We start from the raw sequence: 81,365 nt of genomic DNA on the forward strand, positions 1-81,365 counted from the left end.
ACCTTACAGGGAGGGTCGTTTAGCGGAAACAGAAAAAGCACTCCCCCGTGAACCCCTGCTGCGTATGAACGGGATACCTTCAGCACGAACTAAACGACAAACTGCAATACAAAAGCCCGCTGACATTTCTGTCAGCGGGTTTTTTAGCCTTTCAGGAGTTCATGTCTCCAATATTTTAATAGCGCCAATAGTTCCTGGCTTTTTCCTTGTCTTTTTTTATTTGCTTCACAAGCTGTTCCACACCGTTGAACTTCACTTCATCACGAAGCTTCTCCAGAAATTCCACAGTAATGAGCTTGTCGTACAAATCTCCCTTGAAGTCTTCGATATTGACCTCAATGCGACGGTTGCAGCCTTTGAAAGTCGGATTATTGCCGATATTGGCTACGCCGTTATACTGCTGGCCCTGAAAGCTCACGCCCACAGCATAGACACCATTGGGCAGCATCACGCGCTGTTCGCTGATGGCCAGGTTCGCCGTGGGAAAGCCGATGACTCTCCCCCGCTCATCCCCATGTATCACCCGCTCCATCACGGTGAAAGGATAGCCCAGAAAATCACTGGCCGTATGCAGATCGCCTGCGGCAATCAGCGCCCTGACACGGGTGGAACTCACAGGCCGGCCATCCCGCAGGACGGCCGGGCATATCTCGGCGGTAAAGCCATATTCATTGCCTGACCGCAATAGCATCCTTTGCGTGCCCTTGCCTTTGTAGCCAAAAGTATAATTCGGTCCTGTCACCACATAATAGGGTGCCAGATTCAGCCGCAAAAGTTCCAGGAACTCTTCCGGCCGGCGGCTGGCAAATTCCTTGGTAAAGGGAATGGCAATCAAGATATCCACGCCCAGTTCCCTGAGCCGTGCCTCCCGCAGAATATTGTTGCCAATCTGCGGCGGCATCGCCTGCGGTGCCAGCACCGACAACGGGTGATTGCTGAAGGTGAATACCACGGACTTGCCATCGATCTTTTTCGCCAGCTCCACGGCATGGCTGATGATGCTCTGATGACCGATATGGACACCATCGAACATCCCCAGCGCCACCGTCAGTCGGGGGTATTTTTTTGTCAAATCTGTTAGTTTGTTATATACTTCCATGATTTTCTTGTCACCGCCCTATTACCTTTACCGGCAAGATTTCTTCTTTGTCCTTGTCATAACGGGCAATACCGATAAAATGACCATCGGCATAAACCCGCAGGCTTTCCGTCTCAGCCGTAAAATTTCTCACCGTGCTGGACAGACCATTGCAGAATGCCTTTTCCCGCTTGGGATTCAAATCAAAACGCTGCATGGAGCTTAAGTTTTCATCCGCAGGCAGCAATGCCTCTGCTCCTGCTGCGGAAAGTTCCTCTAAGGTCAAAGCATTTTCAACGCTAAAGTCACCAACTCTGCGCCGCAGTAAAAACGCCATGGTCGCAGGCACGCCCAAAGCTGCACCAATGTCCTGACAAAGACTGCGGATATAGGTGCCTTTGCTGCAGTCACAATCAATCAGCAGTCTATCATGGCTATGCGCCAGCAAATCCAGTCGATAAATCGTGACTTCCCGGGAGGGAACTTCCACATCCTTGCCGGCCCGCAATAAATCACAGGCCCGTTGGCCATTGATCTTGATGGCCGAATGCGCAGGCGGCGTCTGCCGGATGTTCCCGCGGAATCCAGCCAGAGCAGCTTCGATAGCTGACCGGTCAAACTCTGACCAATCAGTTCGGCTGGTCAGAATTTTTCCCGTGTCATCACCGCTGTCGGTAGTAATCCCCAGCCGGATTTCCGCCCGGTAGGTCTTATCCGTGATTTCCAGATACTCAATCAATCGGGTGGCTGTCCCCACGGCTACAGGCAATACACCTGCTGCCGCCGGATCGAGCGTTCCGGCATGGCCCACTTTCTTGGTATGAAGCACACGCCTGACATAGCCTACAACATCATGCGAGCTCATGCCAGGAGGTTTCAGGATATTGAGGAAGCCGCTCAGCGGCTTTGCCTCCGTCACCTTTCTTCCTCCAGCACCTGCATAATGGCCCTGATAAGGTCAGTTCTGGCCTCAGCGCAGCTTTTCTCAATGCTGCAGCCTGCGGCACGCACATGACCGCCGCCGCCGAACTGCAGGGCAATCCTGGTCACATCAATGCCTTTGGAGCGCAGGCTCACCCGACAGAGATTCGGTTCTTTTTCCTTGAGCGTGAAGGCGATATCCACTCCCTCAATCACCCGTACCATGCCGATAAGGCCTTCAGGAGCCTCATGCTCCTGCAATGAAGCATAGTCAAGGCATACGCCGGCCACCTTGCCATCAGCCAGAAGCTCGATCTTCTGCATGGCAGCAGCCAGGCTCTGCACCTCCGAAAAGGGGCGCTGTTCCAGTGCTTCGGAAATCAGATTCGGCACTGCTCCACAGGCCAGCAATTCTGCCGCCGTGTGCAATGTATTCGGGGTGGTATTGGAGAAGCGGAACCAGCCTGTATCCATGGCCAGTCCCGTATATAGACACATGGCCATATCCTTGTCACAGGTCACGCCCAATTCCACAATCAACTGATAAATGATTTCGGCAGTAGCGGCCGCCGTTCCATCGAGATAGAGCTTATCGGCCTGGCCATCATTGGTGATATGATGGTCGATATTCAGGGTGGGAGCAGAAACGACTTCTGCCACCTGCCCAATGCGGTCCAGGCTGACATCCAGCGCCACCAAAAGGTCAGTCTGGATATTCTGCCCTGCCGCAGGTTTCCCTATAAGCTCATATCCCGGCAGCACAGAAAATGCTGCCGGGATATCATCATCGATGGAAACCTGCACCTCTTTGCCCAAAGCCTTGAGCGCATGCGCCAGCCCCAACGAGCTCCCGATGGCATCACCATCGGGGTTCACATGGGCAGTAATCACAATGCGCTGCACGGACTTTAAGGCCGCTGCCGTTTCCTTCAATGAAATCTGCATTTGTTTTACTCCTCAGGAGCCGCTTCCGAATGCTTTGCTTCTTCTTCGGCCTTGATTTTTAAGAGCAGTTCCTGGATATGCGCACTGTAATCCAGCGACTTATCCAAAGCGAAACTGATTTCCGGGGTTACCCGCAGGCGAATCCGCTTGCCGATTTCCCGACGGATAAAGCCCAGACTACTGTTGAGCCCCATCCAGCAAGCCTTGACCTGAGCTTCACTGCCCATCAGGCTTACATAGACCTTTGCCTCCCGCAGGTCTCCCGTGCATTCCACGGAAGTCACGGTGACAAAACCAATGCGGGGATCTTTGAGCTCCCGCAGGATAATCTGGCTGATCTCCTGTTTCATCAGTTCCTGAACTTTTTCCACACGCAGCTGTCCCACTAGCGCGCACCTCCTTCTACTTTAATTTCAGTCATTATTCCTCATTTTCTTTGGCGGCCCGAGCTTCAGCTTCTGCCTGACGCTTTCTGGCAGCCTCTTTGTTGGCTTCGTTGATATCCGTAGCGATCTCTTCCATCGTGTAAGCTTCGATGATATCGCCTTCCTTGAAATCGCGGAAATCAATGATGGAAATACCGCATTCATAACCAGCAGCTACTTCCTTCACTTCATCCTTGAAGCGGCGCAGGGAGTCGATTTCGCCATCGAACACTTCAATGTTGTCGCGGATGATACGGATCTTGGAGTTATTGTGGATCTTGCCTTCGAGGACATAGGAACCAGCAACCAGAGCCTTGGAGAACTTCATGACCTGACGGATTTCTACGCGGCCCTGAATGACTTCCTTGTACTTCGGCTTGAGCATGCCACTCATAGCATCCTTGACATCGTTAAGGGCATCATAGATGACGCGGTAAGTGCGGATATCCACATCTTCCGTATCAGCAACGCGGCGGGCATTGGCATCCGGACGCACGTTGAAAGCGATGATGATGGCATTCGATGCCGAAGCCAGCATGACATCGGATTCGTTGACGGCACCGACACCGGAATGAACCACGCTTACACGTACTTCGTCGTTCTTGTTGAGCTTTAAGAGAGAACCGCAGAGTGCTTCGACAGAACCCTGTACATCGGCTTTGACCACGATGTTGAGGTCTTTGATTTCGCCTTCCTGAATCTGATGGAACAGGTCATCCAGGGATACCTTCTTACTCTTGATGAGGTTGGTGCGCTGACGCTCTACGCGGGCTTCTGCGATGGAACGGGCCTGCTTTTCTTCCAGCACAGCCAGGATATCACCAGCTGCCGGCACATCATTGAGGCCGAGGATCTCAACCGGCACAGAGGGGCCAGCCTTCTTGACATTGTTGCCACGGTCGTCAATCATAGCGCGGACCTTACCATAGGTCGTACCGCAGACCACAGAGTCACCGATACGCAGGGTACCGTTCTGTACGAGAACCGTTGCCACCGTACCACGGCCCTTATCGAGCTTGGCTTCGATGATGACACCGCGGGCATCACGGTTCGGGTTGGCCTTGAGTTCTTCCACTTCCGCTACCAGCAGGACATTTTCCAGCAGGTCATCGATACCGATCTGCTGTTTGGCCGAAACCGGCACCATGATGGTATCGCCGCCGTATTCTTCCGGCACGAGGTTATGTTCCATGAGTTCCTGCTTCACGCGATCAGGGTTAGCACCCGGCTTATCAATCTTATTGACTGCCACAATGATGGGCACGTTAGCGGATTTGGCATGGTTGATGGCTTCTACCGTCTGCGGCATAACACCATCATCAGCAGCTACTACGAGGATAGCGATATCCGTGATCTGTGCACCGCGGGCACGCATAGCCGTGAACGCTTCATGGCCCGGCGTATCGAGGAAGACAATCTTCTTGCCCTTGCAGTTTACCTGATAAGCACCAATGTGCTGGGTAATACCGCCGGCTTCATGCGCAGATACATGGGTGTTGCGGATGCAGTCCAAAAGCGAAGTCTTACCATGGTCAACATGGCCCATAACAGTAACAACCGGCGGACGCAGCTTGAGGCTCTTGGGATCGTCTTCGATTTCGGGGATTTCCGTCGGATCTGCATCAGGCGGCAGTTCTTCACAGGTCACACCGAACTCGGAAGCTACGAGAGCTGCCGTTTCGAAATCGATTTCCTGGTTGATGGTAGCCATAACGCCCATCATGAAGAGCTTCTTCACCACTTCTGCAGCGGTGTAGCTCATCTTGGAAGCCAGGTCCTTGACGGCAATCATTTCCGGCAGCTTGATATGCTTCGGACGGGCGATTTCCATCTTCGGTGCCGGCTGCTGGCCACCGCGCTTGTTGTTACGGCCCCTGCCGCCACGGCGGTCATTGTTGCGGCCATTCCGGTCATTGCGATCGTTCCGGTCGTTGCGGCCATTCCGTTCATTCTTGCCGCCGCGACGATCATTGCGATCGTTGCGCTCATTCTTGTTGCGGTCATTACGGCTGCCGCGCTCGCTGCGCTCGTTGTTGCTGCCGTTGTTATTGCGCTCATTGTGACCGCTGCGATTGCCGCCTTCATGGCTGCGATTGTTGCCGTTGCCATTATTGTTGTTGGCTTTGCGCTGGTTGTTTTCCCGGTTCTCACGATGTTCTTTGTGTTCGTGATTTTCCTTGTTCTGCGGACGGTTCTGGCTCTTCTCACCATTGCCCTTCTTCGTTTTCTCCGGAGCGTTTTCCCGGACTTCTTTCACCTCTGCCTTGGGCTTTGCCTCCTTGACAGGAGCTTTGGCAGCCGGAGCAGCCCCCTTATGGTAATGCTTCTTCAGCGCTTCGCGCTCAGCATCACCAACGCTGCTGAAATTATTCTTAACCGGGAAATTTGCTTTCTGCAGGACTTCCAGGACTTCTTTGGTTTCCTTGTTGAATTCTTTGGCCAATTCATAAACTCTAATATTGGACATTGATCCACCCCCGAATTATTTCATAGTGATTCCTCCATCAGCTGGCGAAGCTTTTTCGCAAAGCCATCATCCGTCAAAGCGGCAACGGCGCGAAATTCCTTGCCCAGGCATGCGCCTAAAGTCTCACGATCGAGACAATAAACATAGGGAATCGCGAATTTATCTGTTAATGCAACAAAGTTTTTCTTGCTTTCTTCTGCAGCATCACCTGCCAACAGGACGAGAACGGCCTGCTTTTTCTTCACGGCCTGCTCCACGGCAAAAGCCCCGGAAACAATGCGGCCGGCCTTCTGAGCCATGCTCAGGAGGTTGGTGATACGCTGTTCATTTGTAATTGCCATATTCAGCCCTCAGCTTCCGGCAGTTCACTCAACTGCTGCTCCAGAAGCTCATATACTGACTTGTCAATCGGACTCTTGAAGGAACGCTCCAGCCCCTTGCTCTTGCGGGCAGCGGCGAAGCAATCCACCTTGGGACATATATAGGCGCCCCGGCCGGGCTTTTTTCCGGTGGTATCCACAGAAAACTCCCCTTCCGGACTGCGCACGATACGGATGAGTTCCCGCTTGGGCTTGCTCTCCTGGCAGCCCAGACACATCCTCTGCGGTATCTTTCTGGTTTTCACCTTACTCACCTTCTGCCGTGAAAGCTTCATCGCTTTCCACTTCCACCACATTCATGTTTTCATCCAGCTCCTCATCAGCAGCCTGGGATTCGCTCTTGATATCGATCTTCCAACCGGTGAGCTTGGCAGCGAGGCGGGCATTCTGACCTTCCTTGCCGATAGCCAGAGACAGCTGATAATCCGGAACCACTACGCGGGAAACCTTCTCCGCCTCGTTGACAGCAACGGACACAACCTTGGACGGACTCAGCGCATTGGCAATGAACTTGGCCGGATCTTCGCTCCACTTCACGATATCGATCTTCTCGCTACCGAGTTCATCGACGATGGCCTGTACGCGCATGCCGCGATAGCCAACGCAGGAACCAACGGGATCCACAGATTCATCCTTGGACCAGACGGCAATCTTGGAACGGTTGCCCGGTTCGCGGGCTACAGACTTGATTTCCACGATACCTTCCTGAATCTCCGGAACTTCCAGTTCAAAGAGACGCTTCAAGAGTCCCGGATGCGTACGGGATACTACAACCTGCGGGCCTTTGTTGGTCTTCTTGACCTCTACGATGAAGGCCTTGATGCGGTCGCCATGGCTGTAGGTTTCCGTCGGAATCTGTTCAGCCGGCGTCAACACAGCTTCCGTCTTGCCCAGGTCGATGAATACATTGCGGTTTTCCACACGCTGCACGAGGCCCGTCAGAATATCACTTTCACGGCTCTGGAACTCTTCGTAGATCATGCCGCGCTCTGCTTCACGGATGCGCTGCACAACAACCTGCTTAGCCGTCTGGGCAGCCACGCGGCCAAAGTTAGCCGGCGTCACTTCGATTTCGATCACATCGCCCACCACATAGTCCGGACGGATGGTCAGAGCCTGTGCCAGGGAAATTTCCGTAATCTCGTCTTCCGCATCTTCTACGACGGTCTTTACGGCATACACATGATACTTGCCGGTATCACGGGAAAGGGTAACCCGTACATTCTGGGCCGAGCCAAAGTTGCGCTTGTAGGCCGTAATCAAAGCCTGTTCAATAGCGTCGAATAAGATTTCTTCATCAATGCCGCGATCCTTGCTCAGCTCCCGCAGGGTTTCCAGGAACTCCTGTCCATTGTCCTTTGCACGCGTTGTTTTTCTTGCCAAAATTATTTTCCTCCCATTATCTAAAGGCTTACACCTTAAAAATCAATATGCAGGCGAATCTGTGCTGCCTTGCTCAGTTCAATGGTAATCTCATCATCCAACGTGAACTTCTCACCATCAAAACCTGTGAGCACACCCGTAAGATTCTTCTTACCATCCATTGGTGCATAAAGAGTCACATCCACGGCCTTGCCCTGCTCCCGCACCAAATCCCGGGGTTTTCTGAGCACACGGTCAATGCCCGGTGAAGACACCTCCAGGATATAAGCATCCGGAATGATATCCTGTTCATCCAGGATTACTTCCAGCTTTTCACTGAGTTCCTGGCAATCCTCAATATCAATGCCGCCTTCTTTATCGATGTAGACACGCAGATAATAATCCGTATACTCCTTGACATATTCCACATCCACCAGTTCAATGACGTCCTGACCTGCCAGAAGTTCACGCGCCATGAGTTCCACGGATTCTTCAATATTCTTTGCTGCCATACATCCACCTCCCTATACATCTATTTTACAAGCAAACATAAGAGTAAAGAGTGGGCTCACACCCACTCTTTAGCATAAAATACTTTAAGTTGACCTATATATAATAACATTTTTTCCTATGCCTGTAAAGTCTTTGCCCCTTACGTTTTCGATTTTTTTCTTCAGATTACATTTTTACATTTGAATTATTATTTTGTTATTGCATTTTTATATACTAATGCTTTATACTATATACAAAAAGTTATATTGAGAATAATTCTTTTGGAGGTTCTTTTATGGCTACAATCAATGACAATTACTTAAAACTCCCCGGCAGCTACCTGTTTGCCGAAATCGCCCGTCGCGTGGCTGCATTCAAGGAAGCTAACCCGGATGCCGATATCATCCGCTTAGGCATCGGTGACGTAACCCAGCCGCTGCCGCAGGCTTGTATCGAAGCCATGCACAAGGCTGTGGACGAAATGGCCAATGCCGATACTTTCCGCGGCTATGGCCCGGAACAGGGTTATAGCTTCCTGACCGAAGCCATCATCGAACACAACTACAAAGCCCGCGGCATTGAGATCGGCACAGATGAAATCTTCATCAGCGACGGTTCCAAGAGCGACTGCGGCAATATCCAGGAAATCTTCGGTGAGGATAATAAGGTAGCCATCACGGATCCCGTGTATCCTGTTTACCTCGACACCAATGTCATGGCCGGCCGCACGGGTACGCTCAATGAAGACGGTCATTTTGAGGGCGTGACCTACCTGCCCTGCGACGCCAGCAACAACTTCGCGCCAGAACTGCCGCAGGAACGCGTGGATATGATTTACCTCTGCTGCCCCAACAATCCCACGGGCACGACCCTTTCCCGCGCAGAATTGACCAAATGGGTAAACTACGCCAAGGAAAACGAATCCGTCATCCTCTTTGATGCTGCCTATGCCGCTTATATCACGGAGGAAGATGTCCCCCGCTCCATCTACGAGATTGAAGGTGCCAAAGACGTGGCCATCGAGTTCCGGTCCTTCTCCAAGACCGCCGGCTTCACGGGTACCCGCTGCGGCTACACCATCATCCCCAAGACGGTCAAAGGCCGTGCCAAAGATGGCAGCTTAGTGGAATTCAACAAGCTCTGGAACCGCCGCCATACCACGAAATTCAACGGTACGGCTTACATCGTCCAGCGCGGTGCAGCGGCCATCTACACCGAAGAAGGCCAGAAGCAGGTCAAGGAAACCATCGCCTACTATATGGAAAACGCCCGCATCATCCGCGAGGGCTTGCAGGCCGCTGGCATTGAAGCTTACGGCGGTGTCAACGCTCCCTACATCTGGCTGAAGACACCAAACGACATGCCCTCCTGGGATTTCTTCGACAAGCTGCTGACGGAAGTCAACATCGTCGGCACCCCGGGCGCCGGCTTCGGCCCCTGCGGCGAAGGCTACTTCCGCTTGACCGCTTTCGGCAATCGCGAAAACACCGTCCGCGCTGTAGAACGCATCAAAAACAAATTACATATTTAAATATACCCTTTAACTAAAAAGTCCGCTGAATAATCAGCGGGCTTTTTTAACTATTGCAGTTTGTTGGTGCGAGTTGGAACACAATTCGTTACAAAGCAGTGGGGCGGCGGTGGGAATACTTTTTCGCCGCTCCACTAAATGACCCGCCAGCAGAAGTACGCATCTTCCAGCTACCCGCGCCGGGCAGGCCAACGGCGCTCCAATCAACGAAGCTTCCAGCCAATGCTGTTTGCGGGCCAGCCTTCACTTCGTTCAGGCAGTCGTTCCGTCGGTGAAAAAGCATCCCCACCGCCACCCAACGTTACGTTTGAGTATATTGCTATGTTCCGGCTGTAAGGTGCAAACACATCGATGTTCTTGTCACAGGAGAACCAAGTCCGTGCCAATTGCCAAAATCGTGCCTAGGGGCGAACGGGGGAGTGCTTTTTCTGTGGGAGCGATCGTCTGAGCGCAGCGAAGACCGGCCCGACGTAGGCAGCAGCAAGAGCACGCTGAATCTTCAATACCGCCTGAGATTTGGCCATAAACAGAGCTGCCGGCACCCCCTTGCCAGACACATCGGCTACGGTAATCACCAGATAGCGCCCTTTCAACAGGTAGAAATCATAAAAATCCCCGCCGACATCCTTCGCCGGTTCCATCAAGGCATAGAGCTCAAATTCCGGCTGTCCGGCAAAATTCTTGGGCAGCATATCAGTCTGGATCTTGGCGGCTACTTCCAGTTCCGTGCGGGAACGCTCTTCTTCCGCTGCTGCCTTAGCCATGTTTTCCGTATACTGTTTCAGTTCATCCGTCATGAAATTGAAGGAATCCGCTAAATCCTCCAGTTCATCACCGGTTTCCAACGCAAACTTCTTCTCAAAATCACCCGCAGCGATTTCCCGGGCACCTTCAGCCAGCCTGCGGACAGGCCGGGTAAATCTTCCGGCCAGAAGATTGCTGGCGTACATGAGCAGGAACAGCACCGGCAGCAGGATAAAGATACTCTGCCACAGGATATCCTTCTGGATTGCCCTCAATGTTTCCTCAAAGGAATCCAATTTTGCTATGACATCATCTTCCACTTTCTCAACCGGATCCAATATTTCATCTGTGTCCAGCAAAATCCCCAGGCTCCAGCCAGTAACCTTCAACGGAGCAAAGACCAGATAATAATCCTGTCCGCCAATGTCCACCGACATGACGCCATTTTCTCCGGCAGTCATGGAATCTACAGCGTCGGCAAGATGGGAACCTTCAGCCTGCCGTATATCCTGCCCCTGCGCTGTCACAGCCAGTATTCCCTCTTTTTCCGAGGAAAAAATCAACTTGCCCCCCTCATCCAGGACAAAACATTTTCCCTTATATGCCATGGCTGTTGCTATCAGCTCCTGATAAATGTCCTCCACCGTATAGCTGATGCCCACGACACCGGCAAAGCCATTTCCATCATAATAGGGTGCCGCACAAGTCATATTCAGATTGCCCTCTGAAAATACTGGAAAATACCGGTTTGCCTGCGGCTTTGCCCTGCTTATACCAGGATCGTTCCCGCGGATCATAATTTTTCAGGAAATCCGCTTTGATGGCTGCTGAGGGGAAAATACTGATGTTTCCCTCTTCTTTCACCAAATCCATGCACAGCAAATAACCATGCTGGGAAGCGGCATACATGGAAGTACTGTTGCCAGCATAGGATTTGCTCATTGCCTTCAGTACATCCGCGAAATTTCCCGCCAGCCCGATCTCAGCCTGCAGTCTTGCATCAATCCCCTGTTGCAGCAGAGCTGTACTGTAATGAATATAAGCGGTACCCCGCTTCCTTGCGTGTATCCGGCAAAGAACGCGGCACATGCGTATCCGGAAAGGTCAGGATGATCTGCATGGCGTTTGCCATATATTCCACATCTTCCTATACGATGTACATAAACAAAAAGCCCCCTGCATAACACAAGGTGCTTCACACTGACAATCGTCAAAACCGATTCAGTTACTCGTGATGAATTTCCGTACGGCCTTGCCATTGAGATAGTCACAAAGCCTTCCCTGGTATCTCCCCTCCTGCCGCATGACATTGATGATATGGTCGCGGATTTTCCACCAGCCCGTATGCCAGTTGGAAAAGAGCGTGTTCTCCTCCGGTGCCCGGCCAATAATCCGCTGCAATACGATAGCCGGCGAAAGATGTTCCAGGAATTTGATTACCCTGTCCTCGTACTCCGGCAGCGTAATCATTTTTAGTTTCCCTTCTTCATAATCCCGAGCCATAGCTGTGCCCTTGACGATATAGAGCGCATGCAGCTTCACCTGGTCTACCCCCAATGCCGACAAAATCTTGGCATCCTCAATCACATCCAGTTCGTCATCCCAGGGCAGGTTCAGGATCAGATGAACGCAGGATTGCAGGCCATAACGCTTGATGCGCAGGATGGCATCGATGAGCTCGGCCAGCGTATGCCCGCGATTGATGGCCGTCAATGTATGCACATTGGTACTCTGCAGACCCAGCTCCACACAGATATCGATACCATACTTATCCGCCTGCTCCTTCAACACGGCCAGATGCTCGTCGCTGACACAGTCAGGCCGGGTGGCGATATAGACCGCCACGACATCTTCAGGCGCCCCGGCTTCCGCCACCCACGCCGCTAATTTTTTCGGTGTAGTATAGGTGTTGCTGAAATTCTGCAGATAGGGAATGAATTTCTTTGCCTTGTACTTGGGGATGATATGTGCTTTATTGGCCTCCATCTGCTCCGTGATAGTCATGGACGCAGGCAGGTTCTCATACCCCGTGCCGATTTCCCCGCAAAAAGTACAACCAGCCCCGCCATTGCCACAACTCCCATCCCTGTTTGGACAAGTAACAGGCAAGGCAATCGGCAGTTTATAGACTTTTTCTCCATACCGTTCCTTCAGATAAGTGGAAAACGGACGGTATATCTCTTCTTGTAAATTCATTGCTCCTCCATAAACAATTCAATCTGCAGGCAGACAGGCTCTGCCTGCGTATAGTCAAACAGCAGAGCCGTCTGTTGTTCCGTCAATCTTTGACTGGCCAGCATCATATCATAACCAAAGACCTCGATGTGATATTTCTTGTTCACATCCCGCCAATTGGTGAACTCATAATCCGGCAAGTAAGTCCGTACCCGGCTGGGAGCACCTTTCCAGAAGTCCGCAGTAATAGTCTGGTATTGCAGGCGGTTCCAATTGAGATTCTCAGGGCGGATCTTGCCGCCATCGGAGAGCAGGGCATCATAACGCAGTAGATTATCCAGCAGAACTGCCGATACATCATAAGCAGACTGGGCAAAATCCCGCAGATAGCCATAGAGATTCTTTGTGCTATGGCCAATCTTATGGAATCCCTGAGCCTCCCACCAGTCCGTGAATTTCTGCCAGAAGGCAAAAGCATCCCCCTGCTCGCATTCTCGCAATAGATAATTGGCGGTCTGGCGGCAACGGCCGGCGTTATAATAAAGTTCAAAGACCTGCTCAAAACTATGGAACCAGCGGATCTCGCCATAGCTCAGAGCATCGCTTTGCAAGACCTCATAGGGCGCCATCGGCATATAGCGGTAGTTATAAGGCTGAACCAGGTTCATCATCGCCGCGCCTTTGAGGAACTTCAGGAATCCCAGTTGCAACATATCCGTCTGCAAAGCATATACATCATTGAAGGACTGCCGGAAGGACGTCATCCCCTCGCCTGGCAGACCGATAATCAGATCTACATGCAGATGCATATTATGGAAGCCCATAATCCTCTGGATATGGTCGGCAATATCCTGCCAGTGGTTGATGCGGGAGACGGCCTTGAGTGTCGCAGGATTCGTGGACTGGATGCCGATTTCCAGCTGCACGCGCCCTTTCGGCATCTGCGCCAGCACCTGCATGACTTCTTCATCCAAATAGTCAATGGCCACCTCAAAATGGAAATTGGTACGGCAGTCTGCCGGCAGGTTCAGCAGATACTGCAAGATGGGCAGGAAATGGGATTTCTTCGCATTGAAAGTCCTGTCCACAAACTTGACCTGCCGCACATCATGGGCTACAAAGAAAGCCAGTTCCCGGAAAACCCGGTCCAGTGGCAGGAAACGCACCCCTGCCGTGGCACAGGACAGACAGTAAGCACAGGAAAAAGGACAGCCACGGCTGGTTTCGTAATAGAGAATCCGTTCTTTGATTTCCTCCATTTCCTCTGCCCGATAGGCAAACGGCACCTTTTCCGCAAAATCCGCGACAGTCACATCCCGGCCGGTGCAGATTTGACCAGTCAGGCCGCGCCAAGCAATCCCAGGGATTTCTGACTGGTCAAGCTGGGCATTGACCTTTGACCGGTCAAAATCCGCTGCCTGCAAAGACTTGACTAGTTCCGGCAGTGCTTCTTCCCCTTCGCCCCGGCAGACATAGTCCACCATGGGAAATTCCGTCATGAATCCAGTCACACCGTAGGAAACCTCAGGGCCGCCACAGATGATGATGGTATCTGGCAAAGCCGCCGACAGGAGCTTCAGCAGGCTTTTGACCAATTCGATATTCCAGATATAGCAGGAAATCCCCAGCACCTTGGGTTGGGCAGCATAAATCTCCCCCAACATCGCCAATAATTGATGATTGATGGTCAGTTCCATGATTTCCGAACCGGGCACCGCCTCCCGCAGGTAGCGGACAGAAAGAGATGTATGGGAATATTTGGCATTGACCGCCAGCCAGAGAATCTTATCCTTTAACATTACATTCCTCCTCAAGGTATAATTAAATGGCAGTTTGTTAGTGCGAGCTGGAACACAATTCGTTACAAAGCAGTGGGGCGGCGGTGGGAATACTTTTTCGCCGCTCCACTAAATGACCCGCCAGCAGAAGTGCGCATCTTCCAGCTACCCGCGCCGGGCAGGCCAACGGCGCTCCAATCAACGAAGCTTCCAGCCAATGCTGTTTGCGGGCCAGCCTTCACTTCGTTCAGGCAGTCGTTCCGTCGGTGAAAAAGCATCCCCACCGCCACCCAACGTTACGTTTGAGTATATTGCTATGTTCCGGCTGTAAGGTGCAAGCACATCGATGTTCTTGTTACAGGAGAACCGAGTTCGTGTCAATTGCCAAAATCGTGACGGGGGGGCGAACGGGGGAGTGCTTTTTCTGTGGGAGCGACCGTCTGAGCGCAGCGAAGACCGGCCCGACGCAGGCAGCAGCTAAAGAGCACGCTGAAAGACGCGCCGCTGGCCTGCCCGGCGCAATCCAGCTAAACATCTCTAACCTTACAGGGAGGGTCGTTTAGCGGAAACAGAAAAAGCACTCCCCCGTGACCCCCTGCTGCGTATGAACGGGATACCTTCAGCACGAACTAAACTACAAACTGCAATTGTCGAAAAAATTCCGTTGGCACGTTATGAATGAACTGCTCCCCCTATGAGAACAATATCATGCTTTACTGCATCTCATAGGGGGAGCATATCCTTCTGGCAACGAACTTTTTAAGGAGTTATTTCACAAACCTTTAATATTCTCTTTTACAACTTTGCAATCTCGTGCAAGGTTTCTACAATCAGATCCACCTGTGGTTTGACCGTTTCCAGCAGCAGGCGTTCCTTGGGGCTGTGGATATCCATGGTAGTCACACCGATGGACACCATATCGAGCTGCGGATTCTTGCGGAAGTGCCAGCCGCATTCGAGGCCAGCATGGATGGTTTCCACCTTCATATCCTTGCCGTTCTGTTTCTTGAAGGTATCCGCCATGATTTTCGCCAGCTTGCTGTCCTTGTTTTCCTTCCAACCTGGGGACTGTGTGCCGATATGCGCCGTGAAGCCCGTCAGTGCTCCCCATTCCTCAGCCATGAAACGGAACTCATCAAGCTTCTGATCTACAGCAGAACGCGGGAAATACTGGATTTTCACTTCCGTGTCCGTCGTTTCAACCACACCCAGATTAGCGGAAGTCTCCACCAGGCCCGGAATTACTGTGGACATGGCGAAAGTGCCCGTGTGCAGGATGGTCAGCAGGCGAATCAGACGCGTCTTATCACCGGCCGTCATGACCTGTTCCGGTGCAGCCACGCCGGTCAACACGAACTGTGCATGCGGATCTACGCTGCCATACATCTTGTTGAAACGCTCCTGCTGATCCTTGAGAACCTTTTCAATCGCTTCTTTGTCCAAATCCGTAACAATCGTCATACGGGCATCATCAGGGATGGCATTGCGGGCCTTGCCGCCATTGAAAGCTGCCAGTTCCACTTCACCAACTCCGGACAGCTCTGCCAACGTCATGGCCAGCGTGCGGATGGCATTGCCCCGGCCGTCGCCGATGCGCTCGCCAGAATGGCCGCCTAAGAGGCCCTTGACTTCAATCTGCCAGCTTGCAGACAATTCCGGTTTCACCCACTTCACCTCACGGGTGAAATCAAGATTGACACTGCCGGCACTGCCAACGGTCAGTTCATCATAGTTTTCTGAATCACAGTTGATGAGGAATTTGGCGTCCTGCAGGTGCTTAGCATCCAGATGGATGGCCCCCGTCATGCCCTGTTCTTCATCTACCGTCACAATCATGCGCAGAGGGCCATGATCTTTGGCATTCTTCATGATGTAAATAGCTTCAGCCACGCCAATGCCATCATCAGCACCCAGGCTCGTACCATCAGCCCGCAGGAATTTCTCATCGCGCACCAGCTTGATGGCATCCTTGAGCGGGTCAAAATCCACGCCTTCAGCAGCTACGCAGACCATATCCATATGCCCCTGCAGGATGGTAAGCGGTGCCTGTTCAAAGCCCGGGCAGGCGGCCTTATCGGCGATGATATTATTTTTCTCGTCCTGTGTCACTTTCAGCCCCAATTCCTGCAGATAACCTTTCAGGAAATCACTGACAGCCTGTTCATGACCAGACTTGCGGGGAATCGCGGCAAGTTTGGCAAATTCTGCTAATACGCCTTCTAAAATCTCGTTGTTCTGTTCCATAATATCTCCACCTTTATACATAGAAATAGACCAGACAATCCCCACAGGACTGCCTGGTCTAACTAATAACTAAATTATCTACGGGCAGCTATCAATCCTTCAGTGCCAAAGTCATGGCTTCTGCCACATCCACCCCATTGGGCACATAGAGCATAATCTGATTGGAAATGCGTTTTGCCGAACCATCCAGAACATAGCACACGCCGTTCACGAAATCACAAATACGGCGCTGTTCCAGAGCCTCAATCTGTTCGTAATTCACCACGCATGCTTTGCCAGCCTTGAGATCATCCGCAATCGCCGTCACCTGGTCAAAGTTCTTCGGTGCAAAGATCTGCATCTTGAGCTGCGGCTGCTTCGTAGTATGCACAGTCAGCTGCGGCTGCTTTTTCTTCTGACGGAAAACCGGCTCCTGCATATAGCTGGAACGTTCCACGCGAATGGGGTCACCATTGGCCACCTTGTATTCCTCTGCATAGCTGGTGCTTGCTGCAGTACTCTGACGGTTGGCCTTTGCTGACTTCTGCTGCTGTTTGGCTGCTTTTGCCTCTTCCTCCGCTTCTTCTGCGTAATCAATCTCGTCCTCTTCAGGAATAGGCATTATGAGATCCGCCAATCCCATCAACTTGTCTGTAATCTTTGACACTGCCCCCATCTTCAATCGTCCTTCCAGTAATTTAGTAGTTTATTTCACTCGTAGTCAAATACATCAACAACTAATTCCATTTAACTTATCCTATGATACCATAGTTCTTTCTAAAATGCAAAATTCCTGCCGAAAAATATTTTCAGCAGGAATTTTTTTCAATCGAAAGAATTAGCCCTTACGAGCATTTTTGGCTGCACGACCACGTACCGTACGGTCCAGGATAGTCTTACGCAGACGGATGTGTTCCGGCGTAACTTCTACCATTTCATCATTGTTGATGTATTCAATAGCCTGTTCCAGAGAAAGGATTCTCGGCGGCGTCAGGCGGATTGCCTCATCAGAGGAAGACGTACGCATGTTGGATACGTTCTTCTTCTTGCAGGGGTTGATATCGATATCGTTATCGCGGGAGTTCTCACCAACGATCATGCCTTCATAGACCTGCTCGCCCGGCTCGATGAACATCACGCCGCGATCCTGCAGGGAGAAGATACCATAACCAGTGGTTTCGCCCTGTTCGAAAGCAACCAGAGAACCACGGGTACGGCCCGGGATGTCGCCTTTGTACGGAGCATAGCCATGGAACACATGGTTCATGATACCGTTACCCTTCGTGCTCGTGAGGAGCTCGGAACGGAAACCAATCAGGCCACGGGCCGGAATCGTGAACTCGAGGCGCATGTAACCAGCCGTCTCCGTCATGTTCGTGAGCTCAGCCTTACGGGTGCCGAGGCCTTCCATAACAGCGCCCATGTATTCCTGCGGCACTTCAACCGTCAGGTTCTCGATTGGTTCGCAGAGCTGGCCGTTGATGGTCTTGTATACAACTTCCGGCTTACCAACCTGCAGTTCATAGCCTTCACGGCGCATGGTTTCGATCAGGATGGAGAGATGCAGCTCACCACGGCCAGAAACCTTGAATACATCGGCGGAATCCGTTTCTTCAACCTTCATGGCCACGTTGGTCTCGATTTCCTTGAAGAGACGGTCACGGAGGTGACGGGACGTTACGAACTGACCTTCACGGCCAGCAAACGGACTCGTGTTGACACCAAAAGTCATGGACAGAGTCGGCTCATCGATGTTGATGGTCGGCAGAGCTTCCGGATTTTCTGCATCTGCTACGGTGTAACCGATGGATACATCACCGAGACCAGTCAGGGCAACAATCTCACCCATGCCAGCTGCCTCGGATTCTACACGCTGCAGGCCCTGATAGGTGAATACCTTGCCGATACGAGCCTTGGTCTCCTGGTCACCATTGATGATGGCAACTGCCTGATTCGGTTTTGCCGTACCGCGGATGATACGGCCGATAGCCACGCGGCCTACGAAAGCATCGGATTCCAGCGTGGTAACCATCATCTGCAGAGGAGCGTCCGGATCACCATGGGGAGCCGGGATTTCCTTGACGATGGTTTCCATCAGCGGCTGCAGGTTGTCATTGTCATCATCCATGCTGTACTTGGCAATACCATCACGAGCCGTAGCATAGATAACCGGGAAATCGAGCTGATCATCATCAGCATCCAGTTCCATGAAAAGTTCGAGAACTTCATCATAGACATCATCCACACGCTGGTTCGGTTTATCAATCTTGTTGATAACCACGATCGGCTTCAGCTTCTGTTCCAAAGCCTTACGCAGAACGTACTTCGTCTGAGGCATCGGGCCTTCAAAGGCATCTACCAGCAGTACAACGCCGTCAACCATGTTAAGAACACGCTCAACTTCGCCGCCGAAGTCAGCATGGCCCGGGGTATCCACGATGTTGATCTTGACACCGTTATACATAACAGCCGTGTTCTTGGACAGGATCGTGATGCCGCGCTCGCGCTCGATGTCGCCGGAGTCCATGACACGTTCAGCAACCTGCTCGTTGGAACGGAACACATGGCTCTGCTTCAGCATGCCATCAACCAAGGTCGTCTTACCATGGTCAACGTGAGCGATAATGGCAATGTTTCTCAAATTTTCATTGGTCGTCATACTCATTTTAGTGTAATCTGCCTCCTAATATAAAACAAGAAAGGATACAAAAATGTATCCTCACTTCAACTCAACATAACATACAAATTTTATCCTAAGGCGCCTTCCCTGTCAAGGATTTTCTGACATTATTCCAGTTCCAGCCCAACTGGGCAGTGGTCGCTGCCGAAAATCTCATTGTGGATGGTCGCATCCTTGATCTTTTCCTGCATGCGCTTGGAAGCCACGAAATAATCAATGCGCCATCCGGCGTTGGTATCCCGGGCTTTCCTGAGATAGGACCACCAGGTGTAGATCCCCGTACGCTCCGGATACAGGGTGCGGAAGGTATCGATAAAGCCAGCTTCCAGAAGCTCGCCAAACTTTGTCCGTTCCTCATCCGTAAAACCAGCATTATGATGATTTGTCTTGGGGTTCTTGAGGTCAATCTCCTGATGGGCCACATTCAAATCCCCACAAATGACCACGGGCTTCTTTTCATCCAGCTTCATTAAATATTCCCGGAAAGCGTCCTCCCATTCCATGCGGTAGGAAAGGCGCTCCAACTCCCGCTTGGAATTAGGCGTATAAACCGTCACCACAAACATTTCGGGAAACTCCAGGGTGATTACCCGGCCTTCATGGTCATGTTCCTCGATGCCCAGACCATAGGTGACGTTCAGCGGCTCGATGCGGGAGAACACCGCCGTGCCGGAATAGCCTTTTTTCTCGGCGCTGTTCCAGTACTGCTTATAGCCCGGCAGGTCCAAAATCGCCTGTTCCGGCTGCATCTTCGTTTCCTGCAGGCAGAACACATCAGCGTCCAGCTTGCAGAATGACTCCATAAATCCCTTTTTCAGACAGGCCCGCAGGCCATTGACATTCCAGGAAATTAACTTCATCGTCTACGCCTCCCCATTACGGCAACGTCTTGAACTGTCCCACTGGCCAGAATACCAGCATAGCCTTGCCCTTGATGAGATCCAGCGGCACAAAGCCCACATCGGCAAAGCGGCTGTCCTCGGAGTTATTGCGGTTATCCCCCATCACGAAGACCGTGCCTTTCGGTACTGTGGATTTCGGATATTCGCTACGAGTCGGTTCCAGGATATAATCCTCATTCAGGAGCTGGTCATTGACAAAGACCTTGCCCGCCTTGATTTCGATGGTATCACCAGCCGTGGCAATCACACGCTTGATGAAATCACGGCTCCTGTCACGGGGATATTCAAACACGAGAATCTCATTTTTCTGAGGCTCACGGAAGTTGTAGATAAACTTATTGACCACCAGCCGTTCCTGAGATTGGAGCGTCGGCCGCATGGACGGGCCATCCACGATATATAATTCCACGATGAACTCGCGGATAAAGAAAGCCAATACCACCGCAATGACGATGGAAATCAGCCAATCCTTTGCTTCTTCGCCTAATGAACTCATAAAGGGTTCCTCCTCTTTTTGTATTTGCTTATCTTACGCAAAAAGTAGGGACTGCTCGGAAGCAGTCCCTACCGTTACGCAGATTAGCGTTTTTCTTTGATACGAGCAGCTTTACCCGTAAGGTTGCGCAGATAATAAAGTTTTGCACGACGGACAACACCGCGGCTAACAACTTCAATCTTAGCAATACGCGGAGAATGAACCGGGAACAGACGTTCTACGCCGATGCCGTAGGAAATACGACGAACGGTGAAAGTCTCACGAACGCCAACGCCCTGACGAGCGATTACGCGGCCTTCGAATACCTGAATACGCTCACGGTTACCTTCGACGATCTTTGCATGTACGCGAACCTTGTCGCCAGGTGCAAAAACGGGAATGTCGCTGCGGAGCTGTTCTTTCTCCAGAGTCTCGATGATGTTCATTTTTATTTTCCTCCTTAACCAGACGTTCGTGGCTGGCTCATGCCAACTCAGAGGACCGCCCACATACCTAGATAGTTTACCATAAAAAAAATCCCCTATCAATACCTTGAGAAAATATTTTTTCACAAGATTTGACCCGCCCCTGATCGGGAGGTATAATTGTAGTCAGTCTATATTTTATGGAAGAAAACAAGGAGAACAACTATGAGTCTTGACGGCTTTTCCATGCGACCTCTGGTTCGTGAGCTGAATGACCAGCTCGCAGGCGGCCGCATCGATAAGATAACCCAACCCAATAAACAATCCATCATCCTGTCCATCCGGCAGCCGGGACAAAATCATCAGCTGCATATCAGCATCAATTCCCAGAATCCTGCCGCTCATATCATGGAGAAGAATCTGGAAAATCCGCCGGAACCGCCAGTATTCTGCATGGTGCTCAGGAAACAGCTGGAAACCGGCCGCATTGCCGCTATCCGCCAGCACGGTCTCGACCGCCTGATCCTGATGGATATCGACTCCATCGCTGCTGGCGGCAAGATTGTGACCAAAACGCTGGTCATGGAACTCATGGGCAAGTACAGCAACATCATCCTCGTACAGGATGGTGTCATCATCGATGCCCTGCGCAAGATTGGCAACAACAGCAGCCGTGTGCGCACGGTACTGCCCGGCGATACTTATGAACTGCCACCCGGACAGGATAAACTCGACCTCTTCACCACGGATCTGGCTCAGGTCATGGCGCGGATCAAGGAAGCAGACCAGGAAGAACGTCTCGACAAGGCTATCTTAGGTGCCTGCATGGGCTTTGGCCCCGTATCTGCCAAGGAAGTCTGCTTCTGTGCCGGCTTTGCCCCGAGTACCAGAATGCATACGCTGGACGAAGCTGACTTTCATTCCATAGAAACAGCACTGGACGAAATCCGTCAGGCCGCCACCAACGAAGGAACAAAACCGGTGATCCTGCTGGACGAAAACCAGAAAGTGCTGGCCATGGCCTCCTTCCCCCTCCATTACCTGCCGCAGGCTGTCACACTGGACTTTGATACCATCAGCGCCATGCTGGAAAAAGCCAATGCACTGGCCGGCAGCTACGTACTCCCCGACAAAGATCGCTTCAAGAAATTGGTCAAAAACGAACTGCATCGGGCAGAAAACAAACTGGTAAAATTAGATGAAGAGATTGCCGCCGCGGAAAATGCCGAGGAATATAAAATCAAAGGCGACAATCTCATGACTTATCAATACCAATATAATGACCATGAAGATGCCGAAATCACCGTGGCCAATATTTACAGTGAAACCGGTGAGGAAATCACGATTTCCTTAGACCAGCGCTTCACCATCATCCAGAATATGCAGCTCTGCTATAAGAAATATGACAAGCTCAAGCGGGCGCAGGAACTCCTGCAGGTACAGCGGCAGGAATGCGAAGCCTCCATCAGCTACCTCGAAAGCATTGAAGCTTCCCTCTCCGCTTCATCCAGCCTTGGCGAAATTGCCGAAATCCATAATGAACTCGTGGAAGGCGGTTATCTGCGGGAAAAACTCAAGCGCAAGAACAATGACAAGCCCTCCCATCCCTTCCGTTTCACCACGCCGGATGGCCTGCAGATTCTCGTGGGCAAGAACAACTACCAGAACGATAAGCTGACCTGCAAGACCGCCAGCTTCAACGATACCTGGTTCCATACCCAGAATATCCCCGGCTCCCATGTGATCGTACGCAATGGCGGCGAAGAACTTAGCGAGGACAATATCCTGCTAGCCGCCAGCCTCGCCGCCCATTTCAGCAAGGCACAGGGTTCTTCCAAGGTTCCCGTGGACTATACGGAAATCCGCTACGTCAAGAAACCTTCCGGCAGCAAACCGGGCTTTGTGATCTTCACCAACCAGAAAACTTTATATATCACTCCCGATGAACAGGAACTGGCCCCCATCCTGGCCCAGGATCCTCAGCAATGAATAAACAACGAAATGCAAAAAAATTCCCCTAAGGAACTACAAAACCGATATCCGTTCGTACGTTCCTCAGGGAATAAGCAGGAGAGTGTATATCAGGCTATAACCTGACCGGCATCTGCAGCGCCGAAATCCCGGCAATGCAAGATGCCTTTTTTGCTGATCGCCTCCTTTCCATATCTGCCCTTATCCTCGCCTACCGGACAGGCGGCAATGCAGCGACCGCAGGGATAATGGAACTCCTGTTTGAGCCGCTGATGGCAGAGTGCACATTTATGCTTATCCATGCGGGCGATGATCTGCCCCTTGACTGGGGAGAACACCTGCATGGGACAGGCCTTGACGCAGATCTTGCAGCCCAGGCAGATATCTTCTTTGAGCATCTTATCTGCGGGCAGGTCGGCGTCCGTAATCACGGACACCAGCCGGATGCGGGAGCCGTATTTCTTCGTCAGCAGGGTGTGGTTCATGCCCACCGTGCCCAATCCCGCATAAAGCCCCGCCAATACCTGGGAAAAAGCCGCTTCGGGCCGCTTCACGAGCGCCGATATATCCCCGTAGCAATCCCGGGGAAAGAAATGGGCCCGGTAACCTTCCTCATTGAGAAAGTTCGCGATGCGATAGGCGGCATGATCCAACAGACGGTTGGTCGTATTATATAACTCCGAATAAACTACGGAAGGGGTTGTCTCAATCATCGAAGGAAAGATCTGCATGCCCATGACGATGACATTGCGGCTCCAGGGCCAGATGTTCTGGGGCCAGAAGTCCGGACTCTGATGAGGCTCCTGCTCCCAGCGTTCCACAGGAGCTATCCCCAGCATATTGATATCCATGGCCTTGGCCCGGCGTTTGATCTTTTCCTTCAGCTTAACCCGGTCTGACCTGGGCATATCCATTCCTCCTCAAATCTTTGCCAATGCTGCATCGAGTTCTGCGATGATGTCTTCCACCTGTTCCAGCCCCACAGACAGGCGCAGCTGCCCTAAGGTAATGCCTGCCGCCGCCAGGTCCGCCGGCGGATAAAAGCGATGGGAGGTCTTGGCCGCATAGGAAAGCGTGGTAGCCGTCCCCGCCAGGCTGGGTACGTATTTGATTGTCGGCAGTTCCCGGATAACAGTAGCCGCCTCCTGCTCGCCACCTTTGAGATTAAAGCTCAGCATGCCGCCGTAAAGCCCCGGGGCAAACTGGGCCGTGGCCCGCTTGTAGCTGGGTGATGAGGGCAGGCCGGGATAAAAGACCTTCTCGATCTTGGGATGTTTTTCCAGGAACTCTGCCACCTGCAGGGCATTGCGGGAATGCGCCGTCACCCGGAGATTCAGGGTGCGCAGGCTCCGGGCCAGCAGCCAGCTATCCTCGGCTCCCAGCACCGCCCCGTAAAGAGTCAGTGTCTTATGGATCTTATCGATAAGTTCCTGCGAGCCTGCCGCAGCGCCGCCCACGATATCACTATGGCCGCCCAGATATTTCGTAGCACTGTAGAGCACCACATCAGCCCCCAAGGCCGCGGGTTTGACCACCACCGGCGTGGCAAAGGTGTTGTCCACTAAAAAGAGCAGGTCATGCTCATGAGCTGTTTTGGCCACCGCAGTCAAGTCCGGTACTTCCATCAAAGGATTACAGATGGATTCCGTATAGATGAGTTTCGTCTCCGGCCGGATAAAGTCTGCGATATTTTCATGCAGGAAATCCACGAAGGTCACGCTGACACCGAACCGGGCCAGTTCGTTCGCTAAAAAATCATGGACGCCGCCATAGAGCACCGGCGAGGAAATGATATGGTCGCCCTGCTGCACAAAGGTCAGGATACTCAGGGCAATGGCCGACATGCCCGATGAAAACACCAGGGCGGCTTCCGTCTCATCAGCGGCGGCAATGATCTCGCTCACCGCCTCCGTGTTGGGATGCTTGATGCGGCTGTAGATATAGCCATCATCCTCCCCCTCATAGATGCGGTCCACCGAAGGCACATCATCAAAGGCAAAGACCGAAGTACGGTAGATGGGCAGCACCTCCGGCACGGAGGAAGATTTGGCTACCTGCTTGTAGAACTGCCCATCCCCGGTATGATTCAGACTGGTATTCAGATTTTTTCCCATATTCATTCCCCCTGCGTAATCAATGTGTGTTCTTCGCGGCCAGCCGGTTGCCCAGGAACTGGATCAGGCAGACGATAGCCACCAGCACGATGACCGTGCCCACAGTCACATCCTCCTGAAAGCGGTTGTGGCCATAGCGGATGGCAAAGTCACCGAGACCGCCAGCTCCTACCGCCCCGGCCATGGCCGTGAGGCCAATCAGGCTGATGGTGGTAAGTGTCGTAGCCCGCACCAAAGGCGCAATGCTTTCCCGCAGATAGACCTTGAAGATCACTTCCCAGGGACTAAGCCCCATGGCCTGCGCTGCTTCGATAACCCCGGTGCCGATTTCCGTCAGCGCCGATTCCACCTGCCGGGAGAAGAAGGGCACAATGCCAAAGACCAGCGGGATGATGGCGCCCTTCACACCAATGCCCGTGCCCACCACGATCCTGGTGACGGGCAGGAGCAATGTCAATAAGATAATGAAGGGAATGGAACGGAAGGTATTGATGGCCTTGTCGATGAACTGATAGACCTCCCGGCGTTCCAATATGCCGCCGGGCTGGGTGACGATCAAGGTCACCCCGAGAATGATGCCCAAAACAAAGGATATGCCCCCGGAAATTCCCACCATCACGAAAGTATCGATAATCGCCTGATAGAACTCAGGCAATTTCTGCATAAGGTTTGGAAACAACAGATTCAGCAGTTCCATCTTTGATTACCTCCACATCCACATTACGCTGGCTCACATATTTCAAGGCCTGCTTCAACTGGCCTCTGCCTCCCTTGATGATGGCCACGGTGCCGCCCAAAGGTTTCCCCTCGACCAGCTCCACATCACTGAACAGGATATTCACCGTCACCTCGAATTTCCTGGAAATATACGAAATCAGGGGCTCCGATACATTGGTTTCCTGATAGCGCATCTTTACCAGCTGTTCATCATGGTCAAGCGCCACGATCTCGGTCTTGTCCTCAATAAGCTGATAGATTTCCGACAGATTGGAAGTGGTATGGATGAAGTTGCGCGTGATTTCCTGCACGGGATGAGCAAAGAGCGAATACACGGTGTTTTCCTCCACCACCCGTCCATGTTCCATGACCGCCACCCGATGGCAGAGTTTCTTGATGACATCCATCTCATGGGTGATGACCACCACAGTGATGCCCAGCTCCGTATTCAGCCGGGCCAGGAGTTTCAAAATGGATTTCGTGGTCTGGGGGTCCAAGGCACTGGTGGCCTCATCGCAGAGCAGGATTTCCGGGTCAGTAGCCAGCGCTCTGGCAATAGCCACCCGCTGCTTCTGCCCGCCGGAAAGCTGGGAAGGATAGGCTGCCGCCCGGTCCTCCAGCTCCACAAAAGCCAGCAGTTCATTTACCTTCCGGGCAATCTCTTCTTTGGATAAACCGCTGTTTTCAATGGGCAGGGCAACATTCTGCGCCACGGTACGGGAGGGCATCAGATTGAACTGCTGGAAAATCATGCCGATTTTCTTGCGCTGTTCCCGCAATTCCTTCGGAGATAATGTCAGCATATCCACACCGCCCACAATGACGCGGCCGGAGGTAGGACGCTCCAAAAGATTGATGCAGCGCACCAGGGTGGATTTACCAGCCCCGGAGAAACCGATAATGCCATAAATCTCCTTATCCTCAATGGTCAGGTTCACATCGCGAACCGCCGTGACCTCCTTATCTTTCAGCTTGAATGTCTTGTTGATATCTTTCAGTACAATCATCCCTGCCACCTCATTTCATCAGCGCTCCCAGGCGGGAATATACTGGCCGTGGAAATCCTTCTTGTAGATTTCCTTGGTCGTATCCGACTGGTAGGCTTTGACAATTTCCTTGTAGAGTTCCTTATCCTTATCTTCCGTTCTGGCGGCAATCACATTGAAGTAGTCATTGCCTTTGTAGTATTCCACACCGTCTTTGAAAATAGCATCCTTATCCGGGTCCAAACCAGCATCTACGGCGTAGTTGCCGTTGACGATAGCCGCCGTCACATCCGGCAGCAGGGAGGCCGTCTGGGACGCATCCACCTGCACGATTTCAATCTTGGCGATGTTTTCCTCGATATCGGAAAGTTCCGGCGTCGTGCCTGCCGTGCTCTTGAGGCGGATCAGGCCAGCAGCCTGCAGGACAGTCAGCGCACGTCCAAAGTTTACGGTGTCGTTAGGCACGGCAATCTTGTCTCCTGGCTTGATTTCCTTGATATCATGGATATTCTTGGAATAGAGGTTCAAAGCCGACAGCATGGTGTCACCGATAGCGGTAATCTCATAGCCATGCTTCTTGATCTCATTGTTCAGGAACTTGTAATGCTGGAAGGCATTAAGCTCGATTTCTTTATTGGCCAGTGCTGCGTTGGGCTGGGTGTAATCCGTAAAGACCACCAGCTCTATGTCCACATTCTTCTCCTTGAACTTGTCGATGATGGGCTTCCAGATGACTTCCTCGGCAGAACTGGATACGCCAATCCGCACCTTCTGCACGTCAGCACTCTTGCTGTCCCCACAGCCAGCGGCCACCACGCCGATTACCAATACCAGAGCAAGCAATAATCCCTTTGCTAACTTCTTCATAAAATCAACCCTCTTTCAAATTTTCTTCTATTAATCATTCCGCCCTAAGTATTCCAGCGCGTAATTAATATGCAAATCTGCGGCGATGTCCACCGCTTCTTCTGCCGGTGCCAGCTTCTCGCTATGAAGCACCCTGGCAGATGCAGAACCTTCCGGATAGACACCCACATGAGCATAAGCTCCTTGGCTTTCCTGCAGGTATTCGGAAAAATCATCCCCGGCAAAGCCAAAAATGGGTGCCTCGCTGATCTCCACCTTGTCTTTTCCCAGGAGGCTTGCGGCCACTTGAGCCACCTCCTGCCGGGCTGTCTCATCGTTAATCAGCGCCCGGGCAAAGCAATCGTATTCGCAGAGTACCTGCACGCCATAGCTGAGCCCCGCACTGTCAGCCAGCTCACTGATCTTTTTCTTGAGCTGCTGGCGGCTGTCTTCGGAAAAGGCCCGGAAACTGCCTTCGATAACGGCATGGTCCGCTATGATATTGTAGGAAGTGCCCGCCTTAAAGGTGCCGATGCCGATATTGATGGGCTCCGAGGCTGGCAGCAGCCTGCCGGGAAGCTTAGCGATTTCCCCCACCAGCAAGGCCCCGGCCTGCAGGGCATCCCGTCCCAGATGAGGCTTGGATGTATGGGCCTTCCTGCCCGTAAGGGTGATGCGAAAGAAATCACAGGAAGCCGCATCGGCTTTCCGCGAGAGCACCACCTTGCCCACCGGCACATCGGGCGCGATATGCACCCCGAAGGCCCGATCGTAACCTTTGGTCAGCCCCTGCTCCTGAAAATACTGGGCGCCATGACCAAACTCCTCCGCCTGCTGGAAAGCCAGCAGCACCGTGCCGGAAAAGCTATCCTTCAACTCTGCCAGTTTCTTGGCCGCTGCCAGCAGCGCCGCTGTATGGATATCATGGCCGCAGGCGTGCATGATGCCGGGATTCACGGATTTATAGGGAAGGTCCGTCTGTTCCTCAATGGGCAGGGCATCGATATCCGCCCGCAGCAGGATCTTCCGGCCATTATCCTGATGGCCCTTTATCCAGCCATAAGTCCCCGTCTCCCCGACAGCCTGATACTCAATGCCAAACTCCCGCAGCTTTTCCCGGATAAATTTGGCTGTGTCGTATTCCTGCCCGCTGAGCTCCGGGTACTGATGGAGATACCGACGGCTCTCCCGGGCAAATTCTTTATCGCAATGCTGCATATCCGTCACCTCATTTCTTTCAGGAAACCCAAGCTTCATGCGAAACAGTGTTTCGCACTGCGCCCTTACACGAACACTAAGCTCCCACTGCGCCTTTGGCTTGTACTCGCTAAGTGTTCATAGTAAAAAGAGGTTTTGCACAGAAAATGCTTCTATGCAAAACCTCTGGTTCTTCCAGTCAGTTTCCTCGCTTGACGATGACCTTATGTTACACTATTACACCAATCATGTCAATAGGTGTAAACAAAATTTGCCCAAAAATTTTTCCTCAACTGTATTTTACAGTGCCTGTCATGGCCGCAATATTCTGCACCGGAGTTTTGGTAGACAGGCCGCAGGCCGGGCTGATGATATCAATCTTATTGTTCACCAGTCGTTCCGTCACCTGCTGTATCACATCTGGTGTCTGCAGCTGCAGGGCAAAGGTGCTGACATTGCCCATGACCACACCGCCATCCCGCACCTCTTTGATATCTAGCAGATTGACCATGGCATCGGTGCTGATGGCATCCCCCCGGATAGCGGACAATGGTTTTTTCACTGCGTCCAGCCGCCCGCAGATATGCACGATGGCCTTGGTATCCATGGCATGGATGGCATCCAGCAGCTTGTTGAGATAAGGTACGGCGTAGTCACCGAACATCTTGGGGCCAAGGATTTCTCCCGTGGCCGTGGGATCTGCAATGGTGATCACCGAAAAACCACTGTCCACCAGCACCCGGGCATATTCGATCAGGAAATCCGTCACATAATCCAGCACCCGATGGGCATTCTCCTTATCCTTCCGCAGCTCCTTCAGGAACACCATGGGGTCTACGATGGAAGCCGCTGTAGATACCGGTCCCGTGAGGCTGCCGATAACGGGAATATCCGGCTGCTGCCGGCTGATGGCAAAACCAGCCTCCGCAATAGCCGCAATCCGCCCCTCTTTCACCAATTCCTTCGGATCACGCTGGATGACATCGGCGCTATGTGCATAGTATTCCTTGGCAATCTTGGGTTCGCAGTCGTGATTGCCAAAATCGATCTCGCTGCCCAGGATTTCCGCTTCCACGGTCATGCAGTAAGGAATACCGAAGTTCTCAAAACCCGTACGCTGCTGCACCGCCGTGGAGAGCCTGGCCATGTCCGCCGCACTCTTATGCACGTCCGGGAAAAACAACCCGCATTCATCCATCACATCGGTGGTAGCGCTGTTCATCATGCCGCCGGGGCAGATGACCGGCGGGCGGTCAACAGTTTTTCCTGCCAGCACCCGGTCCAGTCTTTCTTTCGGCGATAGTTCATTCATAGGTATCCTCCTAAGCCGTCTGTCTGACCTTTTCTTCCATTCCCACCAGTTCCTTGGCAATGCGGGCGGCTTCAGCCGCATTCACCGCATAGGCATCGGCTTTTATTTTCTTGGCAAAGCCTGGCGAGATGGGACCGCCGCCAATGACCACCTTGTAGTTTTCCCGTAGATGCATTTCTTCCAGCAGGTCAATGACCTCCTTCATGGCCGGCATGGCTGTGGTCATCAGGGTGGACAGGGCAATGATCTCGGCCTCATGCTCTTTGGCTGCCTGCAGGAAGGCCTGGGGCTTGATATCCCGCCCCAGGTCGATAACCTCAAAACCGGCGCTTTCCAGCATGATCTTCACGAGGTTCTTGCCGATATCATGGGTATCCCCTTCCACCACGCCAATGACCACCACATGTCTTTCGCTGTTTTCCTGACGGACAATATGGGGTTTCAGGATATCGATGCCCGCATACATGGCATCGGAACAGAGCAGCAGTTCCGGGATGAAATATTCCTCCTGCTCATAAAGCTCCCCCACCTTGTCCATGCCCCGGGAAAGGCCATCTTCGATGGCCGCATAGGCATCGTAACCCTCTGCTACCACCTGGCGGGCCAGTTCTGCCGCCCGGTCTTCATCCATGTCCACCACAGCCTCATAGAGTCCCTGGTGCAGTTCCTGCTCAGTTGCCATAATTTCTTTCCTCCTCATCAGCCAGTGATTCCCTAAGCTGTAATTGATACACGCCCCCATTGCAAAGAGGACTGTAAGACCGCTGCACGCAGCCATGCCCCCAAAAACGCCCGCGGGACTTATGGATAGTTTCCAGCAAGGCTTCTCCATAAGTCAGCTGCAGCACATCAAATGCTATCTTATCCGAGGTACAAAAGCCGGCTTTTTCAAAGCCCACCGAAGTGACATTGCAAAGATGTATGGCTACCCTTTGCGTGGCCGCCTCCATTTCCTTCAGCACTTCCCAGGAGATCCTGCCGCAGATCTGTTGGTAAATCTGCGGCGAGACCAGACTGCTGGCCACCGTGGGGTCCGCATAGGAAAGCAGGCTTACCCCATGGTCTTCTGCCTCCTGGGCATAACGGGCCAGCTCCTTGCCAATCCGGGCGCATATCTGATGGAGCTTTCCGGGCTGCCGGTAAAGCCCCTTGTATATTTCCTTGGCCGAAATCAGTTGACCTAAAACGGTAAAGGGGCCTTCGATATTCAACATGATATTTTCTCCCCGGGCCTGCAAAATGGCAGCCGCCCGCAAGACCTCCGCCAGCCGCCCCTGGGAAAAATCCAAATGAGGCAATTCCTCAATATCTGCCAGCCGCTCATAACGGAAACGGGTAACCGCCGGCACGCCGTACAGAGAATTAAGGGATACCTCCGCCCCCAGGGCCTCGGCCTCGATGGTTACACAGAAGGGCAGCTTCACCCAGACATCGCGGTTCAGACGCTTGACTTCCAAGGCCGCCCGCACCATATCCTCCGCTTTGCTGAACACCGAGGTATATCTTGCTCCGGCATTGCGGCAGAGGTCTTCAGTGATGGGGCGTTCCGGCTCTCCCAGGCAGGGAAAATCCTCCTCTCTCATAGGCTCCTCCTTTCCCGTCAATCGGATTTCCCCTATGTCAGATGGGGGAAACTATCCTTGGCATGGGGAATGGCCAGCGCTTCCATGAAACGCGTCTGGAAGTCCGGCTCCACCGCCGTTTCCACAAATTCCACCTGCCTTGCGACACTGGCCGCCTCCCGGCGCTTGTCGATATCCAACAGGGCAATGCGGGCACCATCCCCGGCGGCATTGCCCACGGCCTTGACGTTATCCAGGTCACAGTCGGGAAACAGTCCCAAGGTCAGGGCACTCTGCTTGTTGATATAACTGCCAAAAGCCCCGGCCAGGATGACTTCTTCCACCTGCTCAATGCCGTATTTTTCCATCAGGTATTTCGCCCCCGTATAGATGGCTCCTTTGGCCAGCTGCACGGCCCGGATATCTCCCTGCTTGATGGTGATATCCTTATGGATGGCGGTTTCCTCCGCCCAGGCCAGCACATATTCCAGACGGCCATTCTCATCCTTGCGCACCCGGGGCGTTTCCAGCCTGCCGTTGATACGGCCGGCCTTGGAAATGATGCCCGCCGTATAGAGGGCCGCCACCACATCGATGATGCCGGAACCGCAGATGCCTTGGGCACCGGTGAATTTCAATTCAGGATACCAGGTCTCCTGTCCGATTACCTTATAGCGGGGTTCCTTGGTCTCCGCGTCTATCTCCACCCGCTCGATGGCGCCGGCTGCCGCCCGCATGCCAAAGGCAATCTGAGCGCCTTCCAGCGCCGGGCCGGTGGCACAGGAGGTGGATAACAGCCTGTCCTTATTGCCCAAATCAATCTCGCCATTGGTACCAATGTCGATGATGAGTTTTACCTTGTCGCTCTTATATGGTTCCTCAGCCAGCAGCACCGCCACATTGTCCGGCCCTACAAAGCCCGCTTCCACCGGCAGAGAATGGATATTGGCCGCAGGATTGATAGCAATTCCCAAATCCCTGGCCTTGATATCCAAAGGCTCACTGACCGTCGGTACAAAGGGCGAACGCCCCATGAACTTCGGCTCCAGCCCCAAAGTGAAATGGTGCATGGCCGTATTGTAAACCAGCACCATTTCATCCACCTCCAGGGGCTTGCGGCCAATCTTCGCCGTCATCTCCGCAGCCAGTTCGCTGATAGCCTTCAGCATGACCTGCTGCAGCTTGTCCCGGCCATCCTCATTGCTCATGGCATAGGATATGCGGGCCAGCACGTCTTCCCCATAGCCGATTTCCGGATTCATGCGGGAGGCCCGCCCCAGAAGCTCCCCTGTGGTCAGATCACAGAGGAATGCCGCCAGCGTAGTGGTGCCAATGTCAATAGCGATGCCCAGACTCGGGGCGGCTTCTCTGCCCGGCACCACCCGGATTACTTCCTGCTCCTGCCAGACCGTGACCGTAACTTGCCAGTCCTGCTGGCGCAAAATCTGCGGCAAATCGCGGAGTACGGTATAGTCAACGGTCAGATTCTCCAGTCCGTAGACCTGCGCCAGTGCATCCAACAGGCGCTGCCTGTCATCCCGGGCATCGTCCAGCGCAGCAGGCTCGATGGTCAGGCTGTACTGCTTCACCGCCGGATTGAGGCTGTAAGCACGCGTCTTCCCCTGTTCCAAGATCACCTGCTTGGCCGTGCGGCTTTCTTCGGGCACCGTCACCACCAAATCCGCATTAACCTGGGCCAGGCAGGCCAGCCGGTAGCCCCGCTCCAGCTCCTCCCGGCTGAAGAATTTTTCTTCCACCGGCGAAAGCGCTGACACATGGCCCCGGCTGGATGCAATGCCCAGTTTCTCAAAACGGCCTTCTTCCACGATAACCCGGCATTTGCCGCAGACACCTTTGCCGCCACAGACGGCTTCAATGCCCACCCCCAGCTCCTGGGCTGCCGCCAGCAGGGTTGTCCCTGCCAGCGTTCTGCCCCGCCTGCCGGAGGGTTGGAATACAATCTCTACGGTATCCGCCACATCATCCCCTCCTTTCCACAGGCTTGCTTATTGGATGGGCAGGCCCATTTCACGCAGCTCGGCCTTTACCTTGTTGTAGATGGCCAGATATTCCGGCTTGGGCTGTACGGTCTTCAAATCGTAAGCCGTGCGGAAGTCCCCGCCCACGGTATGCAGGGTGCGGTTGTCAATCAGCGGCTGATACTTGGGCAGGATACGGTTGACCAGTTCATTGGCCTGTACACGCGTCAGCCGCGCTTTGCCCACAGCCTTGCCCACTTCGGCGGCAAATCTTGCGCCTAAGCCGCCAGCCTGGTCGAGGCCTGCACTCTGATGCCCCGTGCCACCAGCCACCAAGAAGCCCAATGTCGCACTGCCAATAGCTCCGGCTGCCGTCTCCCAGAAGTATTCCTCACTGTTGATGCCTGCCGTCATCTGCCAGGCGGCACCGACCAATGCCGGGAAGTGGGTGTGCTTGCTGAAAGCCGCCCCGCCGTAGTTGGCCACATAGAGGGCGTACTTGCTGGAGTTGCTGAAATAGAGCGCATCGGTCGGCCAAGTGCCCAGAAGCGTCGGCTCGTAGAGCATCACATAAGCCAGGAGGTCGGCCACGCCATTTACGGCTGAAGTTGCCGGGCCGCCGGCGGCACCGCCGATATAAGCCTGCAAGATGCCCCAAATGTTGGCGCCATAGGAATGCCAGAAATAAGCGCGGCTCATCTGGTCATAGTCCGTCTTGAGCTGAGGCATGATGTAGACATGGCGCACATCGCCCTTCTTCACGCCCCAAAGGGGATTGGCTGCTGCCATTTCCGCCTGGAGATTCACTGGCGTGGAGCCGCCATCGGGAAGTCCCGGACGGCCCACCCGCCGTTTTATATCATTGACGACTGCCACATGCTGCTGTTCAGCCATCATTTCAAAGGGAGAACCCGGTTTGATGGGTATCCCGTTGATTTCCGTCTTCACGCCCTGGAAATGCACATAATCCACCAAAGGTTCCTGTGCATAGGACAGGGCAATCTTCTCATAAAGGTCATCGGAAATCGGTCCTAAGATGCGGCCCATAGTGCCCACCGGGGTTGGCCCGTTGTCGTAATCCTCAAAGCCCCGGTGCGGAATGGTTATCGCGTCCTGCCCTTCCCCTAAGGTCACGCTGCGGGGCAGGTTTTCCAAAGCCGCGTCGATTTCCTCTTCGGTAAAGAGAATGCGCCGTTCCGTGGATACATTCAGGATACCCACGTCCAAGAGCAGTTCCTTGCCGGCCTGCCAGATGGCATCCAGCTCGTCATCGTCCGTAGGAACCACTTTGCCTTCAGCGTACTCAATGCCGTATTTCTTGGTGAGTTCTTTCAGTCTCGGCCAATATACTTTCGTGTCAAATTCCTTCTGGAAGGTGATGGGGCCAGTCTCACCGCGCCCCCAATACTCGATGAATTTACCTTTTGAACCATGGCTCATAGTCATTTCCTCCGTTCCCCAAAACACTGGTGCTTATGCACTCTTATCTAAATCACGGATCTTGCTTTCAGCTTCAGGCTACATGCAGCAACCGCTTAGCTAAGTTTACAGTGGCGATGGCATCCTGACCGTAGCCGTCAGCGGCTATCTGGTCCGCCCATTCCTGGGTGACTACGCCGCCGCCCACCAGCACGATGAACTGGTCACGCACGCCCTTGGCCTCCAAAAAGTCTATCAGGTCCTTCTGCACCGGACGGGTGGTTGACATCAGCGATGCCGCCGCAATTACCTTGGCCCCCAGACGCTTGGCCTCTTCGAGGAAGCGGGACGGCGCCACATCCACCCCCAGATCGTAGACCTCGAAACCAGCCGTAGCCAAGAAGGTTGCCACCATGTCCTTGCCCACCTGATGGATATCCCCCTGCACCGTACCGATAACAATGGGAATGGCCTTCTTGCCTTCGGTGTTCTTCTTCTTGATTTCCGGCTCCAGTACGCTCAGGGCATTCTTGAAGGCATCGGATGCCAGCATGATTTCCGGCAGGAATACCTCCATGCGTTCAAACTTCACGCCCAATTCATTGAGACCGTCCGCCAGCACTCCCACCGCTTCCACGGGATCAATGCCCTGTGCCAGCGATTCCTTGGCCAGCTCCAGCGCCGCATCTTCATCAAAGTCCAATATGGACTGCTTCAGTTCGCTTAAAATATCCTTGTCTGCCATTTTCATTCCCTCTCTTTCCCAAACACGAAATTACAGATCCAATTCGGCGGCTGCTTTGGTCAGCTCCAGCAGATTTTCCAGCGGCGTATCCGGGGCGATGGCGCAATCGGGCGAAATGGCATCCACACCAGCCGCCACGGACTGCTGTACCGCCTCGCGCACATCTTCCCGGCTGCCTTCCAGCAACACATCGATGGGGTGAACCGCTCCCAGGATGGGAGTCGTTATCCCTGCCTGCCGGAACTCTTCCTTCGCCGCCGGAATATCTACCGCCGATTCCACACTGATGGCCGCAGCACCGGTGGCCGCCACATCTTTCATCACCTGATCCAGCTTGCCGCAGATATGAATGATGACCGGCACCCTGCCGCCGATGAAATCAATCAGCTGCTTTTCATAGGGAGCCGCCATGGCCCGATAAGTCTTCGGGCTGATCATATCCAGCGAGGCCATCATGTCTTCGATGACAATGGCATCCGCACCGGCATCGATTATGGCCTGGGCATACTGTTCCGCAGTCTTTTCCGCTGCCTCGAAATAAGGCACCAGCTGTTCAGGCTTGCGGAGGCTGGCCTTCAGCAAAGCGGATACGCCGATGATATTGGCGGCCACGCTGAAGGGCCCCACCAGACTGCCCATCACCAGGGTTTCTGCCCCCACCGTCTGCTTGAGCCGCCGGATCGCATCCAGCACTGCTGGTATGCGACCTTTGGCCGTAAAGTTTTCCGGTATCCGGGGCTCCTCCCCTAGAGAAAAGGCCGGCTTTGCTATGCTGGGCAGATGGATTCGCCCGCCGTCCTTGATGGCAGAGCCATAGATTTCGGCTTCCACCGTTTGACAGTAAGGTACCCGCACCGCATCCAAATGGAGAATCTCGGCGCCCCCGGCCGAAAGCCTGGCCATCTTCTCCCCGTCATAATGCGCCTCCGGCCAGTACGCGCCGGTCTTTTCCATCAGGCCATAGGTGACATACTGACAGACGCTCAGGACAGGTATCCTGTCCACCTCCTTTCCGGACAACAGCGCCGTCAGCCGTTCTTTACCAGTCATTCCCATTAGCATTCCCCCTAACCTAAAACACAAAAAAGAGGTTTTGCGCAGGACTATCCTGCACAAAACCTCTGGTTATCCAGTCAGTTTGCTCGCCTTTTTGGCGTTGGGTTAATGTTACACTATTACACCCAGCCTGTCAATAGGCAGAAACTGATTTTTTGTAAATTATATGAAATATTCAATCGTTCTCTCCGCCGTGAGTTTGGTACGGGTGTCAAACAGCAACACAGCTTCCCGCTCCTCCACCTTGCCCAGGGAATAGGGCTGCGTCCCCTCCCGGTTGAAGCAGGCAAAGGGCACAATGCGATTGTACTTAAGCGGATGCTGCAAATCCAGTTCAATCTCCGGACCGAAGGGATTTTCCTCCATGTAATAGGGATCAAAGAGGTAAATCCTCTCCTCTTCTCTTCCCGTCAGCAATACATAATGCTCCCCGTCCATATGCAGCCGCATGACCACGGCGCCGCCGCGGCAAAGGGCATCGGTCACGAGGCTGTTTTCCCCGAGATAGACCTGCTTGCCGGAAAGGTACTGGCATTCGATGGGCAGCAGCCCCGCCTCGCCTGCACCGGAGAGCCAGCGGGACAAAAACATCATGGCCATGCGGGAAGTGCCGTTCTGGCCTTGGACACCACTCTTGCCGTAGCAATCCAGCGAATAAAGCATGATATTGCGCAGGATTTCCGGCTGTATCTCCTCCCGCTCAAAGAGGAAGGAAACGGCATTCAGCAGCGATGTGGGGCCGCAGTCATATTCCGATACCTGATAACGCAGGGGATTTTTCATGGCTTGATTCCTCACTTTCATCTGCTGATCCGTTTGCCCGGTTTATATTCAGGCTTTCGCCTGCACAAAATGAATGAATTCCTGGGTAGTTGCATTATCGGGTGTTTTGACCGTATACATCTGATTCCCCATCTGCGGCACCATCATCTCCGGCATGCGCTCGCACATTACCATGCTGTCACCATAACGCTCCAGTATCTCCTCATGACTGTGAGCGTAGTTGTGGCAGTCCCGGCGGCTCGCATAGACGCAGTAGCAATGCTCGCCGCTGTCGGGGATTTTCCGTTCATTGTCCGTTATCATATCCGCCCAAATCTGATAGACATCCGTGGAATGAGCATAGTCAATCATATCCGGCGTATAGCCGCCCGCGGGACGCATATTCACTTCGAGGCCCACGAAGTCACCCACCTCGCCCAGACCTTTCTTGGCCTTGGTCAGGCGGAAGAATTCCAGATGCACGAACCGGCTCTTGACATCAAAGGCCTTGACCGTAGCCCGCCCCATTTTCTTCAAGGCCTCCGGCGCATGGTCTACCGTGTAATAGGACAGGTCCAGCTGCTTGATGACGATATCCATGACCGAAGGCGGCCAGACCGTCATGGACTCCAGCAAGGGATTGCCTTCATTATCCAGGATGGCATCGTAGGAGCAGATATCCCCTGTGATGAAATCCTCCATCACATAGGGCGCATCAGGCTTGTTGGCAAAGAAGCGCTTCAGGTCCTCATCATTTTCCAGCTTATAGGTATCCGTAGCCCCCACCCCGGTATCGGGCTTGACGATAACAGGATAGCCAACCTGACCGATAAAGGCCTGAGCCGCCTCATAGTCCGTGACTTTGGCGAGGCGGGCCGTGGGTACCCCGGCCTTGGCATAATACGCCTTCATGGCGGACTTATGCTTGATGCGGGAGATATTAGCATACTGTTCCCCCGTGGTGATGTGGAAATCCGTCCGCAGGCGGGCATCCTGTTCCAGCCAGAACTCGTTGTTGGATTCCAGCCAGTCAATCTTCCCGTACTTGAAGGAGAAGAACGCCACGGCCCGGAACACCGCATCATAGTCGGAAAGATCCGGCACGAAGTAGTATTCCGTCAAAGACGCCTTCAATTCCCCCGAAAGATTTTCATAGGGCGTATCCCCAATGCCCAGCACGGTAACACCGTTCTTGTTGAGCCGGTCACAAAAATGCTCATAATGCTTGGGAAACTGCGGCGAGATATACACAAAATTCATTCCAAAAAGACCTCCCAATTAATTTTCATGCAACAGCTGGGGCAGGAAGTAGCGAATCTGCTGCTTCCACCAGTACCAGTCATGGTCCACATCATAGCCCCAGAAATCCACGGTGCCTTGGATGCCCTTGGCGGCAAAGATGTCCCGCATGATAGCGGTGGTGCGCCGCCCCTCATCCTCCCAGGCCCCCTGCCCCACGCAGAGGATCAGGGGCTTTTCGTTGTACTGAGCGATATAGGAATGATTGTTATCCATATTACTCAGGAAATCGATGGGCGAATTGTCATAGAGGACAGGATTCAGCCAGCCATCGAAGAAGAACTTGGCATCATAGACACCGGACAGGGAAAGCATCCCGCCAAAGAGCTCCGGCCGGCGCAAAAAGACGATAGCCGCATGCATCCCTCCCAGGCTGCAGCCAGCAGCCAGCGGCAATTCTCCCGTGCCATTCACTTCCCGGATATAAGGCAGCACCTCATCAATGATGTAGTTATAATAAGCTTCCTGATGACCAGCCCGCCAGTCCTTATCCCCCCAGACATTGGACCAGGTCTCGATATCCACCGTATCCACGCAGAACAGCTGGATGCGTCCCCTATCCAGATAATCCGCCAGCGTGTCAAGCATGCCAAAGTTCTCAAAGTTATCGCTCATGGCATCCTGGGTGGGAAACACCAGCACCGGTGTCCCCCCTTGCCCGTAGATGCGTATTCCCATATTGTGCTGCAAATTATTGCTGAAGCGGCTGACGTACTGTTTCTCCATATCATCACGACCTTCCCCATAGGTTTTCTGCTGGCATAGAAAAGAGGTTTTGCCCAGAAAAATTCTCAGCAAAACCTCTGGTCTTCCAGTCAGTTTCTTTTTTGACGTTGGGTTAATGTTACACTATTACACCCATCGTGTCAATAGGTGTAAACCTGATTTGCCAAAAAAATTTTCCCATAGGCAGCGGTCACTTCCCTTTTTCCGCCGTTCCCACCGGCAGACCGATGGAAAAACTAGCACCGCCTGCCTCGTTGTTATGCGCTTCGGCCCAGCCACCGTGCGCCTCACAGTAATACTTGACCAAAGACAAGCCAATCCCCGTACCGCCTGTTTCCCGGCTGCGGGCTTCGTCCCCGCGATAGAAATAATCGAACAGATAAGGAAGGTCCTCTTCCCGAATGCCCGTTCCTGTATCCGTTACTTCTACGACCAGCCAACTGCAACCCTGCCGGCTTTGCCTGCCAGTACGCAGTGTGATCTTTCCTCCGGCTGGCGAATAGCGGATGGCGTTGCTGATGAGATTATACAGAACCTGATTGATGCGGTCACTATCCACATAAAGCTGCGGCAAATCCTTGGCAAGTTCCGTAGCGGCTGCCAGATCATGCTCCTCCAGCAGAGGCTGAAACATATCCAGCGCACGCATAAGCAGCTGATTCATATCGGCCCACTGTTTGTTCAATGGCAATTGATGCATCCGGGCCAGAGATAAATCCCGCAGATTTTCCACCAAGCGGGTAAGTCGCTGCACTTCTTCCTGCATGGAAAAAAGCCGCTCCATACCAGGTGCCGAAACGCCAGCCAGCATATTCTCCAGATTTCCCTGCAGGATGGCCAGCGGCGTGCGCAATTCATGCGCCGTATCCGCCAGGAACCGCCGCCGCAGTTCCTCCACCTGTGCCAGCTGGCGGGACATGTTATTGAAGGTTTGAGCCAGTTGGCCAATTTCATCCGCCGAAGCCACTTCCACCTGAATGCCTAGTCTCCCCTGCCGGATGGCTTCTGTTCCCTGCGCCAGGGCCTGCAATGGCCGGGTGATGGATCTTGCCAACAGCAGGCTGGCGATAAATCCCAGAATAATGAACAAGGCCCCCACCCAGATAAGGGATTCATGGACCGAATGCAGGAAGGACATTTCATTTTGCCCCATATCCATCCGCGGCATTTGCAGATAAGCGGCAAAGAGATTATGCATCTGCAGATTAGCCAGCCAGAGCAGGCAGCATACCGTGGCCGTAATCAACAGGAAGGTCAGCCCGGCAATCCGATAACGCAAGCTCATGATACATCCCCCCGAAAACGATAGCCAATGCCGTATACCGTTTCGATGCAGGAACTGTTCCCCTCGCCCAGCTTGCGACGCAGATTGCGGATATGGGCATCAATGGTCCGCTCATAGCCTTCAAAAGCAAAGCCCCGGGAAGCTTCCATCAATTGCAGGCGACTGAAAACCTGCCGCGGATGTTCCATAAACAACTGCAGGATAGCAAACTCTGTCGGCGTAAGTTCCACCAGTTTTCCCGCCTTTTTGAGCGTATGCTCCTGAATGGACAACGACAGCGGCCCAAAATTCAACACGCCGGGGCTGACGGCCGGTGCGGCCATATCCAAATGAGTACGGCGCAGCACGGCACGGATACGCGCCCCCAGCTCCCGCATGCTGAAAGGCTTGCCCAGATAATCATCAGCCCCCATTTCCAGCCCCACAAAGCGATCCGGTTCCTCCACCCGCGCCGTCAGCATAATAATCGGCAACGAATGAAATTCGGCATGCTGCCGTATCTGACGACAGATATCCAAACCGGACTGGCCCGGCAGCATAACATCCAGCACCAGAATATCCGGCCGCGTCCCTTGGATTTGCGCCAGTGCTTCGCTGCCGTTCCTGGCCGTAGACACCGCAAACTGCTCCTGCGTAAAATACTCCACCAACAAGGCCAGCAACTTTTCATCATCATCCACAAACAGGATTTTATAGGGCTGCATCGAAAAATCTCCCATCTTCACATTTTCTTCATAGTTTGTTGATACCATCTGCACAATCCTCCGCTATCATAATGTCCAGAAAATCAATCAACTCATAGGAGGCAAAAAAATGATTATGACAAACTATATGGATTTGCTGGCAGCCAATTCCCCCTGGAACCTGATTCTGTTCATGGTAATCCCCGTGGTGGCTGCCGAAGCACTGGTGGCCGCAGAATTTTATGCACTGTTTCTGGGCGAGGGCAAAAATGCCGGCTGGCGAAAATTCGAAAAACAGCTGGGCATCTTTGCCGGCGTATATTTTACCGGTGTCGTCACTTACCTGCTGACCTCTGTGATTCCCACGCTGGAATGGAAAGGTCTGCTCGACCAGATTGCGGTCATTTCCTATCTGTTGGGCATTATCCCGCTGGGCGGCATTGCCCTGTTGGAACTGGGCATCCTTTGGCAGGATGTGTCATCCGAAAAACGCGCCCAAAAGCATTTCCAGCTGCTTATCGGCTTTTTGGTCATCAGCCATATCGCCATGATTTTCGGCATGGCTGATCCCACCCTTTCCGGCTGGTCACCGGAACCTGTCCACAGGGAAATGCCTATGGACCATAGCCATATGATGCACTGATGCAATTCATTGCCTGCCATAACGGCAGGCCATTTTTATTGCAGACAATCAGGCGATAATCTTCCCGCCACCAATGATACGGCCTTCGTCGTCATAAAACACCGCCGACTGCCCCGGTGCCGGCGCGCGGACGGGTTCGGCAAATCTTATCTGTATCCTGTCCTCGCCCACCCGCTGAAGGCGGGCCGCCGCCCCCGCATGGTGATAGCGTATCTTTACCTGAACGGATACGACTTCTCCCGGTGCAATATCTGACAGGGACATAAAGCAGAGATTCTCGCACAATACTTCATCTGTATAGAGCCCCTCTTCCCGGCTGACCACCACTTCATTGGCGGCGGCTCTTATCTCCTTGACATAGGCCGGATAGCCCAGGGCCAGCCCTAAGCCTTTCCGCTGGCCCACGGTGTAATGGATAATCCCCTTGTGGCGGCCTAAGACCTTACCCGCTTCATCCACGAAATTTCCTGCCGCCGTCAAATCCTTATCACTGTATTCTTCGATATAATCGGTGTAACTGCCCTCGGTAACAAAACAGATTTCCTGGGACTCTTCCTTGTCTGCCACATTCAGCCCCGCCTTGCGGGCAATATCCCGCACTTCCTGTTTCGTCAGCCGCCCCAGGGGCAGGATGGTACGAGCCAGCTGCTCCTGGGTGAGCTTGTAGAGCATATAGGACTGGTCCTTGCGCCCATCGGCCCCCTGCTTCAAGGTGTAACGCCCATTGGGCAGCTGCTCGATCACTGCATAATGGCCCGTGGCCACATAATCCGCCTGCATGGAGGCCGCCACTGCCAGCAACTGATCCCATTTCACATAGCGATTGCATTCCACGCAAGGATTCGGCGTGCGCCCCGCCTCATAATCGGCCACAAAGGGCTTGGTCACATAATCGTGAAAACAAGCCACCGTATTCCAGGGATAGTATGTGATGCCCAGCATGGCCGCCGTCCGGCTGGCCTCGTCAATCTCACAGCACTTGCTGCTGCCCGCCGTCCAGGATTTCAGCGTGATGCCGATGACCTCAAAACCGGCCACCTTCAGCAAATATGCCGTTACCGCACTGTCCACACCACCGGACATGCCTACAATTACCTTGCCTCTGCTCATATAAAAATGTTCTTCCTCTCTTTCACTGTCATTAATGGCATAATGGTATATCTTTTAACCTATTATGTCAATAGGCATTTAATTGTGTAGGTTTACAAATTGACATGTCAATCGCAAAAGGTATATACTCTTGGTATTATAAACATCCACTGTTTCATTATTTTCGTACAGGTGTATCTTTTTCAAGGAATCATTTTATTTTATCAAGGAGGCATTATGAAAAAACTAAATCTAGCCACTCAGGTGCTGATTGCCTTTGTCATCGGCACAGTCCTCGGTATCATCTTCCAGAAGGACATCCTGTTCCTGCAGCCTGTGGGGGACATTTTCCTGCGACTGATTCAGATGATCGTCGTTCCCCTGATCTTCTTTTCCATCATCGGCGGCATCGCCAATATCGGGGACATCCGCAAGTTGCGGCGCATCGGCTCCAAAGTCATGGGCTTTTACGTCATCACCACCATTCTTTCCACCATTATCGGTTTAGCCGTCGCCAATATCCTGCAGCCGGGCAAAGGCTTCAGCGCTGACCAGATTGTCGCCACGGGCGAGCCCATCAAAGAGGCAGACCCCATGACGGTGGGCGGCACCATCCTGAGCATGATTCCCTCTAACCCGCTGCACGCGCTCAGCGAGGGCAATATCATGCAGGTCATCGTCTTTGCGGCTTTCCTGGGCATCGTCATGACCATCCTGGGCAATAAGGTCAGCACGGTGAAAAAATTTGTCGAAGAAGGCACCCTCATCATGTTCAAGCTCACGGATTTGGTCATGAAGGTCACGCCGCTAGGTGTGCTGGCCCTGGCTGCCTGCAGTGTAGGCGAATACGGCACGGCCATGTTCAGCGCTTTGGGCATGTTCATCCTGACGCACTATGTGGGGGCATTCTCCGTCATCGTGCTGTTGTATCTCTTCATCATCAAGGTCATTGCCAAGGTGCCGCTGACGGAATTCTTCCGCAAGATTGTCAGCATCTGGCTGGTGGCCTTCAGCACCACCAGCAGTTCCGGCACCCTGCCCGTCAGCCTCAAAGTCACGGAAGAGGATTTCCATGTCAAGAGCGAGCTGGCGTCCTTCTCCTTGCCGCTGGGTGCTACCATCAATATGAACGGCATCGCGGTCTACTATGCCGTCACCATCATCTTCGTGTCCCAGATTTACGGCGTTGATTTGACGCTGGGCCAGCAGGCCATGTTCATCTTCCTGACCACGTTGATTTCCATCGGCACCCCGGGCATTCCCGCCAGCGGCATCGTGCTGGCCATCATGCTGCTGAACACCATGGGCCTGCCCACCGCCATCATGGGCATGATCGTAGGCATCTTCCGCCCCATCGACATGATCCACACCGCCCTTAACGTAACCGGTGACGTGGTCAGCACCCTGGCCGTGGCCCGCATGGAAAATATGTTCCAGGATGAAAGCGAGGACGCATCATCACAGCTTATCGCCGAACCGGCTTTCGAGCACGAGAAAATTTAAAGTCAACCTGATGAACGCGTCCATATGCGAAAAGACTGCATAATTAAGTAAAAATTGACAGGTCAATCACTTTTGACCTGTCAATTTTTTACCTATTTTTCTAAAATCGTAAACTTTTATCAGCCGCATCACCTGCTCTACACTATCCGCCATATTCTGCCGGGCTGTCGCGGAATCCATGGCTTCTTCCAGCGTCGATACTTGCCGCAATATAGGAAAGAACGCGTCAATACCGTGCTCATTGCAAATCCTTGCCTCTGCAGTCACGCCGCCGGCAAAGGCAAAGACTGTCTTATTGTGACGCTTGGCAATTTTTGCCACGCCAATAGGAGCCTTTCCCATGATGGTCTGCCCATCCAGCCGCCCTTCCCCGGTAAGCACCAGTTCAGCCTTTTCTATCTGCTCCTCAAGCTTCGTTTCGGCCAGAACAATCTCAATACCAGATTCCAGCTTCGCCTGGGTATAAGTGAGAAAAGCAAAGCCCAACCCGCCAGCCGCTCCGGCGCCGGGAGATTCAGCATCGGCATGGAGGAATTTCCCGCGGGATAGTTCGGCATAACGGGCCATCCATTTATCCATCTCCGCAATATCGTCAGGACTTGCCCCCTTCTGCGGGGCAAAAACGGCACTGCACCCCTGCGGGCCGCAAAGGGGATTGGCCACATCACAAGCAATGCGGAAGGTGCAGTCCTTGAGTTCCGGCAGAACATTGCCCGTTTCAATGCGGGCAAGTTTCTTGAGGCCAATCGCACCGCGGGGAACAGGAGCACCATTTTCATCCAGCATCTCATAGCCCAAGGCCTGCAGCATGCCGAGACCGCCATAATTGGTAGCACTGCCGCCGATGCCGATAATAAAATGACGGCAGCCATGACACATAGCATCCCGCAAGATTTCTCCCACACCATAAGTAGTGGTATAAAGCGGATTGCGCCTGTCCTGCGGCACCAAAGTAAGCCCGGCAGCAGCGGCCATCTCTACAATAGCCGTTTTCCCTTCTGGCAAAATGCCATACTCAGCCACGACCTTATCCCCAACGGCCCGGTAACTTCCACGCTGTGCAGCTTACCACCCATGCCCAGAGTCAGTGCCTCCACCGTTCCTTCGCCCCCATCAGCCAGAGGCATGACCTTGACTTTTGCCTCAGAAAATACCCGTTTGATGCCAACACAGGCAGCTTCCCCAGCTTCCCCAGCTTCCAGAGAAGCCAGGCTCCCCTTAAACGAATCTATCGCAATTACAATATTTACCACAAACCTCCTCACAGAATCCATATGATACAAATATATTTTTCTTCACCAAATCAAAGAATCCTGCCAAGGAACGAAAGTAACCTTGGCGCAGGCCAAAAAGCAAGCACCTGCGCCACTACGCACTAATCAAGGAAAAAATCCTCGCCGACTCCAAACGAGCCAAACAAGGATTTTTCTAAATTTATGCAGATTTGCTGATAGCCGTAGTAAATATCTTTTCCAACAGCGTCAGCGCACCGCGATAGCCAATATAGGTTTTGTTGAGCACCACGTCATAGGAAACCGGGTAGCTGACTTCCACGATATGGCCGTTCAGCTCCTTGACCACGTCACGTTCCCAGCTGGTACCAAAGATGACCGGCGGCTTATGGCCGTAGTCTTCTTTTTTCAGCAATTCGCCAACGATATAGCCGTCTTCCACAAATTCCACCTCGGCGGACACGTCATCAGCCAGATGCTTGTACTCCTCCCGGATGGCTTCCCGGTATTTTTCTGGCGTATGGTCGGTGATGAACTGCTTGACCGGGATAAGGCCCAGCTGATTGACCACGAACTTGTTGACGGCCAGATTATAGGCCGCATCACTGACCACGGAATAGGTCGCCGGCAGGCCCCACCAGTATTCAGCATAGAAGTCGGTGAAGTGTTCCAGATAATAGTAGTATTCCTTTTCCTCCTGTTTGATGAACTTTTCCGTCTGTACTTCGTTCTCCTTGGCAAAGGAAGCAATGGCTCGCAGGAATTCAGCCACCTGCTTGGCACCGATGGGCAGCACTGGCAGGTGTAGATAAGGCTGGCCGTACTTTCTTTCCAACAGCTTGGCCGTCTTGACACCCAGCCAGGGCCCCACCACCAAATTGAACTCGGCATTGGGAATGGTCAGCCATTCCTTGACGCCTTTGGAACCATAGCCAAAGAGGATGTTTACCTCCCAACCGGCCCCTTCCAAGATGCGTTTGAGTTCCGTCAAATCGCCCCGCCAAAAGGTATTCTGGAAGGGCAGTTCCGACCAGACATTGATCAGCCCCTTCTTTTTCGTGTCTTTATCCTTGGCATACTTATCCACATACTGCTCGATAATGGCCTCGGTGACAATCTCGTGGCCCGTGAAGTTATTGCCCTTGAAGCCGCCGGTTTCCGCCGACACGATGGGCACACCCTGCTCCTGATAGCGGGCCACCACGGCGCCGATATCGTCACCGACGATTTCGGGGATACAGCCGTTAAGCACCACGAACAAATCCCCATCCATGATTTTGAGAGATGCAGCAATGAGTTCATCCAGATGCCGCGCTCCGCCAAAGACCACATCTTTTTCCTGCAGGTTTGAGCTGGGCGGTACGGCACCGCCGGAATAGCCGCCCCCCTGATAGCCATTGTAGAACACCAAGCTGGTATACTGCTTGTCCACGCAGCCGGGGCCGCAGTGGGTGATGGGGATGGCGCCGGGAATGGCGCTGACGGAATGGAGTGCCCCCAAGGCGCAGCCATAGCGCACCTGATTGATGGAATTGGTCTGACCGTTCTGGTCCTTCTTGATTTTAGGCATGGGCAGCCTCCTTTCTTTCCTGCTCGGCATGGAATTCATCAGCGTCAAATTTTGCCAGTTCCGGGTGCTTGGCCAGGATATAGGCATCCTTCTGCTCCAGCCACCACTTCTTATAGGGCAGTTTGACATGCCGCTTGATATCGTCATGGAATTTCTTGTGGGCCAGGATTTCCAAAATGGTCTCGCCCAGATTCACAATGCCGTCATAGCCCACGGCGATGTGCTCATCCCCCAAGGGCGCTGCCGGAATTCCCAGGCGGGCTGCCAATGGTGCCAGACCGTTATGGCGGATCAGCAGGAAGTCGGGCTTATTCTCCTGCAGGAAGGCGTACAGCTGATACTGCTGGCGATTGGACACATGGAAGTTCTTTACCTGGCCATAATGCTTGTTCAGATGACCTAAGGAATCTTCCCGGGAATCGCCGCTGTCGTAAACCGGATCGTGATGGAAGGTCAGCGAACCATCCACCTCCACTTCCAGTTCCCGCAGGACCTGAATCAGGCCATGGGCATAAGCCGAACCTGTGGCCACGAAACCCTTGACGCCTTTGAGTTTTTTCTTGAGTTCCTCAATCTTCGGTTTGACCCTTGCGTGTTCCCTGGCAATGAAGTCCTCCACCAGATGTTCCCGATGGGTAACCTTGGCGATTTCCCGCAGCCAGGCGTCCGTACCAGCAAAACCATAGGGCATAGGAGCCTTGACTTCGGGCACGCCGAAATGCTGTTCCAATGCCGCCGCCATATAGGAGGACAGGGTGTAGCAGAAGCCCACAGTGGCTGCCGCTTCGGACATCTGGGCCAGTTCCTCCACCGACGCCAGGTCCACCACATAATTTACCCGCAGGTTCAGATTAGCCAGCATAGGCGTGAACACATCGGAACCCCAGAGATTGATGACATTGACCAAATCCTCCTGTTTCTTCGTCGGGTTCTTGCGCACGATCTGCCGCAGGATTCCATGCTGAGTGGCATCAAAGCCCGTGCTCCAATGCTTGGAGCGGAAGCCTTCGCAGGCCAGGGGAATCACGGGGATGCCCAGCTCTGCTTCCTTCTCGTCCGTAATGCTTTCGATATCCTCACCGATAATGCCGGTGGCGCAGGAGGAAGCCACAAAGATGGCCTGGGGCTGATAGCGTTCCCAAGCATCGTCAATGGACTGGCGCAGCTTGTCGGCGGCACCGAACACCATATCGCTTTCCACCAGGTTCGTGTTGATGATGCGGATGTTTTCTGCCTTGAAACCGCGCATGACCAGACCATTGCGGTAAATGTTGTTATAGGGAACCTGACCGCCGCCGCAACCAATGGGCGCATGCTGAATGAGCACTGCATCCCGCACATTGCCGGCCTGGCATTCTACCATCTGCTCACTGCAGACAGATCCCTGGGTAAAGGGGCCCTGCAATTCACAGAGACGGCAGTTGCCGCCGCAGCCCGTGCCCCGTTCCCGCTGGCCGCGCAGTTCGTAGCTGGACTCTTTATGCAGTTCCTCCGTGGTGCCGTCCCAGGCGATGATGGTTCCCAGACGCTGTTCGCGCTGCTCCACGGAGGGAATATCCAGATTGATTTTCTTTGGCATAAGCTCTCCCTCCTGTCAGATGCGATAATCGTCTTCCACGTTATCCATCAGGCCGTACTCCAGCAAGATCTCTTCGAGCCTGTCCTGCGTCATGGGCTTGGGAATCACGAAGAGCTCATTTTCCTCGATTTTCTGCGCCAGCTGACGGTATTCGTCCGCCTGATGTGCATCGGGCTTGTACTCGATAACGGTCTTCTTGTTGATTTCCGCGTGCTGGACGATATTGTCGCGGGGCACGAAGTGAATCAGCTGTGTGCCCAGTTCTTCGGCAAAGGCTCGCAGCAGTTCGATTTCCCGGTCCACGTTGCGACTGTTGCAGATGATGCCGCCCAGACGCACGCCGCCCTTTTCCGCATAGCGGGCAATGCCCTTGGAAATATTGTTGGCGGCATAGAGCGACATCATTTCGCCGCTGGCCACGATGTAGATTTCCTTGGCCTTGCCCTCACGGATTGGCATGGCAAACCCACCGCAGACCACGTCGCCCAAAACATCGTAGAACACATAATCCAAATCATCAGTATAGGCCCCCAGGCGTTCCAACAGGCCAATGGAGGTGATGATGCCGCGGCCGGCGCAGCCTACCCCGGGTTCCGGACCGCCGGATTCCACGCAGCGAGTCTCGCCATAACCGGTCTTTAAGATGCTGTCGAGCTCCACGTCCTCCCCTTCGTCACGCAGGGTATCCAAAACGGTTTTCTGGGCCAGACCGCCCAGCAGCAGGCGGGTGGAATCTGCTTTGGGATCGCAGCCCACCACCATGACCTGCTTGCCCAGTTCTGCGAGCCCCGCCGTCAGATTCTGAGTGGTGGTGGATTTGCCGATACCGCCCTTACCGTAAATTGCAATTTGTCGTAAGCCTTCTTTTGCCATAAAAAAACTCCCCTTCTAACACTTTTTATATATCAACCGTGGGAAAAAGTTTCCTTCGCCTGCAGGAGCCCCTTGTAAACTTCCTGACTGAAGTTATTTTTCCCCGGGATACCAACCGCATCTGCCCGGCAGTGCTGGCAGTGGCGGAACACATCGATATGTTTGCCCGCTTCTTTCCGGGCCACCGCCAGATCCACGCAGCTGGGAGCCTCGCAATCCTTGAGGTCATGCTGGGGAATCAGCGGGATGATGTTGTAGATCGTCGCCCCTGCTTCCTTGACCGCTTTGGCAATGGCGCCAATATGGAAGCGGTTGATCTCATTGACCAGCACCGTATTGACCTTGACCACCACACCGGCGGCCGCCACCTTGCGGATGCCCTCCAACTGATTTTTTATGATAATCGCTCCGGCTTCCTCACCGGTATAGCGCTTGCCATGATAGATAAGTCCGTTGATCATCCTGGCCTCAATGGCCGGATCTACGGCATTCACCGTTACCGTCAGGGTATCGATGCCCACATCGATTACCTCCTGGGCCCGCTCATTCAGCAGCAGGCCATTGGTGCTCATGCACTTCAATAATTGCGGGAACTTATTGCCGATAAAGCGGAAGGTCTGCAGAGCTCTGTCCGAAGCCAAGGTATCTCCCGGCCCGGCAATGCCCACCACGCTGAGTTCCGGGCAGAACTTCAGCGCCCGCTCCACATAACTTACCGCCTCTTCCGGCTGGATGACCGCTGAGGTCACCCCCGGCCGATTTTCCACATCGTTGATTTTCCGGTCACAGAACCGGCACTCCAGATTACACCCGGGGCATACCGGCAAATGGATACGCCCCCTGTTCTGCTTTGCTCCAAAGCACGGGTGGAGCTCCCGGACACGCTGTTCGTCCATTGGTATGGCCCCTTTCTCTCCTAACACAGTCCATCAGTAAGCAACACTTGCCCGGCGCTTATTCACCTCATAGGTATGGATTTTCGGCAGCGCCGCTGCCACCGTTTCCCCTTCAATCTCCAAGGGCAGGATATCCTGCCGCTCCAAAGCCTTCTGTGCGCCCGGGCCAATGGCCTCGGCCACCACATAACGGCAGTCGGACAAAGCCTGCACCGCCGCCAGCATGGCACCTTCATCATGATAGCCGTGCTGGCAGGGCGATTTAGCCTGCCGCCGTTCCACTTCCGCAAAAGTGCCGTCATCAGCCACTTCCACGATCACAAAGCCATCGGCGGCGCCGAAATGACGGTCAATATGGATGCCGTCACTGGAGGCTGCCGCAATCCGATATGCCATAGAATCACTCCTAATCCAAAATATGTTTGCTGAAATACCGCTCTGCCCGGTCGATGACCGCCAGGACGATATTGCCTTTAACCCCGGAATGGGCCAGTTTCAGCGCTGTGGCAAAGGCGGCACCGCTGGAAGAACCGGCAAAAATCCCCTCTTTTGCCGCCAGCTGCCTTACACCAGCAAACGCTTCTTCATCTTTAATCTTATAGACCTGATCGATAAACGATGTATCCATCGTCTGGGCAATAAAATCATTGCCAATGCCTTCAATCTCATAATCACCATGCTCCCCGCCGCCGATAATCGAGCCATAGGGGTCGGCAAGTACCCCCTGAATGGCGGCATTCTGTTCTTTCAAGTAACGCATAATCCCCGAAAAGGTGCCGCCGCTGCCCGCACCAGAAACGAAATAATCAATCTGCCCATCCAAATCCGCATAAATCTCTGGTCCGGTGGTTTCGTAATGGGCCTGCGGATTGGCAGGATTCTCAAACTGCTTCAGCGTGATGGCCCCGGGAATCTTCTGACGCAAATCCTCCGCTTTGGCCGCCGCCTCCAGCATCCCCCCAGCCCGGGGCGTATGCACCAGTTCCGCCCCCAAAGATTTCATCAGCGTCTGCTTCTCCGCCGAAAATTTCTCCGGCACCACGAAGATGATCCGATACCCTTTATTCAGCGCAGCATAGGCTATCCCCAGTCCTGTGTTGCCTGCCGTAGCTTCGATTATGGTGCCGCCGGGCTGCAGCTGACCGCTTTGTTCTGCCGCCGCAATCATCTGACGGCCCACACGGTCCTTGGCACTGCCGCCGGGGTTCCATAACTCCAGCTTGGCAAAGAGCCGGACGCCCTCCGGCAAATCGAAATGTGTCAGCTCAACGAGCGGCGTATGCCCGATGAGCTCCTGCATGGATTTATAATAGTGCATGTTCTTCGCTCCCTTTTCGTTGTTAAATGCGGCTGGCCTCAATGGCCTGCTTGATATCTGCCAGCAGATCTGCCTTGTCCTCAATGCCCACCGACAGGCGGATGAGGTTATCCGTTATGCCGATTTTCTCCCGCGTTTCCTTGGGAATGGCCGCGTGCGTCATGGTTGCCGGATGGCAGACGAGACTTTCCACGCCCCCCAGGCTTTCCGCCAGGGATATCAGCTGCAAGGACTTGAAGAACTTGCGGATATCGTGATTGGCTGTCAGCTCGAAGGATATCATGGCGCCGCCGTTCTTTGCCTGCTGCTGGTTGATTTCGTAGCCGATATGGCTCGTAAGTCCCGGATAGTAGATTTTCTCCACTTCCAGATTGCCTGCCAACCAGTCGGCCAGATACTCGGCATTTTCTACATGCCGGTCCAGGCGCACCGCCAAGGTCTTGATACCTCTGATCAGCAGGAAGGCATCCTGCGGGCCGAGCACCCCGCCGATGGAATTCTGTACAAAGGCTAACTTCTCGGCCAAATCCTTGGTCTTGACCACGACCAGGCCAGCCACCAGGTCGCTATGGCCGCCCAGGTACTTCGTGGCACTATGGATGACCACATCTGCACCCAGAGCCAATGGCTGCTGCAGGTACGGCGTCATAAAGGTGTTATCGACAAGCACCAGTGCTCCATGGCGATGGGCGATTTCCGCCACAGCCCGGATATCGGTGATAGTCAGCAAAGGATTAGCCGGGCTTTCAATGATGATGGCCTTGACATTCGGCGTGAACTGTTTCTCCAAATTCTCCAGATCCGTGGTATCCTCCAGCGCATAGGTCAGATTGAAACGGCTGAACACCTTGTCGAGCACCCGGAAAGTACCGCCGTAGACATTGCTGGACAGGAGTACCTTGACATTGCTCTGGAAAAGGCTCAGCACCGCTGTGATGGCCGCCATGCCCGAGGCAAAGGCAAAGCCCGCTTCGCCGCCTTCCAGCTCGGCAATCAATTTTTCAAGTGCCGCCCGGGTGGGATTTCCCGTCCGGGCATACTCCCAGGTTCCCTCCCGCAATTCTCCCAGCCCATCCTGCTTGAAGGTCGATGTCTGGTAAATCGGCACATTCACAGCGCCGGTTTTCGTATCCCCATCAATGCCGCCATGAATCAATTTCGTCGTAAATTTGCACATAGTATCATCTTCTTCCCTTGTTTATCTCAATACTGCTTCTTCTCCGCCAAGATAAAATGCACGTTTTCCATAGCCTGCTGATGGTCCGTGCGCTCATCGAAGAAATGCCGCTGAATGTCTGCCGGGGACTCATGATTGCGAATCACAAAACCTTCCCGGGAAAGGATTTCCCTCATCTCTGCCAACGAGAAACCATGCCGCATCGGCTCACCCAGCTGCTCAGTGATTTCCGCCAGTCGCCGCACCCGGGAATTGGAATCCGGTTCGAAAGTGGATTCATCCGGGAAATCCAACACGAACTGGCTGCCCGGCGACGCCAAAGAACTCACGCTGCGCACGAATTCCTGAAAGGCCTCCGGTGTCAGATAATAGGACACACCGAGCAGCGAGAAGAACGATGGCTCATAAGTCTGAAAACCGCTGTGCAGCAGGACTTTCCCCAGGTTGTCGCGTTCAAAATCAATCGCCGCATAATGGGTATTTGCAGGAATCTCCCAGCGAAGTTCATGAATCCGCCGCAGTTTGTATGCCTGCGTATCCGGATGATCCAGCTCGAAGATCTGCACGGCTTCATCCGTATTGCGGAAAGCGAAGGTATCCATCCCCGCCCCGCAGATTACATACTGGCAGCTGGCACGATTCCGGGCAAAACGGTACAAAGCCCGCTCCGCAAAGGCAATCCGCGACAGGGCAATGGGCGAGAAATAATGATCCATCTCTTCAAAGACCAACAAGCTCTCAAAACCATAACGGGGCAATTGCCCGGCCGCTTCCGCCTGTCCGCGGAGCAAGCCGCCGATTTCGTCATACGCATCCTTGCCGATGATGTCATAGGCCAGATAGTCATCGAAAATCTTGTTCTTCCCCAGCATGGAATGATAAGCCCGGGCAAAGGAGCACAGTTTCGCAGTCATACTTTCCTGAGCGGCAATCATGAAAAATCCCTCCTGTTAAATCCACATTCGTTCATGTTTCAAAAGAATCTTGCCAATATTACAACAATCACATTTCATAATCGCTACAGTCCTTTCATCACAAATACAAAAAGAGGTTCTGCGCAGGGATTTACCCTTGCACAGAACCTCTGGTTATCCAGTCAGTTCATTCGTCTTTCAACGATGACCTTATGTTACACCATTACACCTATCATGTCAATAGGCATAATGGCTTTTTATGGAAAAATAATCTTACGCGTTTTCTTCCGGCTTGGCTTCTTTTTTCTTCACAGCCGTACGGATGGACAGCTCACGCAGCTGTTTTTCCTCTACGTTGGAAGGAGCGTTGGACATCACGTCACGAGCACTCTGGTTCTTCGGGAAAGCGATGACATCGCGGATGGAAGAACGCTTAGCCATGATCATGACCAGACGGTCCAGACCGAATGCCAGGCCGCCATGAGGAGGCGTGCCGTACTGGAAGGCATCCATCATGAAGCCGAACTTCTCATGTGCTTCTTCATAAGTGAGGCCCAAGGATTCGAATACCTTCTCCTGCAGTTCTGCGTTGTAGATACGCAGGGAACCGCCGCCGATTTCGACACCGTTCAGAACCATGTCGTAAGCGTTGGCCTTTACGCGGCCCGGGTCAGTGCCCAGGAATTCGATATCTTCATCACGGGGAGCCGTGAACGGATGGTGCATGGCTTTCCAGCGCTTCTCTTCGTCGCTCCATTCGTACATCGGGAAGTCAACGACCCAGAGGAAGCGGAGCTTGTCGGGATCGATGAGGCCGCGTTCCTTGCCCATCTCGAGGCGGAGCTGGCCCAGAGCCGTGTCCACAACGAGGCGCTTGTCCGCAACAACGAGCAGCAGGTCGCCAGTCTTGGCACCCGTAGCTTCGGCAATCTTGGCGAAGGTTTCGTCGCTGTAGAACTTCTTGAAGGGGCTCTTGATGCCTTCTTCGCTGTACTGGATCCAAGCCAGCCCCTTGGCACCGTAAATCTGTACGAACTTGACGAGTTCATCCAGACGGCGGCGGGGAATGTCAGCATAGCCGTCTACCTTGATGCACTTGACCATGCCGCCGTTTTCGATAACGGCATTGAACACCTTGAAGTCAGAACCCTTGACATATTCGGAGATGTCCATGAGCGGCATATCGAAACGCAAGTCCGGCTTATCGGAACCGTATTTGTCCATAGCCGTATCCCAATCCATGCGCTCGAACGGCGTTTCCACCTTGGCACCGATGGATTTTTCGAAGAGTTCCTTGATCATCTCTTCCATGATCGTCAGGATTTCGTCCTGATCCTTGAAGGACATTTCGATATCCAGCTGAGTGAATTCCGGCTGACGGTCAGCACGCAGGTCTTCGTCACGGAAGCAGCGGACAATCTGGAAATATTTCTCAAAGCCGGCCACCTGCAGGATCTGCTTGAAGATCTGCGGGGACTGAGGCAGAGCGTAGAACTCGCCCGGGTTCACGCGGCTGGGCACAAGGAAGTCACGTGCGCCTTCCGGCGTGCTCTTGCAGAGCATCGGCGTCTCGATTTCGAGGAAGCCATTGCGGTCAAAGTAGTCGCGCATGATTTTCGTCACACGGTGGCGCAGGATGATGTTCTTCTGCATTTCCGGACGGCGCAGGTCCAGATAACGGTACTTCAGACGAATCTTTTCGTCTACATCCACCCCATCCTGAATGTAGAAGGGAGGCGTGTTGGCCTTGTTCAGGATACGCAGCTCTTCGCAGACCACTTCGATCTCGCCAGTCTCGATGTTGCTGTTCACCGTTTCTTCGCTGCGGGCACGCACTGCACCACGCACAGCGATGCAGAACTCGTTGCGCAGGGATTCTGCCTTGTGGAACGTACCTTCTGCCATGGAAGCCTCGTCAAAGACCACCTGCACGAAACCGGAACGGTCACGCATGTCCACGAAAATCAGACCACCGTGGTCGCGGCGGCGGGCTACCCAGCCGCAGAGGACAACCTGCTGTCCTTCGTCTGCCTTGCGAAGCTCACCACAATGATGGTCGCGCTTCATACCTTGTAATGTTTCCATTAACCTTTCACCTCAGCACATAGCTTATTTACAATATTATCAAAAGAAACTTTCTGCTGCTCGCTCTTTTCCATATCCTTGAGCTGCACGCATGCTTCCTTGACTTCATCTTCACCGATGATCAGCGCAAAACGGGCATTGGCCTTATTTGCCTGCTTCATCTGGGCCTTCATGCTCCGGCCTGCATAATCCATGCTGGCCTTGAGTCCTGCCTGACGCAGCTGCGTCAACAGCTTGAAGGCTGCTCCCTGGGCCTCTTCGCCCAAAGCAACCACGAAGGCATCGGTCTTCGTATCCATTTCCGGCAGGAGATCCTGTTTCTCCAGCGCCAGCAGGACACGCTCCAAACCCGTGGCAAAGCCCACGGCCGGAGTCGGATTGCCGCCGATTTCCTCGATGAGACCATCATAGCGGCCACCGCCAGCCACAGCACTCTGAGCACCAAGGGGCGGGTATTTGATTTCAAAGGCAGTCTTGGTGTAATAATCCAGACCGCGTACCAGACGGGCATCCAGTTCGAATTCCACGCCGGCTTCCGTCAGGAAATGCTGTACCTTGTGGAAATGCTCCTGGCATTCCTCGCAGAGGCAGTCCGTGATCTTCGGTGCATCTGCCATATAGGGCTTGTCTGCATCTGCCTTGCAGTCAAGGATACGCAGCGGACTGCGCTCGAAGCGATCCTGACAGTCATCACAGAGATCCTCGAGCTTGTCCCGGAAATAATCCTGCAGGACCTTGCGGTAAACCGGACGGCATTTCGGACAACCTACGGAATTCAAGGACAGTTTCAGGTCCTTGAGGCCCAAACCACCTAAAAGATCCATGGCCAGCATGATGATTTCGGCATCCACTGCCGGATTGGACTCCCCCAGAGCCTCCACACCGAACTGATGGAATTCGCGCATGCGGCCGGCCTGCGGACGGTCATAGCGGAACATGGAGCCGATATAGAACAGCTTCGTCAGGCTGTTGTCACCATAGAGCTTGTTCTGCAGGTACGCACGCACTGCCGAAGCCGTGTTTTCTGGACGCAGCGTGATGCTGCGATCGCCACGGTCGGTAAAAGTGTACATTTCCTTGTCCACCACATCGGTACCTTCGCCGATGCCACGGTGGAACAGCTCCGTATGCTCGAACATCGGCGTACGGATTTCCTTGTAACCGTAACGGGCACACAAATCACGGATTTTTTCTTCCACATAGGTCCATTGTCCGACGGTATCGGGCAATATGTCCTTTGTCCCTCTTGGGGCATTCGTTAGCATTCGTTCTACTCCCCCTAAGCCTGGCAAGCTTCATCAAGCAAAGCCCGCCGTTTGTCAATATAAATATCTATATCGCGCAGATACGTCACCAAATCCTTGGCATTGAAGGATGACTTCATGCGCTTGTTCTGGAAATCAACCACTTTGCTGGTGGCGGCGCCGCCAATGCCGATAATGGTCTGATGTTCTTCCATGATCTGGATGTTGTACATCCCCTCGGCACCTTTGCGGCAGCAGCCGATATTTTCCAAATCCCCCGCCATATAGCCTTGACGGTAGAGATAATATGGCTCATAGCCGAAGCGCTTCATATAGCCCATGGCTGTTTCCGCCATCTTGCGGGTTTCCTCTGCTCCGGGCAAATCCACATGGCGCTCTTCCATGATAAGCTTGAGCCTTGAACCTCGTTTCAGCGCCAACGCATGCAACGTGATATCATCAGGCTGCAGCGCCGTGACCCTGGCGAGCGTATCATCCACATCCGCGGCTGTCTCACCGGGCAGGCCGAGAATCAAATCCATATTGATTTCCGGTATGCCTGCTTCCCGCAGGGCACGGTACATATTCACCACAGCCTCCGGCGTATGCTGACGACCGATGACCTTCAGGGTTCTTGCCTGCATGGTCTGAGGATTGACGCTGACGCGCGTGACCTTATAGTCACGCATGGCGGCAATCTTTCCCGGCGTGATGCTGTCGGGACGTCCTGCTTCCACGGTAAACTCAGCTAAATCATCATGATAGAAGGCATCGACCACCCAGCCCAGCATCGTGCGGAATTCTTCGTCCGGCAAAGCCGTAGGCGTACCGCCACCCACATAGATATTCTGGACTTTGAGCCCATGTGCCTCCACTGCCGCCTTGGCCCCGGCGATGTCCTTATGGAGCACCGCCATGAACTCCGCCAGCTTCTTCGGCCCCGGCAGCACATTGGCCGGGAAAGAACAATAAAGGCAGCGGGTCAGACAGAAGGGAATCCCCACATAGATGCTGATGGTCTTTTCGTCCGAAGTCCTGAGGAACGGCAGCTGCCGGAAGGCCATCGGTGTGATGATGCGCGCCTTCTCCTCACTACAGGCAAAGTCCCGCATCAGCCGTGCGACTATCCCTTCCTCATCCATGCCGTACTCAATCCAGCGATGGACGATCTTAGTGGGCCGCACACCGTGGAGTATGCCCCAGGGAGCAGGTTCATAGCCCAGTTCCTCACAGAAAATATGGTAGAGATTGAGCTTGATGGTGCGATTGACTGCCGCCCGCTCCAGCTCATCTTCCTTGCCGCTTTCCCGGTGGGTAAAGCTTCTGAGTTCTCCATCCTCGCCAAAGAGCATCAACGTGGTTTCCATATGCACTTTTGCCCCCTCATGGGGCTGGCCTTCCACCGGCAGACGATGATTGACCACGGACAACTGGGCAAAGTCAGCTTCGCCTTCCCTACCCACGATTTCCACTTTGAAAAGAGTCAATATTTCCCGTGTGATTTTTGAAATGATTTCTTTTTTTGAATTCAGTGTAAAGGTTCTTACCTTCAATTTTCCTTTTGGCACTCCTTGCATGTACCGAAGAATTTCACCTGATGATTGAGCACATGGAAGCCCATCTTCTTCTGGATATCACTTTCCAGATCGTCCAGAAGGTCATCCTCGAACTCTGTTACCTTGCCACAGGTGGTACAAATCAAATGATGATGGTGGTGTTCCGAAGGATCAGTGGTATTGACCTCATAACGGCTGCAACCGTCCCCGAACTCCATCTTCTGCAGAATTTCCAATTCCGACAGCAGCTCCAAGCTGCGATAAACCGTAGCCAGACCAATTTCCGATTTGTCCTGCCGCAGGATGCCGTGGACATCTTCTGCCGAAAGATGTTCGCCAGGGTGGTCCAGAAACACCTGCAGCACCGTCTGCCGCTGCGGCGTCATCTTATGCTGCCGCGCCTGCAAACGCTGCTTTAAATCGTCCATTGTAAATGTCTGTGCCATAAAACCAACCCTTTCATTTATCTAATAATGCGTCATGTTCTCCGTCTTATAACACACAGTTTGACTTCATAAATCAAATAAAATCATTATAGCAGATATTTGCCTTGCTGACAAATAACATCTTGCCTACAGGCCCCTTTTTTCAAAAAAAATCCCCCCGAACAGGATTTGTTTTCTGCCATCACGAATTAAAGAAATATTATAGAACTAAATTTATTTGTGGAAAAGGAGGCTTTCTATTGGAAAAAGAAGCGAAAACTACCGCTGGCTCAACGCCAGCAGAAAATACTGCGCCAGAGAACACATCTGCGCCAGCCCCTGATCCGTTCTTTATCCCGCCACCGGCAGAGCCTACACAGAAAGGGCCGCGAGGCATCCGCTTTGACTTCAACGACGGGGCGCGGATCAAGCTGCCAAAAGGCGACTGGCATGTGCAGATTGAAGATGAAGATTCCGGCAATATCCTCTTTGCCTGCGACGCACAGGAAGGCTGGGCCATCAGCAGCAAGAAATATTTCGTCCCCTTCCGCCTGCGTGTCTGGGACAAGAAAAATCTGGACAAGCCGGTACTAGACCATCTGCTGGACCTGAAGAACAAGCCGGTACTGATCAAGTTCCCCGTAGGTACCCTGGGCGATATCATCGGCTGGCTCCCCTACGCGGAAAGATTCCAGCAGCAGCATCAATGCCGCTTGGAATGCTCCATGGCTGAAAATCTCAAAGATCTTTACGAGAAGCAGTATCCGGCGATAAAATTCTCCGCCGCCCCCAAATGCAAAACAGAAAAGCCCTATGCTTCCTATCGGGTGGGCCTGTTCTTCAAGGGCGACACAGACCATCAGCCCTACGATTTCCGGCAGGTCGGGCTCCATCACACGGCCGGCTATATCCTAGGCGTTGACCCGCAGGAATCGGCCCCACGCTTGCCGGAAGATTTGCCGCGGGAGATTGCGGAACCCTATGTCTGCATTGCGACCAAGGCCACGACACTGGCCAAGATGTGGAACAACGGCTACGGTTGGGATTTGGTTGTCGATCATCTAAAAAAGCTGGGCTATCGGGTACTCTGCATTGACAAGGAACGCATTCAGGGCCTGGGGCATGTCTGGAGTCAGATTCCCCACGACGCCGAAGATTTCACAGGCGACCGCCCCCTGCTGGAACGTACCGCCATGCTGCGCCATGCGGAATTTTTCGTCGGACTATCGAGCGGCCTGAGCTGGCTGGCCTGGTCGGCTGGTACCCCCGTGGTCATGATCAGCGGCTTCACCCTGCCCACCAACGAATTTACCACGCCCTACCGCGTCATCAACACCCACGCCTGCCATGCCTGCTGGAATGCCATGGACACCGAGTTTGACCACAAGGATTACTTCTGGTGCCCCCGGCATAAAGGCACGGAACAGGCCTACGAGTGCACGCGTGCCATCACCGGCAAGCAGGTCATCAACGTGATTGAACGCCTGCGCCAGGATTTGCAGCTGACGGCTCCCAACGAACGAAAAAAATAAATCAGGTCTAGTATCCCCTCGTCCATATCTGCAAGGATTGCCAGCTATGGACGAGGGGATACTAGACGGTTTCCACCGCTAGATTTTACTGAATATTATGGATTTGTCAGGATTTGTTTGACCAAAGGAGTGACCAAGGATGAAAGGAAAACCCACACAGGAAATTATCCGTCCGGCCGCATACGATAGCGAAGCCGCCTCCCATAGCGGCATTATGCAGCGTCTTTCGGGGGGGGGACATCTGTACGTACAAACAGCCGCAACCCTGACCGCTGTCTGCAGTGTGCAAGGAGCCATGCTGCCCATGCAAGTGGCGCAGGCCGAAACCTTGCCAAATGGGCAAGCTTCTTTAACGCTCGATAGCACAACCAGCCAAACAGAAAATACGATTACCGTTAATTCTGGTGGTACATTAAATGTCAACTCCGGCGGTACAGCCAGCAATACCACTGTCAATAGTGGTGGTACACTGAACGTTTCCGGCGGTACGCTGGTCAACACCATCATCAACGACTCCCCAAAAGTTTCAGGGAATACATACAAAGTCAACATCTCTGCCGGTACGCTGACATCAACCACCATCAACAGCGGCAGCGAGGTATATGCCTATATCAGCGGAGCTGGTTCCGCCACCATAAATGAGACAACCATCCATAGTGGCGGGTACCTCAAGGTCTATGGAGAAAATTCCTGTACCATAAACGGCGTAAATCTGAACGGAGGAACGATTACTTTTAACAGCTGCACTATCAGCGGCATCATACAAGGATATGGTACACTCAGCAGAACAAGGTATTCTAGCGGCGGCACCTTGATTGTTTCCGGCGGCGATATTACCATGGATAGTGCTATCAATTACAAGCCCGATACGATAATAATCGGAGACAACCTACACATCGTTGCTCCACAAGGCTACATTAGTGCTGGTGAAATCTTCATCAATAAAATTGATGCTACCACACCTGTTATCAGCAGCACGATCCGCGATAACACTGGTGGTTATATTCAATTTGACAAACTAAATGTGACGAATTTCAATGCCGGCACCGCCACCAACGGTACATTATTGTATGCTGAACGAGATATCAATTACAAATACAGCAGCAGCGGAGCGACCTTGACCTCCGGCACCACCAGTACCACCTTGACCGCCGCTAATCCCAGCTATTCGTTCCTCGGTGGCGAAGCAACGGCTTCTACCCCCAATGAGGCACCGGCATTGACGCTTATGACTGCCAATGCCACCACCTTCACCTTGGTCAATAATGGCACTGCGCAAGCTCCGAAATTGAATCAGCTGGATTTCAGCATCAGCCCTCAGGTATCCCAAGCAGCTTTCAGCGGTACGGTTGCCTGGAATCCTGCCAGTGCTTACTATACCAATAGCGGTGGGAGCTTCGCCAATACCACCAGCCTTGACCTGTCCAATCTGCAGCTGGACTTCACCTCGGCCACCACGGCGGAGGCCCTCGGTTCCGGCACGACCATGACTTTGCTGGGCGGCGGCAATATTGCCGGCACCATCACCCACCAGCCTACAGCCACTAACAGTGCCACTTATGCCGGCACGAATGCCGATTATACCGCCAATCTCAGTGGCGAAGGCTCCCTGTCTGAGGGCAATCTCATCTATGGGCTGACCGGCGCCACGGTAACCGGCGTTAAGCTGAAACAGATGTCCGATAATGCCGACGCCCTGCCCACCGGTTGGGCGGCCGGCGATACAACCATCGATGTGGACACCAGCAATCTCACCCTGCCCACCAATCTGGCTGCGGGAACCGCCAAGGATATCTTCAGTCTGGAAGGTGCCTCCTACAACCTCACGGGCTCCAATGTCTTTGATACGGCCACCACGCCCCTTTCCACCGGCGAAAACGGCGTGACCCTCAGCGGCACTAAGACCAACGGTGGTGTGCGGACAAAAGAAAATGCGGCCTCTACGCTGGAATATGTCGCCCCTACCAACAATTTCAATCAGGCAACGATTGGTGAAATCACCTGGGCCAATTCCGGCACCGTGCTGGATGCCAGCAGCAGTGCCAATAATTTTACAAGCCTCACAGCAGACAAGGTTGACACCACCGGCTTCAAAATCACCAATCCTGCAGCAGCTACTACCGACACTACCATGACCCTGCTGGCCGGCAATGAAACACTGTCAGATTTCGACCCGGTTTCCCGTTCCGCCCGTTATACCACTACGCCCACCAGCCTCCTGTCCATCGAAAATCTCATAAACGGTTCCCTATTTGCCAAGGGCGGCAATATTTCCTTTACCATCACCAGCAATCAGGCTGATAAGGCTGTCTTGGATGGCACCATCAACTGGAATCCCCAGGCCGTCTATTATACGCATGACAACAATGCCTTTGCGGAAAATGCCACGCTGGACCTGACGAAGCTGAAACTTGACTTCACCTCCGCTACTACAGCAGAGGCCCTGAGCACCGGAACTGCCATGACCCTGATTGGCGGCGGCAAGGTGTCCGGCACCATTACCCAGCCGGAAAGCAATTCGTTTGTAGCAACCTATACCGGTAATAATGCCAATTATACTGCCAATCTCAGCGGCTCCGCTTCTTTGACGGAGAATAATCTCGTTTATACCTTAGGCAATGCAACCGTAACCAACGTAGACTTGAAAGCAGTCTCCGATACGGCCGATACCCTGCCAGCCGGCTGGGCAGTCGGTAATTCCAGCATCAACGTGGATACCACCAGCCTGGATATCCCCACCAATCTGGCAGCAGGCGAGACGAAAGATCTGTTTACCCTCGAAGGTGCTGCCTTCAACCTTACTGGCAGCAATGTTTTCAACGCAAGTTCCAGCCTGCTGCGGGAATCGGTCAGCGGCGTGAGCATCGAAGGCACACAGACTGGCGGCGGCGTACGGGTCAAGGAGGACAACGCCTCTACCCTGCAATACGTGGCGCCCTCTGCCCAGGCCTCCCAGATCACCTTCGGCGACGTAGAATGGAAGACCACGGGCGCCCTGCTTGACCACAAGACGACCTTGAACAACGTGGACTTTACCAAAGCCAAAATCAGTACCAATAACATCTCTTTCACTGGCATTGAATCCCTGAATACCGGGGACAGCATGACTTTGATTGCCGATTTCGGCAGCACCTCGGACACCATCACCGGCACAGCCTTCACGTTGGGCAACCAGTCCGGCGAAGGGCATGCCTATCTGGAGAACAACAACCTCCTCTATCTCATCACGCAGGGCACGACGCAGAATGGCTCTGGCAATGAGCCGGGTAATGAACCGGGCAACGAGCCAGGTAATGAGCCGGGCAATATCAGCAAGGACGATGCCATCAAGAAAAACGGCACTGCGACGAATCAAACCATCGAGGGGGATGTCAGCGGCGGTACCGCACAAAATAACGGCGTCGCCCAGCATAATGTCGCAGCCGTCACCGGCTCCACCGTCACCAAAGACGTCTATGGGGCCACCAGTGTCAAGGGGGCCACGACGGACAATACCGCCCAGGTGGCTGATTCCCAGGTCAACGGCAATGTCTATGGTACCTACAGCGACAGCGGCACAGCCATCGGCAATACCACCACCATCAACCACAGTACCGTCAGCGGCGATGTGGCCGGTGCCTACAGCAAGAGCGGCACCGTATCCAATGGCAATACCGCCACGGTAAAGGATACTGCGGTCAGCGGCAATGTTTACGGCGGCAAATCCGACAACGGCGAAGTGAACCTCAGTACCACGGCCATTTCGGGTGGCAGCGTAACCCAGGCGGTTTATGGTGGCTATAGCGAGACCGGCGACACCAGCCAAAACAAAGTGGAGATCACCGATGAAGCCCAGATCACGGGCAATATCTATGGTGGTTTCACTGAAACGGGCAATACCGAAGCCAACACGGTAGAAATCAAAGGAAACGCCACCCTCGATGCCTACGTATATGGCGGCAAGAGCCTCTCCGGAACCTCCCGCAACAACGCCGCCCATGTCGAAGATGCGACCATCGTCGGCATCATCGGCGGCGGCTGCGACGAAGCAGATGGCAACACTGCCTCGTTCGCTGCAGGAACCGCCACCAACAACATCTATGGTGCCAATGCTACGACCACGGCCAAGGACAACACCGTCAATATCACCGGCGGCACGGTGCAGGGCAGCGTCTACGGTGCCTATGCCGGCAAGACCGTGACGGGCAATACCGTCAACCTCTCCGGCGGAACGATTTTGGGCAACTCCGTCACGGACACCACCAATGAAGTGGCACTTTCCCTGGCAGGCGGTATTTACGGCGGTTATGTGGGCGATGCCTCCGGCACGGTCAACAACAATACCGTGAACCTCTATGGCACGGCAGATATCAGCACGGCTTCGCTCTATGGTGCGAATCTCAGCAATGCTACCGGCAATGTGCTCAATATCGGCTTTGCCGATTCTGCGACCAATACCTTCACGCCCTGGACCGGCGGCGGCCAGACCGTAGCCGATATCGCCAACTTCAATACCATCAACTTCCAGACCGTAGCCTGGAACACAGCTACACCGGCTATGACCATCGGCAGCGGGACGAACAGCGACCTGGCCAACACCAAGGTCAGCGCCGCCAATGTCTACTTCACCGGCGCTACCGAACTCAGCAAAGGCAGCCAGATGACGCTGCTCGACGAAAGCAAGGTGGCTGCAGACAAGCAGGTACAGGCGGGCAATCTCACCACGGCTTCGGCTTATACGCTCGGCACCGGCCTGCAGGGCACAGGCTCCCTGTTCCTCGATGCACAGGGCAATGTCCTCTACACCATCGAGACGGCCCAGCTCAATGAACAGACCCATAATGTCCTGATGGGACAGACGGCGGTTCTCTCCAATCTGGCCCTCAGCCATGACTATATGGAAGACACGCTGGAAGGGCTGGCCATCGACCAGAACAAGGGCAAGGAAGGACTGGCTGTCTACGCCAATATGGGCGGCGGCACCATGCGCCAGCATACCGGCAGCTATATCAACAGCAACAGCTGGAACGGCGTACTGGGCCTCGGCACGAAACACGGCCTGCCACAGGGGGCCATTGAATACGGCGCGTTCGTGGAACATGGCTATGCCAAATACTCCACCCACAACGGCGCTCACTACGGCAATGGCACGACGAAATACACCGGCGGCGGCCTCCTCGCCAAATGGACAACGAAGAATGACCTTTACCTCGAAGGCAGTGTAAAATCCGGCCGGGTCAAGGACAATTCCTCCAGCTTCCTGCAGGATGCTCTAGGCAACACCTATGGCTACAATACCCGCAGTGAATACCACGGCGCCCACCTCGGCATCGGCAAGGTCTTCCAATACCATGACGACGCTCAGCTAGATGTCTATGGCAAGTATTTCTACACGCTCAAGAAAGGCTCCTCCTTCGACGCCGGCGGTCACTATGACCTCGACAACGTCAAGAGTAGTCTGATGCGTATCGGTGCCCGCTATACCAAGCACGGCGCAAGCTTTGACTACTACGCCGGCCTCGCCTACGAACACGAATTTGACGGTCAGGCCCGCGGCACCTACAACGGCTTCGCCCTCCGCAGCGCCGACATCAAAGGCGGCAGCGCCCGCCTGGAACTCGGGGCTAAGCTCACCCCCAATGAAAGCTCGCCTTGGGGCTTTGACCTCAATCTCACCGGCTACGCCGGACAGAAACGCGGACTTTCCGGTTCAGTCTCTGCTGTATACCAATTCTAAGGACAACACGTAAAAGCCGTCCCCCGGCAACATGTTCGTTGCGGGGGACGGCTTCTTTTATGCACGAATATTTACATATTGGCATTGCTGCCCATTTTGCGGACTACGCTATAGACATCCTTGACCCGGCGCAGGCGCGTGATGATCTGTTTGACCTGCGTGGAGCTGTTCACATCCAGCCCCAAAAGAATCGTCGAAGTCTTGGTACTGCGGTTGGGGTTGGCGTTGATGCTGTGGATGTTGATCTTCATCTCCGTGGGCACCGCCAGTACATTGGCCAGGATGCCGCTGCGGTCATTGCAGACGATTTCCAGCTCGACCTTGTACTGCTTATCCAGGCCCACATCCCAGCTGACTTCGATCATACGGGAAATATCCGTATCCATCAGGACATTGGGACAATCCGTTCTATGCACCGACACGCCACGTCCTCGGGTCACATAGCCTGTGATGGGATCGCCCGGAATCGGGTTGCAGCAACGCGCCAAACGGACCATCAGGCCGCTCTCGCCCTCGACCAATACGCCGTGGCTGGATTTGCTCTTGCGATTGTTGGCCGGACGCTTGAGTGCCGAGAGCATCTGGCTCACATCCAGCGGCGTCTTTTCCTTGATTTCTTCCTTATGGAATTCCACCAGCCGTGTCAAAATGCCATGCACAGTGATGCCGCCATAACCCACGGCCGCCAGCAGATCATCCTCGCTCAGGATGTTGAGCTTCTTGGCCACTTCCAGCAGGCGTCCATCTTTCAAGAGTTCTTTCGGCGCATAGCCCAGCCGCTTGGCTTCCTCGCGAATCAGTTCCATGCCGCGCTCGATATTTTCCTCACGGCGTTCCTTCTTGAACCAGGAGCGGATCTTGCTGCGGGTTTCCGAGGAAGCTACGATATTGAGCCAGTCCCGGGAAGGGCCGTTGTTGGCCTTGTTGGTGATGATGGAGACGATATCGCCATTCTTGAGCTTGTGCTCCAGCGGCACCAACTTGCCATTGACCTTGGCACCGACACAATGATGCCCCACCTCCGTATGGATGCGGTAAGCAAAGTCGATGGGAATGGAGCCCTTGGGCAAATCTACCACATCGCCCTTCGGCGTGAACACGAACACCTCATCCGAGAAGATATCCACCTTGAGGGCTTCAAAGTATTCCTTGGGATCACTGAGTTCCTGCTGCAGGCTTACCATCTGCCGCAGCCAATTCATCTTCTGATCCATGGCACCGCCTGCCGTGGAGCCCTTGCCATTTTCCTTGTACTTCCAGTGCGCCGCTACACCGAATTCCGATACCTCATGCATATGGAAGGTGCGGATTTGGATTTCCAACGGATAGCCGCGCGTCATCACCGTAGTATGCAGGGATTGATAGCCATTGGATTTCGGCATGGCGATATAATCCTTGAACCGCCCCGGAATCGGCTTCCACATCGCATGGATCACGCCAAGCACGCCATAGCAGTCCCGCACGGACTCCACCAAGACGCGGATGGCCGAGAGGTCATAGATTTCGCTGATATCCTTCTTATCCCGCAACATCTTCTTGTAAATGCTGTAGAAATGCTTGGCACGGCCCTTGATTTCCGCCTTGATGCCGGCTTCGCCAATCTTCGTCTCAATCTGCTCGATGGCCGTGTCAATGAAGGCCTGTCGTTCCTTGCGCTTCTGCTTGACATTTTCCACCAGGTCATAGTATTTTTCCGGTTCCAGATAGCGCAGGCAGAGGTCTTCGAGTTCCCACTTGATATTGGAAATACCCAGACGATTAGCCAAGGGCGCATAGATTTCAATGGTTTCCTTGGCAATGCGCTTCTGCTTGTCCTCCCGCATGTACTTAAGCGTGCGCATATTATGCAGGCGGTCTGCCAGCTTCACCATGATTACCCGGATATCCTTGGCCATGGCCAGGAACATCTTGCGGTAATTTTCCAGCTGGACTTCCTCTTTGGATTTATACTTGATGCGGCCCAGCTTCGTGACACCATCCACGATCATGGCCACTTCTTCCCCGAACATTTCCTCAATCTGTTCTTTCGTGTAGAGCGTATCTTCCACTACATCATGCAAAAGCGCTGCACTGATAGTCACATCATCAATATGCAATTCCGTGAGGATTTCTGCCACATGCAGAGGATGGATGATATACTCCTCCCCGGAAACACGTACCTGTCCTTTATGGGCCTCCACAGCCAAATCATAAGCCTTGCGAATCAAGGCAACATCCGCTTTGGGCTCATAGGCCTGCACTGCCTGCAGTATGGAATCTATGGTCACTGGTGCTTTATCTTTGTCGTTCATAATGTCCCATCTCCTTCCCTAGTTCCCTCAGCGATGCCGCCTGTAGGTCGGCGAGCTTTCCAAATCCATCCGCCCGCTGGCCTTGGGCAGATAATAACAATTCTCCTCCATATCCATGCGCAGGAGGCTGAGTTCCTGGAAAATCCGCAGGCCCAGGCTCATGGTATAAAGCGAGATATGCTGGCCCCGCTTGCAGAAATCCACGGTGAGTTCCTCGGCAGTATAGGGAATATAATCCTCCTGCTGCTGAATCTGATAGAGGAATTTGTAGATATCCACCAGCTGCTCCCGCTCGGGGAAAATGCGCTCCCCATTTGCCGGGGCAATGCTGTCCACCATGCACTGCAAACTGCAATTGCCCTGCCACTCATTAACGGCAGGACTATAAACCATATCAATGACTTCACTGTTGATGATCCCTGCATAATCGCTGCGGTTCCAGAACAGTGCCGTCACAGGCGCCTTGGCACTTCCCACCTGAAAGCGCAGATGCTGGCCTTCCTTGCCAATGACCTGCGGCGCCATACCACGAATCTCACGCACGCCGAATAACGGCTTGGGATTCTTCATGCCAAAGGGTTCCAATTTTGCCAGTTCATCAATCAGATCGAAAGTGATTTCCTCCGGTGCCAGCTCCATCTCCACCTTGACCTTGGGCACATAATCCTCAGGCGTCAGCGTTGCCTCGGCTACCGCTTCAAAAGCCTCCTTAAAAGCTTTTAATTCGCTTTCCGCCACGGATAATCCTGCCGCCTGCGAATGACCGCCGAACTGCAGGATATGTTCCTTGCAGGCCTTCAACGCTTCATACATATGCAAGCCGTCAATACTGCGGCAGGAACCCTTGCAGACGCCATCTGCCTGCTTGCTGAACACGATGGTCGGCTTGTAATACTTGTCCACGAGACGGGAGGCCACGATGCCGATAACCCCAGGATTCCAATTTTCCCCGGCCACCACAATGGCGGGCATATTGTTCACATCCTCGCCCTTTAGTTCCGCTTCTGCCTTGGCCAGTATTTCCTGCTCGATGGTCTGCCGCTGGCTGTTGAGCATATCCAGCTCCATGGCCAGCGATTCTGCTTCCGCTGCATCCTTGGTCAACAGAAGCTCCACCCCCTTGCGCGCCGAACCGATACGCCCAGCGGCATTGAGCCGAGGGGCCAGCCGGAAGCCCACATGGCCGGTATTGAGCTCTTCATCCCGGATATCGGAAACTTCTACCAGCGCCCGCATCCCCGCAAAGGAGGACTTGCGCATACGCTTGAGTCCCGCCGCCACGATTTTGCGGTTCTCACCCAAAAGCGGTACGATATCCGCCACCGTGCCCAACGCCACGATTTCCAAATCCTGTGTATAATCCTGTCCATGCATTTCCTGCCACAAGGCCTGACAAAGCTTGAACGCCACGCCCACGCCGGCCAGATTCTTGTCCGGATAAGGACAATCTTCCCGATGGGGATTGACTACCGCCAGAGCGGGCGGCAATTGTTCCCCCGGCAGATGATGATCCGTCACGATGATATCGAGCTTGCCTGCCATCGCCGCCACATCATCCACGGAGGCAATGCCGCAGTCCACGGATACCAAAAGTTTCGCGCCATCATCCGCAACGCCTTGCAGGGCCGTCAGATTGAAGCCATAGCCTTCCTTCTCGCGATGCGGGATATAGAAATCCACCTTTGCCCCCAAAGCCCGCAGGTTATGCACCAGCAAGGTGGTGGCCGTCATACCGTCCACATCGTAGTCGCCATAGACCACAATCTTCTCTTCGCCGTCAATGGCCGCGATGATCCGTGCCACAGCCTTGTCCATATCCTTCATCAGCAAAGGATCATAAAAAGGCTGCTTCTCCGGATGCAGGAACACCTCCGCCGCCTCTTTCGTGCAGATACCACGATTCCATAAGATATTTGCCAGGCTCTTCGTTACGCCCAACTCTTTTGCAAAAGCCACTGCCTCAGGAGCAGCGGCACTTAATTTCCATTCTTTTAACATACTTTACACTCCTGTGTAATATCTTATCTCATTTTAGTTGCGGCGTAAATACCAACGAGCACTCTTGGGAGAATTTTTGCCCAAAATAAAACCACCCATCGAATTGAACAGGTGGTTTTAATCTAAAACTCAAAATCTATCGTTTTTCTTATTCAGCAGCCTGCTTCCAGCTTTCGCCAACGCTGCCCTCTTCCCGCACCTCTTTTGCTGCCGCATTCATGCGCGCGAACGATTTTCTTACGCCGCCTGCATTATGGTCGTAATCTACCGCATGGTCAGCACCTATGCCAATAGCGGCAGCCTCAGACGCAGAATCGATATTGGCACCCATGAAAATGAAATTCCATTTGTACTCCTTTGTAGCCTTTTCAATCATTCTTTTTACATCAGCTTTGCTATATTCCTTGCTGTCGTTTTCCTTGCCATCCGTCATGATGAGGAACAACACGCGCCGTTTAGCAGGGCAGATACCATCATGATTCATTCTGCCCAAGGTATCTGCAACGGTTCTGCCCACTGCATCCAGAAGGGCTGTCATTCCTCTGGCATAGTACTCTTTATTGGTTAACTCCGGTACTGCCTTTATGTCTTTGGCCTCTACGATTTTTTCATACTTGTCATCAAAAAGGACAGTCGTAACCTCAGCACGCCCCTTTTCCTGCCGCTGCTTCTCCAAGAAGGAATTTTGACACTCCCCATGCCTAAAGGCAGGGGATTCTTGGTTCGCTGAACACTGCGGCCTAGCCGTAACCAGTTCGACTTACACGTTCTCCCCAAGCGTAAATTCCCGTGTGTCCCACGGTACTAATTTATGTTAAGCAACCTGTTTTTGTTCTATTGCCTTTCGCAGTATATTTATTGCTGCATTGGCATCTCGGTCATGATGTGAACCACATGCAGGGCAAGTCCAATCCCTGATACCAAGATTCTTAGTTTCCCTGTTCTGGTATCCGCATTTTGAACAGGTCTGGCTTGACGGGTAGAATGTATCTACCTTCAAGATTTCAGAGCCATGCAATTCTGCCTTGTATTCAAGCTGACGGAAGAACTCAGACCAGCTTACGTCTGATATAGCACGAGCTAACTTGTGGTTTCTCATCATGTTCTTAATTTGCAGGTGTTCTATGGCTATAGTCTTGTTCTGTCTAACCAATGCCGTAGATGTTTTGTGCAGAAAGTCCCTGCGGATATTGGATATACGCTCATGAACTCTGGCAACACGGATTCTAGCCTTATCCCTATTCACAGACCTTGGCATTTTTCGAGAAAGCCGTCTTTGTTCTCGCACAAGCTTTCTAGTCAAACGCCGCAGGATTCTGGGATTGGCAACAGTATTTCCATTGCTGTCTGAATAGAACTCCTTTAAACCTACGTCAATGCCTATTTCTCCGCCGTCATTGGTCTTGAGCAAACTTCCCCTGTCCAATTCTACACACAAAGACACAAAATATTTGCCAGAAGCATTACGGCTGACCGTAGCATTGAGGATTCGCCCGTCAAATTCACGGCTCTGCTTGATTTTCACAGCTCCGATTTTTGGCAGTTTAATTCGATTCCCTACGATACGGACGCCTTTGCTCTGATTCCTGGTGCGGTAGGACTGGCTATGGTTATGCTTGGATTTGAAGCGTGGGTATTTTGCTTGGTGTTTGAAAAAATTCTGGTATGCTGTGTCGAGATTCTTCAAGGACTCCTGTAATGCCATGCTGTCTACCTCTTTCAGCCAGCTATACTCTTCATACCTTTTCAAGTCCGTCAGCATGGCACTGGTCTGATTGTAGGTTACAGACTTATGGTTTGCAGTCCATTCATCTCTACGGATGGCGAGAAAATGATTGAACACAAATCGGCAACAGCCCAGAGTACGGTTAATTAGTTCTTGCTGGGCATGGTTCGGATATATTCTGAATTTGAAGCCCATTGTGTACTTGTCCATTTTCTCACTTCCTTTGCGATGTTTTTTGGCTCTCGATATACTGCTTCACGATGTTAAGCGGAGCACCACCGACAGTGGAGCAAAAATAGCTGTTTGTCCATAGGCTAGGCAGTTTAGTTGTCAGCCATGGAAATTCCTGCCTCAAGATACGAGAGGTCTTGCCCTTGATAGTCTTTACGGCTTTGTGAACACCGAACTGCGGGTGAACCTCCAGTAGAAGATGCACATGGTCTGGCATGATTTCCATTTCGATTACATCGACTTGGATTTCTTCACAGATTGACTTGACCAGCTCCTTTAGTCTGGTGTCAACGCCATTGACCAACACTTTTCTGCGGTACTTGGGACAGAACACGATATGGTACTTACATGAATATACGATATTGTGGCTTGAATGATATTTTATTTCTCCCATATTTGTATTATACAACTTTAAGAAAGCTAATACAACACAAGTTAAAAAGTAATTGTCCACCTTCAATTACTTACGTAAATTCGGTGGACACGCCTTATATCCCCATGACTAAAGTTAGGGGTTTTACGGCGTTTTGGATAATCATCCTGAACCGCATCATACAGATGAACCTCCTGACGACCAATTCCCTGAAGGAATGTTCCGCTTCGAGAAAAGACTTCCCTGAAACTAAGAAAAATTTAATAAATTTATGATAAGGTAAGTCCGTAAAAACTTGTCACACATATCATCGTTTATACGGAGGGAACTTTCTATGTCATCCAACAATATTACGACCAGTCCCGAAACACAAAAAGTCTATGACGAAATGAATAGACTTTCCCCCTACTGTGCCCCTAGCGGTCAATTCTTTGAACGCAATGATATCGAATACCTGATAAATAACGGCTACAGTCTCCAAGATGCCAAGGATGCACTTTCACGCTGCCCCAAATACCTTTCCCAATATAAAGCGCCCAATGGTCAATATTTCGCTGCCAATGATATCGAGTACCTGCTAGACAACGGCTATAGCCTTCAGGATGCGCTAGATGAACTGGCCGAATGTGATCGATATTCAGATGGCCGCACTCATCAATCCAACAGCAGCAACAGAACCATTTACAATTTCAGCATTTTCGGTGCTCATGCCTTCTGCGATGACGACGACCATTTTTTCCATAACCATTCCAGCTCATACTATGACCACGACAGTAGTGATGACAGCAGCTGCAGTGATTCTGACAACTGCGATACAAACGACAATGCCGAAGACAAAGAACCGGACGCATGAGCAGTACGTCCGGTTCTTTGCTGTGTATTATATTTTAGGAGAGCTTTAACGAAAGCCTGTATATAATATAGCACCATTGAGAATGAAAATCAATAGATAATCGGAAATTATTTTTACAACGAAAAGAGTCCCCAAGTCAATACACAAAACCTTGGGGACTCCGTCACGTATATAACGCTCTCCTAATCCTATTCTAACATGAAGAAGGATAATTGTCCAAATATTTCTTCACCAGCCGAAGAACATTTCTGCTGCCAACATCATTCCAGCAGGATATAAACGCCCTTTGACGAATAGAGCTAATAAGTGAAAGCCTATGAATCTTTTAAAGGATACGGAGGGAAACGCCATGAGTATGCTTGAATCCATCAACAAACGCCGCAGTTACTACCAGCTTACAAAAGATCTGCCGGTTGATGCAATCAAGATCAAGGAAACTGTCCAACAGGCCACAGAGCTGGTTCCTGATGCTTTCAACATGAAGTCAGCCCGCGTCGTCCTAGCCATGAACAGCAAACATGATGAGCTATGGGATGCGATTTACGATGCATTTGGCGGAAAAGTCGCTCGCGAGAAAATCGACAGTTTCAAGGCTGGAGCTGGCACGGTGCTGTACTTCTATGATGAAGAGGTCGTAAAAAAATTACAGGAACAGTACCCTGCTTATGCCCCCAATTTCCCCATCTGGTCGCAACAAGCGAATGGCATGTTGCAGTTCACCATCTGGACAGCTCTGCGTGACCTGAATGTTGGTGCCAATATCCAGCACTACAATCCAGTCATTGACGATGCTGTAAAAAAACTATTCAATCTCCCGGATTCATGGAAACTCGTTGCGCAAATGCCATTTGGCGGCATTGCTGCTGAACCTGATGCCAAAGAGCCTGAAGACATTACAACCCGCGTCAAGGTTTTCGACTGAAAAATAGCCTCCCCGCCACCAAAAGCCGCTCCTGCTGACACCCCATCAGCGGAGCGGCTTTATGTATTATGAAAGGGCATATGCTGAAGCAGTTCTGCCTTCACAAAATACCATATTTCATAGCTTAATCAAACAAATACGAATTTTTTGTGTGCAACAACCATCTAAAAAACACCTTCATATCTTCTCGCTATCTACGATAATTTTGTATCTGCGCATGTTGCCATCTTCAAATTCTCTGTCCTGTACCCAACTGGCAATCTTGCCCCGGCGTTTCAACGATCCCAACACTTCCTCCTTGTTCCAGTGCAGAATCACATCTACTGTTATATCGCCAGCCGGCAGCAGACAGCCATGTTGTTCAAAAATCGTATCTTCAATGGTACGCCAGATATCCCGGCAAAACTTCTCCATTTCACTTCCTTGGTGTTTGCTTTTCTTAATCATACTTATGAATTTACCCTATACAGCAACAAAAGTCAACGTCTTGTGCATCTAAACCTCCTATGCGGAGGAACACGTCAAGTATGCGAGTGGGTTGATTGTGCAGTGTTTCTAAGCCGCCTATACGGCGGAACACGACTGGATTCAGACTGCAGCATCCGCGACAGTTTTCTAAGCCGCCTATACGGCGGAACACTGTCCCAAACAGCATTTTCTATCCATGCTAAATTTCTAAGCCGCCTATACGGCGGAACACGGTATCCAGAACAATAATCGTCGCTTACTGAAATTTCTAAGCCGCCTATACGGCGGAACACTTCAAACCGGGGGAAGAATGGACATTCCAACATTTCTAAGCCGCCTATACGGCGGAACACGATCCGGTAAGCTGTGGCGGCAGTGTGGCACATTTCTAAGCCGCCTATACGGCGGAACACGGAATCAGCCGCCCCGTTTCCTCCCCTTTGAATTTCTAAGCCGCCTATACGGCGGAACACTAGGTCTCCACACCTCGTGCATCGTCCCTGGCTTTCTAAGCCGCCTATACGGCGGAACACCTGCATCATCCTGCCATCACTTGTGAAGTAGTTTTCTAAGCCGCCTATACGGCGGAACACTTCGCGCCGGTCGTCACGGCAAACGAATATTTTTTCTAAGCCGCCTATACGGCGGAACACAACCGCTTTTTCGGCTTCCAGATACAGCTTCATTTCTAAGCCGCCTATACGGCGGAACACATTTTCCAGGGCTACGCCAATGCGATCCGTGATTTCTAAGCCGCCTATACGGCGGAACACCTTGACTATCTGCCGCCTGGCCTCCAGAGAAATTTCTAAGCCGCCTATACGGCGGAACACCACATCTACCAGATCCTGCACGTTGAGATAGATTTCTAAGCCGCCTATACGGCGGAACACGGCGGCAAGAATGAGGATATGATCGGCGTCAATTTCTAAGCCGCCTATACGGCGGAACACGGCCTTGGTCTTGGCTTTATACGCCCCCTCTGTTTCTAAGCCGCCTATACGGCGGAACACACTGTGGGGGCTATAGGTGGGGCGCTGGAACCGTTTCTAAGCCGCCTATACGGCGGAACACTTCATTCAATCGCTAAAGATTCCCGTAAAATAAGCTCTTCCCGCAGATTTATAGCATTTCACCCTAATTTTACCCCTTCTCCCACACGCTTATTTTATGCGGGTTCCCGTACCATGATGAAATTTTGGTCAAAATTCCGGCACAGTTGACTGGTTATCCAGACCATAACTGCCAAAACCAACGTCCTGATCCGAATCCTGTACAATGCGTTCTATACAAAGGCGGTATTTTTGCTGATTCGTTTCACTATGCATCTGCACAAAGGGAACTTTTTTATCCCTGCATTCTTGCGGAAATAATTTCAAGGCTTCATCATAAGATACATTATGCCGCTTGGCGTAGCGTCTGGCCTTCTGCATAGAACTTGCTTCCGGATGATAACGACGATAAATTGCATAGCCATGCACTCGCTTCGGCACAGGACGGATGCTGGTCATATGAATGTAATCTTCATACCTCTGTAGCCATTTCTTTATCGCTAATGCTTCCAATTGAGCTTCCGTTTCAGCAAATATCCGCAGCTTACTGCCCAGTTGAACCTTTCTGCCATCTTCATATTGAGGAAACGAGACACCAATATGCCCCTTACTGCCGTCTTCCATCTGCGTTGCCAAAGCCAAGTGAAGTTGCTGATACAATTTGCTCCAGATATGGTTCTCATTGATCTCCGCATCCGGCAACAAGGTGAGTTCCTGATAAAACTTCACGCTGCTCACCCCTTGCCAAATACACCGCCACGCACCAGAACTGCCATAACATAATGCTCTTCTTCCGCACTGGCCAGCGGTTCGCCCAAGGCAAACTTATCAAACAATGTGTAAAAATCTACCTTATCTTTAGGATTCCGGAATGCTTTTCCCAAGTTTGTCACCGCACCATACGGCTCGATGGCAATCGGTCCAGTTCCCTCTTCACTTGCAAAATCTGGATACCATGTATCAATCGTCCGCAAAGCGTTGCCCAATTTCTGGGAATGCATTGCCGCTACACCATCCACATGATACAAAATCTTACTCTTGCGGCTGTTGCCCTTATCAAACACCAATTCTTCACTGGGATATACTTCTTGCCCAACACCCAGTTTTGCATAAGCCTCTACTTCAATGAATTGATATGGCTCCTCACCGGATAATGCTGCTGCAATCTTTCCTGCCAAAGCCTTTATTTCCTCATGCTCTGTAAAGTCACGCAAGGAATAGGTATACGCATCAAATTTCTGCTCCCAGCTGCCAACCTTGACACAGACATCGATTTTCTCCGCCCCCAGCCGGTTTCTCCATAGGAAACGGGCGCTGGCAATATTATAGGCATAGCGGTAAGACAATTCCTTGAAGCCTGTCTTTTCTATATAGCCTTTGGCTGCCGCAGCATAACTTTGCGCAAAAGCTGCATTGTTGCAGGCCGACGGCTTTTCCACACCACTCAATACCTTGATGGTAAAGGCCAGCTTCAGGGTATCCTGTTCCATGCCTAATGCGCAGGAATCCACTTGTTGCAGGTTAGGTTTTTCTACCTCTGCATTCAATTTCGCCGGATCATTCTGCACTGCCGGCTTCAGCCGATTGGAAATCGTCCCCCGTACTGATTTTTCCACCAGCTTCAATGGTTCAGCCTTTACCTTATGTTCATCATCCCAGCATGTGCCATACATATAGCCATCCGAGACGACTAATTTCTTTTCAAACGCCAATACCGATGCGATATCCGCTGCCTTTTTAGCCATTTCTATTCCTCCCCACGCAAATCTTGTTTCCCCATATTCCGACACAGATACAAACCTTCTGCTTCATTATATTCATATTCCCACATCATTTCCTGAATAGCCTCACAACGATAGGGCATCACAAATTCTCCCACCGTTACCAAAGGTTCCACAAAATGATGTTCATATTCATAGGAACGTTGTTCCTTCACTTGCAAATTGCCAGACAAATCACGGAAACCAACTGCTATCGGCACCAGCCAGCCATCCGCAGCCACCTTGCTTCTCTGCCATCCAAGAAAAGCCCCTTCCGCATCACGATTGGCTGTATACTGCACCTGCATAGCATTCAGCAAACTATCCAAGGCATCTTTGCCGCTCTCATGCTGAAGCAAATCCTGCCGCTCAATGATTGCATAACCCGGCATTAACCTTGCCTTCACCCTGCGTACATCCCGCTCGTCATCATCGTCAACGGACACGACCTGCCAATCCTGCTGCTCACCGTGCCGCAGGACAATATCGCCCCCAGCCGCCTTCAGACGCGGTAATTCTCGCCGAACAGTTTCCTCAAAACTCTCTTTGAAGCTGCCTTTCATTCCCGCCAGTTCCACCAACAAGCTGATTTCTAAATGGCAACGGGCCTCTTCAACAAAGGACGGTCGTTCAAACTCACCAGTTTTCCTGCTCTTCTTCAGCGGATTCGCTGTTCCAATCAAAGAGCCGTAAAAATTTCCCTTTTCATTGAACACCTGCAAATCAAAGGCATGACAAATGACCGCCACACGCGGCAAGCCGACTTCTTGCAGTTCATCCCTCTGCCGGATCCGCCGCTGCAACGCATGAGTCATCCCCAGCCAGGCGGTCATTGCTGGAAAACCTACCGTATAAGGGCTGCTGGCCGCATTTGCGTTTTGAATCTGCAGGTGGGGAATCATCAGATATTGCTTGATCATCATCCTATCCCTCCTACTGCTTTTGCAGATCACTACGAATAAATTCTGCCACTTCTTTTCGCAGTGCGGTCAGTTCTCCATCACCGAACTCTATCTTTTCCCGTTTCATGACTTTCTCATAAGCAGCCATCAGCCAGTCAGCAAACTCACCTGCCAGCTTCTTCTGCCATTCCTCATCAATCTGCCGGTCTTCTGCATACTTATCATCCAGCCAGATTGACTGTGCCCTGCTCAGACTGCGATTGTCCGTCCAGCTACATTTCTCCCGCAGTACATATACCCTCAACAGAACCATTTCCATTATCTGTCGCTCTATGCTGCGAACAACCTGCCTGATTTCCATATTATTCCTTTTATCAACATATCGCTTATGCAGACGCTGGAAAAGACCTATGAACTCCCGCAACCGTAAAGTTTCCTTGAAAAAATCCTTACGAGGATAGATTATCGTACGCTTTTCCAACACAGGCGGCAAGGATGGCAGCATATAACTGCGCCCGCCCTGCCGGTTATTTCCATAGGAGATATTTTGCGGTTTCGTTCCTCCGAATTTAGTCTGCACCAGATTATATATCCGCCGATGGTCACGGCCATAAGTATCCGACTTCTTACTGCAAGCCTGCCGGGCTTCATCTTCCATGGCTCGGATACGCATGCATACTTCCTGCATCAAACTTGCGGGCGGCAAAACCGTCAATAAGTGGTAATCATCCTTCCTCACAGGAAAAAACACCTGACGTAACCGCTTGTCTGTTGAGTCAGGCAATACCTCCGACTTCACAGCCAACAAATCTTCACGCACCTGCTCGTAATCCGCCTGCATGATTTGAAAATCTTCCCGCAGAGCATCATCAGCAGACTGCAAATGTTCATAGAAGGTCTTCCCATCTTCCAGATGCAGTTGCAGCAAACTGGCAGTTGCCAAATAATTAGCCGCCACAAAAATATCCGGTGAACAAGCCACCGAACCTGTCGATACATATACATCATCCGGTTTGCCATTTATCTTTGCCTGCCAATTGACTGTCACATCCGGATTGATAAAACGGCCTATATGCGTAGCAAACTGACACTTACTGGCATTCTTAGCCGTATCAGCCAGCCACTGTCCGGGCGGTACACCTTTCTTTTCAGATTCTGCTTGCACATAATCTGTCAACACACTCATCAACATCACCTCACTTGCTTATATTGTTCAATATCATCTGCCATTTATCCTTGTTTTATATTATATTCTTCTAAATCATTGATAAATAATTTAGAAAAGAACAATACCGGTGTATTTTTAACTGCCGCCTATTCGGCGGAACACGGATGATGTTCTGCTCCGTGCATTTGCGGGATTTTCTAAGCCGCCTATTCGGCGGAACACTATGGATTCACCGTCACACAGCAGATACTGGCTTTCTAAGCCGCCTATTCGGCGGAATACTTAACCTTAATAGTGTAGTGGTCAAGCATTTTTGTAACACTTGTGTCTTAATAATTGCTGATTCCTGTCCTGGCTTCGAACGGAGTCTTGTAACCATTATATGAATGTGGCCGCACATGGTTGTACCAGACATAAGCGAACTCTTCAACAGATGCATAAAGATCGTCCTCTGCCAGATAGTCATGCAGGTAAATCCATTCATTCTTTAGCGTATTGAAGTAGCGCTCCATCGGAGCATTATCATATGGATAGCCAGCCTTGCTCATACTTTGGGTAATACCTGCCGATTCACAGAATTCGGTAAATTCCTTTGAAGTGAACTGAG

72 protein-coding genes, 1 pseudogene and 1 CRISPR repeat array are annotated in these 81,365 nt (G+C 52.6%); of the genes and pseudogenes, 8 read left to right on the forward strand and 65 right to left on the reverse strand.

Annotation, left to right across the window (positions count from 1 at the left end):
• Positions 1 to 175: 175 nt before the first annotated feature.
• Genes BUB68_RS08430 through rimP form a run of 9 tightly spaced genes read right to left on the reverse strand, consistent with a single transcriptional unit; the run spans position 176 to position 8,090 of the window.
• A complete protein-coding gene (locus BUB68_RS08430; RefSeq protein ID WP_073090091.1) occupies positions 176 to 1,099 on the reverse strand; it encodes a bifunctional riboflavin kinase/FAD synthetase in 924 nt (307 codons plus the stop codon).
• Between the two features lie 10 nt (positions 1,100 to 1,109).
• Positions 1,110 to 1,979: a tRNA pseudouridine(55) synthase TruB gene (gene truB / locus BUB68_RS08435; protein ID WP_073090205.1), complete on the reverse strand. Its 870-nt coding sequence runs from the start codon at positions 1,977 to 1,979 to the stop codon at positions 1,110 to 1,112.
• 14 nt (positions 1,980 to 1,993) lie between these two features.
• A complete protein-coding gene (locus BUB68_RS08440) occupies positions 1,994 to 2,944 on the reverse strand; it encodes a DHH family phosphoesterase (RefSeq protein WP_073090093.1) in 951 nt (316 codons plus the stop codon).
• Between the two features lie 5 nt (positions 2,945 to 2,949).
• Positions 2,950 to 3,330: a 30S ribosome-binding factor RbfA gene (gene rbfA, locus BUB68_RS08445; RefSeq protein ID WP_073090094.1), complete on the reverse strand. Its 381-nt coding sequence runs from the start codon at positions 3,328 to 3,330 to the stop codon at positions 2,950 to 2,952.
• A 34-nt stretch (positions 3,331 to 3,364) separates the two neighbouring features.
• A complete protein-coding gene (gene infB, locus BUB68_RS08450; RefSeq protein WP_073090096.1) occupies positions 3,365 to 5,836 on the reverse strand; it encodes a translation initiation factor IF-2 in 2,472 nt (823 codons plus the stop codon).
• A 20-nt stretch (positions 5,837 to 5,856) separates the two neighbouring features.
• On the reverse strand, positions 5,857 to 6,177 hold the full coding sequence (locus tag BUB68_RS08455; protein WP_073090098.1) for a L7Ae/L30e/S12e/Gadd45 family ribosomal protein: 321 nt from the start codon (positions 6,175 to 6,177) through the stop codon (positions 5,857 to 5,859).
• Positions 6,178 to 6,179: 2 nt separating this feature from the next.
• Positions 6,180 to 6,461: an RNase P modulator RnpM gene (rnpM, locus tag BUB68_RS08460; RefSeq protein ID WP_073090207.1), complete on the reverse strand. Its 282-nt coding sequence runs from the start codon at positions 6,459 to 6,461 to the stop codon at positions 6,180 to 6,182.
• A gap of 1 nt (position 6,462) precedes the next feature.
• Positions 6,463 to 7,599, reverse strand: a complete 1,137-nt coding sequence (gene nusA / locus BUB68_RS08465) for a transcription termination factor NusA (protein ID WP_014424760.1) — start codon at positions 7,597 to 7,599, stop codon at positions 6,463 to 6,465.
• Between the two features lie 35 nt (positions 7,600 to 7,634).
• Positions 7,635 to 8,090: a ribosome maturation factor RimP gene (gene rimP / locus BUB68_RS08470; protein WP_073090100.1), complete on the reverse strand. Its 456-nt coding sequence runs from the start codon at positions 8,088 to 8,090 to the stop codon at positions 7,635 to 7,637.
• A gap of 275 nt (positions 8,091 to 8,365) precedes the next feature.
• Here rimP and BUB68_RS08475 point away from each other — a divergent pair, with 275 nt between their 5' ends.
• On the forward strand, positions 8,366 to 9,601 hold the full coding sequence (locus BUB68_RS08475) for an LL-diaminopimelate aminotransferase (protein ID WP_073090102.1): 1,236 nt from the start codon (positions 8,366 to 8,368) through the stop codon (positions 9,599 to 9,601).
• A gap of 88 nt (positions 9,602 to 9,689) precedes the next feature.
• Here BUB68_RS08475 and BUB68_RS15425 read toward each other — a convergent pair whose 3' ends face one another.
• From BUB68_RS15425 to rplS, 13 genes are all read right to left on the reverse strand, one after another.
• Complete coding sequence (locus tag BUB68_RS15425) at positions 9,690 to 9,884, reverse strand: hypothetical protein (RefSeq protein WP_218587687.1); 195 nt, start codon at positions 9,882 to 9,884, stop codon at positions 9,690 to 9,692.
• A gap of 118 nt (positions 9,885 to 10,002) precedes the next feature.
• Positions 10,003 to 11,055, reverse strand: a complete 1,053-nt coding sequence (locus BUB68_RS08480) for a HAMP domain-containing protein (protein ID WP_073090104.1) — start codon at positions 11,053 to 11,055, stop codon at positions 10,003 to 10,005.
• Positions 11,030 to 11,287 (reverse strand): hypothetical protein, encoded by a 258-nt coding sequence (locus tag BUB68_RS15260; RefSeq protein ID WP_073090106.1) that lies wholly within the window; start codon positions 11,285 to 11,287, stop codon positions 11,030 to 11,032. Before BUB68_RS15260 ends, BUB68_RS08480 begins: the two co-directional genes overlap by 26 nt.
• A 58-nt stretch (positions 11,288 to 11,345) precedes the next feature.
• Positions 11,346 to 11,477 (reverse strand): hypothetical protein, encoded by a 132-nt coding sequence (locus tag BUB68_RS15615; RefSeq protein WP_256625843.1) that lies wholly within the window; start codon positions 11,475 to 11,477, stop codon positions 11,346 to 11,348.
• Positions 11,478 to 11,566: 89 nt separating this feature from the next.
• On the reverse strand, positions 11,567 to 12,541 hold the full coding sequence (locus tag BUB68_RS08490; protein ID WP_010891393.1) for a tRNA modification radical SAM protein MnmL/YtqA: 975 nt from the start codon (positions 12,539 to 12,541) through the stop codon (positions 11,567 to 11,569).
• On the reverse strand, positions 12,538 to 14,319 hold the full coding sequence (locus BUB68_RS08495) for a B12-binding domain-containing radical SAM protein (RefSeq protein ID WP_073090109.1): 1,782 nt from the start codon (positions 14,317 to 14,319) through the stop codon (positions 12,538 to 12,540). Before BUB68_RS08495 ends, BUB68_RS08490 begins: the two co-directional genes overlap by 4 nt.
• Positions 14,320 to 14,381: 62 nt before the next feature.
• Positions 14,382 to 14,576: a hypothetical protein gene (locus tag BUB68_RS15430; RefSeq protein WP_218587687.1), complete on the reverse strand. Its 195-nt coding sequence runs from the start codon at positions 14,574 to 14,576 to the stop codon at positions 14,382 to 14,384.
• A 517-nt stretch (positions 14,577 to 15,093) separates the two neighbouring features.
• Complete coding sequence (pepD, locus tag BUB68_RS08500) at positions 15,094 to 16,542, reverse strand: beta-Ala-His dipeptidase (protein WP_073090112.1); 1,449 nt, start codon at positions 16,540 to 16,542, stop codon at positions 15,094 to 15,096.
• 91 nt (positions 16,543 to 16,633) lie between these two features.
• Positions 16,634 to 17,197, reverse strand: a complete 564-nt coding sequence (locus tag BUB68_RS08505) for a cell division protein SepF (RefSeq protein ID WP_081371930.1) — start codon at positions 17,195 to 17,197, stop codon at positions 16,634 to 16,636.
• A 162-nt stretch (positions 17,198 to 17,359) separates the two neighbouring features.
• Positions 17,360 to 19,180 (reverse strand): translational GTPase TypA, encoded by a 1,821-nt coding sequence (gene typA, locus BUB68_RS08510; protein WP_073090212.1) that lies wholly within the window; start codon positions 19,178 to 19,180, stop codon positions 17,360 to 17,362.
• Between the two features lie 128 nt (positions 19,181 to 19,308).
• Complete coding sequence (locus tag BUB68_RS08515; RefSeq protein WP_073090114.1) at positions 19,309 to 20,061, reverse strand: exodeoxyribonuclease III; 753 nt, start codon at positions 20,059 to 20,061, stop codon at positions 19,309 to 19,311.
• A gap of 16 nt (positions 20,062 to 20,077) precedes the next feature.
• On the reverse strand, positions 20,078 to 20,599 hold the full coding sequence (lepB, locus tag BUB68_RS08520) for a signal peptidase I (RefSeq protein ID WP_073090115.1): 522 nt from the start codon (positions 20,597 to 20,599) through the stop codon (positions 20,078 to 20,080).
• Positions 20,600 to 20,682: 83 nt separating this feature from the next.
• On the reverse strand, positions 20,683 to 21,024 hold the full coding sequence (rplS, locus tag BUB68_RS08525) for a 50S ribosomal protein L19 (protein WP_014424772.1): 342 nt from the start codon (positions 21,022 to 21,024) through the stop codon (positions 20,683 to 20,685).
• A 204-nt stretch (positions 21,025 to 21,228) separates the two neighbouring features.
• Between rplS and BUB68_RS08530 the strand changes: the two genes are divergently transcribed.
• Positions 21,229 to 22,992, forward strand: coding sequence for an Rqc2 family fibronectin-binding protein (locus BUB68_RS08530; protein ID WP_073090118.1), 1,764 nt, complete (start codon positions 21,229 to 21,231; stop codon positions 22,990 to 22,992).
• A gap of 92 nt (positions 22,993 to 23,084) precedes the next feature.
• On the opposite strand, the gene BUB68_RS08535 is transcribed toward BUB68_RS08530, so the two are convergent.
• The 18 genes from BUB68_RS08535 to BUB68_RS08620 form a co-directional block, all read right to left on the reverse strand.
• On the reverse strand, positions 23,085 to 23,882 hold the full coding sequence (locus BUB68_RS08535; protein WP_143188133.1) for a 4Fe-4S dicluster domain-containing protein: 798 nt from the start codon (positions 23,880 to 23,882) through the stop codon (positions 23,085 to 23,087).
• A 12-nt stretch (positions 23,883 to 23,894) separates the two neighbouring features.
• Positions 23,895 to 25,088, reverse strand: a complete 1,194-nt coding sequence (locus BUB68_RS08540) for a trans-sulfuration enzyme family protein (protein WP_073090120.1) — start codon at positions 25,086 to 25,088, stop codon at positions 23,895 to 23,897.
• A 19-nt stretch (positions 25,089 to 25,107) separates the two neighbouring features.
• Positions 25,108 to 25,785 carry a methionine ABC transporter permease gene (locus tag BUB68_RS08545; protein ID WP_073090122.1) on the reverse strand — a complete coding sequence of 226 codons (678 nt, stop codon included), beginning with the start codon at positions 25,783 to 25,785 and terminating at the stop codon, positions 25,108 to 25,110.
• Positions 25,736 to 26,812, reverse strand: coding sequence for a methionine ABC transporter ATP-binding protein (locus BUB68_RS08550; protein ID WP_073090125.1), 1,077 nt, complete (start codon positions 26,810 to 26,812; stop codon positions 25,736 to 25,738). The genes BUB68_RS08545 and BUB68_RS08550 overlap by 50 nt, the downstream gene beginning before the upstream one ends.
• An 18-nt stretch (positions 26,813 to 26,830) precedes the next feature.
• Entirely contained in the window at positions 26,831 to 27,658 is an 828-nt protein-coding gene (locus tag BUB68_RS08555; RefSeq protein ID WP_073090127.1) for a MetQ/NlpA family ABC transporter substrate-binding protein, read from the reverse strand.
• Positions 27,659 to 27,688: 30 nt separating this feature from the next.
• A complete protein-coding gene (locus BUB68_RS08560) occupies positions 27,689 to 28,855 on the reverse strand; it encodes a M20 metallopeptidase family protein (protein WP_178139498.1) in 1,167 nt (388 codons plus the stop codon).
• Positions 28,856 to 29,123: 268 nt separating this feature from the next.
• A complete protein-coding gene (locus BUB68_RS08565; RefSeq protein ID WP_073090132.1) occupies positions 29,124 to 30,146 on the reverse strand; it encodes a uroporphyrinogen decarboxylase family protein in 1,023 nt (340 codons plus the stop codon).
• A 10-nt stretch (positions 30,147 to 30,156) separates the two neighbouring features.
• Positions 30,157 to 30,828 (reverse strand): corrinoid protein, encoded by a 672-nt coding sequence (locus BUB68_RS08570; RefSeq protein WP_073090135.1) that lies wholly within the window; start codon positions 30,826 to 30,828, stop codon positions 30,157 to 30,159.
• Complete coding sequence (locus BUB68_RS08575) at positions 30,818 to 31,729, reverse strand: uroporphyrinogen decarboxylase family protein (RefSeq protein ID WP_073090138.1); 912 nt, start codon at positions 31,727 to 31,729, stop codon at positions 30,818 to 30,820. Before BUB68_RS08575 ends, BUB68_RS08570 begins: the two co-directional genes overlap by 11 nt.
• A gap of 32 nt (positions 31,730 to 31,761) precedes the next feature.
• Positions 31,762 to 33,687, reverse strand: a complete 1,926-nt coding sequence (locus BUB68_RS08580) for an ASKHA domain-containing protein (RefSeq protein ID WP_073090141.1) — start codon at positions 33,685 to 33,687, stop codon at positions 31,762 to 31,764.
• A 27-nt stretch (positions 33,688 to 33,714) separates the two neighbouring features.
• A complete protein-coding gene (locus BUB68_RS08585; protein WP_073090144.1) occupies positions 33,715 to 35,127 on the reverse strand; it encodes a monomethylamine:corrinoid methyltransferase in 1,413 nt (470 codons plus the stop codon).
• Positions 35,128 to 35,200: 73 nt separating this feature from the next.
• Positions 35,201 to 35,851, reverse strand: a complete 651-nt coding sequence (locus tag BUB68_RS08590; protein WP_073090146.1) for a cobalamin B12-binding domain-containing protein — start codon at positions 35,849 to 35,851, stop codon at positions 35,201 to 35,203.
• Positions 35,852 to 35,881: 30 nt separating this feature from the next.
• Entirely contained in the window at positions 35,882 to 36,907 is a 1,026-nt protein-coding gene (locus BUB68_RS08595) for an MtaA/CmuA family methyltransferase (RefSeq protein WP_073090149.1), read from the reverse strand.
• A 162-nt stretch (positions 36,908 to 37,069) separates the two neighbouring features.
• A complete protein-coding gene (locus tag BUB68_RS08600) occupies positions 37,070 to 37,690 on the reverse strand; it encodes a peptidase C39 (protein WP_073090153.1) in 621 nt (206 codons plus the stop codon).
• A gap of 48 nt (positions 37,691 to 37,738) precedes the next feature.
• On the reverse strand, positions 37,739 to 38,929 hold the full coding sequence (locus BUB68_RS08605; protein ID WP_073090156.1) for an ATP-grasp domain-containing protein: 1,191 nt from the start codon (positions 38,927 to 38,929) through the stop codon (positions 37,739 to 37,741).
• A gap of 18 nt (positions 38,930 to 38,947) precedes the next feature.
• The gene (locus BUB68_RS08610) at positions 38,948 to 39,694 is read right to left on the reverse strand and encodes an esterase family protein (protein WP_073090215.1); all 747 of its coding nucleotides are present in this window, start codon (positions 39,692 to 39,694) and stop codon (positions 38,948 to 38,950) included.
• Between the two features lie 190 nt (positions 39,695 to 39,884).
• The gene (locus BUB68_RS08615) at positions 39,885 to 40,979 is read right to left on the reverse strand and encodes a sensor histidine kinase (protein ID WP_073090158.1); all 1,095 of its coding nucleotides are present in this window, start codon (positions 40,977 to 40,979) and stop codon (positions 39,885 to 39,887) included.
• Positions 40,976 to 41,731 carry a response regulator transcription factor gene (locus BUB68_RS08620; protein WP_256625844.1) on the reverse strand — a complete coding sequence of 252 codons (756 nt, stop codon included), beginning with the start codon at positions 41,729 to 41,731 and terminating at the stop codon, positions 40,976 to 40,978. Before BUB68_RS08620 ends, BUB68_RS08615 begins: the two co-directional genes overlap by 4 nt.
• 61 nt (positions 41,732 to 41,792) lie before the next feature.
• Here BUB68_RS08620 and BUB68_RS08625 point away from each other — a divergent pair, with 61 nt between their 5' ends.
• Entirely contained in the window at positions 41,793 to 42,305 is a 513-nt protein-coding gene (locus tag BUB68_RS08625; protein WP_073090160.1) for a DUF6803 family protein, read from the forward strand.
• 48 nt (positions 42,306 to 42,353) lie between these two features.
• Here the strand turns inward: BUB68_RS08625 and mnmA are convergent, their stop codons facing one another.
• Positions 42,354 to 43,415 carry a tRNA 2-thiouridine(34) synthase MnmA gene (gene mnmA / locus BUB68_RS08630; protein ID WP_073090161.1) on the reverse strand — a complete coding sequence of 354 codons (1,062 nt, stop codon included), beginning with the start codon at positions 43,413 to 43,415 and terminating at the stop codon, positions 42,354 to 42,356.
• Between the two features lie 216 nt (positions 43,416 to 43,631).
• On the opposite strand from mnmA, the gene BUB68_RS08635 reads away from it, so the two are divergent.
• Positions 43,632 to 44,897: a dicarboxylate/amino acid:cation symporter gene (locus BUB68_RS08635; protein ID WP_073090162.1), complete on the forward strand. Its 1,266-nt coding sequence runs from the start codon at positions 43,632 to 43,634 to the stop codon at positions 44,895 to 44,897.
• A gap of 66 nt (positions 44,898 to 44,963) precedes the next feature.
• Here BUB68_RS08635 and BUB68_RS08640 read toward each other — a convergent pair.
• The 13 genes and pseudogenes from BUB68_RS08640 to BUB68_RS08700 all read right to left on the reverse strand — a co-directional run bounded on the left by BUB68_RS08640 (position 44,964) and on the right by BUB68_RS08700 (position 59,787).
• Positions 44,964 to 46,171: pseudogene (locus BUB68_RS08640) on the reverse strand (glycerate kinase family protein).
• A 160-nt stretch (positions 46,172 to 46,331) separates the two neighbouring features.
• Positions 46,332 to 47,699, reverse strand: coding sequence for a nitrogenase component 1 (locus BUB68_RS08645; protein WP_073090163.1), 1,368 nt, complete (start codon positions 47,697 to 47,699; stop codon positions 46,332 to 46,334).
• A complete protein-coding gene (locus tag BUB68_RS08650) occupies positions 47,692 to 49,278 on the reverse strand; it encodes a nitrogenase component 1 (protein ID WP_073090164.1) in 1,587 nt (528 codons plus the stop codon). Before BUB68_RS08650 ends, BUB68_RS08645 begins: the two co-directional genes overlap by 8 nt.
• A 15-nt stretch (positions 49,279 to 49,293) precedes the next feature.
• On the reverse strand, positions 49,294 to 50,151 hold the full coding sequence (gene nifH, locus BUB68_RS08655) for a nitrogenase iron protein (RefSeq protein WP_073090165.1): 858 nt from the start codon (positions 50,149 to 50,151) through the stop codon (positions 49,294 to 49,296).
• Positions 50,152 to 50,183: 32 nt separating this feature from the next.
• Entirely contained in the window at positions 50,184 to 51,047 is an 864-nt protein-coding gene (locus tag BUB68_RS08660; protein ID WP_073090166.1) for a radical SAM protein, read from the reverse strand.
• A gap of 33 nt (positions 51,048 to 51,080) precedes the next feature.
• On the reverse strand, positions 51,081 to 51,443 hold the full coding sequence (locus BUB68_RS08665) for a NifB/NifX family molybdenum-iron cluster-binding protein (RefSeq protein ID WP_073090167.1): 363 nt from the start codon (positions 51,441 to 51,443) through the stop codon (positions 51,081 to 51,083).
• 10 nt (positions 51,444 to 51,453) lie between these two features.
• Positions 51,454 to 52,365 carry a PLP-dependent cysteine synthase family protein gene (locus BUB68_RS08670; RefSeq protein WP_073090168.1) on the reverse strand — a complete coding sequence of 304 codons (912 nt, stop codon included), beginning with the start codon at positions 52,363 to 52,365 and terminating at the stop codon, positions 51,454 to 51,456.
• A 22-nt stretch (positions 52,366 to 52,387) separates the two neighbouring features.
• Positions 52,388 to 53,542, reverse strand: a complete 1,155-nt coding sequence (locus tag BUB68_RS08675) for a trans-sulfuration enzyme family protein (protein WP_073090169.1) — start codon at positions 53,540 to 53,542, stop codon at positions 52,388 to 52,390.
• 26 nt (positions 53,543 to 53,568) lie between these two features.
• The gene (locus BUB68_RS08680; RefSeq protein ID WP_073090170.1) at positions 53,569 to 54,477 is read right to left on the reverse strand and encodes a class I SAM-dependent methyltransferase; all 909 of its coding nucleotides are present in this window, start codon (positions 54,475 to 54,477) and stop codon (positions 53,569 to 53,571) included.
• Positions 54,478 to 54,729: 252 nt separating this feature from the next.
• Positions 54,730 to 56,541 carry an aspartate--tRNA ligase gene (aspS, locus tag BUB68_RS08685; RefSeq protein WP_073090171.1) on the reverse strand — a complete coding sequence of 604 codons (1,812 nt, stop codon included), beginning with the start codon at positions 56,539 to 56,541 and terminating at the stop codon, positions 54,730 to 54,732.
• A complete protein-coding gene (hisS, locus tag BUB68_RS08690) occupies positions 56,541 to 57,806 on the reverse strand; it encodes a histidine--tRNA ligase (RefSeq protein WP_073090174.1) in 1,266 nt (421 codons plus the stop codon). The genes aspS and hisS overlap by 1 nt, the downstream gene beginning before the upstream one ends.
• A 14-nt stretch (positions 57,807 to 57,820) precedes the next feature.
• On the reverse strand, positions 57,821 to 59,338 hold the full coding sequence (gene hemZ / locus BUB68_RS08695) for a coproporphyrinogen dehydrogenase HemZ (RefSeq protein WP_073090177.1): 1,518 nt from the start codon (positions 59,336 to 59,338) through the stop codon (positions 57,821 to 57,823).
• Entirely contained in the window at positions 59,335 to 59,787 is a 453-nt protein-coding gene (locus BUB68_RS08700; RefSeq protein WP_073090180.1) for a Fur family transcriptional regulator, read from the reverse strand. Before BUB68_RS08700 ends, hemZ begins: the two co-directional genes overlap by 4 nt.
• Before the next feature lie 239 nt (positions 59,788 to 60,026).
• On the opposite strand from BUB68_RS08700, the gene BUB68_RS08705 reads away from it, so the two are divergent.
• Both BUB68_RS08705 and BUB68_RS08710 read left to right on the forward strand, forming a co-directional pair.
• Complete coding sequence (locus BUB68_RS08705) at positions 60,027 to 61,298, forward strand: autotransporter strand-loop-strand O-heptosyltransferase (RefSeq protein ID WP_081371931.1); 1,272 nt, start codon at positions 60,027 to 60,029, stop codon at positions 61,296 to 61,298.
• A gap of 139 nt (positions 61,299 to 61,437) precedes the next feature.
• Positions 61,438 to 67,014, forward strand: a complete 5,577-nt coding sequence (locus BUB68_RS08710; protein WP_073090183.1) for a hypothetical protein — start codon at positions 61,438 to 61,440, stop codon at positions 67,012 to 67,014.
• Between the two features lie 71 nt (positions 67,015 to 67,085).
• On the opposite strand, the gene BUB68_RS08715 is transcribed toward BUB68_RS08710, so the two are convergent.
• From BUB68_RS08715 to tnpA, 5 genes are all read right to left on the reverse strand, one after another.
• The gene (locus BUB68_RS08715; RefSeq protein ID WP_073090185.1) at positions 67,086 to 69,305 is read right to left on the reverse strand and encodes a RelA/SpoT family protein; all 2,220 of its coding nucleotides are present in this window, start codon (positions 69,303 to 69,305) and stop codon (positions 67,086 to 67,088) included.
• Positions 69,306 to 69,332: 27 nt separating this feature from the next.
• The gene (recJ, locus tag BUB68_RS08720) at positions 69,333 to 71,303 is read right to left on the reverse strand and encodes a single-stranded-DNA-specific exonuclease RecJ (RefSeq protein WP_073090187.1); all 1,971 of its coding nucleotides are present in this window, start codon (positions 71,301 to 71,303) and stop codon (positions 69,333 to 69,335) included.
• 148 nt (positions 71,304 to 71,451) lie between these two features.
• Positions 71,452 to 71,979 (reverse strand): hypothetical protein, encoded by a 528-nt coding sequence (locus BUB68_RS08725; protein WP_178139499.1) that lies wholly within the window; start codon positions 71,977 to 71,979, stop codon positions 71,452 to 71,454.
• Between the two features lie 138 nt (positions 71,980 to 72,117).
• Positions 72,118 to 73,239 carry an IS200/IS605 family element RNA-guided endonuclease TnpB gene (gene tnpB, locus BUB68_RS08730; RefSeq protein WP_081371932.1) on the reverse strand — a complete coding sequence of 374 codons (1,122 nt, stop codon included), beginning with the start codon at positions 73,237 to 73,239 and terminating at the stop codon, positions 72,118 to 72,120.
• A gap of 4 nt (positions 73,240 to 73,243) precedes the next feature.
• Entirely contained in the window at positions 73,244 to 73,654 is a 411-nt protein-coding gene (gene tnpA, locus BUB68_RS08735; RefSeq protein WP_037363939.1) for an IS200/IS605 family transposase, read from the reverse strand.
• Between the two features lie 313 nt (positions 73,655 to 73,967).
• Between tnpA and BUB68_RS08740 the strand changes: the two genes are divergently transcribed.
• Together BUB68_RS08740 and BUB68_RS08745 are read left to right on the forward strand one after the other, a co-directional pair.
• Positions 73,968 to 74,486 carry a hypothetical protein gene (locus BUB68_RS08740; RefSeq protein WP_073090190.1) on the forward strand — a complete coding sequence of 173 codons (519 nt, stop codon included), beginning with the start codon at positions 73,968 to 73,970 and terminating at the stop codon, positions 74,484 to 74,486.
• Positions 74,487 to 74,835: 349 nt separating this feature from the next.
• Complete coding sequence (locus BUB68_RS08745) at positions 74,836 to 75,408, forward strand: nitroreductase family protein (protein WP_073090192.1); 573 nt, start codon at positions 74,836 to 74,838, stop codon at positions 75,406 to 75,408.
• A gap of 177 nt (positions 75,409 to 75,585) precedes the next feature.
• On the opposite strand, the gene BUB68_RS08750 is transcribed toward BUB68_RS08745, so the two are convergent.
• The 6 genes from BUB68_RS08750 to BUB68_RS08775 form a co-directional block, all read right to left on the reverse strand.
• Complete coding sequence (locus BUB68_RS08750) at positions 75,586 to 75,822, reverse strand: hypothetical protein (protein ID WP_081342507.1); 237 nt, start codon at positions 75,820 to 75,822, stop codon at positions 75,586 to 75,588.
• A 138-nt stretch (positions 75,823 to 75,960) separates the two neighbouring features.
• A CRISPR array of direct repeats spans positions 75,961 to 76,950; the repeat unit is 28 nt; unit sequence TTTCTAAGCCGCCTATACGGCGGAACAC.
• A gap of 128 nt (positions 76,951 to 77,078) precedes the next feature.
• Positions 77,079 to 77,657 (reverse strand): type I-F CRISPR-associated endoribonuclease Cas6/Csy4, encoded by a 579-nt coding sequence (gene cas6f / locus BUB68_RS08755; protein WP_073090197.1) that lies wholly within the window; start codon positions 77,655 to 77,657, stop codon positions 77,079 to 77,081.
• A gap of 5 nt (positions 77,658 to 77,662) precedes the next feature.
• The gene (csy3, locus tag BUB68_RS08760) at positions 77,663 to 78,673 is read right to left on the reverse strand and encodes a type I-F CRISPR-associated protein Csy3 (RefSeq protein ID WP_073090200.1); all 1,011 of its coding nucleotides are present in this window, start codon (positions 78,671 to 78,673) and stop codon (positions 77,663 to 77,665) included.
• 2 nt (positions 78,674 to 78,675) lie between these two features.
• Complete coding sequence (gene csy2 / locus BUB68_RS08765) at positions 78,676 to 79,611, reverse strand: type I-F CRISPR-associated protein Csy2 (protein WP_081371934.1); 936 nt, start codon at positions 79,609 to 79,611, stop codon at positions 78,676 to 78,678.
• Between the two features lie 10 nt (positions 79,612 to 79,621).
• A complete protein-coding gene (locus BUB68_RS08770; RefSeq protein ID WP_073090203.1) occupies positions 79,622 to 80,776 on the reverse strand; it encodes a type I-F CRISPR-associated protein Csy1 in 1,155 nt (384 codons plus the stop codon).
• A gap of 311 nt (positions 80,777 to 81,087) precedes the next feature.
• A partial coding sequence (locus tag BUB68_RS08775) for an integrase core domain-containing protein (RefSeq protein WP_143188135.1) occupies positions 81,088 to 81,365 on the reverse strand: 278 nt, incomplete at its 5' end.

Origin of the sequence: Pseudoselenomonas ruminantium, assembly GCF_900142515.1 — a bacterium.
GTDB lineage: Bacteria > Bacillota > Negativicutes > Selenomonadales > Selenomonadaceae > Selenomonas_A > Selenomonas_A ruminantium_D.

Excerpts from the sequence above, each read along its gene's own strand:
- BUB68_RS08430 (WP_073090091.1), bottom strand. The coding sequence starts at position 1,099 with ATGGAAGTATATAACAAACTAACAGATTTGACAAAAAAATACCCCCGA.
- BUB68_RS08440 (WP_073090093.1), bottom strand. The coding sequence starts at position 2,944 with ATGCAGATTTCATTGAAGGAAACGGCAGCGGCCTTAAAGTCCGTGCAG.
- infB (WP_073090096.1), bottom strand. The coding sequence starts at position 5,836 with ATGTCCAATATTAGAGTTTATGAATTGGCCAAAGAATTCAACAAGGAA.
- BUB68_RS08455 (WP_073090098.1), bottom strand. The coding sequence starts at position 6,177 with ATGGCAATTACAAATGAACAGCGTATCACCAACCTCCTGAGCATGGCT.
- rimP (WP_073090100.1), bottom strand. The coding sequence starts at position 8,090 with ATGGCAGCAAAGAATATTGAAGAATCCGTGGAACTCATGGCGCGTGAA.
- BUB68_RS08475 (WP_073090102.1), top strand. The coding sequence starts at position 8,366 with ATGGCTACAATCAATGACAATTACTTAAAACTCCCCGGCAGCTACCTG.
- BUB68_RS15425 (WP_218587687.1), bottom strand. The coding sequence starts at position 9,884 with ATGCTTTTTCACCGACGGAACGACTGCCTGAACGAAGTGAAGGCTGGC.
- BUB68_RS08480 (WP_073090104.1), bottom strand. The coding sequence starts at position 11,055 with ATGACTTGTGCGGCACCCTATTATGATGGAAATGGCTTTGCCGGTGTC.
- BUB68_RS15260 (WP_073090106.1), bottom strand. The coding sequence starts at position 11,287 with ATGAGCAAATCCTATGCTGGCAACAGTACTTCCATGTATGCCGCTTCC.
- BUB68_RS15615 (WP_256625843.1), bottom strand. The coding sequence starts at position 11,477 with ATGGCAAACGCCATGCAGATCATCCTGACCTTTCCGGATACGCATGTG.
- BUB68_RS08490 (WP_010891393.1), bottom strand. The coding sequence starts at position 12,541 with ATGAATTTACAAGAAGAGATATACCGTCCGTTTTCCACTTATCTGAAG.
- BUB68_RS08495 (WP_073090109.1), bottom strand. The coding sequence starts at position 14,319 with ATGTTAAAGGATAAGATTCTCTGGCTGGCGGTCAATGCCAAATATTCC.
- BUB68_RS15430 (WP_218587687.1), bottom strand. The coding sequence starts at position 14,576 with ATGCTTTTTCACCGACGGAACGACTGCCTGAACGAAGTGAAGGCTGGC.
- pepD (WP_073090112.1), bottom strand. The coding sequence starts at position 16,542 with ATGGAACAGAACAACGAGATTTTAGAAGGCGTATTAGCAGAATTTGCC.
- BUB68_RS08505 (WP_081371930.1), bottom strand. The coding sequence starts at position 17,197 with ATGGGGGCAGTGTCAAAGATTACAGACAAGTTGATGGGATTGGCGGAT.
- typA (WP_073090212.1), bottom strand. The coding sequence starts at position 19,180 with ATGACGACCAATGAAAATTTGAGAAACATTGCCATTATCGCTCACGTT.
- BUB68_RS08515 (WP_073090114.1), bottom strand. The coding sequence starts at position 20,061 with ATGAAGTTAATTTCCTGGAATGTCAATGGCCTGCGGGCCTGTCTGAAA.
- lepB (WP_073090115.1), bottom strand. The coding sequence starts at position 20,599 with ATGAGTTCATTAGGCGAAGAAGCAAAGGATTGGCTGATTTCCATCGTC.
- rplS (WP_014424772.1), bottom strand. The coding sequence starts at position 21,024 with ATGAACATCATCGAGACTCTGGAGAAAGAACAGCTCCGCAGCGACATT.
- BUB68_RS08530 (WP_073090118.1), top strand. The coding sequence starts at position 21,229 with ATGAGTCTTGACGGCTTTTCCATGCGACCTCTGGTTCGTGAGCTGAAT.
- BUB68_RS08535 (WP_143188133.1), bottom strand. The coding sequence starts at position 23,882 with ATGCCCAGGTCAGACCGGGTTAAGCTGAAGGAAAAGATCAAACGCCGG.
- BUB68_RS08540 (WP_073090120.1), bottom strand. The coding sequence starts at position 25,088 with ATGGGAAAAAATCTGAATACCAGTCTGAATCATACCGGGGATGGGCAG.
- BUB68_RS08545 (WP_073090122.1), bottom strand. The coding sequence starts at position 25,785 with ATGGAACTGCTGAATCTGTTGTTTCCAAACCTTATGCAGAAATTGCCT.
- BUB68_RS08550 (WP_073090125.1), bottom strand. The coding sequence starts at position 26,812 with ATGATTGTACTGAAAGATATCAACAAGACATTCAAGCTGAAAGATAAG.
- BUB68_RS08555 (WP_073090127.1), bottom strand. The coding sequence starts at position 27,658 with ATGAAGAAGTTAGCAAAGGGATTATTGCTTGCTCTGGTATTGGTAATC.
- BUB68_RS08560 (WP_178139498.1), bottom strand. The coding sequence starts at position 28,855 with ATGCAGCATTGCGATAAAGAATTTGCCCGGGAGAGCCGTCGGTATCTC.
- BUB68_RS08565 (WP_073090132.1), bottom strand. The coding sequence starts at position 30,146 with ATGAATGAACTATCGCCGAAAGAAAGACTGGACCGGGTGCTGGCAGGA.
- BUB68_RS08570 (WP_073090135.1), bottom strand. The coding sequence starts at position 30,828 with ATGGCAACTGAGCAGGAACTGCACCAGGGACTCTATGAGGCTGTGGTG.
- BUB68_RS08575 (WP_073090138.1), bottom strand. The coding sequence starts at position 31,729 with ATGAGAGAGGAGGATTTTCCCTGCCTGGGAGAGCCGGAACGCCCCATC.
- BUB68_RS08585 (WP_073090144.1), bottom strand. The coding sequence starts at position 35,127 with ATGAGCCATGGTTCAAAAGGTAAATTCATCGAGTATTGGGGGCGCGGT.
- BUB68_RS08590 (WP_073090146.1), bottom strand. The coding sequence starts at position 35,851 with ATGGCAGACAAGGATATTTTAAGCGAACTGAAGCAGTCCATATTGGAC.
- BUB68_RS08595 (WP_073090149.1), bottom strand. The coding sequence starts at position 36,907 with ATGGGAATGACTGGTAAAGAACGGCTGACGGCGCTGTTGTCCGGAAAG.
- BUB68_RS08600 (WP_073090153.1), bottom strand. The coding sequence starts at position 37,690 with ATGAAAAATCCCCTGCGTTATCAGGTATCGGAATATGACTGCGGCCCC.
- BUB68_RS08605 (WP_073090156.1), bottom strand. The coding sequence starts at position 38,929 with ATGAATTTTGTGTATATCTCGCCGCAGTTTCCCAAGCATTATGAGCAT.
- BUB68_RS08610 (WP_073090215.1), bottom strand. The coding sequence starts at position 39,694 with ATGGAGAAACAGTACGTCAGCCGCTTCAGCAATAATTTGCAGCACAAT.
- BUB68_RS08615 (WP_073090158.1), bottom strand. The coding sequence starts at position 40,979 with ATGAGCTTGCGTTATCGGATTGCCGGGCTGACCTTCCTGTTGATTACG.
- BUB68_RS08620 (WP_256625844.1), bottom strand. The coding sequence starts at position 41,731 with ATGGTATCAACAAACTATGAAGAAAATGTGAAGATGGGAGATTTTTCG.
- BUB68_RS08625 (WP_073090160.1), top strand. The coding sequence starts at position 41,793 with ATGATTATGACAAACTATATGGATTTGCTGGCAGCCAATTCCCCCTGG.
- mnmA (WP_073090161.1), bottom strand. The coding sequence starts at position 43,415 with ATGAGCAGAGGCAAGGTAATTGTAGGCATGTCCGGTGGTGTGGACAGT.
- BUB68_RS08635 (WP_073090162.1), top strand. The coding sequence starts at position 43,632 with ATGAAAAAACTAAATCTAGCCACTCAGGTGCTGATTGCCTTTGTCATC.
- BUB68_RS08645 (WP_073090163.1), bottom strand. The coding sequence starts at position 47,699 with ATGCCTAAAATCAAGAAGGACCAGAACGGTCAGACCAATTCCATCAAT.
- BUB68_RS08650 (WP_073090164.1), bottom strand. The coding sequence starts at position 49,278 with ATGCCAAAGAAAATCAATCTGGATATTCCCTCCGTGGAGCAGCGCGAA.
- nifH (WP_073090165.1), bottom strand. The coding sequence starts at position 50,151 with ATGGCAAAAGAAGGCTTACGACAAATTGCAATTTACGGTAAGGGCGGT.
- BUB68_RS08660 (WP_073090166.1), bottom strand. The coding sequence starts at position 51,047 with ATGGACGAACAGCGTGTCCGGGAGCTCCACCCGTGCTTTGGAGCAAAG.
- BUB68_RS08665 (WP_073090167.1), bottom strand. The coding sequence starts at position 51,443 with ATGGCATATCGGATTGCGGCAGCCTCCAGTGACGGCATCCATATTGAC.
- BUB68_RS08670 (WP_073090168.1), bottom strand. The coding sequence starts at position 52,365 with ATGCACTATTATAAATCCATGCAGGAGCTCATCGGGCATACGCCGCTC.
- BUB68_RS08675 (WP_073090169.1), bottom strand. The coding sequence starts at position 53,542 with ATGTGCAAATTTACGACGAAATTGATTCATGGCGGCATTGATGGGGAT.
- BUB68_RS08680 (WP_073090170.1), bottom strand. The coding sequence starts at position 54,477 with ATGATTGCCGCTCAGGAAAGTATGACTGCGAAACTGTGCTCCTTTGCC.
- aspS (WP_073090171.1), bottom strand. The coding sequence starts at position 56,541 with ATGGAAACATTACAAGGTATGAAGCGCGACCATCATTGTGGTGAGCTT.
- hisS (WP_073090174.1), bottom strand. The coding sequence starts at position 57,806 with ATGCTAACGAATGCCCCAAGAGGGACAAAGGACATATTGCCCGATACC.
- BUB68_RS08700 (WP_073090180.1), bottom strand. The coding sequence starts at position 59,787 with ATGGCACAGACATTTACAATGGACGATTTAAAGCAGCGTTTGCAGGCG.
- BUB68_RS08710 (WP_073090183.1), top strand. The coding sequence starts at position 61,438 with ATGAAAGGAAAACCCACACAGGAAATTATCCGTCCGGCCGCATACGAT.
- BUB68_RS08715 (WP_073090185.1), bottom strand. The coding sequence starts at position 69,305 with ATGAACGACAAAGATAAAGCACCAGTGACCATAGATTCCATACTGCAG.
- recJ (WP_073090187.1), bottom strand. The coding sequence starts at position 71,303 with ATGTTAAAAGAATGGAAATTAAGTGCCGCTGCTCCTGAGGCAGTGGCT.
- tnpB (WP_081371932.1), bottom strand. The coding sequence starts at position 73,239 with ATGGACAAGTACACAATGGGCTTCAAATTCAGAATATATCCGAACCAT.
- tnpA (WP_037363939.1), bottom strand. The coding sequence starts at position 73,654 with ATGGGAGAAATAAAATATCATTCAAGCCACAATATCGTATATTCATGT.
- BUB68_RS08740 (WP_073090190.1), top strand. The coding sequence starts at position 73,968 with ATGTCATCCAACAATATTACGACCAGTCCCGAAACACAAAAAGTCTAT.
- BUB68_RS08745 (WP_073090192.1), top strand. The coding sequence starts at position 74,836 with ATGAGTATGCTTGAATCCATCAACAAACGCCGCAGTTACTACCAGCTT.
- BUB68_RS08750 (WP_081342507.1), bottom strand. The coding sequence starts at position 75,822 with ATGGAGAAGTTTTGCCGGGATATCTGGCGTACCATTGAAGATACGATT.
- csy3 (WP_073090200.1), bottom strand. The coding sequence starts at position 78,673 with ATGGCTAAAAAGGCAGCGGATATCGCATCGGTATTGGCGTTTGAAAAG.
- csy2 (WP_081371934.1), bottom strand. The coding sequence starts at position 79,611 with ATGATGATCAAGCAATATCTGATGATTCCCCACCTGCAGATTCAAAAC.
- BUB68_RS08770 (WP_073090203.1), bottom strand. The coding sequence starts at position 80,776 with ATGAGTGTGTTGACAGATTATGTGCAAGCAGAATCTGAAAAGAAAGGT.